Below are 115,343 nucleotides of genomic sequence, written 5' to 3'. Positions count from 1 at the left end.
TGCAGGCAGCAGCGCGCCTGATGCCGCGGCGCACTCTCCGCATTGGCCTTTGGCACAGCCAAAAGCGCTTGCGGCAGTTCGCACCCCGGCACAGCTGATCTGCAGCGTTCGCGGTAATAGCACCCGGCGGGCAGACGGCGGTTGTTCGGAAGCTCGCCTGTAAGGCTGGCATCCACGTCGGGAAGAGAATTTTCCAAACTGGGAACGCTGGCGAGCAAGGTCCGGGTATAAGGATGCGCGGGATCGTCAAACACCGCCTCCGCCGGCCCCGTCTCGACGATCTGTCCAAGATACATGACCGCAACCCGGTCGCAGAAATGACGGACCAGCGACACATCATGCGAGATGAACAGGTAGGAAAGCCCAAGCTCGCGCTGCAGCTTCAGGAGCAGATTGATGATCTGGGCCTGCACTGACACATCCAATGCCGATGTCGGTTCATCGAGGATCAGAAGTTCGGGGTCCGTGCTGAGCGCCCGGGCGATGGCGATACGCTGACGCTGTCCCCCGGAAAACTCGTGCGGCAGCCGGTCGAGCTGATCGCTTCTCAATCCGACGGAGACGGCCAATTCTTCCGCCCGGGCCCGCAAGGCAGCCGCCGGCATGCCTCCCCTGATATGCAGCGGCTCCGTGATCAGGCGCCAGACCGGCAACCGCGGATCAAGCGACGATTGCGGGTCCTGAAAGACGATCTGCATCTTCTGCCGGAGATCGCGCTTGAGCGTGCCGTTTGCACCGGCAAAATCATGCCCATCCACCAGCACTCTGCCGCTCGTCAGCCTGACAAGGCCAATCACAGCCTGAACGAGCGTGCTCTTGCCGCAGCCGGATTCCCCGACAATACCGAGGCTCTCGCCCGGCAGCACGCAGAGATCGACATTGTTGACGGCATGGACCTGCGATGTCACCTGTCCGAACCAGTTCGTTGCTCCAGGAAACCGGACGGTGAGATTTTCGACACTGAGGAGCGGGGCTGCTTTCACGACGGAACCTCGCTCGACGGATGGGATGGATGGCCGGCCCGTTGCCAGCAGGACACGGCCTGCCCGCCCGGCAAGGCGGTTGAATGCGGTTTCTCCATGCATCTGGCATCGGCCTCCGGGCATCGCGGCCGGTAAAAACATCCCGGCGGCGGATCAAGGAGATTGGGCACCGTGCCGGGAATGGACTCCAGCGGCTCCTTTGGCCGGACCCGTTCGGGCAGGCAGCGCAGAAGCGCCCTGGTATAGGGATGCTGCGGCCGGTCGAGGACCGCGCGGGTCGGCCCCGACTCCACGATGCGCCCGGCATACATGATGTAAAGCCGGTCGCAGATTTGCGATACCACGGCGATGTTGTGGGATATGAACACCACCGATGTTCCGGTCCGCCTTGCCCGCCCCTGGATGAGCCGCAGGATCGCCGCCTGGACCGTGACGTCGAGGGCTGTCGTCGGTTCGTCGGCGATGATCAGGCCCGGATTGCACGAGAATGCCATGGCGATGAGCACCCGCTGGCGCATGCCGCCCGACAATTCGAACGGATAGGCCTGCATGATGCGGGCGGGCTCCGGGATGAGCATATCGGCCAGAATATTGACTGCCACCGCTTCGGCCGCCTTCCTGCCGAGCGCTTCGTGACGCCGGATGACGCTCACCAGCTGCTGGCCGATCCGGATCGTCGGGTTGAGCGCGTTCATGGGTTCCTGGAAAATGGTGGAAACCAGTTTGCCGCGAACCTGCTGAAGCTCCTCTTCGTCCATCGCCATCGGATCGCGCCCGAAAAGGCGGATGCTCCCTTGCGTGATCTTGTACCGGCCTTCCGGCAACAAACGCGTGGCCGCCATGGTGCTGACGGATTTGCCGCAGCCAGACTCGCCCACCAGACCAACGATTTCGGCATTTCCCACCTTGATCGTCACGCCATCCAGCGCCTTGACGGCACCGGCATAGGTTGGAAATTCGAGCGAAAGGTTTTCGATGCTCAACGCGTGCGGACGCTGTACGCTGTGTGCCGTCATTATCTCGTCCCCAATCGCGGATCCAGCATGTCGCGGATGCCATCACCCAGAAGATTGCAGCCCATGGCCGTCACAAGAATTGCCAGCCCCGGAAATGTTCCATACCACCACTGGTCGAGGATGAAGCTCCGGCCGCTGCTGACAAGCGCGCCCCATTCCGCCGTCGGCGGCTGCGCGCCAAGGCCGATGAAACTCAGCGCCGCCGCGATGAGAACAATACCGCCGAGATCGAGCGTCGCCTGCACGATCAGCGGCGAGAGTGCGTTCGGCAGCATATGCCAGCGCAGGATATAGAGATTGGAGGCCCCGAAGGTTCGGGATGCCTTGACGAAAACCCGCTCGCGCAACGAGAGCGTCTGGCCGCGCGCCAGCCTGACATAGGCCGGTATGCGCACGATCGCCACCGCCAGCATCGAATTGAAGAGGCTCGGACCGAGGGCTGCCGCCAATGCCATGGCAAGCACCAGGGCGGGCAAGGCCAGGACGACATCCATGATACGCATCATGGCACTGTCGAAAACTCCGCCGACAATGCCTGAGAGACAACCCAGAAACACGCCGATGCTCATGGAAATGAGCACGATCATGAAAGCCGCACCGCAAGAGGCGCGCGAGCCGTAGATAACCCGCGAAAACAGGTCCCTGCCGACTTCATCCGTGCCGAACCAATGGGCCGCGCTTGGCGGCATCAGCCGTGCCGACAGCATGACCTTGTTGGGGTCATACGGCGCGATGAAGGGGGCGCCGACGATCATGATGACGAGCAGCGTGATGATCAGCAGTCCGACCAGTGTCAGCGGGCTGCGCCGCGTCAGATACCAGAGAAAGTGCAGCCGCGAGCGCTTCGGCACGCGGCCTGCGGCGGATTGATCTTCGGGATTGATTGCAACCATTATCCCACCTCCCGGATTTGCGGATCAGCAAGCATGTAAGCCAGGTCGATCACCAGATTGATGAGGACATAGCCGATGGAGGCAACCACGGTGAAACCCATGATGGCCGGGAAATCCAGGGTCTGGATTGAGGTCACCACATAGGTGCCCATGCCAGGCCAGGCAAAGATGGTTTCGGTGAGCACGGCCCCGTAGAGCAGATCGCCCAAGGCGAGACCGAGCAGCGTGATCGAGGGTATCAGCGCGTTGCGCAGGGCATGGTTGAAGATGACAACCCTGCGCCGCAGGCCGCTTGCCCTGGCGGTGCGGATGTAATCTTCCTGCAGCACATCGAGCATCGACGCGCGGATCTGCCGTGTAATGACGCCGAGATTGGCGAAGGCCAGCACGAAGGTCGGCAGAATGAGATGCCGCACCGCACTGAGAAACGCGTCAAACCGGCCCTCCAGCAGGGTATCGATCAGGAAGAAGCCGGTGACACGCTGCGGTGCGGCGAACGCCATGGCCAGCCTGCCGCTTCCCGGAAGGATCTGCAGTTTGGCATAAAACAGCAGGATGACCACCATGCCGAACCAGAAGACCGGCATCGAAATACCGCAGACCGACACTGTACGGGCAATCTGGTCGATCGGACCATCCTTGTAGATCGCCGAGAAGACCCCGAGCGGCACGCCGATCAGGACCGCCAGCACAAGCGAGAGAAGGCCAAGCTCCAGCGTAGCGGGCAGGAAGGTCGCGATGTCGGCGGCCACCGGCCGCCGCGTTCGCAGCGACGTTCCCAGATCGCCGTGCAGCAGGTTGCGCACATAGATGACGAATTGATCGGTGACCGGCCGGTCGAGCCCCAGGTCGCGCCGCACGTTCTCCAGAGTTTCCGCACTCGCCCGGTCTCCGGCGATCAGGCGTGCGGGATCGCCGGGTATCAGGTGCGAAATGGCGAAGGTAATGATGGCGACGCCAAAGACGACGAAGAACAACAGGATGAGGCGCGGAACGATAATTCGAGTGATTGTCATGACTATCAATCCTCATTTCGTGCAGCTTTTGCTGCTTCATATCATGGAAATGAGCGTATCCCTTCCGTCCTGTTCGGACGGAACCCGATAGTCCTCCTGTCCCTCGCATTGCGTGAGCGCTTGGAACAGGAGTTTCAACTGACGAGGTGTCAGGCCGGGTGGTCACGCCAGCGCCCGGCTATTCCTTCTTGGACATTGTCGCGAAGTTGTAGACCTGGATCAGCATCGGGTTATAGACATAACCCTGAACCGCGGCCCGCCGCGCAAAAATATCGTTCTTCTGGATGAGATAGAGATAAGGCGCGTCCTGCGTGGAAAGCGTCTGGGCTTCCAGATAGAGTTTTTCACGCTTGGCCTGGTCAACGGTACTGGCCGCTTCCTGAACGAGACTCGTGACCTTGGGGTTCTTGTAGAATGCCCGGTTGCCGGGCCCGCCCATCTTGTCCGGGTCGAACCAGTAGTTCATGAACATATAGGGATCGGCGAAATCCGGGGTCCAGGCACCCGGGGCAAGGTCGTAATTGCCCTTGGCCGCCATTTCGCGCTTGGTCGTATCGGCCACCGCCTGCAGATCCAGCTTGATGCCGATTTCGGCGAGACTGGCCTGCAGGGCGAGACCGACCGGCTCCCACGAGGTATCGGCCTGGGAGAATGTATAGGTCAGATGGACATTGGACTGGCCCGCTTCCTTCATCAGCGCCCGGGCTTTCTCAATGTCATAGCTGTACTGGAAACCGGCGGGATCATGACCCCACATTCCATCGGGCACGGCTCCGCGCATCTGCTCGGCCTGCCCCTGCATGATACCGTCCACAATGCCCTTGTAATCAACGGCATAGGAAATCGCCTGGCGCACGCGGACATCATCCAACGGCGGGCGCTTGTTGTTGAGGTAGACGTAGCTCACATAAAGGCTGGGATTGCTCTCGACAACAATCGAGGGGTCCTTCTTCAGGGCTTCCGCCTGATCGACGGGCACCTGTTCGATGATATCCGCATCACCATTGACGAGTTGAAGGCGGCGGGCGGAAACTTCTCCCATGACCCGGATGACGACCTGCTTCAAGGCAGGTGCCGGTCCGGAAAAGTGCGGATTGCGATCGAGCACAATGCTCTGATTGCGCTCCCAGCTCGAAATCCTGTAAGCGCCGCTGCCTGCCGTGTGTTCGACAAGCCAGGCCTTGGCCATGTCGCCATTGACTTCGTGCTCCATCACCTTCGGATTGACAATCGCCGCACCCGAAACCGCCAGGGTCGAAAGAAACGGAGCGAACGGCGACGACAGCACGAATTTCACCGTCATCGGATCGACAACCTGGACTTCCTTCAGCACGGGAAATGAATCGGATGGTCCGGCCTTCAGCTTCATCAGGCGATCGAAACTGAACTTGACCGCCGCGGCATCAACCGGCGTGCCATCGTCGAATTTATGGCCGGCGGCGAGCTTGATCGTCCAGATCAGATTGGAGTCGTCGACGGACCAGCTCTCGGCAAGCTCGGGAACAACCTCGGTGGTCGCACCCTTATACGCAACCAGATGTTCATAGGCTGCGTAGATCAGCGTATAGCCGCTGTTGCTGATTTCCACGCCCGGGTCCGCCGTGGGCGGGTCCTCGGCGCGCGCCAGAACCAGAACATCGGCGGCAGCCAGCGCGCTGCTGCTGACCGATGCGGCGAGCAACAGGGCAAGCCCCATTTTCTTCCATTGTGAGAAAACCATTTTATACCCTCTGAGGTTCGGCGGACTCGAACGGCGCCTTGTTTCCGGCAATTTATCCGCACGATCAGAATAGGTAATGATTTTCCTAAGCGCAACTTATTTTCTTATCGTACTAGTCTTGCGTCGACTTTTGGATTTCTTTTTCAAATTCGAAATCTCTCCATCCGCACCGACCAGCGAGTTGATCAGCTCCTTTTCGGAGGTGGAGCAAACACAGAGAATCCGTGCCGGGCTCTCGCTGACGGAGAGATAGGCATGGCCCATGGAAGCATCGAAATAGACGGAATCACCGGCTTTCAGCATTGCGGGCTCATAATGCTCCGTGTGCAGCTCCAGCGCGCCTTCGACGACATAGGTGTATTCCTGACCGTCGTGATGGACGAATTCACCAAACTCTTCTATTGTTCTGGCATGCAGAACGGCAAGGATCGGCACCATGGATTTCTTGGATATCTCGGTGCAAAGGTAGAGATAGTCATAGTTGCCGGTCTGGATCAAACGCCCTTCCCCTTGCCGGCTTATGGCACGGCGCCCCAGGAGACTGGGCGTGGATTCCACCGGTCTTGTGCCGAAAAGCTCAACAATATCGACACCCAGCCCTGCAGCGAGCTGAACCAGACGGTCATAGGTCAAGGACATCTGATTGTTCTCGACCTTGGAAAGCGTCGACACGGCAAGCCCGGTCATCTCGCTGACTTCCAACAGAGTCCAATGATTGCGAACGCGAATGTCCCGGAGAAAGTCACCCAAGCCAGTTTTCTGATCGGTCATTATAATTCTATCATCCTACATTTTATAGCGAATTACGCTACTACAGCGCGTCTGCCGACGCGATAAGGAAAATTTACTTGATCATTAAGAAAATTAAGTTTCTTATACGCTAAATTCAGGAGTGATACATGTTCGATTTCATTATCATTGGCGGTGGCATTGCGGGCGCTTCGGCAGCCTATGAACTGGCCGCCAAATCATCCGTGCTTCTTGTGGAGCGCGAGTCCCATTGTGGATATCACACCACGGGGCGGTCCGCAGCGCTCTTTTCCGAAACCTACGGCAATGCCGCGATCCGCGCACTCACCCGGGCAAGCCGCAGCATGTATGAAGCGCCGCCCGAAGGTTTTGCCCAGAATGAACTGCTCAGCCCGCGTTCCGTCCTTTATATCGCCCGTGCCGATCAGCATGACGGCATTGCTGCAATGACCGATATTCTCGGTTCCAGCGGAAAAGCTTCTCCGGTCATGACACCCGCCGCCATATGCCAGCGCGTGCCGATCATCCGTCCCGGCTATGTCGCCTACGGGCTGCTGGACGAGAGCTCCCGGGATATCGACGTCCACGCCCTGCATCAGGGCTATTTGAAAGGCGCACGCGCCCGTGGCGCCAGCATCGTAACATCAGCGGACGTCCTTGCGCTGAAGCGGAGCTCGACAGGCTGGGACGTTACGACATCAAATGGTGCTTTCCACGGCACAACGGTCATCAATGCAGCCGGGGCCTGGGCCGATGATGTGGCGGCGGCCGCCGGTGCAGCACGGATCGGCCTGACGCCGCTGCGCCGGACCGCGATGATTTTGGACGCGCCGGATGGTGTCGATGTCTCCTCCTGGCCGCTTGTGCTCGACATTGACGAAGAGTTCTACTTCAAACCGGAAGCGGGCAAGCTGCTGGCCTCCCCGGCCGACGAAACACCGAGCGAGCCCTGTGACGCGCAAGCCGACGAGATGGACGTGGCCATCGCCGTCGACCGCATCCAGCAGGCGGCCGATCTGCCGGTCCGTTCCATCTCTCGCCGATGGGCCGGTCTGCGGACTTTTGCCGCCGACAGAAGTCCGGTCGTTGGCTACGATCCCGCGCTCGCCAATTTTTTCTGGCTTGCCGGCCAAGGCGGTTATGGCATACAGACCGCTCCGGCGCTGGCAAAGGTGGCGGCAGCGCTTGCCTGTCACGAGGCGGTGCCGGACACAATCCTTCAAGCCGGTTTCGACGCGGGATCCGTTTCACCCGCGCGAAAGGAACTCAAATCATTTCAACGGCTGCAAGCCTGATATCTCGGCAGCATCAAAGGGACCGGCTGATGACTTTCAATGTGGATTCGCTCGCAGCCCTGATGCTGGACGACAGCATCAAGAGTTTTCCATTCGGAAAGCGCATGCCGCTTGGTGATGTCGGCAGACAGCATTGGAACGTGCTTGCCGGCGATGTCCCGCTTCCCGCAGCGGTGATCCGTGCGGATGCGCTGGCGCACAATTCACGCTGGATGCAGCGGTTTGTCACCGATCGCGGCGCGCTGATCGCGCCCCATGTCAAAACGACCATGTGCCCGCAGATCATGGCCCGCCAGATTGCGGACGGAGCCTGGGGGCTGACGGTTGCCACGGTCCACCAGATGCGCGTTTGCCGCCAGTTCGGTGCGCAGAGGATCATCCTTGCCAACCAGGCCGTGGGTGCAGCCGAACTCGATGCCATTGCCGGAATGCTGGAAGCGCCGGACCTTGATTTCATGATGATCGCCGACAGCATCGAGGGTGTGACAGCCATCGCGGACGCTGCACGGCGTAACCATCTTACCCGGCCGGTCAAATTGCTCGTCGAACGCGGATACAGCGGCGGGCGCACCGGCTGCCGCACCAACGGCATCGCCACCGAACTTGCCCATCATATCCGCGCCACGCCGGACGTCTGCCTTGCCGGAATTGAAGCCTTCGAGGGCCTGATCAAGGCAAAATCCGGCGCGCCGGAGCAGGCTGTTACTGCTTTTGTCGCCGAGATCGCCGCCCTGGCGCAATCATTCCGGGAACAAGGTCTGTTCGGAACAGAAGAGCCAATCGTCACCGCGGGCGGCTCGTCCTATTACCATATTGTCATTGAACAGCTGGCGAAGGCGGGAATGCGCGTGGTCACGCGCAGCGGCTGCTACGTGACACACGACTCGGGGCTCTATCACAACCACCACACCCAGCTGAAATCCATCCTTGGAGAAGAAGACGGGTTGCGGCGGGCACTGGAAATCTGGGCCTATGTGCAATCCGTTCCCGAACCCGGGCTTGCCCTGCTCACGGCGGGCCGCCGCGATTGCGGCACCGATGCCGGATTACCGGTACCGCTGCTCATGGCCAATGCGGATACCGGCGTTCGGGACCTTCCCGACGGATGTGCAATCATCGATATCAACGACCAGCATTGTTTCATGCGCTTTGATCCCGGCTTGAAACTTGCCTATGGCGACCGTATCGGCCTGGGGATTTCGCATCCGTGCACGACGTTCGACAAATGGGACATCATGTATCTCGTTGATGAGGATTATAACATCCTGGACGTGTTCAAGACATTTTTCTAGGACTCTTCCGTCTCAGGACATCAAGCCGCCGTGCCGGAGAAGCGCATCGTGAAGCAGGCACCCTTGAGAGGGCCATTGCCGATTTCGATGGCTCCGTTGTGAAGTTGCATGATCTCCTTGACCAGATTCAGGCCGAGGCCTGTTCCCGAACTCTGCGGCTGCAGGCGGTTGAAAGGCTCGAAAACCTCCTCGCGCTTCTCCCGGGAAATCCCTGCGCCCTCGTCCGCCACGACAATGGCTTTGGTTTGCAGCACTTTGACGAGGATCGTGCCCGAGCCGCCGCCATGATCGATCGCGTTCTGAACCAGATTGGTGAGCGCCCGCTCGATGGACATCGGATCGCCGTTGACGATGATTTCACCGGCATCGGGTTCGAACGACATTTCATACCCCGCCGCGAAGGCCAGCGGCGCGAGGTCGAGCACGACGCGTCCGGCAACGCCCACCAGGTCGACCGGCACGAAAGGCATGGGTGCATGGTTGAGCCGTTGCAGGTCGAGAAGCTGCCCGCTCAGGATGGCCAGTCTTGATATATCCTGCAGAAGCTGGGTTTTCTCGCCACTTGCGGGCAGCGCTGCGACACGCGTGTTGAGGATCGCGATGGGTGTTCGAAGCTCATGTGCCGCCTGCGCCAGAAAGCGCTCATGCAGGGCATATCCCTTGTCCAGCCGGCTCAAGGCGTCATTGACCGCATTGACGAGCGGGCCAAGCTCCTCAGGAACTTCAGCCGTCGACAAACGCAGGCCGCGCTTGTCGTAGGCGATTTGAGCAGCCTCGTCGGCAGCCCTCTTGACCCCCTTCAGCGCAAACCGCACGACCAGCGGGGTTATGGCGAGGCTGGCCAGGGCCATTGCCAGGAAAAGAGGGATGATGACGGTCATCATCCCGCCGGACACGCCGGCGATCATGCGCTTGAATGACATGTGTCCTTGCGTTCCCGTGAATATCTGCACATTCCCGGCAGCGGTATCCTGCCATTTGACAACGGCGTCGGGCCGTTTTGGACGTCCCGGCTCATCGGCCAGACGCGCATCCGCCAGATGATCGAGCATGGCGCCCGTCAGTGCGAACTCGGGAGGAATGCTCCCCTGCGACAGTTCATTTCCCGATTTGTCGCGGATGATGAACCAGAGATCGGTGACATCCCCACGCAATTGCACCATATCCGGCGTATCCAGCAGAACCAGTTGACCCGCGCCGTTGCGGGACAGGGCATCTTTCAGGACATCGAGATTGCCGCCTTCATAATCCTCGATCAGATAGCCGGAACTCCACAGGCCGCCGACAATGGCCACCAGAAGCGACAGGATGATCGCAGCTTCAAAAAGCAGCAGGCGGCTGACGAGACGCCATTTCAGCGACCGCGAACTCCACAATTTCATGCCGTCTCCCGCAGGAGGTAGCCAAGGCCGCGAACGCCATTGATGGTAACGCCTGCACCGGCATCGCTGAGTTTGCGGCGCACCCGCGAGATATGCGTATCCAGCGCGTTCGAATCGATCTCGTCATTCATGCCGAAGACTGCCTCCATCAGCGTGGCGCGCTGAACCATGCGCCCCATGCGCCGCATCAAGGCTTCAAGCACGAGAACCTCGCGTCTTGGCATATCGATGCGCTCGCCCTTGACCCAGGCCTCGCGGTGCTCGAAATCAAATGCCAGCTGGCCGATCTTCGCCACCTCCGGCACCACGCTTGACGGGCGGCGCAAAAGGGCACGCAGCCGGGCCAGAAGTTCTTCAAAGGCAAATGGTTTGCCCAGATAGTCATCGGCTCCGCCCTGCAGGCCGGCAACGCGGTCATTGAGATCGCCTCGCGCCGTCAGGACCAGAACCGGAATGTTCTGCCCGTTTGCCCGCAAGCGCGGAACCAGGGACAATCCATCGCCATCGGGCAGCCGACGGTCGAGAACGAGCACGTCATGCACATTGTCCTTCAGCATGAATTCCGCAGCGGCAATGGTCGAGACGCTGTCGACAATCATATTCTGACGGGTCAGGACGTTGCACAGAGCCGCAACCATCTCCTTCTCGTCTTCCACCAGCAACACCCGCATTCCAGTCCCCCATAAGCCTGCCCGCCAACAAGATGACGCAAGATAGCGTGCGTACATTGAGGCTGGCTTGCATCGAAACCGGCCCTTCCCCCGCTGCGGCGCCAAATGTGTTCACAAGTCCGCATATGACACGCTGCCTCAATGTAGAAACGGCAACCGTTTCCCCGTCAATGACAATTCACGCGAGGAAACAATGAAATCAAAGCGACATCGCGGCTCTGCATACCGGCAGGCTGGCCGCAGCACCCTCTACACAAAAGGCGCACGCCATGCCGGTTGCTGACCTTCTCCCCTTCCTGCGCTCCTGGATACGCAATCCGCTGCGCACCGCCGCCATACTCCCGTCGGGAAACCGGGTTTCCGCACTCATGACCAGGGAGATCGATGCGGATATGGGGCCGGTTCTTGAGCTGGGTCCGGGAACCGGGCCGTTCACGCGGTCGCTGCTTGAGCGGGGCATACCGGAGGCAAGGCTGACCCTCGTGGAGTACAGCACCGAATTCGCCCGGCTTCTGGGAAAACGGTTTCCGCATGCGCGCATTCTGCGCATGGACGCCGCGCGGATCGGTGACTTCAATCTGTTCGAACCCGGCACGGTCGGTGCGGTTGTCAGCGGCTTGGGCGTTCTGACCATGCCGCCGCGGCAGGTGAAGGGGATTCTCAGCGGCGCCTTCCGCTATCTTCGCCCGGACGGCGCCTTTTACCAGATCACCTATGGTCCGCGCTGTCCTGTTCCGCAATCCATTCTGGATCACCTGCAGCTTGAGGAAAGCTTTGTCGGCAAGACGATGCGCAATATCCCCCCGGCATCGGTGTACCGGATCAAACGCCGCGCCGCGCTGCCGGAACAGGACCGGGCCAATGGATGAGCTTGGCACGGTGGCATGGTTTCTCGGCTATGGTTTTGTCGGCCTCACCGGCCTGGCCGTCGTGGAAAAGTTCATTCCGCTCTTTCCGTCCTATGTCCTTCTCATGCTGCTGGGCATGACCGTACCGGATCCGCAGAGCCTGATTGCCACGATTGCAGCGACAACACTGGGATCGACCATCGGCGCCTGCTGCTGGTTCGGTATCGGCCGGACATTGGGCGGCGAACGCGTGGCCCGGAAGGTCGGGCAATATGGCAAGTTCATATTTCTCTCCCCCAAGCTCTATGAACGCCTGACCAATGCTTACCGGCGCAATCATTTCTGGGTCACCATGACAGGTCAAACCATCCCGACAGCGCGTGTCTATCTTGCGCTTCCTGCCGGGATATTGGGATTGGATTTCAAGATTTTCAGCGTGGCAACACTGCTCGGCAGCATGCTTTGGAACGCGCCTTTCCTCTGTCTGGGATATGTCTTGCGAACGTCCGAATACGATCCCTTCCGGGCGGCATTCTGGGCCGCCGTCGGCCTCGTCGGGGTGGAAACGTCGATCATTGCCATCGTTGCCATCTACAGACGCCGCATGTCCGGCAGATCGTCCCGGCAGGGACTCCCGGTCAAGCAGGAATAGCTAGGCGGCCTGGCTTGCGGCCTTGCGGTTTCCGTTGCGGAACATCACGGTCATATAGACAACGATGGCGACGATGCATCCCAGGAAGATCAGGCTCGTGATGATCGTTCCAAAACCCAGGCCGCCATATTCCATGGGCTGCGAGAGAAAATCACCGAACGATGCGCCGAGCGGGCGGGTGAAGATGTAGGCGAGCCAGAAGGCCACCACCGCATTGAGGTGAAAGACAAAATAGCCAACCGCGATGAGCGCAATGACTGCTCCGAATATCAGCCCGGTCGCAGCGAACCCCAAGCCGAATTTTTCTGCGACCAGATCGCCTGCGGCAGTGCCCAGAGCGAAGGTAAACAGGATCGCAAGCCAATAGAAGGCTTCCCGCCGCGTGGTGAAAATCGAATGGATCGAGAGCGTCTTCTCATAGGCATACCAGACTGCAAACGTCGCAATCAGAGCAAGCGTGAAGACAATCGTGGTCACTTCCAGCGGAACATGGAAATTATCGACGAGATTGTCGGTGACAAGCGTGCCGACAATGCTGATGAGAACCACGGCTGTCCAATAGACCCAGGGAACATATTGGCGCTGGCGGAACTGGAGGACCAGCGCCACGACCAGAATAGAGCTCATGATCAGGGACGTTGCAGACAGGCCAAGACCGAGATTCACCGCCAGATAGTCCGCGGCGGTTTCTCCCATCGTCACAGCCATCAGTTTGATCAGCCAAAAATCGACTTTGACCTCGGGGACGCGGTTGAGCGCCCCATGTGTCTCGTGCCTGGTGACATCCATTGTCAGGGTTCCTTCCGGTCGGTGAAATCAGTTATTTGCCCAGCAGTTTCAAAGCCTGCGCAAAAAATTCGTCAGCGCGCTTGTCATCGTCCGCATTGCATCGTTCGACGCCCTTGGCTTCAAGCTGGTCCACCTGCGCCTTGTCGGCCTCGTTCAGCTTCGCCGTGGCCTTGGCAGCGCGCACATCCTTCAACATGTCTTCGCAAGGTGCGGGCCCGGCGGCAAAGCTTTGCGAGGTGACAAGATTGGTCGAGAGCACAAACAGGCACAGAGAGAGGGCATATTTCTTCATCGTGAAAACTCCATTGAATGATCGGTGGGGGAAAAGGGCTGGCAAACCGAACGCAACACATGCCTGTTTGCTGCGCGTAATTGGGTTCGTAAGTGGCGGTGTGGCAGTTCCCTCAGGAGGGAACGGTCAGGAACGAGAGCAGCAGGGCCGCCAACAGCACGGCTCCGATAAACAGGGTGGGGTATTTCGCAAGGTATCGATCCATTGGGTTTCTCCGGCATGGTTTGTTCATTGCCGGAGAGTGTGAACGCCCATTCTTACGGGTACTTCGCCCCGCCCTTACCATTTCGTAAGCGCAGGCATGCGCCGTTTTCTTACCAATTTGTAAAGTGCCGGAAAGGTGGCCGTGACGAGAAGCCTGTACGCCCCATGGGAGACGATGCGAATCCACATCAAGACATCATGTGCATTTGGTTTATGCTACAGTCGATCAACACGGACGAATTCGGGACGGGACATGCGCATACTGATCATCGAGGATGACCGGCAGACTTCGGACTACATTGCCAAAGGTTTTACCGAAGCCGGACACATCGCCGAGGTGATTTCAGATGGCAGAAGCGCACTTTCCCATGCAGCGGGCACGGAATACGATATTCTGATTGTCGACAGGATGCTTCCGGGTCTCGATGGCCTCTCCATCGTCAAGGCGCTGCGCGTGGCCGGCGTGAAGACACCGGTCCTGTTTCTCACATCGGTCGGCGGGCTGGATGACCGGGTCGAGGGTCTGGAGGCAGGCGGTGACGATTATCTGGTCAAGCCATTCGCCTTTTCGGAACTGTCCGCCCGTGTCAACGCGCTGCACCGGCGGCCGCCCTTTCAAAGCGAAAGCAACACCGTGGCCGTCGCCGATCTGGAAGTTGATCTCATGCGCCGAACCGTAAAGCGCGGCGGCACCCTCATCGATCTGCAGCCGCGGGAATTCCGCTTGCTGGAAGTTCTCATCCGCAATGAGGGCCGCGTCCTGACCCGGACCATGCTGCTCGAGCGCGTCTGGGATTTTCACTTTGACCCGAAGACCAGCGTTGTCGAGACGCATATCAGCCGTCTCAGGGCAAAGATCGACAAGCCGTTTTCGTTTCCGTTGCTGCACACCATCCGAAACACCGGCTACAGCCTGCATGCGCCGCATTGACCTTCTCAAAAGCACGCCGTTCCGGCTGGCCATCATCTTTGCCACGCTCTTCATCATGTCGTTTGTGGTGGCGGGCTTCATCACCTTTCAACTGCTCAAACGGGAACTTGCCGACCATCTGGACCAGACCATCCAGGATACCTATGCGATTCTGACCGCGTCCTATGGAGAGGGCGATGCCTCCGAACTGTCCGAGACGGTCACCAGCCATGTCCTGTCGTCTTCGGGCCTCGGCCGCGTCTTCCTGTTGTCGTCAAAGGACGGACAGCGCCTGGCAGGCAACATAGAGACGGCGGATGTACCTTCCGGCTGGTCGACGGTTGAGGGGGCACGGCTGGGCTTGGCCAATGACGAACCCTATCGCGTCTATTCCGGCCAGGTGGACAAGCAGCCGCTGGTTGTCGGAATGAGTTTCAGGGAAAACGAAGAGTTTCTGCGGATTGTTTTCATCAGTTTCGCCTGGGCCAGCGTCATGGTTTTGGTCCTTGCGGCGGCGGGCGGTGTTTTTCTGGCATCGCGCGTGCAGAAGCGGTTGGAAACGGTAGCATCGACCATGCGCAAGGTCGGCTCCGGCAAGCTCGATGTGCGCATTCCGCTGGTCGGGAACGGCGACGATATCGACCGTCTCTCGGACCAGGTTAATCAGGCCCTCGGGCGGGTCAGTTCGCTGGTGGAAGGCATGCGCCAGGTCAGCACAGACATCGCCCACGATCTCAAGACACCCCTCAACAGACTGTCCCTGACAATCAGCCAGGCCATCGACAAGGCAGGCCAGGGATCGTCGATTGTCGCCGATCTCAAGCGGGCGCAGGACGAAAGCCATCATATCAACGCGACCTTTGATGCCCTCCTGCGCATCGCGCAGATCGAGGCCGGATCGCGGCGGTCACGGTTCTCCGAGGTTGACCTGCGGGAATGTCTTGAAACGATCCTGGAGGTTTACGCGGATGTGGCCGATGATCGAAAACAGCAATTGCAGCTATCGCTTGAACCGGATGTTGCATTTGTGATGACGGGCGACCGCGAGCTGCTGATCCAGCTCTTCGCCAATCTGATTGAAAATTCGATACGCCACAGCCCGGAGGGCGCGAAAATCTGGATCAATGCAACCCATTCAGACGCCACGATCAATGTCAGCGTTGCCGACAATGGTCCTGGAATCCCGGTTGAAGAACGCAGCAAGGTCTTCCAGCGGCTTTACCGTCTCGATAAGAGCCGGACAACACCGGGCACCGGACTGGGGTTGAGCCTGGTCAAGGCTATTCTCGATCTCCACCACGCCGGCATTGAACTGGAAGACAATGCGCCGGGTCTGCGGGTAAAATTGTCGTTCCCGGTTGTTTCGCCTTATAACCGCCCTGATCTGGCTGCGACTACGGCGCGCGCAAAGCCATCATTCATGTCAAACCCACCTGCGGAGAACACCGGCCAATGAAGCAACGCACGCAGTCGGCTCGTCGCGGCAGTTGGCGAAAGATTCTCAAAGGCAGCGGCGCGGCGCTGCTTGTCGCAGTGCTGGGCGCCGGCGGCTATTACGGCACCATGCGCTGGCAGGGCAATTTCCATGCAACCATCCCTGGCGAACTATACAGATCGGCCCAGCCGACACCCTCACAGATCGCCTTCTATCAAAAGACCTATGGCATCAAGACCATCATCAATCTGCGCGGCGAAAATACCGGCACCGGCTGGTATGACAAGGAAGTGCTGGCCGCGAGAGATCTTGGGGTCAAGCATGTCGATTTTCGCATGTCGTCGCGGGAAGTCCTCTCGCAGGATGACGCCGCAGCTTTGCTCGCCGTGATGAAGCAGGCCGAAAAGCCGGTGCTGATCCATTGCGAAGGCGGGGCCGACCGGACCGGGCTGGCCGCGGCTCTCTACATCGCGGCAATCTCGCACGGCGGTGAAGAACACGCGGAATCGCAGTTTTCTCCGCTGTTCGGTCACTTCTCGGTGTGGGGCAATCCTGCCTATGCGATGGACATCACGTTCGAAAAACTTGAACCTTGGCTTGGTTTCCCCGATTCGTAACCCCTCATCTCTAGGCGCGCAAAATGGATATTCTCAATTCGGTCATCCTGGGAATTATTGAAGGCATCACGGAGTTTCTCCCGATTTCCAGCACCGGCCATCTTCTGATCGCCGAGCATTGGCTGGGGCAAAGGTCCGATCTGTTCAATATCGTCATTCAGGCCGGTGCCATACTGGCGGTGACGATCGTTTACTGGCGGCGGATATGGTCCCTCGCCTTCGGCCTGCATCTGCCGGAAAACCGCGCCTATGTCGGCAAGCTGCTTCTGGCGTTTCTGATAACCGCCGCTTTGGGGCTCATCGCCAAGAAGCTGGGCTTCAAACTGCCGGAGACCCTGCAGCCGGTCGCGTGGGCGTTGATCATTGGCGGCCTGTGGATGCTGGTGGCCGAATGGCTTGCTGCAAAACAGCCTGATCGGACCGAGGTAACATGGCTGGTTGCCATTCTCGTCGGTATCGCGCAAATCGTGGCCGGCATATTCCCCGGCACCTCGCGGTCAGCCGCCACCATTTTCATTGCCATGCTCGCCGGCACCAGCAATCGGGCCGCGGCAACCGAATTTGCATTTCTCGTCGGCATTCCAACGATGTATGCGGCCAGCGCCTACGAATTGTACGGCCAGTGGAAAACCGGCGGCGGCAATGAGGACTGGGGCGCCCTGGGCATAGCCTTTGTCGTGTCGACCATCACCGCATTCATCGCAGTCAAATGGCTGCTCAACTACATCCGTTCAAACCGCTTCACCGCTTTCGCGATCTACCGCATTCTGTTCGGGCTTGTCCTGCTTGGCGTCGCGATGTTTGCCTGATCTACCGCCTTTGTGGAGACGGTGCATAAGCCTGACATCGTCTCCGGCCAGTTCTGAACGCAGCAGATTGAGAAGTTCGAGCTTTTCAATCGCCGCCTTTGGCTGAAAGGTGGCAAGGCCGACGATGATCATCTCGATGAATGCCAGCGTTGCCGTGTGCATGCTGAAGGCATCGGTCTTTCCGCGCGGGATCGTGAGCGTCATGTCAACTCTTGGCCCCAGCTGGCTTTCCAGCGTATCCGTCACCAGTATTTTTCCGGCATTGACGCGGCTGGCATGGTCGACAAGCACGTCAAGTTCCGAATAGACCCGCCCATAGGCCATGATGAAAAGCAGATCGCCCTTCTCCATCGGCAGGAGCTGATCGGCCAGCAGAAGGCCTGTTGCCGTCACCGCGCGCGCCCGCAAGCCAAACCGCGTCAGCTGGGTCGCGAAGTAGACGGCAAGCGCGCTCGTGGGGCCGATGCCAAAGATGACGATCTCGCGGGCGCCAGCCAGTCTTGTCACCAGCGCAGCGTAATCATCCGCCGGTACATTCGCGCTGATTGCTTCGATCGCCTGGATCTGTGCCCTTTGCGTGTCCTCGAACGCCCGTTTCAGATCGCCCCCGGTTTCCCTGATGGTCTGGGTGATCCGCTCTGCCGGATTGTCCTGTGTCTTCAAATCATCGGCAATGGCCCGGCGCAAAGCATCAAGCCCGTCGAAGCCGACAGCCTTGGCGGTGCGGATGATGGTCGCATCACTGGTTCCCAGCGTTCTGGCAAGTTCCATCGCAGACATAACCAGCACCTGATGCCTGTTTGCGGCGAAATAGGTTGCAACCCGCCGTTCCGTCTGGCTCAGCGCAAGAGAGCTGCCATGGACCGGTGGAAAGATGGAACGTGCTCCAGACACCATGTCCTCCATTGACATTTGTCGTATTTACTACATTATCACACGCAATGTAGTAAATACAACCAAGCGACTCATCATCATGGACAGTATCTCGTGGAGCATTGCGGGACCAGCAATCGGCGCGGCCTTCCTGGCCTCCGTTGTCGAGGTCGTTGAGGCGTTCACCATCGTCTTGGCGGTGGGTGTCCTCAGGGGCTGGCGTCCCGCCATCGCCGGCACCCTTGCGGGGCTGGCGGTCCTTGCAATCATCGTCGCCGGTCTGGGACCGCTGCTCGATCAGGTTCCGCTGCACGGCCTGCAGCTGGTCATCGGCGTTCTGCTGCTGCTGTTCGGCATGGGCTGGCTGCGCAAGGCCATCCTCCGCTCGGCAGGCATTGTTCCCCTGCACGACGAGCTTGCCGCATTTCAGGCGGAAAAGGCCAATCTCGACCAGGAGGCACAGACGCGTGGCGCTTCACTTGACTGGATCGCGGGTATAACAGCCTTCAAGGCCATTCTTCTTGAGGGACTCGAAGTCGTGTTCATCGTGATCGCCGTCGGCTCCGGCCGCGGCCTTGTCGGCCCAGCGGCGCTTGGCGCACTGGCAGCGTGCGTGCTCGTCTTGCTGGTGGGCGCCATCGTCCACAAACCGCTGTCGCGTGTCCCGGAAAACACCATGAAGTTCGGCGTCGGGGTCATGCTCTCCTCCTTTGGCGTGTTCTGGACCGGAGAAGGCCTGGGCATCGCCTGGCCGGGACAGGACCTGACATTGCTTCTCTTTGCCGCCCTCTTCCTGCTGACGGGAATCGCGATGGCCTATATCCTTGGCACAAGGAAGCAGGAGATTTCCCGATGAACATTCTGAAGGAAGTGCTTGCGGAACTTTACAAGATGTTCCTCGGCGATGCCAAGCTGACAGCGGCCACCTGCGCCGTGGTGGCAGCGACGGCCGCCATCATCCGGTGGGTGCCTGCCCTCGATCCCGCCATTGCCGGATATCTGTTTCTAGCGGGATGCCTGGCAACGCTGATTATCGTCACAACGGCAGCAGCCGTCCGCTCGCGGCGGCCATAACCGGACACGCTTTCCGGTGTCCGGCCACTATTCTATTCGCCTTTGCGTCAGCGCTGCCCGGGATGCAGCGACAGTTTCATGTGGCGGTTGACATCCTTGTAGAGCAGATAGCGGAAAGGCTGCGGGCCGCCGGCATAGCAGGCCTGCGGGCAGAACGCGCGCAGCCACATGAAGTCGCCAGCTTCCACCTCGACCCAATCCTGATTGAGACGATAGACGGCCTTGCCTTCCAGCACATAGAGACCATGCTCCATGACGTGCGTCTCGGCAAACGGGATAACGGCGCCCGGCTGCAGCGTGACAATGGTCACGTGCATGTCGTGCCGCACATCGGCCGGATCGACGAAACGCGTCGTCGCCCACCTGCCGTCCGTGTCCGGCATGACCGATGGCGCAATGTCGTTTTCATTGAGCACAAGCGGCGTGGGCCGGTCGATTCCGTCAACGGCTTCGTAAGCCTTGCGTATCCAGTGAAAACGCACGAAGGTCCCCGTTGTATTCACAACGGACCAATCGGTTGCGGGCGGGATAAACGCATAGCCGCCCGGCTGCATGATGTGGGTCGTGCCGGCAAGCGTCAGCTGCAACTCACCCTCGACAATGAACAGCACCCCTTCCGCATCCGGGTCCAGTTCCGGGCGTGCGCTGCCGCCGCCAGGGGCGACTTCCATGATGTATTGCGAGAAGGTTTCCGCAAAGCCGGACAGCGGCCTTGCCAGAACCCAGCACCGGGTCTTGTCCCAAAACGGCAGAACACTGGTGACGATATCCTGCATCACCCCCTTCGGCAGAACGGCATAGGCCTCGGTGAATACGGCACGGCCCGTCAGCAGCTGACTTTGCGAGGGGTGTCCGCCCTGGGGTGCATAATAGGTGTTTCGGGACATGGGAGACTCCTCAGCTTGTCCAATAATGTTTGAGCGCCAGATGCGCAATTCCGCAGGCCAGTGTCACCCGCTCCTATGAACCATCTTGCAAATGAAGCAAACTCCCCATCCCTAGCAGAATCCCATTGAAATCACATGGGGTGATCCGCGCCGCTCACGCGGCGATTCCACCCATGATAAATCAATCGGATGCCCGGCATTTTCAAAATGATATTGAAGATGTTTTGACGATTTCGTCTACGACATTTTGTCCAAGCGGACACTGGCGCAATCATGGCGATCGCCGGCGGCTATGACATCAAATATGTACTTCTGTCAGAATTCGTTCCATTGCATTTTATGCCATCAAATGAGAATGCTTGTGCCCATGAGTCGCGTTTGAGTCCGCAAGGAATTTATTCCAGATGCCTCGTTCAATGCTGAGCTTCCCGTTGCCGATGTTCAATTCAAAATAATTCATCGCACCTGTCGCAATCTCCCGTTGTGGTTCGTCTTCATGGACGAGACGCATCAAGCGCTTCTGTCTCCGGACAAACCACACGCATCCAGATTCCATGTCACATCAAGGCAGTTCCATGACCCACGATACTTCGACCTATGCCGACGAGACGTCATCAGCGTCCCCCGCCGAAGACCACAGCGCCCGCAACAGGCTCGTCATTGCCTTGCTCCTGGTGTCGGCATTTGTCGTCATTCTCAATGAAACCATCATGGGTGTGGCGCTGCCGCATTTGATGGCGGATCTGAAAATCACGGCAAGTGCGGCCCAGTGGCTGACCACGGCATTCATGCTGACCATGGCCGTGGTGATCCCCATCACCGGCTTTCTGCTGCAGCGGCTGCATACGCGGCAGGTGTTCATTCTGGCCATGTCGCTGTTCAGCACCGGCACATTGGTATGCGCGCTGGCGCCGGGTTTCCCCGAACTGGTCATCGGGCGGATTGTCCAGGCGTCCGGCACCGCGGTAATGATGCCATTGCTCATGACCACGATCATGAATCTCGTGCCGCCGGAAACGCGCGGCAAGACCATGGGCAATATCTCCATCGTCATTTCCGTGGCCCCGGCCATCGGACCGACCATTTCCGGGCTGATCCTTTCCGCGCTCGACTGGCGCTGGCTGTTTCTGCTGGTCCTGCCGATTGCACTGCTGGCGCTGGCCCTCGGCACCCTGCGCATGCGCAATGTAACGGTTCCGATCAAGGCGCCGATCGACGTGCTCTCCGTCTTTCTCTCGGCCATCGGTTTCGGCAGTTTCGTTTACGGCCTCAGCGGACTGGGTGAAGCCGCGATTCACACGCCCGCCGTATCGCCCTGGTTCCCGCTTGTGCTGGGAGCAGTGGTCATTGCGGTTTTCGTCCTGCGCCAGTTGCAGTTGCAAAAGCAGGAGCGGGCCTTGCTCGACCTGCGCACACTGACCATACGGACGTTCGCCATTTCCACCGCGATGATGGCGATCCTGATGATGTCAATGTTCGGCGTTTTCATCCTGCTGCCGCTTTATCTGCAGAACGTCCTCGGGCTTTCGACGCTGGAAACCGGATTGCTGATGTTGCCGGGCGGCCTGATCATGGGGCTTTGCGCGCCCACTGTCGGCAGTCTTTTCGACAAGTATGGACCGAAGCCGCTGATCATCCCCGGCGCCATTGTCTTGAGCCTGGTGCTGTGGGGCCTTGTCTTCGTCCAGCAGGACACGCCGTTCTGGGTCCTTTTGATCGCGCATATCGCGCTGAGCATCGGCCTCGCGCTCATGTTCACGCCGCTGTTCACGGTCAGCCTCGGTTCATTGCCGCCGCATCTCTATTCCCATGGCAGCGCCATGATCGGCACCACCCAGCAGGTGGCCGGTGCAGCGGGAACGGCGCTGTTCGTCGCCATCATGACCTTGCGTTCGGCGAGCCTTGCTGCGGGCGGAGCCGATATTCTGACTGCCACGACCGGTGGCATCAAAATCGCGTTTTTCTGCGGAGCGATTATCTCGCTGGGTGCCGTTGTCGCGGCGTTCTTCATCCGGAAACCTGAAACAAGCCAGGTTTCCGGCGGGCATCACTGAACGGTTCAAGCCCGTTTCGTGGAACGCTGCACGCCCGGGTTTATCTCTGTTCCAAGCAATCGCTTTGCCACGCGCGGCAGGGATGCCGCCCCCATGCTGAGCTTGGTCACGCCGCACGCGACAAGCAGAAGCGCCGCGTCGGCATCGCCTGCGGCTTCGCCGCAGACGGAAACCGGAATATTTGTTTCTCCGGCGGCCTCTACGATGTCGCGGATGAGGGAAAGCACGGCCGGATGGGTCGCATCGGCGAAGGCGCCAAGCCGTGGATTGCCCCGCTCCGCCGCGAGTGTGTACTGGGTCAGATCATTGGTGCCGATGGAAAAGAAATCCGCCGCATGCGCAAACTGTTTGGCCGTCAGCGCTGTAGCCGGTACTTCCACCATGATGCCGAGATCGATGGGCCAGCGGTGATCGATCTTTGCAGTCTCGAGGGCTGCATGCGCCTCGTCCAGTGCCCGCCGCGCTGCGTGCAGTTCATCGACCTGCGTGACCATGGGCAGCATGATCCGCACATCGTGCCCGGCGGCGGCGCGCAGGATCGCGCGCAGCTGCGTCTGGAAGATTGCCGGTTCCGCAAGGGAAAGGCGCAAGCCACGCACGCCAAGGAATGGGTTGGCTTCTTCAGGCATGTTCATATAGGGAACCGGCTTGTCTCCTCCGGCATCCAGCGTGCGCACCACGATCGGCTTGCCCGCGAACACGTCGAAGATCGCCTTGAGTTCGCGCATCTGCTCAATTTCACCGGGCGCTTCCTGCCGGTCCAGAAACATCATTTCGGTGCGCAGCAGGCCGATACCGAAAGCGCCGGCTTTCACCGCAGCCTTGGCATCGCCAACGCCGACGACATTGGCCCACAGCTCAATTCTGCGCCCGTCCTTCATCGCGATGCTGCCATCGGTCAGAGGGGAGCCCGAGGCATCCAGCTTCTCTTCATCCCGCGCTTTGACGAACGGCGCGCTTTGCTCGGGCGTCGGATCGAACAGAACAGCGCCGGTGGCGCCATTGAATGCAACGGTTACCGCATCGGCGGGAACAAGTGCCGCGGCATTGGCGATGGCTGGAATGCCGGCCCCACGCAACAGGATTGCCGCATGCGATGTCGCACCGCCGCGCCGTTCGATCACGCCGAGGACCTGCGCGGGGTCGAGAACGAGAGCGACGGACGGCGGCAGCTCGTCCGCAAGCAAGATGGCTGGCGGCCCGGCCGGCAGTTCAAACGCCGCACGGCCGAGCAACGCCGCAATGATTGTATCGCGCAGATCGAGCAGATCGGCCTCGCGCGCGCGCAGATAGGCATCCTCAAGGCCGCGATATACCAGTGCCGCCCTGTCAAAGACCGCTGAAACGGCAGCGGCTGCATTCAGTTTCTCGTCGATGATCTTATTGCGGGCAGCAGGAATCAGCCCCGGCTCGGCCAGGAGACCGATCTGAACCGCCGCAATGTCTCCCGCCATGCCATGCGTCTTGCTCAAGGTTTCGCCGACCGACGCAACAACAGTGTCGAGACGAGCCGCTTCGGCCTGCGGATCGCCGGCCGAAGCTTCCGTCAATTCCAGCACGGGGCGTTTGAGAACAGTCAGCGGTCCAACGGCGATACCCGGAGAAACGGGCGTCGCATTGCCTTTCGCGACGGGCTGCGGCGGTGCCGCCGCGGGGTCGGCCTTGCCGGCCAGACTCTGGATCAGGTCACGCATGGCGGACACGGCGTCCCTTGCATCCGCGCCGCTCGCGGTGATGACAAGACGGTCGCCCTGCCGCACGCCAAGCGTCATGAGGTCGATCATGCTGACCGCCGACGCGGCTGACTTGTTGCCTTCCGCCCGCGCAATACTGATCTGCGACTTGAATTTGGCAGCCAGTGCCGCGACCTGCGCGGCGGGGCGTGCGTGCAGACCATGCGGATCCGGGATGACCGCTTCCGCCGTGGCATCGGGCGCGCCGGTGTCTGCCGGAGCAACATCTGGCGCGGATGAAACCTCACCGCCCAGCTGCTCGATTTTTGGCCGCAGCGCCTGCACCGCCTGACGCTCGACCTCGGCGCGTGGCAGGCCCTGCCCCGCCGCCACCGCAGCCGCGATGGCCCCTTCGACAAACGGTGCCGCCGATAAAATCACACGCGTGCGCTGGTCGCCCTCGGTCAGGTCCAGCGCCATCTCCGCCGAGAGAAGCGCACTGCCGAGATCCATGAGAACAAGACAGCCCGCCGGACGGTCCGCCTCGGCCAAGGCTTCGAGAATACGCATGGCGTCGGTGCCGATCTCGTCGCCATTGTCGCCCATCCCGGCCGCGCAGATGATGGTAACCGCATCGCCGGTCATCTGCCGCGCCAGCGTGGCGACACCCTCGGCAAGCATGCGGGAATGCGAAACGAGGATGAGCGCGACGTGATCAGATGCGCCGCTCATGCTGCCGCAACATCCGCGAGTGCCTTGAGCAGGTAATGGGTGGATGTGGCGCCGGGATCCTGATGCCCCACGCTGCGGTCCCCGAGATAACTGGCACGGCCCTTGTGCGCCACGAGCGGGATGGTTGCCTTCATGCCGGTTTCGGCCGCCGCCGCGCTCAGCGCCAGCGCTTCGGCAAGCGGCTTGCCCGCGGCCTGCCTCAATGCATCGGCGGCTGGCGACAGCGCGTCGATCATGGTCTTGTCGCCCAGCGCCGCCTTGCCGCGCTGCACGATACCGGCAAGGGCTGCGTCCAGGCAGGCCGTCCAGTCGGCAAGGGTAAGCTCAGCCTTGCCCGCCGCCTTTACCGCAGCGCTGAGAAAAAATGTCGAATAGAGCGGACCGCTGGCGCCGCCCACGGTCGAGAGCAATGTCATCGCCGCCGTCTTGAAGACTGCGGCCGCATCCGGGAATGACTGGTCCGCCAGTTTGGCTTTGACCGCGAGGAAGCCGCGGGCCATGTTCTCGCCGTGATCGCTATCGCCAATCGGCGCATCGAGTTCCGTCAGATAAGCCTTTTCACGCTCATAGACATCGGCGGCACGGTTGATCCACGTGACAAGCGTTGCGGCGGACAGCACATCCATTTGAATTTCTCCCGGATAGATTTTGACAGCAATGGTCCCACCCCGCGAACGGGATGGGACTTGATTTCACAGCTTGGCCGAAGCCCCGATGAAGGGCTTCAATCCATCGTTTTAGGCGCCCCAGCGCAGCGATGGCGTGACCACCGGAGCGTCCCAGAATTTTACCATTTCATCGTCCAGTTTCAGGAGGGTGATCGAGCAGCCCGCCATTTCCAGACTGGTGACATAGGACCCGACAAGATTGCGCACGACCTTCAGACCGTGTTTTGCCGCGATCTCATATGCCTTGCGATAGACGATATACAGTTCGATCTGCGGCGTTCCCCCCATGCCATTGACGAAGAGAAGCACATTGTCGCCGCTCTTGAAAGGCAGGTCTTCGAGAATGGGCTCGAGCAGCATTTCCGCCACACGGTCCGCACTCTCCAGCTTCACCCGGTGCCGGCCCGGCTCGCCATGAATGCCGATGCCGATTTCCATCTCATCCTCCTGCAGGACGAAGGATGGTTTGCCCGCATGCGGCACAGTGCAGGCCGACAATGCCATGCCCATGGAGCGGCCATTGGCATTGACCCTGCGGCAAAGATCCGCCACCGGTGCGAGCGGCATCCTGGCTTCGGCGGCACCGCCGCATATCTTTTCCGCCAGAACCGTGGTGGCAACGCCGCGCCGTCCTGCGGTCCATGTCGAGTCCTTCACCGCCACGTCATCGTCGATGACAACGCTTTCGACGTCGATCCCCTCAGCCCGGGCAAGATCGGCGGCCATTTCGAAATTCATCACGTCGCCGGTGTAGTTCTTGACGATGTGAAGAATGCCTGCGCCGCCATTGACCGCCTTTGACGCTTCCAGCATCTGGTCCGGGGTCGGGCTGGTGAAGACCGCTCCCGGGCAGGCTGCATCGAGCATGCCCCGGCCGACAAAGCCGCCATGCATGGGCTCATGCCCGCTGCCGCCCCCCGAAAGGAGGGCGGTTTTCCCACGAATAGGCGCATCGGCCCGCGTGATGAAATTGGGGTAGCGGTGGACCCGGATCAGATCGCCATGGGCGGCAGTCATGCCGTCCAGAGCTTCCTCCACGACAGCGTCGGGAGCGTTGATCAGCTTTTTCATGCCAGCCTCCTTGGGTTAAATCAGGGCCTTGATGAAGAACGCGGCAATGATAGCACCAACGATCGGGCCGACCACCGGAATCCACGAATAGCCCCAATCGGAACCGCCCTTGCCGGCGATCGGCAGCACGGCATGGGCAATACGCGGTCCAAGATCGCGGGCCGGATTGATGGCGTAACCGGTAGTGCCGCCGAGCGACAGGCCGATGGCCCAAACCAGCATGGCAACCATGTAAGGTCCGATGGCCGGGGTGATGCCGGCGCCTGCAACCGCTTTCGAGAAGATGGAAGCGATGACGAAGACCAGTACGAAGGTACCGATGATTTCACTGAGAAGATTTGCCCCGGTGTTGCGAATGGCCGGTCCCGTGCAGAAAACCGCAAGTTTCAGGCCAGCGTCCGATGTTTTTGCCCAGTGCGGCAGATATTGCAGCCAGACGATCACCCCGCCAAGGAAGGCGCCAATGAGCTGAGCGGGAATATACGACGCGATCTTCGAATAATCGCCCGATACAACCGCGAAGCCGATGGTCACGGCCGGATTGATGTGCGCGTCGGGACTGCCTGTCGATGTGGCGACAAACACGCCGGCAAGCACGGCAAAAGCCCAGCCGGCGGTGATTGCCACCCAGCCGGCATTCTGTGCTTTCGAGCCCTGCAAAAGGACGCCCGCAACGACGCCATCACCCAGAATGATGAGCATCATTGTTCCCAAGAGTTCGCCGATAAACGGTGTATGCATAGTCTCCTCCTACCAAAAAGATCAGTTTCGTTGTCCGGAATGAATGCGAAGGGAGCCGCGGTGACCGCAGCTCCCCTATTGATGATGATCAGTCCACCCAGTCGAGCGAACGGGTTACCGCCTTGTTCCAGGCGGTAAAGAGTTTTGTGCGCTCGGCCTTTGACATGGCCGGATGCCAGCGCTTGTCGACGCCCCAGTTTTCCACGATGTCATTGGTGGACTTCCAGTAACCGACGGCAAGACCGGCGGCGTAAGCGGCGCCAAGAGCGGTGGTTTCGATAACCTTCGGGCGCACGACCGGCACGTCAAGAATGTCCGACTGGAACTGCATCAGCAATTCATTGACGGTCATGCCGCCGTCGGTGCGCAGTTCCTTGATCTCGACCTTGGAGTCCTTGACCATGGCATCGAGCACTTCCCGCACCTGATAGGCGCTGGCTTCGAGCGCCGCACGGGCAATGTGCCCCTTATTGGCAAACCGTGTCAGGCCGGCAATGACGCCGCGGGCGCTGTCCTTCCAATGCGGCGCATAAAGACCGGAAAACGCCGGGACGAAATACACGTCGCCATTGTCTTCCACCGTCCGGGCCAAAGCTTCGACGTCGGGGCTTGTCTGGATGATGCCAAGATTGTCACGCAGCCATTGCACGAGGGCGCCGGTGATGGCGATGGAACCTTCGAGCGCATAGACCGCCTTCTTGTCCCCGAGCTTGTAGCCGACCGTCGTCAGCAGGCCGAAGGTCGATGGAACCAGCTTTTCACCCGTGTTCATCAGCATGAAGCAGCCGGTACCGTAGGTATTCTTGGCCTCGCCCGGATTGAGGCATGCCTGACCAAACAGGGCCGCCTGCTGATCGCCGAGAATGCCGGCAACCGGTACACCCTGAAGCGGTGCCGCCTTGATCTCGCCATAGACTTCGCTCGACGAGCGGATGGTCGGCAGGCAGGCGCGCGGAATGTTGAAGAGCTTGAGAATCTCGTCATCCCATTCCAGGGTCTTCAGATTCATCAGCTGTGTGCGGGAGGCATTGGTCACATCCGTGATGTGAATGCCGCCATCGGCGCCGCCGGTGAGGTTCCAGACCAGCCAGGTATCGATATTGCCGAAAAGCACCTCCCCTGCCTCAGCCTTGGCACGCGCGCCGGGCACGTTGTCGAGAAGCCAATGCAGCTTCAGTCCGGAAAAGTAGGTTGCAAGCGGCAGACCCGTCTTTTCGCGCAGGCGGTCCTTGCCGCCGTCCTTCTCGTAACGCGCAACGAGCTGGTCTGTGCGGGTATCCATCCAGACCACGGCATTGTGCAGCGGCGCGCCCGTCTTCTTGTCCCACAGGACGCTTGTTTCGCGCTGGTTGGTGATACCGATCGAGACCAGATCCGATGCGGAAAGCTTTGCCTTCTTGAGCGCACCGGCAACCACGCTCATGGTGTTGCGCCAGATCTCGATCGCATTGTGTTCAACCCAGCCGGGCTTGGGGAATATCTGCTCGTGTTCCTTCTGGTCAACGGCGATGACCGTGCCCTTGCGGTCAAAGATGATAAAGCGGGAACTGGTTGTGCCCTGATCAATGGATCCAACATATTTCGTCATATTTTCCTCCTGTTTCTTCTATTGCGTTCGGTGTGGTGTTTGGGCTTGAACAGAAATTGCAACCGTGGACCAACCAACGTCCCGCAGGGGTTGCGATTCCCTCGGTTCGAATCTCGGGTGGTGATGTGAAAACGGGGTTTTGAGCAGCATCGCGCAGCGGCAGGCGGCGTGCCTTGAACTCTTGGCCACGTTCGAAAGACGTGACGGCGTGCGGGTCAGTCCGGCAGTCGCCTCAGTGGAAAAACGCCAAAGCCTGCCGCCGGATATCCCGCAAAATCCAGAGTTCACGGCAGGCTGGGCAGCGCCGCAGCCGTCGAGATCAACTCCGAAAACAATGAGGCCGTAAGGACGTGCTTGCACGTGCCACCCCAACTCTAGCGTTCCACCGGATGCAGCCGCTGTCTAAGCGATCATTTGTCGTTGATGAAACGATAACCGAAACCAAAAGCGAAGGCAAGGAATGTAAAGTGAAAATAAAACGCGCATTCACAACCGGTTACATTCCATTGCGAAGCCAGCCCGGCTGCCGGCTTCTACTGCGATGGGCGCTGGACGGTTTGTGCCATGAAGGTGTCGAGGGCTTCGGCCTGGGCGTCGGTGACATGCAGGCCGATCTTGGTGCGCCGCCACAACACGTCCTGTGCGGTCATCGCCCATTCCTGCGCGATGAGGTAGTGCACCTCCGCCGCATAAAGATCCCAGCCGAAATGCTGGCCGAGATCGGCGGATGAGGCGGCCTTGCCCAGGAGCACCCAGGCCCGCGTGCCGTAGAGCCGTACGAGCCGGTAGGCATGGCGCGGCTCGAGGAAGGGGTAATCGGCTTTGAGCCGCTGCAGCTGCGCCGCAAAGCCGTCGGCCGGGAAATCCCCGCCCGGCAGCGTGCCGGTCGCCGTCCACGGCTTGCCCCTGGCCCCGAGTTTTTCCTCGATCTTCTCCAGCATGTGCTCCGCCAGCCGCCGGTAGGTGGTGATCTTGCCGCCGAAAATGTTCATCAGCGGCGCCAGACCCTCCGGCGCATCGCTTTTCAGCACATAGTCGCGCGTTGCCTCCTGCGCCTTCGAGGCCCCGTCATCATAGAGCGGGCGCACCCCCGAATAGCTCCACACCACATCGGCGCGCTGCACCGGCGCGGCAAAATATTCGCTGGCCGCCGCGCACAGATAATCGGTCTCCGCAGCGGTGATCGCCACCTTGGCCGGATCACCGTGATAATCCTGGTCCGTCGTGCCGATCAGCGTGAATTCCTGCTCATAGGGAATGGCAAAGATGATGCGCCCGTCGGTGTTCTGGAAGAAATAGGCGCGCGGATCGTCGAACTTCTTGCGCACCACGATGTGGCTGCCCTGCACCAGGCGCACATTGTGCGCCGTCTTCAGCCCGGCCACGCCGGTCAGGACCTCGTCCACCCAGGGACCGGCCGCATTGACCACAAGCCGCGCCCGCACCGTCTCCACCGCCCCCGTCAGGACGTCCTCAACCTGCAGCGTCCAGCCATCGGCATCGCGCCGCGCCGCCGTCACCTTGCTGCGGGTGCGGATCAGCGCGCCGCGGTCGGCCGCATCGCGCGCATTGAGCGCCACCAGCCGCGCATCATTGACCCAGCAGTCGGAATATTCGAATGCCCGCGTATAGAGCGACTTCAGCGGCCTGGCCGCCGCATCGCGCGTCATGTCGAGCGTGCGCGTCGCCGGCAGCTTCCTGCGCCCGCCAATGTGATCGTAGAGGAACAGGCCCAGCCGCAACAGCCAGGCCGGGCGCAGCCCCGCATGGTGCGGCAGCACGAAGCGCAGCGGCCAGATGATGTGCGGTGCCGCCGCCCACAGCACCTCGCGCTCCATCAGCGCCTCGCGCACCAGGCGGAACTCGTAATATTCCAGATAGCGCAGCCCGCCATGGATCAGCTTGGTGGAGGCCGACGAGGTGCCGCTGGCCAGGTCGTTCATCTCGGCCAGACACACGCTGTAGCCGCGCCCCGCCGCATCGCGGGCAATGCCGCAGCCATTGATGCCGCCGCCAATCACGAAAATGTCGTAGATCCCGTCCTGTGCCACCGCTCATCTCCCTGTCCGCAACCATCGCCCGTGCCAATACAGCACCACCGCGAAACAAATACGAAACCAAAAGGAAATATAACGCGCGTCGACACACCCGGCAAGCACTATTGCGGCTCTTCCCGCCACCATGCCCTGCCCGGCAAAACGCTCCTGCCTCTCAGGGGCCGGCGCGCGCGAGCAGGCGAACCTGCAATGCGGCCGACTGCAACAGTTCAAACGCCTTGTAGCGGTGCCGGTGCAGGGTTTCGACAGCACCGGTTGCGGGCTGGAAAAGTCTGGAAAGGCGCGACATCCCCTTCATCGCCTCCGCCAGGGATGGGTGGTAACCCGCCGCTGCCGCCCCGAGCATGGCTGCCCCCAGCAATACCGGCTCCGGCGTATCGGCAATGGCGACCGGCAGGTTGGCCGTGTCCGCCAGAAGCTGCCGCACAAGATCGCTCTGCGCGGCACCGCCGCTGGCGACGATCATGTCGAGCCGGATACCGTCCTGCCCCAGCCTGTCCAGCAACTGCCGGAGGCCATAGCCGATGCCGCACAGACCGGCAATGTAGAGCGAAACCAGATCCGCAATATCCGTTTCCAGCCCAAGACCGGCAATGACAGCCCGCGCACCGGGATCGGCATGCGGCGAGCGGTTGCCGAGGAATTCCGGAACCACGTGCACCGATTTTGCCAGCTCCGCCGCATGCGGCAGATCCGGGCAAAGCGCGGTGGCGTAACGGTCGAGCCAGGCAACCAGGGACAGGTTCTCGGCTTTGGCCCTGGCGCTGGCCTCCGCATGGGCCGGGTGCATGGTGACGAGATGATCGATTGCCGCGCCCGCTGCCGACTGGCCGCCTTCGGTCAACCAGAGGCCCGGAATCATCGCGGAATAATATGGTCCCCAGACCCCGTCGACAAAAACGGGACGGTCGCTCGATGCCATGGAACAGGCCGAAGTTCCGAAGATGTAGGCGATGCGGTTTCGTGCATCGGAATGCCCCGCGGCATCGGCTGCACCAAGTGTTCCGACACCGCCGGCATGGGCATCGATCAGGGCGGCGCCGACCGCCGTGCCCGGCATCAGCCCGAGATCGGCCGCGGCCTGTTGCGTCAGCCCCCCGGCCAGCGGCGTACCGGGATCGACGATGTCGGTGCCGATGCGGGAAAAGCCTTCCGCAGCCAGTTCCCCAAGCCCGATATCCTGAAAATACCGCGCATCCCAGCGCTTCTCATGCGCAAGATAGGTCCATTTGCAGGTCACCGTGCAGACCGAACGGCTGAGGGAGCCTGTCGCGCGCCATGTCAGATAGTCGGCCAGATCGAAGAAATGACCGGCAGCGGCAAACTGTTCCGGCAGGTTGCGCTTCAACCACAGAAGCTTTGGCGTTTCCATCTCCGGCGAAATCCGGCCACCTACATAGCGCAGCACCTCATGCTTGCCCGCATTGATTTCAGCCGCTTCGCCGGATGCACGGTGATCCATCCACACGATGATGTTGCGGTCCGGATCGGCGGAGGGACCAACCGCAAGCGGTGCTCCGTCAGCGCCGACCACAACCAGCGAGCAGGTTGCATCAAAGCCGATCCCGGCGATTGCCGAAGCCGAAATCCCTGCCGATGCGATGGCCTCCCGTGTGCTGCCGCACACGGCCTGCCAGATTTGCCCGCTCGACTGCTCGACGATGCCGCCCGCTTCATGCCAGATCGAAATCGGCCGCTTGGCGGATGCCACAAGGCTGCCATTGCCGTCGAAGATACCGGCACGCGCGCTGCCGGTGCCAACATCGATCCCGAGAAAATACTGTGTCATGCCTAGAGGTCCGTGCTGTGTGGAAGGATAACGATATCGCGGATCGTGACGTTACGGGGCCTCGACAACATGAACAATACGGCTTCCGCCACCTCGTTCGCCTCCATCAATCCGCCTGACGCGATGGCATCATCCAGCTTCTCCTGCGGCCAGTCGCTGATCAGTGCCGTAACGACCGGGCCCGGCGCGACCGCACCCACACGAATGCCGTGCTTTATCACCTGCCGCCTGACTGTATGAACGAATGCCTGCACCGCGTGTTTGGACGCCGTGTAGATCGGCTCCCACACCACCGGAACCAGACCGGCTATGGAACTGGTCATGATGATATCGCCGGTCTTCCTCTCCACCATGTGGGGCAGCACCGCCTGAACCGAGCGGAATGCCGCGTTGATGTTGAGGTTCAGCATCCGGTCCCAGGCATCGGGATCACCATCCGCCACCTCTCCACCGATATAGGAACCGGCATTGGCGTGGAATATATCGAGCCTGCCGAAGCGCTCGAGAATTTTCGGCATCATCGTCGCGACACTGGCGGGGTTGGTCAGGTCGGCAACCAGGGGGAAAGCCTGCGGTCCCAGTTCGGAGCACACGCTTGTCAGGGCATCTTCGGCCCTGTCGATGAGGGCGACGCTGACGCCCTCCCGCAGCAGTGTTCTGGCACATTCAAGGCCGATTCCCGATGCGGCGCCGGTGATCGCCGCAACCTTTCCGGACAAATCCTGTTTCATATCATTCCTCATTTTGGGGTTGGTGTCAGGCGCGCCCATGCGACACTCTTGATCGGCGGGCGAGTGAATCCACGATGACGGCGATGGCGAGAACGGCACCCGTGATCATGTAGCGAAGCGATGACGACAGATCGAGCAGGGTCAGCCCATTGGCGATCGACTGGATAACGATGATGCCAAGCAGTGCCGAATAGGCACTGCCCCGGCCGCCGAAGAGACTTGTTCCGCCGATGACCGCTGCCGCGATGGCGTTGAGATTGACGTCGCCGGTGCCGGCCTGCTGGCTTGCCGAGGCAAGGCGGGCCGCCGAAAGCACGCCGCCGAACGCGGCAAACATCGAGCACAGCACGAAGGCGCTCATATAGATGAACCGCACATTGATACCGGCACGGCGGGCGGCTTCCCGATTGCCGCCGACAGCGGTCATGGACCGCCCCCAGCGGGTTCGGGTCAGTGCATAGCTCATGGCCACAACCAGACCCACGAACAGACCGAACATCCAGGGAATGCCGCGGCCCTGATTGAGATAGAACACAACCAGTTCCAGAGCCGTTGTCATGACCACCGCGCGGAAAACAATGCCGCCGACCGAAGGCGCGGACAGCTGTGCCGCGCGCCGGTGCGTGATGGTGCGCAGGCCGGAAACCAGCAGAACGATCCCCGGAATGACCGCCAGCGTGTACGAAACGGGACGCGGCATGACCAGCAGCTGGCCGAAATCGACGATTGCCGAACCATAGGGCAGATTGATCGAGCCTGTCGCTCCGAGAACATAGAGCTGCATTCCCAGCACGGCCAGCAACCCGGCAAGCGTCGAGATGAAGCTCGGCATCCCGAGACGGTTGAACAGCACGGCGTAGAGACAGCCGAACAGCCCGCCGACGGCAACCGCTGCGACGATTGCAAGAGCAATCGGCCAGCCCTGGTTGACCCAGAGCGTTCCCACCAGCGCCGAGGCGAACCCGCTGATCGACCCCACGGAAAGGTCGATCTCCCCGACCATGAGAACACAGACGATCCCCAGGGATATCACCCCGACCGTCGAGGCATCGAACAGCAGGTTGACGAGATTGTTGCTCGACAGGAAGATGGGATTGAGGCTGGCGAAGACAGTCCAGATGATGATCAGGCCGGCCACGACCGGCAGCGATCCGAGATCGCCGGATTTCACGCGGTCGAAAAAGGCGCGGACGGCGTCGCTCACGCCGGTTTCATGTTTTACCCGCACATCGCTGCGATCCAGCAACATGGCGGCTTGCTTGCCGTCCTTGGTCATGGGTGTCCCTCCTGATTGCTGTTGACCGGTACCTGCAGCCGGCGCGCCCGGCGCGACACCGAATTGTCTGCCGCGCCCGTGATGGCCCCGACCAGTTCGTGGTTCGACGCGTCGGGATAGAATATGCCGTTGTTGCGCCCGAGCCTGAGGACCACGATGCGGTCGGCGACGGCGCGCACGTCTTCCATGTTATGGCTGATCATCACCACGCCGAGGCCGCGATCGCGGACCCGTTCGATCAGGTTGAGCACCTCCGCGGTCTGGGCCACGCCAAGCGCTGCCGTTGGCTCGTCCAGCAGGATGAGCTTGGGCTCGAGCAGAAGCGAACGTGCGATGGCAACGGTCTGGCGCTGTCCGCCCGACAGGGATGCAATCGGAATGCGCACGCTTGGAATGCGCGCGGCAAGTTCGTTCAAAAGCGTCCAGGCACGCACTTCCATTGCCGTTTCGTCGAGTTTCAGAGGGCTGAGTTCGCGGCCCAGGAAGATATTGGCGACGACGTCCAGATTCTCGCAGAGCGCGAGATCCTGAAACACGGTTGCTATGCCCAGATTGAGCGCGGTGCTCGGATTGGCCAGCGTCACGGCCTCGCCGCTGAAAGTGATCGTGCCGGAGGTCGGCTGGTGCACGCCAGCCAGGATTTTCACCAGGGTTGATTTACCGGCACCGTTGTCGCCGACAAGGGCCACGACTTCGCCCGCATGCACGTCCAGATCAATGTCCGTCAGTGCCGACACGGCGCCAAAATTCTTGGATACACCACGCAGGCTGAGCACAGGCTCGCCTGAAGGAAACGTTTCATCGGAAATATCAGTCATTGCCATCTGCCTTTCGGTATGCCGGGGCGGGGTGAAACGATGAGCCTCCGGCCGCGTGCGGCCGGACGGCGTCATCCGCGTATTCGTCAATTGATGCCGAGCTTCCTGCAGCCCTGCGCATAGCGGCCGGTGCAAAGCTCTTCCGCCTTGATGATCTTCTTGTCGATGATCTCAGCCTTCAGATTCTCCGCCGTGACGACCGCCGGCGTGAACAGCTGGGACGGCGTATCGTACAGGGTCATTTCGGCCTTCGGGGTCTCGCCTGACAGCAGCTGGACGGCCACCTTGGCAGCCGCTGCCGCGACGATCTCGCTCGGCTTCGAGATGGTGTTGTACTGGTCGCCCGCGATGATCAGCTGCAAGGCCGCGATCGTCGCGTCATTGCCGGTAATGGGCGGAAGCGGGTCGACACCCGCCGCCTTGAAGGCGGCAATGGCGCCGCCGCCCGTGCCGTCATTGGCAGCGACAACACCCAGGATCTTGCTGCCGAAACGGGTGATCTGGCCGCTGGCCCATTGCTGTGCCTTCGGCGGCGCCCATTCCGGCGTGTCATATTCGGCAAGGATCGGATAGCCGCTGTGGTCGAGCCCCGCATGAATGCCCTTCTTGATGAGACCGGCTGCGGCATCCGTCGGCGAGCCATTGATCTGCAGGACGCCGCCCTTGCCTGCCGGTACATTCGACGCCTTCAGGTGTTGCACCAGTGAATCCGCGATCGCCTTGCCGATCCCTTCATTGTTGAAGGAGACATAAAAATCAGCCGGAGTGGATGGGATCGGCCGGTCATAGGCGATGACCTTGACACCCTGGCTTTGCGCCAGCTTCACCAGCGATGCCGCTGCCGTCGAGTCGACCGGGTCCAGCACGATAGCCTTGGCGCCCTGCGCGATGACCGAGTTGAACTGCTGCTGCTGGCGGGACACATCGGCATCGGCATTCTGGTAAATCACCTTGCAGCCGGGGCAGAGCTTTTTCATCTCGGCTGCAAATCCCGGATAGTCGTGCTGCTCGTAGCGTGTGGATGCCTGATCCGGCATCAGGAATGCAATGGTCGCATCCGTTACCGTGGCGGACTGTGCGAATGCGGATGGTCCGCTAAGAAGGCAAAGTGCGAGCGCCGCGGCGCCGGTCTTGGTCGATGCAAATGATGTCACTGGAATATCTCCCTTCCAAATGATGGTGGTTTCGGTGAATCCCGCGCCCGTCGAACGCCGGGATATGCTGCTTGAAGGACAAGGAAGGTCGTTCGAACCACGGACATGGTTCGTTGTGCCTTGCTGCAAATATTGTGTCCTGGTCCTTCCCGTTCAGGCGGCTTCTGACGCTCTTATATTTTTGGACAATAATGTTCGGAATCTTGTGGGTGCCATACCCTTCTGTTCCAGAAAGCGACGATTGAAATTCGAGATGTTATTGAACCCTGTCGTAAAACAGATATCGGTGATCGACATGTCGGGTTTGCTCATCAGCAGGTGGCAGGCAAAATTGATCCGCAACCGGTTGACATATTGTACAAGCGCCATCCCGGTGTGGCGCCGGAAACTGCGGGAAAACGAACTCGGATTCTGGCCGATCAGATCGGCGAGATCCCCCTCAACGAAACGTTCGGTCAGGTTGGCATTGATATAGGCGAGAACCTTGTTCATCCCGCTCGACATGAATCCGGAGGGATCGGGATGATAGCGCGCGCTTGCCAGCTCCCGGGTCCCGGCCGCGCTGCTCATATGCTTGAGAATACCCATGAACAGCTGAATGCGGTCAATGCCTCTGGCATCGACAAGCTCTCCCAGCAAGGGGCCGACCAATTCCGCTGTCCGTGGGGAGAACAACGCGCCCCGGCGGCTCATCTCCAGCATCTCCTTGCACGCGGACAGCTCGGGAAATGCCTCGTTTGCGCTCGAAAAGAACGACTCGGAGAACTGCAGAACCCGGCAACGCAACGGCAAACTCGTGCCCGGCGGCACATCACTCACCCAGTTATGCGGCAGGTTCGGCCCAGTCAGCACGAGATTGCCGGGCTCGAAATCACCAATGAAATCGCCGACGAAATACTGGCCGGTCGTGGCAACGACATGATGGATCTCGTATTCCGGATGAAAATGCCAGCGGACGGTGCGATAGGGATAGCCGTGTTCCCAGGCTTTGAACGACTCGGCGATGCCGACGGCAACGACTTCCAGATCCGGATTCATTCGGCGCTCCTCCCGTATTCAGCCGGTGTCGATCCAGCTTCGGCAACCTCCTCCCAGAGGCCATCGTCTCTTTATCCGGATATCATAGGCGCGGATGTTCCCGGTCGCTACTACGCCACCAACACAAGACTGATACTTTTTTTGCATTATTTGGCCCTGAACAGATTAATTCACACTGCCCCGGGCCATGCCGCGTCCTCAGACGACTGTGGTCCGCGCGTTGCGACAGCGGCTATTCCACCCCGCGAAGAATGAGATCGGCGGCTTTTTCCGCAATCATGATGACAGGCGAATTGGTATTGCCGGAGACGATGCTCGGCATGATGGACGCATCGACGACACGCAGACCCGCAACACCGTGCACCCGCAGGGCATGATCGACAACGGACTGGTCGCCGCTGCCCATCTTGCAGGTTCCGACGGGATGAAAAATCGTCGTCGCGATATCCCCGGCGCGCTGGATCAATTCATCGTCGCTCTGATACTGCGGTCCGGGAAGCATTTCCGACGGACGATACTTTTTCAAGGTTTGCGTCGTCATGAGGCGGCGGGCATGGCGGATCGACCTGGCCGCAAGCAGCCGGTCACCCGGTGTTGACAGGTAGTTTGGCCGGATCTCCGGTTGCCGGCTGGCATCCGCTCCGGTGACATGGACGCTACCACGGCTTTCCGGGCGCAGATTGCAGACGGACACGGTCACGGCGGGATAGCGGTGCAGCGGTTCGCCGAGCCTGTCCGTGCTGAGCGGCTGGACATGATATTCAAGATCCGGGGTCAGCAATGCAGGATCGCTTTTGGCAAAGATACCGAGCTGACTTGGCGCCATCGACAGTGGTCCTGACCGGCGGAAGGCGTATTCCAGTCCCATCGCGGCACGCGCGAAGAGGTTGTGGTAGAGCTGGTTCAGGGTTTTCGCCCCTTCGATGCGGAAAACCGTGCGGATCTGCAGATGATCCTGCAGGTTATTGCCGACACCGCGCAGTTCATGAAACGTTTCAATGCCCGCCTGCTTCAGGAGATGAGGGTCTCCAATACCCGACAGCTCAAGGATTTTCGGCGAATTGATCGCGCCCGCCGACAGGATGATTTCGCCAGCCGCCGCAGCCTTGCAGGGCTGGCCGTTCCGCTCAAAGCGGATGGCTGTTGCGCGCTTGCCGTCAAACTCCAGCCCTTGCACCTCCGCCCCGGTCAGCACCCGGAGATTGGACCGCTTCAAGACAGGACGCAGAAACGCTTTGGTGGTGTTCCAGCGAACGCCGCCGCGCTGATTGACCTCGAAATAGCCGGAGCCCTCATTGTCACCGGCATTGAAATCATCGGTCTTGCCAATGCCAAGCTCTTCGGCCGCATCGCGAAACGCATCGAGGATGGGCCAGGACAGGCGTTGCCGTTCGACGCGCCATTCGCCCCCTGCCCCATGCAGGGCGGAATGGCCGCGATAATTGTCTTCGGATTTGAGGAAATAGGGCAGGACATCGTCCCAGCCCCAGCCGGTATTCCCGGCCTGGCGCCAGCCGTCATAGTCGGCGGCCTGCCCCCGCATGTAGATCATGCCGTTGATCGACGAACAGCCGCCCAGCACCTTGCCGCGCGGATAGGGAAGCGAGCGGCCGTTCAGCCCTGCCTCCGCAGCGGTTTTCATCATCCAGTCCGTGCGCGGATTGCCCATGCAATAGAGATAGCCGATGGGCACGTGAATCCAGTGATAGCGGTCGCTGCCGCCCGCCTCGAGCAGGAGCACGCGGTTTTTCGGGTCGGCTGACAGGCGGTTGGCCAGCACGCAGCCGGCCGATCCTGCGCCCACAATGATGAAATCGTAGACGCCTTCATCTTTCGGCGATGCATTGACGGAGCGGCTCACGCTGCAGCCTCCGCCATCACGGTGTCGCGTGCCGCCATGCGCTTCCAGACCGGTGCCATGGCATCGGCAATGTCGCGGTAAAGCTGATAGCGCCTGGCATAATGGCCAGCTTTTGCGGCGTCCGGCCGGTAGGACCGTTCCATCACGACCATGGCTGCGGCACCGGCATCGAAATCAGGGAAAATGCCGGCCGCTGTACCCGCGGCAATCGCCGCGCCAAGCGCCCCTGTCTGGCTCGAGCGCGCTACTGTCACCGGAACCCCGAGGACATCGGCAAAAATCTGCGGCCAGATCAGGCTGCGCGAACCGCCGCCGGACAGCACCGCCTCGTCGAAATTGGCGCCTGCGTCCCGCAATGTTTCGATGTGCTGGCGATGGCCAAAAGCCACGCCTTCGAGCAGAGCCCGGATCAGGTGGCCTTTCGTATGCCAGCCCGCGACGCCATAAAAACCTGCCCGGGCATTGCCGTCCTGCTGGGCGCCATAGAGGAACGGGTGGTAGATCGGATCGTCTGCTGCCGGTTCCACCGCCGCCGCCAGTTCACAGCAGCGATCGAATGGCGAGCCTCCATCCGGCTGTTCACCGTGGAAGAACTCGCGCACCAGCCATTCAAGATTGGCGGCCGACGTCGCGCTCGATTCAATCGCCATGTAACGCTCGCGGTCGAAAGTGGACGACATGAAGAACGGTTTTTTGAGGCGGGGCGCGTCAACGACGACCTGATTGATGCTCCAGGTACCGGCGATGATCGAGGCAGCGCACGTGCGGGTGACGCCGGAGCCGATTGCCGAGGCAATCACATCGAAAAGCCCGCCAATGACTGGTGTGCCAACGGCAAGTCCGGTCTGGTCGGCGGCGGCCTGCGTGACCGTTCCGGCGATGTCGGCGCTTTCAATGAGCGGCGGCAGCAGGTCCATGCAATCGTCAAGCCCGAAAGCGGCCATCAATGCGCGGTCATACCGCCGCCGGGCGACGTCGAGCAGCCCGCAACCCGCCATGTCGGATACCTCGCTCACGCGCTTTCCCGTCAGGCGGTTGACGATGAAATCCTTGCACAGGAACACCGTGCCGATCCGCGCGAATGTTTCCGGCTGGTGGCGTTTGATCCAGGCCAGCAGCGTCGGGGTCTGCGATGGCCAGGGCCGCTGCAGGCCGATCGGATAGGTGCGGTCGCCGACGCCTTCCGCCTGCCATTCTTCCACCAGGTCGGCTGCGCGCGTGTCCAGGGACTGGATCGCCAGCAGCGGATTGCCCGCGCGGTCAAGGGTATAAAGGCCGTTGCCATGCCCGGCGCAGCCGATGGCGGCAATCTGCTCCGGGCCTATTCCGGCGTCGCCGATGCAGCGTTGAATGACCCGGCGCGCATTGCTCCAAAGCTCGTCGAGCCCGCGCTCCACGTGCCCCGGATGCGGCATGCTGCTATGCCCCTCCTCGGCCGCCGCCGCAATCTCATTGCCTTGCCGGTCGAAGATGATGGCCTTGATGATGGTGTTGCCAGCATCAAGACCCAAAAGATACTCTCCCATACGGAACCCCTCCTCAGGTTCTTGTTTTCATTCTCAGCCCTGCTGGTAGAGCGCGTAGGCATCCTCGCCGCTGGCATTGTCATGGATAATGGCCATCAGCCCGCGCACCACTGCGCTGGGATTGGCGTGCTGATAGATGTTCCGGCCATAGACCATGCCCACGGCCCCCTGCCGCATCAGGGCCGCCGATTTCTCGAAGACGATGCGCAGGTCCTCCTTGCCGCCGCCCCGCACAAGCACAGGACACCGCGCCGCCTCCACCACGCGATGAAAATCCTCCGCCGCCGTCGTCGGGTCCGCCTTGATGATATCAGCGCCCATTTCACGGGCAAGACGGGTGAGCGTGACGATCTTGCCGGCATCGCCATCCACCATATAGCCGCCGCGTTCCGTAACGGGCTGCATGACGAGCGGCTCGATCATCAGGGGCATGCCGTATTTGTCGCAATCGGCGCGGACCCGCGCGATATTCTGCACGCACTGGCGGAACAGGTCCGGCTCGTCGGGCAACATGAAAAGATTGACGACGACACAGGCCGCATCCATCTGGATTGCGCCGATCAGCGGCTCGGCCTCGTTCTGCAGCACCGCCCACATATCGCGATGGCGGATGGCATTGTACGGATTGCCCATGTCGATACGCATGACCAGCGCCGGCTTGTCCTTGCCGGCGACATCCTGCAAGAGGTCGGCTTGGCCGTAATTCATCTGGATGGCATCCGGGCCTGCCGCCACCAGCGCACGGACAACACCTCCCATGTCCTCAAGACCGTTCAGGAAGGACGGCTCATTGCACACGCCGTGATCGATCGCCACGTCGAGGCAGCGTCCCGCGCCGAACAGGCGGTTCATCCGGACCTTAAGATTGTTGCGCATATCGTACTCCTTGTTCATTGCGTGCGGTGAGTGTGTCGAAGCCGACGCCATGGCGCCCGGCGAGAAGGGTGAGGAAGCGGTCAAGTTCTGCTTTCTGGCGTGCGGGCGACCAGCCTTTTTCCCGCGCGAGCACATCGAGTGCTGCTTGCGTGAGATCGAGGGATAGCTGGCCGCTGATGGCGAGGGTCGTTCGTCTCAGCAACAGGTCATCAAGATGTTCGACCGCTTCATTGCGGACGAGAAACAACAGCTCACGAACCGAATAATCTGGATGCGGCATGGTTTTGTCCGGGCCTGCCGCGATAAATTGCGCCATCCCCCCGGCATCGGTGCCATAGCGGTCAAAGAGCGCGGAGAGACGATGCGGCGAAACGCCTGTTTCAGCGCGGATGCGGGAAATCCACTCCCTGGCATCGGCGGGGAATGCCCGTCCGCCGCCGATCGGGCGGCTCGCAGTCGAGACCTGCCGCGTTCGCTGCAGGCGTTCCAGCGTCATGTCGGCGGCAAGCTCACCGAAGGAGCGGAACGTCGTCCATTTACCGCCGATCATGCACAGCACCGGCGGCTCGCCATCGGAAGGTTCGATGATCGTGCAGTAGTGATCGCGCGGGATGCGGCCGGTAAAATCATCCTTGCTGGCCGGAAGGGGGCGCACGCCGGAGAACTGGAAGACGATGTCCTCCGGCCGGATGCGGATGCCGGGCAGGACAAAGGCCAGCGACTGCAGGATGTAGTCCCGTTCATCCGGCTCGCATTGAACGCTTCCGGGATCGTCAACGCGGATATCGGTCGAACCGACCAGAACCTTGCCGAGATAGGGAAAGAGGATGCAGATGCGCCCGTCCTCGTTCTCGTAATAGATCATGTGGCCGGCAAGGGCTCCGGCAAGGTTCGCATTGTCGATGATGAGATGCGATCCTTTCGTGCCGCCCATCAGCGGCGCCGGCCGCCGTTCCTGCGAAAACAGTTCGGCATTGGCGATATCGATCCACCCGCCTGTCGCATTGATGATGAAGGCGGGCTCGACCGGCATTGCCGCGCCGGTGAGGTGATCATGGACGGTGAAGCCGTCTGCGGACCGCTGCAGTTCGGCGTAATTCAGGGCGCGCGCATGATCGCCCGCTGCCAGGCCATCCCTCAGCACCTCCATCCCGATGCGTTCGGGATGTTTGACCCAGGCGTCGTGATAGGTCGCGGAACTTTTGACGGCAGGATTGAGCGCCGGCCATTTGGCCAGTGTCGCATGGCGCCCGCGAAAGCGGTGACGCGGCATCAGAGCCCGCTTGCGGGTCAGGAAGTCATAAATGCTCAAGCCCGCCTTGACCGCAACCGCGCCGCGCCGGCTTGGCCTGCGGCTCAACCCCAGAAACCGCACGATGCCGTTGGCAAGACCCGAGAAAATATCGAAGACCGGGACGGTGGTGGGCAGCGGCGCAACAAGGTGCGGCGCATTTTTCAACAGGCGGTCGCGTTCGGCCAGCGATTCCCGCACCAGGCTGAATTCACCGTTTTCAAGATAGCGCAGGCCGCCATGCACCATGCGCGACAGGGCAGCGCTGGCGCCGGAACAGTAGTCATGCTTCTCGACCAGCAGCACATTGACGCCCTGCAGCGCCAGCTCGCGGAACACGCTGATGCCGTTGATGCCGCCACCGACGACGCACACGTCCACCTTCGGACTCCGGCGAAGTCCGTCAAATATCTCTTCACGGTTCATGATGCAGCCTGTTACCTCATGTCTGCCAGTTGCACTGCGATGGCCGCGTCAATGGCCGAGAGGTCGTCTGCGCCGAGCCGGATCGTTCCCGCCCTCGCATTGTCGAGCGCCTGATCGGGGTTGCGCGCCCCGCACAGCGCAAAGGTGATGCCCGGCTGCGCCAGCGTCCACGCAATGACGATCTGGGCGATGCTGGCTGTGTGTTTGTCCGCAACGGGCCGAATGGCATCGGCAAACTGCCTTGCCTTCAGACGGTTGCCTTGGGAAAAGCGTGGATTGTCCTTGCGCTGGTCATCGCCGGAGAAGACACGCCCGGGATCAACGGTCCCGGACAGCAGACCCAGCGCCAGCGACGAATAACTCAGCAATGAAACGTTATTTTTGCGCGTTACCGGCAGCAATTCGGCCTCAAGCTCCCGGTCGATCATGCTGAACCGTTCCTGGATCGCATCCAGCGCGCCGGTGGCGATATAGGCATTGAGTTCAGTGAGATTGACATTGCTCGCACCGATGGCGCGGATCTTGCCAGCCCCGCGCAAATCCTCCATGGCCCGCACCGTTTCCTCAATCGGCGTGGTCGGGTCCTGCCAGTGGGTGATGTAGAGATCGATGTAGTCGGTGCCCAGACGCCGCAGGCTTTCCTCGACCTCGTGAACAATGGCATCGCGTCCGAGATAGCGATGCACCGGCTTGCCATCCTGATCGAAAAAATGCGTGCCTTTGGTTGTGTGCCAGACGAGGCCACATTTCGTGGAGATGACCGCCTTGTCCCGGCGTCCCTTGAGGGCCTTGCCGACGATTTCCTCCGACCGCCCAAGCCCGTAGGCGGGCGCCGTGTCGATGAGACTGACACCGGCGTCCAGCGATGCCTGAATGGCGGCAATCGATTCCTGCTCGTCAGTGCCACCCCACATCCAGCCGCCGATGGCCCAGGTTCCCAGCCCCACGGCCGACGCCTGCACGCCGGACTTGCCGATTGCCCGCGTTAATTGCTCGTTGCTCATGCCTGTCCTCCTTCAGCGGCAATATCCAGAATGCGCTGCCCCGTCGCTTCGTCCGTCACCAGCGTGTCCAGATGATTGCCGCGCATGATGCTCAGGATCGGCCGCGCTTTGTTCGGTCCGCTGGCGACACCGATCTTGGTCGGAATGGAGGCAAACTCCTGCAGCGTCAGCGAGACCAGCGAGCCGTTCAGGCTGTAATCGCAGACCTGTCCGCGATCATCGAGCAGATGGGCCAGCAGTTCGCAGCGCGCACCGGAACGCTCGATCGCGTCGAGGTCCGTGCTCGATGACGGATGCAGGTCGTAATAACTCGAGTCATCGGTGAGGATCGAGCCGATACCCACCACGGCGATTTTCGCCTCGCGTGCCCGTTTGAAGACATCGGCGACCGAGCGCATGTTGATCAGCATGGCGCGTTCGGAAGGGCTGTCGGCAAACAGCGGCGCATGAATCTGGTAGGCGCGCCCGCCGAGCCTGTCGGCCATCAGGGTCGAGACATGATTGACATCCGTATAGTGCTTGCCCTGGACGCAACCGGTAGCCGGGATCACCTCGACATCGAAACGGCGCGGCGCCTGCAATCCGGCAACCACGGCGCTGACACCCTTGCCGCCGGTAATGCAGATCGTATCGCCATCGGTAATCTCTTCGATCAGCAATCGCGCCGCGGCCTCGCCGACCGCCTGAAGCGCCGTCTGCGGATTGTCGGACACCGTCGGCACGACAATGGCGCGGCTGATGCCGCCCAGCGCCAGCAGCTGTTCCTCCATATCGACCAGCGGCTCGACCGGCGATTTGATCTTGATCTCGACGAGGCCAAGCTGGCGGCCGCGCTTGATGAGGCGGTTGACCGTCGGCTGCGAAATCCCGAGCTGATCGGCAATCTGCGCCTGGGTCAGTCCCTCGAGAAAGTGCAGGACCAGCGCCTGGTGCATCTGCCGCGCGATGACGATTTCCTCGCGCGGAGCCGCGTGTTTCGGATTGAGTTTGATAATCGCCATGGTCAGGAGGCCTTCCGCTTGTGCAGGAAATGGTCGATGGAGACGGCGGTCAGAAGAATGCACCCCTTTATCATGTCCTGCCAGTAGACGGAGACATCGAGCAGCACCAGCGAGCTGGTGACCAGCGACAGCAGCGCTATGCCAAGGATGGCGCCGAGGATCGTGCCGGAGCCGCCATTGAGCGATGCACCGCCGATAACCGCAGCTGCAATGATGTTAAGCTCCATGCCGACGCCGAAGGTCGGCGTGGCCGCGCCAAAGCGCGACATGTAGATCACCCCGGCGAACCCGGCCAGCGTCGAGCAGAGAACGGTTACCCAGAACTTCACCTGCTTCGTGCGGATGCCGGAGTAAAGCGCCGCCTTTTCATTGCTGCCGGTATAGAAGACCTTGCGCAAAGCGGTGGCGCGCCGCAGCAGGAAGTCGAACAGCACGACCACCGCGAAGAAGATGAGGATGACGTAGGGCACCCCGTGAAACGAGCCCTGCCCGACCGCCTTGAATGCGGGCGGCAGGGTGAAAAGCGAAAGCGGCGTTCCCTTGGTGATGATCAGGCACAGGCCGCGCACAATCACCATGCCGGCCAGCGAGGTGATAAAGTGGTTGAGCCCCACCACCGTGACGAAGAACCCCATGACACAGCCGATCAGCCCGCTGGCCAGAATGCCGATGAGCGAGGCCATCCACGGGTCGAGCCCGGCCAGGAACAGCGTGCCGGAAAGCACCATGGCGAAGCAGACAACCGAACCGACGGCGAGATCGATGCCGCCGACGATCAGGAGGATCGTCATCCCCACGACAACAATACCTTCCACCGAAAAGCTCATCAGCATGGCGCGAAAGTTGCCAAGCGTCAGAAAATGCGGCGAGACGAAACTCATCGCGATGCAGAGCGCCAGAATGATGGCGATCAGGCCGGCTTCGCGCATCGAACCCAATTTCTTCCAGGATGAAACCCGCGCCGTTTTCGCCATCGCTGTATCGACCGCCATTCGTCTATCTCCCAATCGCTCTTCAGGCTGCATGTTCTGGTGCACGCGCCGTTGTATGTTTCAGTCCAGATGCGAGCCGGATAATGGCTTCTTCGCTCATTTCGCCGCCGTCGAGTTCACCGGCTACCGTACCTTCGCGGATGACAAGCACCCGGTCGCACAGGCCCAGAAGCTCCGGAAGCTCGGAGGAAATAACAATGATGCCGATCCCCGACCGGGCAAGTTCGCGCAGAAGCTGGTGGATTTCCGATTTCGCGCCGACATCGATGCCGCGCGTCGGCTCGTCCATCAGAATAACTTGCGGCTGGACCGCAAGCTGCTTGGCGATGGCCACCTTCTGCTGGTTGCCGCCGCTGAGCGACGACACCGGCATGTTGACGTGGTTCATGCGCACGCCAAGCCTGCGCGCAAAATCGCTGGCGAGCTGGCCTTCGGCCTTGGCATCGATCAAGCCGAGATGACCGGTGACTGCCTTCAGATTGAGGACAGAAATGTTCTGGGCAATCGACAGGTCCAGGAAAACGCCCGAGCCCTTGCGGTCTTCGGAGAGATAGACAATTCCTGCTTTGACCGCATCCGCATAGGTTCGAATGGCCTGCGGCTTGCCGTGCAGGGAAACCTCACCGTCGACGGCCGCACGCAGGCCGCAAATGCCCTCGGCGATTTCGGTGCGTCCGGACCCGATAAGCCCGCCAATCCCAAGAATTTCCCCTCGCGCCAGATCAAACGACACATTGGAAAACCGCTCCTTGTCGCCCAAATTGCGGACCGACAATATCACCGCGTCCGAGCGCTCGGCATCCGTCTGCTTCGAAGGATAGAGCTGCGTGATTTCACGCCCGACCATGCGCCGCACCACGTCATCGGGGGTGACATCGGCAATATCCTCGGTGGAGACATAGCGGCCATCGCGCAGCACGGTGACGCGATCACACAGGCTGAAAATCTCCGCCATCCGGTGGCTGATATAGATAATGGAAATGCCGTGCGCCTTCAGTTCCCGGATAATGCCGAAAAGTATCCGCGTTTCCGCTTCCGTCAGCGCGGCGGTCGGTTCATCGAAAATCAGCACCCGGCAGTCGAGCGTGAGCGCCTTGGCAATCTCCACCAGCTGCTGGCTGGAAATCGCCAGGTCGCCGACCCTCTGCCGGACGTCAATGGGTGCGAGGCGGTCCATGACCGCCTGCGCATCGCGTTCCAGCTTGCGGTAATTCATCAGAAATGACCGGCGGCGGCTGGTGGCCGCCATGAAAATGTTCTCGGCAACGCTGGCATCGGGGCAGAGCGCGATCTCCTGATGCACCAGTCCGATGCCCAGTGACTGCGCAACCGAAGGCGAGCCAATCTTCTGCGGCTTGCCATCCAGCAGGATCTCGCCAGCATCGGGTTGGAGGACGCCGGCAAGAATGTTCATCAGCGTGGATTTTCCGGCACCGTTCTCACCGCAAAGCGCATGGACTTCGCCGCGCGCCAGGGTGAAGTCGACCCCCGTCAATGCCTTTACGGCCCCGAAATGCTTGGTGATACCGCGGATACTCAAGACCGGTTCCGATGCCATGGCGCCTTCCTCCCTCCCGTTCGCCAAGGCTATCCGGACCTTGCAGGCCCGGATAGCCATCTGCGACGACTACTCGTCGATCCCCTTGGTGCCGCGGCGCTTGAGGTACTTGTCCCAGAAGAAGTCATCCGCATTGTCGGCTGTTACAATGGACAGGCCATTGTCGACGAACGGGATGCTCATCGGGTTGGTGCCCGCACGCTTGGCATCGTTCATCGGATCGATCAGTTCCGGATGCTTGGCGAACCAGAGGAGCATGAAACCCATATAGCCCTGCATGCCCTGATTGGGATTGATCGAGCCGAAGACCTGACCGGCCTTGATCATGTCGAGAATATTGGCATTGACGTCGGCGCACATGACAAGAATCTTGCCGCCGCTTTCCTTGTTGGCCTGTGCGGCGCCAATGGCCGAGTTGGCTTCCGGCATGAAGACGGCTGCCAGATTGGGATTAGCCTGGGCGATGCTCATCAGGCCCTGATACGCCTTTGTCGGGTCCTGGTTCGATGCCGCCCTGCCGACCAGCTTCATATCCGGCCACTTTTCCTTCATCCGGTCGATGAAGGCCGTGACGCGGCGATCATGATTGTCCTGGCCCGGATTTTCCAGAACGGCATATTCGCCCTTGCCGCCCAGCTTCGTGGCGATGGCGTCCGCGGCATAGATACCTTCACGCTTGTTATCCGAGGTAATGAACGAAATCCGCTTGGACAGCGGCGAGTCCGCAGCAAAGGTGACGACGGCAGTGCCCTGATCGACCGCCCGGTTGATCGGTTCGATGAAAGGATCGGAATTCATCGGATGCACCAGAATGCCGGCGGGATTCTGGGCGAGCGCCTGATCGAAACTCGCGATCTGCTTGTTGACGTCGTATTCAGGCGTGCCCGTATAGGCCGTCTCGCAGCCCAGCTGCTTGCCCGCCTGCTTGAACATTTCATAGACGGGGAACCAGTATTCAACGCCCGAAACCATGACGTTCATGACGTATTTTTCACCGGGCTTGCAGCGAAACGGATTTTCCGTTTCCGCGCTTGCCGAAGATGCAAAGAGTGTGGTCGCAAGGACCGCCATGGCGGTCGTGCCCAGAAAAGTGCGCAAGTGTCCTCCTCGAGGCCGAAGCCCCTCCCATTGGTGTGTGGCGCCTTGAATGGCGGCCGCTGTTCCTTATGAAGACCAGCAATCCTCCTCGAGTGCTGGCAGGATTAACTAAGCCTATGCCGCAACGGCTGTCAATATAATTCATTGCGTGAATTATAATTCATATCCATCGGCATTTTCCCTAGGACGTTCTGGCGAAACGCCATTTCCCGCAATCGCCCCCCGCGTAATTCTATCGCAATCCAGGCATGTCTAATCGGCCGGACCAACGATGGAATGCCGATGCCGGCCAAAGACCTGCAGTGTTCCTGACCAGAAATCCCCGCTTTCAGAAGGTGTGACCAGATTGAGTGTTTCAAGCCTGACCCAGGACCGCATTGTCAACGTTGACGCCCTGCGGGGCTTCGCTCTCCTGGGTATTCTCCTCGTCAATATCATGGCATTTTCCTCGGCATTTTACGGTGCGGAAATCCCGGATCCCGCCTTCAGCAGTCCCGTCGATCAGGGTGCGCGCTTTCTGATCGCCTGCCTCTTCGAAACGAAGTTCTACCTGCTGTTTTCCTTCTTGTTCGGGTACAGCTTTACATTGCAAATGCAGTCGGCGGAAAAGGCGGGCAAATCCTTCCTGCCGCGTCTGCTGCGCCGGCAGGCGGGTCTGTGGATCATCGGCATTGTCCATGCCGTGCTGCTTTTCCATGGCGATATCCTGACAACCTATGCGGTGCTGGGCGTGGTGCTCCTGATGCTCCGCAACCAGGATGAGGCGCGCATACTCAAACTGGCCAAGTGGCTCGTCATCGGCACTGCCTTGCTTTGGATAATCATGGCGCTTCTGGCTGCATCGGAGCCGCCATCCGGCAATCCCGATGCGATCAGGGCCAATGCCGACGCCGTCGCGCTGGCCTATCGAAGCTCGCCCGCCACGGTGATCGGGCAGCATATCGAGGAGCTGTCGACCATCTGGATGGTGATCGGATTGATTCAGGCACCCTGCGCTCTGGCGATGTTCCTCCTCGGTCTCGCCGCGGGAAAACGCCAAGTCTTTCTGCGTTTTGATGACTATAAATGGCTCTTCCGGCGCCTGTTGGCGGGCGGCATTGCCATTGGTCTTCCCGGTGCGATCTTCTATGGCTGGTGCTCCGTCTACCTGATCGGCTCCATCTGGGACATGGCCGGGCTTGCCGTCGGCATTCTCACAGCCCCGTTCCTGACAGGGGCATATATTGCAGGAGCCATGTTTCTGTTTCAGAGCGTGAACGGTAAATCGCTATCCGGCCTATTGGCACCCGTCGGCCGCATGGCGCTGTCCAATTACCTGCTGCAGTCGGCAATCTGTGCCACGCTGTTCTACGCTTATGGCTTCGGCCTGATCGGAATGACTGCGCCAATGACCGGCATCTTCATCGCGCTCGGCATATTCGGCGTGCAGCTCATATTGAGCACCTGGTGGATGAGCCGCTTCCAGTACGGGCCGCTGGAATGGCTTCTCCGCTTTGTCACGATAGCCGCCCGTCCGCGCTGGAGAAAACAGCGCCCCTGATGAAACGTTTCATCCATGGCACGCCGAATTGACCTTTTCTCAACCTATACACGGCAAGTGAAGACAGTGACAAAATGTGACAGGCTGGCGCTTGCCACATTCTGTCTTCGCTGATCTGATATGCCTGTCATTGACCGCGGCCAGGTTTGATACGGAAACGCCAAGAGGGCCACATGGACTACAGTATATTATTGACGGGTGTTGTTCGTATTCTTGGCCTGACGGCGCTTGTCATTCTCAGCTATTCCATCGTCATCCGCACCTTTTCGAAGGGGTGGAAAAAGGGCGCAGCCGTCGGTGTCCTGCTGGCGCTCGGCGGCATCTTGTCCATGAACGACCCGGTTGTCATCGCGCCGGGCGTCATCTTTGACGGGCGGACGGCGCTGCTTGCCATTGCCTATCCCTATGGCGGCCCGGTCGGCACAATCGTTGCCGCGCTGCTCATGGCAGCATACCGGATCTGGCTTGGCGGCGTCGGGGTGGTGCCGGGACTGATTTCGATTGTCCTCATTTGCACCATAGGATTCGGGGTTGCGCTTATCCCCGTGCGCAAGCTTCCCATCGGATTGACACGTTCCGTTGTGACCGGCCTCCTCGCATCGCTGTCGCTCGTCTCCATCAGCCTGCTGCCGCACGACATCGTTGCCACGATCATCGGCTTTCCGCTCGTTGCCGTCGTTGTTGCCAACGTCGCCAATGTCGTCATTCTTTCGGATTTTCTCGAACGGGAAAAATCCCGCCTGCGGATCATGCGGGCCCTCGAGCATGAAGCCTGGGTGGACCCGCTGACCAAGCTGCAGAACCGCCGCGCTTTTGACCGCGCAGCGCTTCGGGCCATGAACGACAACAAATCCAAGGCGGCCCACTGCTCGCTGGTCATGATCGACATCGACCATTTCAAGGCCATCAATGACCGCTGGGGCCATGACACCGGCGATATGGTGCTGGCGGATGTCGCGGCCATCATCCGCAGGAATGTCCGCATCACCGACGTCGTTGTCCGCTATGGCGGCGAGGAAATCGTCCTGCTGCTGACGAACACGCCGCAAAACGTTGCCAATCAACTCGCCGAGCGGGTGCGCAGCGAAATCGAGCTTGCAAGTTTTTCCACGGAGCTTGAGAGCGTCAGCGTCACGGTCAGCGCCGGCGTCGCCAGCCTCAACGGACAACACACCAGCATGGAAGCGTTGCTGAAAGCCGCCGACAAGGCGCTCTATCGCGCCAAAACCAGCGGACGCAACCGGGTCGAAGTCGCCTGAAAATAGCGGATCGCGGTACGTCCGTCCCAATCCCGAGACACCCACGCATTGAGGGCAATTGCGCCCTCTGACCCATGCTGTCTGCGCCGCGGCGGCAAAGATGAAATTAGCATATAGGCAATTTTTTTAGTGTATAAGAAAATAACTTGACACCTTGAAACGAACTTTCTAGCCTCACCCCATATAAAAAGGGAACACAAGGACAAGCAGAACATCAGCAACGCGATCGCGTCTTCTGATGGGCTCCACATTTTGTCGGACTTCCACCATCTGACACCTGCCCGGTGCGCCATCCATGGCGGTGCGCCGGAGCCTTTCGATATTCCCTCTTGCCATCATCGAGCGCGGTCTTCGCCCGCGCTTGCGCAAACAATCATAAGGTAGGGAGTGACCTGTATGAGCAAGATGCCGGCGGATTTCGCCAAGCGGATAGATGCACTGTTTCAGGATTTTCAAAAACCCGGTTCGCCAGGTGCCGTCGTCGCGGTGACGGAGCACGGCCAGGAGGTATTTGCCAATGCCTATGGCCTGGCCAATATCAATGATGACGTCGCCATGAACCGCAAGACCATCCTGCGTATTGGATCTCAGACCAAACAGTTCACCGTGCTGATGATCCTCATGCTGGAGGCCGAGGGGAAACTGAACCTCGCCGACGCGGTGCAGAAATATCTGCCCTATGTTCCGGTGCTCGAACATCCGGTCACCCTCGCCCATTTGTGTGCCAATACCAGCGGATACCGCGATCATCTCGAGAGCATGATCTTTGGCGGCCTGTCGATCTTTGCGCCCTCCACCCGTCAGACCGGGCGCGACGTGATCGCCCGCCAGGACGCGCTGAATTTCAAACCCGGCAGCGCCATGCTCTATTCCAATGCCGGTTTCTTCATGCTTTCGGAGATTGTCGAGGAACTCGACGGCACCTCGTTCAATGAGTCCCTGCGCAGGCGGATCACCGGGCCGCTGGGCATGGATGACACCTCGCTCTTGATCCGTGACAACGCCGCGATGAAACGGCTGGCCGCGCACTACACCCTGCGCCCGGATGGCTTTGCCAATCTCGGCTGGGGCCTTGATCTGGGCGGCGAAGGCGGCATGATTTCGACACTTGACGACATGGTGGTGTGGCAGCAGAACCTGTTTGCGCCGAAAGTCGGCACGCCCGCCATGTATGAGCGCATGTCCACGCGATGGACATTCAACAACGGCGCAACCGGCGCTTACGGCCTCGGTCTTGTTTCCGACGTTTATCGCGGCCGCCGGGTGGTGGGGCATGGCGGAACGGTTGCCGGCGGCAAATCGGAATCGACCCGCTTCGTCGATGACGGCCTCGGCATCGTGATCATCGCCAACCACGACCAGATCGCGCCATTCAGCGTTGCGCGCAGAATTGCCGACATCTATTTCGGCAATGAAACGCCAAAACCCGTCACCTTTGCGCCGGGACGCTACCGGCAGGAAGGCGGATCCGATGTCTTCGAAATCGTCGACACCAATGGTGTTGCAACATTCCTCAATGCCGGCGGCGGCGGCACCTTTGACTTCGGCGCAGCCCATGGACCCAAGCCCGAACGGGGTATCACCGATCTGGTGCTTGTACCGCGCACGGACGGCAAGATCGACGGCACATTCTGCGGCATGCCGCGTGTTTTCGCCCCCATGCAACCGGCAGCCAGGGCGGCAAGGCCGCTTGCAGGAAAGTACCGCAACAGCACGCAGGGTTTCGACGTGGAGATCACCGGCGATGACAGCGCGGGCGAATTCCGCATGCGCTCCGATCTCGGCGCATTGAACGCCCCCCTTGTCGCGGCCGACAAGGACCTGTGGTTCCTGCTGCAGCCCGGTGCCGATATGCGTCCGGGCCTGCCGTGGACGGCGACACTGACCGTGACCGGATCGGGATTTGAGTTCAATTCCGATCGCATCAGGAAACTGGCTTTCACAAAAATCTGATCCCATCAGCGAGGCTACCCATGTCCCTACGGAAAATGTCTCCCCAGGAATTCGACTTGCTGACGCGGGATTATTTGCGGCGCAGCGTGCTTTCACGACGGACCTTCCTGACAGGCGCTGCAGCGCTTGGCATGACCGCCGGTCTCGGGCTGCCCGGCAGCAATGCCGGGGCGGCGCAAACCGGCGGAACGTTGCGGGTCGGCCGCGCGGAGGAGCCAGATACGCTCGATCCGCACAAGACGACGCTGTCGGTCTCCTCGACGACCATGGACCTGATCTACGAACCGCTGGCGCGGCGCGGTTTTGAGGGCGAAGTGATCCCCGCCTTTGCCGAAAGCTGGCAGTTCAGCAATGAAAACAGGACCCTCACCTTCAAGCTGAAACCCGGCGTGAAATTTCATGACGGCTCGCCCTGTGATGCCGAGGCCGTGGCGTGGACGGTTGCCCGCCACCTCGACCCCAAGACCGCCTCGTCAAGCGTGTTTGTCCTCGGTCCGCTTGAACGGGCCGAAGTGATCGATCCCCTGCAGGTCGCCTATCACTTTACCGAACCGTTCATTCCGGTCTGGGAGGGGCTGACGATTGGATATGCCGCTCCCATTTCCCGCAAGGCCGTGGAAGCGGACGGAGACCAGTATGGCCGTCGCCCCGTCGGAGCAGGACCGTTCCGCCTCGTTTCCTGGTCGACCGATCGCGGCATGCGGCTGGAGCGCAATGATGATTATGCGCCCATCGCAACCCCTGCCCGCATCGATGCGGTCGAGTTCTTCCATTATCCGGAAGACGCGACACGCATGGCCGCCTTTGAAACCGGCGAAATCAACGCCATCTATACCGGCAACTCCGTCCCGCTGGATGGCATCAGGCGCCTGCGCAACAATCCCGATGCCACGCTCATAGAACGGCCGGCGCAGCTGATGCGCGCGCTGGTGTTCAACCAGAAGCGGCCTCCGTTCAACAATCCCGTTGTCCGCCGCGCCTTCTGCCATGCCATCGACCAGAAACGGCTGATCGCCTTTGCCCTTGACGGATTGGCCGTGGCCGCGACATCGCCCATCGCCAGTTCCATTGTGGGATATTCGCCCAAGACTGCGGAGCTGGGCTATGCCTACGATCCTGCAAAAGGCAAGGCGCTTCTTGCCGAGGCGGGGATTGCGCCTGGTCTGAAGGTCAAGCTGGTCACATCCGATAATCCCATCATCCGGCGCACCGCCGAAGTTGTTCAGGCACAGTTGCGTGATATCGGTGTCGACGTCGCCATTGAGACCATGCCCATCGCCCAATGGTCCGCCGTTACCTCCAAGGGCGAACAGGACATGGTGATCAGCACATATGCCTATGGCGAGGCTGACGTGGTTTACCCCTTCCTGCACAGCAAGGGCTCGCTCAACCGGGCATTCCACGAGAATGCGGACCTTGACGCCATGATCGCCCGGCAGCGCGTAACGGCGGATACCGCAGCCCGCCAGGATATCCTGGACAAGATCCAGGCTTTCGTCGTCACGGAAGCCTATTGGAAGCCGCTGTTCGAGCCGCTCAACTTTGCCGTGGTTTCGAAAGATGTCGTCGATGCACGCATGAACACAGCCGGAGAGTTACGTCCCGATCTGCTCGGTATCAGTGAATGAACGGCGCGGATCGATGCTGAAGCTGCTCGTTTCACGGTTCTTCTACGCATGTGTCATCATTCTGGGTGTCGTCCTCGTCGTTTCGTCGCTGGTGAAGCTGGTTCCCGGTGATCCGGTGGACGTGATCGCGGCGGGAAATCCGGGCATGAGCGTTGCTGACATGGATCGCCTGCGCGAACGGATGGGGCTCACGCGCTCCATTCCCGAGCAGTTTGCCAGCTATCTCGGCCATGCCGTGCAGGGTGACATGGGCACATCCATCCGCCAGGGCGTGCCCGTGACCAAGCTGATCGCGGAGCGGCTGCCGGCCACTGCCGAACTTGCCTTCTGGGCACTTGTGCTGGCCTTCATCTTCGCCATTCCGCTTGGCATTGCCACGGCACTCAAACGCGGCAGCTGGCTTGACTACACCGGCACGTTCATTGCGGTGCTCGGCGTATCGACACCGGGATTCCTCCTGGCGGTGCTGATGATCCTCTGGTTTTCCATCGAACTGCGCTGGCTTCCGGCATCCGGCTATCGGGGTTCGGCGCTTCTGGCCGTGGGAAAGGCCGTTGTTGAGGGAAAATTCTCGGTTTTCTGGAACGCGTTCCGCTATTTCATCCTGCCTGCCATCTCGCTCGCCTTCGTGCTCATTGCCGTCAATGCCCGGGTGATCCGCTCGGCGATGCTGGAAGTCCTGCAACAGGATTTCATCACCTTCGCCACGGCGAAGGGCGTCCCGCGCCTGCGGATCGTGCTGCGCCACGCCTTGCGCAACGCCTTGCTTCCGGTGGTCACCCTGGCCGGGCTGCAGATGGGTGCGCTGTTGTCCGGAACGGTGGTGATCGAGACCGTGTTCGCATGGCCCGGCATCGGGCGGCTTGCGGTCGATTCCATCCATGTGCGCGACTATCCGATCATCCAGGCCGTCGTTCTCGTCTCGGCCGTCCTGTTCATCGTCCTGAACCTGACCGTCGACATTCTCTATCGCTTCATCGATCCAAGGGTGCGTGATGACTGACATCGCAACCATTCCCATCGGCACGCAGGGTACCGAACCCGCCGCCAAGCAGGAACGCAGCTTCCTCTCCAGCCTCGGGCGCAGCGCCAAGGGACTGACAGGCCTGTTTCTGATCATGCTGGTTGTCGCCTGTGCGCTCTTCGCACGGCAGATCGTGCCCTATGACCACGCCCAGCAGGTGATCGAATGGCGATACGCCCCGACAGCCTGGCAGGCGGGAGGCAGCACCCGCAACCTGCTTGGCGGCGATAATATGGGCCGCGATATCTTCAGCCGCACGATCATGGGCGCGCAGATTTCGGTGCAGGTGGCCTTGATCGTGGTCTCCATCGCGCTGGTCATCGGCTCGGTGCTGGGCGCATTGGCCGGCTATTTCGGCGGGTGGATCGATACATTGATCATGCGGGCAGTCGATTTTCAGCTCGCCTTCCCGTTTCTCCTTTTGGCGCTGATCTTCATGGCGGTTCTCGGGCCGGGATTCGCAACCCTGGTCATGGCCCTGTCCTTTGCGCTCTGGATCAACTTTGCCCGCATCGTGCGCAGCGAAACCATGCGCATCCGCAAGCTCGATTATGTCGATGCGGCCATCACCATGGGCGTTTCGCAGCTGCGCATCATTGCAACCCATGTCCTGCCCAATGTGCTGCCCGCAGTGCTGGTCATGGCCACGCTCGACATAGCGCTGGTGATCATTTCCGAGGCGTCGCTCTCGTTCCTGGGCCTCGGCGTTCAACCGCCCACGGCCTCCTGGGGCGTGATGATCGCGGAAGGACGCGACTTTCTCTACGACCAGCCATGGATCGTCATCGCGCCGGGAATTGCGGTGCTGATTTCCTCCGTCGGCATCAACCTCTTCGGTGATTTCCTGCGCGATTATTTCGATCCGCGGCTGGAGAGGATGTGATGGTGGCGGCATCTCCCCTTCTGTCCGTCGGCAATCTGACGGTCGACTATCCCAGCCGCACCGGGCTTATCCGCGCGGTCGATGGCGTCAGCTTCTCCATCAGTGCCGGTTCCGTCCTTGGCGTCGTCGGTGAAAGCGGGTCAGGCAAATCATCGGTCGGCTTCGCCCTGATGGGCCTGACCGATGCCTCCAAGGCGGTTCTCGGCGGCACCATCACCTTCGAGGGACGCGATATGCTGACACTTTCGCGCAGCGCGTGGCGGCAACTGCGCGGCGACCGCATTGCCATGGTGTTTCAGGACGCCATGGCAACCCTCAACCCGGTCATGCGCATCGGCGATCAGATCGGCGAGGTTTTCCGCTGGCATCGGCCGGAAATGTCGCGGCGCGCCATTCGCGCGGCCTGCCTGGAACTGCTGGAACGGGTCGGCATCAAGGATGCCGGGCGCCGGATCGACAGCTATCCGCACCAGCTCTCCGGCGGCATGCGCCAACGGGTGGTGATCGCCGCGGCCATTGCGTTGAAGCCCAGCCTCCTGATCGCGGATGAACCGACCACCGCGCTCGACGTGACCGTGCAGGCACAGATTCTCGAGCTTATGCAGACTCTCTGCCGCGAACAGGGAACGGCGCTGATCCTTGTCAGCCATGATCTCGACGTGGTCAGTGATGTCTGCCGGGATGTCGTGGTCATGAAGGACGGCGTTGTTGTCGAGGCAGGCCCGGTGGATGACGTGCTGATGAACCCGCAACACGCCTACACGCAAATCCTCCTGAAGGCCCGGCCGGGCTTCGGCTCGGGGCACATGAACACAGGAGCACCCCATGGCTGACGATATTCTCCTCGAAGTCAAAGGTCTCATCCGCAGCTTCGCCCTGTCGGCAGGGTTCTTCGCCAAGCCAAGGCAACTCATTGCCGTCAACAATGTCAACTTCCAGATCAGCCGCGGCGAAGCCTTTGGTCTCGTTGGCGAAAGCGGCTCGGGCAAATCAACCATCGGCCGCATCATCGCACGGCTGTCCCAGCCCAGTGCCGGGTCGGTGACATTCGATGGAACGGATTGGCTGGCGCTCAAGGGAAAGGCATTGCGGGAAAAGCGGCGCGATGTGCAGATGATCTTTCAAAGCCCCTATGCATCGCTTGACCCGCGATGGCGCGTGCGTGACCTTTTGGCCGAACCGCTCAAATCCTATACGGACCTGACGGGATCAGCCCTGACCAGCCGCGCGGCCGAGCTGATGGAACAGGTCGGCCTGCATTCCGGCTGGATCAATCGCTTTCCGCACCAGTTTTCCGGCGGGCAGCGTCAGCGCATCGCCATAGCAAGGGCGCTGGCGTCAAAGCCCAAGCTCCTGATCGCCGACGAGCCCGTATCAGCGCTCGATGTCTCAAGCCAGGCGCAAATCCTGCAGCTGCTGCGCTCGATCTGTACCGAGCAGGGTTTGGCGATGCTGTTCATCTCGCACGACCTCTCGGTCGTCGATCATCTCTGCCAGCGCGTCGGTGTTCTCAACCATGGCATATTGGAAGAAGTCGGACCGACCGGACAGATTTTCCGCAACCCGCAATCCAGCTACACCCGCCGCCTGATCGAGGCGGTTCCCGGCAAAAAGCGCCGGGCGGCAGAAGGAGCCATGCATGCTTGATATCCTGATCCGCGGCGGCCGCGTGATCGATCCGGAAACCGGATTTGATGCGGTTGCGGACGTGGCCATTACCGGCGACCGTATCGTTGCCGTGGGGCATGATCTGGGCGCGGCGCGGCAGGTCATCGATGCCACGGGCCTTGTTGTTGCACCCGGCTTCATCGACATTCACGCCCACGGCCAGTCGGTACCCGCCGACCGGATGCAGGCTTTTGACGGGGTGACCACCGCGCTGGAACTGGAGGTTGGCGCCCTGCCGGTCGGCGCCTGGTACAAGCGGCAGGCGCAGGTGCGCCGCGTGCTCAACTATGGCACCGCATCCGCGTGGATTTTTGCGCGCAAGGCCGTGATGATCGGCCTCGAACTGCAGGATGGCGAGGCGTCCCTGACCGTCATGGGGCGCGGTGCGGACGATCCGCGATGGTCGGTTCAGGCGGCAAACGAGGCGGAAGCGAACAGGATCGTCGCCCTCACCCGGCAGGGAATCGAGGAAGGCGGCCTGGGGATCGGCATCCCCAACGGCTACGCGCCCGGCGCAGGCGCAAAGGAGATGAGCCTGATCTGCGATCTTGCCGCCGAAACCGATACGCCGACCTATACGCACATCGCGCAGATGTCGAACATCGATCCCAAAAGTTCGATCGAGGCCTATGTCAACCTGATCGGCCTTGCCGCGGCCACCGGCGCCCACATGCACATCTGTCACCTGAACTCGACCAGCCTCCAGGACGTCGACCGCGCGGCAAAACTCATCGCCAAAGCCCAGGCGCAGGGGCTGAAGATCACCACCGAGGCCTATCCCTACGGCACCGGTTCGACGATTGTCAGCGCCGGGTTCTTTGCCGATCCGGCCTTTTCGCAACGCACCGGCACGGGCTACGACGCCATCGAACTGGTGACGACCCATCGCCGCCTGCGCGACATCGACGACCTGCTGGCATCGCGGGAGGCGGATCCGTCGGCGCTTGTGCTCTGGCATTTCCTCGACACCGAAGACAATGCTGCCGACCGCGCGCTTCTGGATATTTCCGTGCTTTATCCCGGAGGCGCCATTGCCTCGGACGCCATGCCGTGGACACAGCCGGACGGCGGGCTCTATGAAGGCGATGAATGGCCACTCGGGGACGACAAGACCTCGCATCCCCGCTCTTCCGGCACCTTCACCCGCTTCCTGCGGCAATGGGTGCACGAGCGCCAGATGCTGCCTCTCGGTGAGGCCATCGCCAAATGCTCGCTCATCCCCGCACGGATTGTCGAGCGCTGCGCGCCGCTGTTCCGGCGCAAAGGCCGGCTGCAGGCAGGCTGCGACGCAGACATCGTGATATTCGATCTGGAACAGGTTGCGGACAGGGCGACATTCGCCCGGATGAACCTCCCCTCGGATGGCATGCGCCATGTTCTGGTCAATGGCCAGCCGGTTATTTCGAACGGTACCCTCGATCTGAATGCAGCACCCGGCCGCGCCATCCGGCGGGGTGACCGGTGAGCATCCCGGTCCTGGTTGTCACCGGCTTTCTCGGTGCAGGCAAGACAACGCTCATCAACACCTTGCTGGCGCAGGCACAGAACCGCCGCATCAGCGCCATCGTCAACGATTTCGGCGCCATCAACATCGATGCCGACCTCATTGCCGGGAGTGCCGACAGCGTTGTGGGCCTGCAGAACGGGTGCATCTGCTGCACGCTGCAAGGCGATCTGCTGCGCACGCTCAAGCTTGTCCTTTCCCGGCCGGTCCGTCCCGATCATATCCTGATCGAGGCCAGCGGCGTTGCCGATCCGCGCGGCATCACCGAAGCGCTGATGGACCCGATCCTGCGCGATGCCGTGCGGCTGGATGCGGTCGTTGCGGTTGTTGACGCCGACGAAGTCGCCAGCAATCCCCAGCGCAGGCAGGATGACCTATGGCGTGCACAGGTTGCGGCTGCGGACTTTATCGCGCTTGCCAAGACCGCGGGCCTCGCCCCGGGCGAAATATCCGGTTTGCGGGCAAATCTCGGTGCTCAGAACAAGGCGATGATTTTTGATACCGGCGAGGAGACGATGCCGATCGACGCACTATTCGTCACCAACCGGCCGCTGTTCGCTCCGGCAGGCTCGCACGGCGATGGCATGCCCGTCGACGCGTCGCGCTTCGCCGCGGTCGAGTGGCAATCGGAGGAAGCCATCCATGCCGGCGCCTTTCAGGCGGTCATCCAGGCACTGTCGCCGATGCTGATCCGCGCCAAGGGCATCGTGAATTTTGTCGAAAAACCGGGAAACAGTTTTCTTCTGCAGATGGTCGGCCGCCGCGCCTCGCTCACCCGGCTGTCGCAAAGCCAGCCGGGTTGCCGCCTGGTTCTCATCGGCGAAGCCGCCATCTTTGATCCGGCTGCCGTTCGCGGCCGTCTTGCGGACATGTCCAAGCCACCATTTTAACCCAACGGGGAGGAAAAACGTCATGCGCGTATTCAGTGCGGTACTGGCCACGGAAACCAATACATTTTCTCCAATCCCGACGGATCTGGCCGCCTTTGTCGAAAAGGGCGAATATTATCCCGCCGGCAAACATCCCGATCACATGACCCTGTGCAGCGGGCCCCTGTGGGCACTGCGCGAGCGCGGGCGCCGGGAAGGCTGGACGTTGTTCGAAGGCGTGACAGCTTTTGCGCAGCCGGGCGGGCGCACCATCCGCCATGTCTATGAAAAGCTGCGGGACGAGCTTCTGGACGACCTGCGTGCCGCCATGCCGGTGGACATGGTGTGCCTGCTCTTGCACGGTGCCATGGTGGCCGAAGGCTATGACGACTGCGAAGGCGATATTCTCGCGCGCGTCCGCGCCCTGGTTGGACCCGAGACGGTTGTCGGCGTGGAGCTCGATCCTCACTGCCATATGACATCGGCGATGATCGAAAATGTCGATGTTCTCCTCACGTTCAAGGAATATCCACACACCGACATCTATGAATGCGCGGTCGAACTGGTCGATCTCTGCGCCAGGATCGCCAAGGGAGAGATCAAGCCAACGCCAGCCCTTGCCGACACCGGCATGGTGTCACTCATCCGCACGACCACGGAACCGGGGCTGTCGCTGACAAAACATGTGCGAGCCCTGGAAAAGCAGGACAAAGTGCTGTCCGTATCGATTGCACAAGGCTTTCCCTGGGCCGATGTTCCTGACATGGGAACCCGCGTGGTGGTTTATACCGACAATGACCCGGATGCCGCACGAAACCTGGCGCGGGATCTGGCCGGCAAACTCTATTCGATGCGTGAATCCTTCGTCCCGCCCATGCCCGATATCGATGAAGCGCTCGATCTGGCGCTGGCAACGCCGGGTGGTACCGTCGTGATCGCGGACGTCGCTGATAATGCCGGCGGCGGCGCAGCCAGCGATTCCACCTTTTTCCTCCGCCGCATGGTTGACCGCAGGACCGGCAATGCCGTGATAGGTCCCGTCTGGGATCCGGTCGCCGTGCAGTTTGCCTTTGCCGCCGGACACGGCGCGGTTCTGCCCCTGCGCATTGGCGGCAAGGTCGGACCAGGGTCCGGCAACCCCGTGGATGCCACGTGCCGCGTCATCGGGCTGAAACGCAATCTGATGACCAGCAGCCTCGGCGGAACACCCTATCAGATGGGCGATTGCGCCCTGGTTGATTGCGGCGGTGTCGAGGTCCTCCTGACCATGGTGCGGGCGCAGGCAATCCACCCCGATCTTTTCACCAATATAGGCTGCGACCTGGCAAAAAAACGAATCGTCGTGGTCAAGTCGACCCAGCATTTCCGCGATGCGTTCGAGCCCATCGCCAGCGCGGTGATCTATGCAGCGGCGGAAGGAACCGTCACCACGGATCTGAGCACCTTGCCCTATACCTGCATCCAGCTGCCGAAATGGCCGATCAGAACGGCCGGTTCCGCTTAACCGGTTGCGGAGCGCGGCTGCCCGCCTGAACAAGTTTTGACATTGCGTCGTCCTTTCTGCTCATATGGCCAAATCAGTTTTCGATCCAAACGGCACACTTGAAGCACCAGCGCTGGAGCAACCATGGACGTGGATTTTGACGACGCATCGAAGAAAGAAGCCCAACCGGCACCGGCTGGCGGCAGAAAGTCTTCAGCACTCGGTACATTGAGCAATCTCCTTGGCCGTGCCGGTATCCGCGTCAATGGCGATGCGCCCTGGGACATCCAGATCAAGGATCCGAGAGCCCCGACCCGCATTCTGGCGCAAGGCAGTCTGGGCCTCGGCGAAAGCTACATGGATGGCTGGTGGGAATGTGCAGCGCTGGATCAGTTCTTCGACCGCATATTCCGCGCCAATCTGACCGAACATGTGACGGCCAAGGACGTGTTGCAGACGTTGCGCGCACGCTTGCTCAACCTGCAGAACAGCAGGCGCTCCTGGCAGGTGGGCAAAGAGCACTACGATGTCGGCAATGACCTGTTTTCCGCAATGCTTGACCGCCGCATGACCTATTCCTGCGGTTACTGGAAAGACGCCAGCAATCTCGACGATGCCCAGAGTGCAAAGCTCGATCTCGTTTGCCGCAAGCTCGGCCTTCAACCGGGCATGCGTCTTCTGGATGTCGGCTGTGGCTGGGGCAGCCTGATGCAGTTTGCCGCCGAAAATTATGGCGTCTCCTGCGTCGGTCTGACCATTTCCAAGGAGCAGGCGGAGTTTGCACAACGGACATTGAAAGGCCTGCCCGTCGAGTTCCGCCTCGCGGACTACCGCTCCTTCAACGTCGAGGGACTTGAGAAATTCGACCGGATTTCCTCGATCGGCATGTTTGAGCATGTCGGACACAAGAACTACACCGCCTTCTTTGACGCCTGCAGGCGCAGCCTGTCGGATGACGGATTGTTCCTGCTGCACACGATCGGGCGAAAGCGCACCCGGAACATGATCGATCCATGGTTCGACCGGTATATCTTCCCCAATGGTGAACTGCCGTCCCTGGCAGAAATCTCCACCAGCGTGGATGGCCGCTTCGTCATCGAGGACGTGCATAATTTCGGCGCTGACTACGACAAGACACTGCTGGCGTGGCATGCGCGGTTCGAGGCCGCATGGCCGCAATTCGCATCCAAATATGGCGAGCGCTTCTATCGCATGTGGCGTTACTATCTGCTGTGCATGGCCGGGTGCTTCCGCGCGCGCCAAATCCAGCTTTGGCAGACGGTCCTTTCACCCCAGGGTGTTGCCGGAGGATACCGGCGGCACTCCTGAATGAGGCAGGACCGCGCAGCAGATCAGCCCCCGGCTACGTCATCCTGCGCAGAGCAACGTGACGGCTACCACTTCACGGTCAGGCCGACATTCCCTTCAAAGGCTCGCTTCCTCTCGCCGCTGACATCAAACGTGTAGTCGGCGGTGACGAAGGCGCTCACATTCTTGCTAAAGTTGTGGACGATGCCGCCGCCCAATTCCAGCGACGTGCTTTCCGCCTGGGTCGTGATCGGATCGTTGCCGAAGAGCACCGTATCGGTGGCCTTGAAGTTGTGCCACAGATTGGCCTTCAGATAAGGCTGGAACAATCCATGCGCGGTCTGGTAATTGCCTTGCAACCTTGCACCGAAGCGGCCTGTGACGGCATCGTTGCTATCGAACGCAACACCGGAAAACGCATCCTGCTGATTGTCGAACCAGGCGCGCTGCCAGATGAGCTGCGCCTGCGGCTCAAGCAGCCAATTGTCGGTCAGTGCGAAGGGATAGCCGCCTTCCAGCGACACGGTAATGCCGCTGCCGTCATAATCGATGCCGGCGCCGCTCACAGAGCGTGCATTGCCGCCATACCAGGTTCCCATCACAACGCCGTCCAGATACCAGCCGGATGGCCCGATATGCGTCCAGTACCCGCCAACACTCGTGGCATCGACCTTGATCTTGCCCGTGCTCAAATTATTCCAGCCAAAAGCCTGGCCTTTGACATCGGAATTCATGCCGGCATAGCCGAAGAAGATACCCGCTATATCCCGATGGCCGCCTTCACTCTGCCGGCGCAGGATATCGATACCCGTTTGGACACCCCATATTGATCCGTCGATTGAGGGCGACGCCGTCCCTGCCCATCCCTGTTCCGTGCTCTGGCCGAAAACGCGTCCCCAGGCAGCCGACAGTTCACTGCCCGGCGTGAGAACGCTCTGCTCGCCGCGGCGCTCATGGAATGTGCCGAGCGTTGCCAGTGTCGCCAGCCGCGCAGCCGGCGGCAGCGCGGAATAGGTCGCGACTTCCGGACGGAGCAGCGGCACGACACTCACGGACACCCCGCCGCGCTCCTCAACGACCGGTGTGACCGGCGTTGCCCCCGGTTCCGGCGGTTGTACTCCTCCTCCGGTAGATACAGGTGGCTGCACAACGTTTGGTGTGGTTGGATCGGTCGGCGCAATGATCGGTCCGACCGGCGTTGGATTGTCCGGCGTCGGCGTCGGGGTGACATATTCCGAGCGCAGATACCAATTCTGCGCCGTGTTGGCGCTGACGCCGCCCTTGAACAGAAAATACTCGTAAGCGCCGGCCGCCGCACGGCCGTTCAGATGAAAGGCGCCTGCTGCCGTTGTCGCACCGTTCACGGCGTCGACCACCTTGATCCCGTCAATCACCGTCGCAGCGCCGGTCCCTCCGACGTTGGTCACGGCAATACCGGTCGTGCCGGTCGCCGTTCCTCCGGATAGAACGAGCTTGTCGGATGCGGCAGAGTCATCGCCAAGAACAGTGTTCAGGAGCAGCGAACCATTGTTGCCGGCATAATTGCCGACGACCGTCAGCCTGTCGCCGGCAGCACCCGAACCATTGGTCAGATCGATGACACCCGCATTGGTGACGGTGATGGCCGGTCCGCCGGAATAGGGCGTGATCGATGGATTAAAGCCACCCCCGGCGAGGAGTTTTGCACCCGATGACACGGTGACATTGCCCGTCAGGTCCTTTTGCAGGGTGAAGCTGCCGGTCTGGATAAAACTGTCGTGAAAATCTCCGGTGCCTGCCCAGGTCCAGTCTGTACCCGTCATGTTCATCGTCTGGAAATTGGTGAAGGCGTTGTCGATCAGCCCCGAACCCTGAAGGGTCAGCTGATTGCTGCCGCCGCCGCCATTGGCGGTTCCGATGATCTTTGAACCGGTCTGCAGCGTGAAGTCGATATTGCCGTTGCCGCCGCTCAGGGCAAAACCATTGCCGCCATTCAGCAATCCGGCATTTGTAATCCTGGTCGGGCCATTGAGCGTGCGGATCGCGGGGCCCTGGTCACTGATGATCTGGCCGCCAGCCAAATTCTCGATCGTCGCATTGAAGCTTGAGCCCAATGTGTTCGAAAATACACCATCTGATACGGGATTGGTGGATGTGGCCCCGCCTTGCGCGTGGATCACGCCGCTGTTGGTCAGACGGGCATTGATGCCCTGCATGTAGACCGTTGGCGCACTGTTGCCGGTTGTGGTCAACGTGCCTGTGTTGATGACTGTTCCGTTTGATCCGAGAATGGAGGCCGCGCGTGCATTGCTTCCATTGGTTGTGACCGTTCCGTTGTTGATCAGGGTATTGTTCGGCGATCCGCCACCGCTCTGCCCCCAACTGGCCGTCATGCCGTAGGCGTAGGGTCCGGTCGTGGTGATCGTGCCATTGTTTATGAGCGTGTTGCCGGAGCCGTCCGCCGCCATGCCGTCATTATATTGGTTGGTCGTGCTGATCGAACCGTTGTTGGTCAGACTGTTGTTGCTTCCGGTGCCGACCAGACCCGCGCCGCGATTAAGCCCTGCACTGCCCGATCCCGTCAGCGATATCGCGCCATTGTTCACCACCGTACTGCCATCGATGACGCTGACACCCGAATTCTCGGCGGGGCTGCGCACGATATTCAACTGGGCACCGCTGCCGACATTGACCGAGACGCCGGAGCTTCCCGCCACCGCATGAACGCCCGCCGTCGCGGGATTGGGCGCGGAGGTATCGCAGGTGACCGTTTGACCCGATGCCGGCGCGAGGCTGCTGCAGGCGGCCCAACCGGCCGATGAGCTTGCGATGGAGATGAGTGCCGATGTTGCAAACAGAGATAGAAGTCGCGTGTGTAACACGGAAATACGCATAGTTGCTCCCCCAGCATTCTGGTGCGAAGACGCACCAAGGCAGATCAAAATGCATATTTTGTTGAAATGAGGCTAGTCAGTTCAGAGTATTTCTTTGCTCGATCCACATGGAATGAACACTGCGTGGCAAAAATAACACAACGAAACACTACTACCTTCGAAATGCGTGGAATAAATACCAATAGCTTCTGCCATGTGGCCATTCAACTACCGGCAGACGAGGAAAAATGGTTAATATCGCTCCTGGAAATACACTCTCTTGAAGACAGAAGCCCGAGAGAATCATCGAAGCATCTCTATCAATTCTGCTGCTTCTTTCAGGCTGCCTTGTGCTCAACCTCGACCGTCACATGTGACAGATCGTGAATATGGGAAAGCTTGGCGCGATAGGACGACGGCGCTTTCGGATGATCACTCACCAGCGAAACAATGGCGCCGTGGTGGCCAGGCCCAAGCTGCCAGACATGCAGATCCGTGATTAAATCCCCTTCCCGTTCGATGACCGAACGGATTTCTTCCGGCAGATCCTCGCTTGACGGGACATAATCCAGCAATACGCCACCGGCACGCCGGATCAGCGCGAACGACCAATTGGCAATGACCAGCGCACCGACGATGCCAATGGCCGGGTCGAGCCAAACCCACCCATAAAGACTTGCTGTTACAAGAGCGCCGATGGCAAGCACCGAGGTCAGCGCGTCAGCGAGCACGTGAATATAGGCCGCCTGCAGATTATTGTCGTGCGCGTGAGCATGCGCATGGTCGTGATGATGGTCGCCATGATGCGCATGATCATCGCGCAGGAGCCAGGCGGACAGCAGGTTGACCGCAAGACCAACGGCGGCAATCGATATGGCCTGGGGAAAGTTGATCGGCACGGGATTGGCCAGCCTGACGAAGCTTTCCCAGGCAATCAGCAGAGCAATCAGGGCGAGAACCACGGCGCTGGCGAAGGCGGCGAGATCACCGAACTTTCCGGTTCCGAAGGTAAAACGCGGATTGCGGGCATGCTTTCGCGCATAAAGATAGGCCAGGGCAACTATCAGCATTGCCGCCGCATGGGTCGACATATGCCAGCCATCCGCCACCAGCGCCATCGAACCGTACACGGTTCCGGCGGCAATTTCAGCAATCATCATGACCGTGGTCAGGGCGATAACCATCCATGTGCGCCGTTCGTTGCGCGCATGGTTTTGGCCAAGGAACATATGGTCATGTGAGCCGGCCTGCGGCTGTGCGCTGTGCTGATGGGTCATTTGAGATACGTCCTTACGACATCAATGAGTTCCGCGGCACCCTGGGCCCGCTCCGCATCCGGATCCATGTCCGGATCGACCACATGCATGCGAATATGGTCTTCGATAAGCTCGACAACCAGCCCGTTTATCGCGCCACGCACGGATGCGACGAGATTGAGGATGTCGCCGCAGGCAACTTCCGCCTCCAGCGCGCGCTCCACCGCCTCCATCTGCCCCTTCAGGCGGCGGATGCGGGCGAGGAGTTTGGCTTTTTCTTTGGTTGTATGCGACATAATATACCCCCCTACCCTATATTACGCAGGAATGCAACCGAATTGTTGCCTCCGTGGTTTCAGACACGGGCAATCAAACCAGCGAAGGCAACTCAGATCGCGTAGGTCGCCCCGGCAATGATTGTTCCGATAACCCCGAGAAGAATGGATGCATACCAGGGCCAGCGGCGGCCACCGGTGATAATGGCAATGGTTGCAACCGCGATCGCTATATGCAGGAACGTCGCGGCAATGGTCAGGTGATGGTGGCGCCCTTCATGAACGAGGCCCTCCTGCAAGGCATCCTCCGATTTGACCTCGAAGTCCCGCGCGGTTTTCTGGATCTCCTGGCTTTCCACCTCATTGCGCTGCGACTGGGACGCGAAGTCAGCGGCTTTCGGCCCGCCCTGCGCCGCGGCAATATCGTACATGTTCTTCTTGAGGCTCTTGGCCTGGAAAAAATTCCAGTTGTCGGTCGCCTTGTTCTGGAAAAGCACGGCCTGGGTCTTGGCCGCGGTCGCCCCGCCGCTCTCGATTGTCTCCAGGCTCCCGACACCGGCCGCAACAACCGCGAGAACCGCAATCGTTACCGCGACAATGGCAAGAAAGGCATTCTCGCTGTGCAGGGCATGCTCGGCATGTTCGGTATGTTCATAGGCTTCAGACGCGATTTCTTCCATCGAGATTCTCCCATTCTCCTGATGCTATGGGATCGCTCGCAATTTGGTCGAATTGTGATGGATGCACCCCCATGCATCCATCACCCTTGTCCAGCAATCCACACCGCTGAGAAACTACACCGCATTGCCGATCGATACGAGCGGAGAAACCCGGCAGCATGACATGCTTGGCGCTGTTAACCATTTGTTTAACATTTGATTGATTGAGGCAGGTATTCTGGCGTTAACTCCTTGTTAAGAATGTGTTGGGGTAGCGGCAATGTTGCGTATGTTGAGCGTTGCGATCTGTGTGTTTCTGGGCCTTTCATCGCTGACGCATGCGGGTTCTTCGAACCCATCCACCTCAGCCACGGCCCGGTCCGTTTCCTTCGAGCGCCGTGCAGCCCTGTTCGGTGCGATCCCCGGCAGCACAAAGCCATCGCCGGCAAGCGCCGCAGCCACCGGCGGCAAGACGAGCGTTCCCTATGGCTGGGTGGATTTTTGCGGCCGCCGCCCCGAGGAATGCAATGTCTCACCCCTGCCGGCAGCCGAGGTCAAACTCACAGCACAAACATGGACTTATCTTGAACATATCAACCGGCAGGTGAACGCCTCCATCGAACCCATGAGCAATCTTGAGCATTGGGGCACGATGATGGATCACTGGGATTACCCGGTTGACGGCAAAGGCGACTGCAAGATCTATGCACTGTACAAGCGCAAGCTTCTGCTTGACGCCGGATTTCCGCGGCAGGCGCTGCTCATGACCATCGTGCGCGATTTGAACGACGAAGGTCACACGATCCTGACGGTAAAGACCGACCGCGGTGACTTCGTCCTCGACAATCTGGCTGAAGATGTCAGGCCATGGGACGCCACCGGCTATAATTTCCTCAAGCGCCAGTCGCAGCAAAACCCGAATATCTGGGTTTCCATCAACCTGCGCGGAGACGCGTCGAGAGCCTCCACCGCAAGCCTTCAGGCAAGAAACTGATCTCTACCGGTCATTGCCCGTTCGATTGAAGAATACCTTCAAGGTCGTCGAGTTTTTCATTGATCAGCCAGCCATAATAGTTTTCGACCGGATATTTGCGGTTGCTCCCGCTTGCGATCGCCTGCCGCAACTCTGCGGCCCGGCGCCGTGGCTGCCCGACATTGTACAGCGTCGCCGTGATGCCGGGATTTTTTGAAATGTCGAAGCCCTGCGCCGCATAGGCATCAATGGCATCGCGCACGATTGCCGCGATGTAGACGACGCTGCGGTCGGGATCCATGACATCGCGATAAACCGCCTGAGGCTGATCGGGGGAAAGTTTTGGAAGCTTGCTGACCTGCGAGACAAGGTCCGTGACCTCCAGGGCCGCCAGCGGGCTTATCTGGCCAAGGCCAAACGTCTGACCACCATAGAACGGCTGGAAGAATGCCCGCTGAAGCGAAATGGGTTCATAGGCCACGTCATCGACAGTCTTGCCGCGAAACCGGTCGTCCCAGACCTGATCACGGCAATTCCACAGCTCGGCGCTGGCCGTCAGCGCGGCACACGCGGCAAATTCGGGCCTTTTGACAAAAGCCTGGATCGTGACGCCCTTGTAGCGGAAGGAGAAATCCGCATTGGCATAGGCCAGCGCCTTCACATAATAGGTCTGCACCTTGCCGACGGCACTCACATTGTAGGTATGCTCCCCGACCAGCGCACCAACGATGTGAATGGGATCGATATGATAGGCGCGGGCTGCTTCCTTGATCTGGGCAACCAGCTTTGTCTCGCGCGTCAGCAGCGCAATGATCTGCTTGTATTTTTCGTCATAGGTTGTGTTGAACGCCTTCGCCCGGTCCGCCGATGTCTTGGGAATTGGCGGCTGCATCCCGGAACGGTTGCCCGGCGGCACCAGCACCTCATTGGCAGCGTCGGCCGTTTGCCCGAGAAAACCACCGATGCCAATGCCAATGACCAGCATTGCGGCCAAGCGAGATACCGCGGGAAAGCTCATAAAGTACGTCTCCATTCTTGACCGAAAGCATAGGGGAAGCATGCGCTCGAATTGTACAGGCAGGAATGTCACGCAGGTATGATTGTGGTAAAGATTGGGTCTGTACCTGCGGCTCTTTTCCACACCTGGCGCTCTTATCATGAATCCCCGTGCTGGCGAGACACAGGAATCCTGTTCGCCCGCAAAAAATCCACGCGCATTGGTAAATTTCTGCGGCCGTAGTATATCCTGCACCTATGCGCATACTCCTCGTTGAAGACAATCGTGATTTGGCATCCTGGCTCGATAAAGCACTGCGGCAGGCCCATTATGCCGTCGATACGGTCTATAATGGCGAGGATGCCGACCATGCGCTCAGGGTTGCCGACTATGCCCTTGTCATTCTCGATCTGTCCCTGCCCAAAATGGACGGAATGACCGTGCTGCGGCGCTTGCGCAAGAGCGGCAGTACCGTTCCGGTCATCATACTGACCGCAAATGCAAGCCTTGGCGGGCGGGTTGCGGGGCTTGATGAAGGCGCCGATGACTATCTGGCCAAACCCTTCGAGATCGCCGAACTGGAAGCGCGTATCCGGGCCCAGCTCCGGCGCGGACACAACCGGGCCAATCCCGAGATCGAGCTGGGTGAATTGCTGTTCGACGGCAGGACGCGGCAGTTTTTTCTGTCCGGCAAGCTCATGTCGCTGACACCGCGCGAGCATGCGGTGCTGGAGCACCTGATCTTCAAGGCGGGGACAACGGTCAGCAAAACCGTTCTGTGCGAAAGTGTCTTCGGTTTCAACGATTTGGCCGATGCAAATGCCATAGAGATTTATGTTCACAGGGTACGCAAGAAGCTGGAAGGCAGTTCGGTGAAAATCGCAACATTGCGCGGCATGGGTTATCTTTTGCGCCATGGCGAATGACGGCAAGACCCGAGCCCCATCGAAATCCCGCCGTTTGTGGAAACGGCTCAGCGAGAGCTTGCGGGTCCAGCTTCTGCTGTGGATCGTTCTTCCGCTGATCGGCGTGATCTGCGTCAATCTCGTCATCAGCTTTCAATCGGCCGAGGCCACCGCCGATCTGATCAGCGATCAGCTGCTGCTGGCGTCAGCCCGGGTGATCGCCGAAGCGGTGACGGTAGACACCAACAACGGCACGGTTGCCGTGGATATTCCACCCGCTGCGCTGGAGATGTTCGATATCGGCCACGGCGACCAGGTTTTTTACCGGGTACTGACGGCATGGGGAACCCTTGTCTCCGGCTTCGACAACCTGCCCGAACCCAAGAAGGAACAGGTGGGCGAGGATGCGGTGTTCAGAGGCGCTCCAGTGCGCGTACTGACGCTGAACCACCCGGTCATCGGCCTGGCGCGCGATGCCGAAGTGTCCGTGTCGGTCGCGGTGACGCTGAATGGCGAACGGGCAATGCGGCAAAGGCTCTGGCTGTCGGATTTCACCAAACAGGTGCTTCTGGTTCTCGTGGCCGGCTTTGTCGCCATTGTCGGGCTGCAGCGCGGGCTCACCCCGGTCCTGCGCCTGCGCGATGCGGTGCGCGAACAGGGACGGGAGCGGCTTGATCCGTTTTCGCCCGAAACCGTGCAGACCGAACTGCGCCCCCTGGTCCACGCCCTCAACGATTATATGGAGCGCGTGCAAAGCCAGATGGCGGCACAGAGGCGGTTCGTCTCCAACGCGGCACACCAGTTGCGCACGCCCCTCACCCTGGTCGCAACCCAGGCAAGCTTCGCCGCGCGGGAACAGGACAACGAGCGCCGCAACGAAGCCTTGCAGGCTCTCCGGTCGAGCACGAAACAGCTCGCACGCCTTGCCAGCCAGCTGCTGACATTGTCACGCGCCGAGCCGGGCAGCCGCAGGCCGCGGCGCGACAGGGTCGACATGACCGCGGCAACACGGCAGGTCCTCGACACCTATGCCGAAACCGCCTTGCGCCGCCAGATCGATCTCGGCTTCGAGGCAAGCGAACCGGCTTTCGTCGAGGGCGATGGCCCGATGCTGTCCGAGATGATTGTCAATCTCATCGACAATGCCCTGCGCTACACGCCGGTTGGCGGCACTGTCACGGTTGCCGTTTCCAAGGGTGACGAATGGGTGCACCTTCGTGTCGAAGACAACGGGCCGGGTATACCTGATGATGAAAGAGCGAAGGTTTTCGAGCGGTTTTACCGCGTCATGGACGTGCAGCCCGAGGGCAGCGGGCTCGGCCTTGCCATTGTCAAGGAAGTCGTCGACGGCGCCGATGGCACGGTGAATTTGGGCACATCCCCGAGCGGGGGATTGACCGTGGACATCAAGCTGCCAACAGTAAAACAGGACCGGAGCGAGCCGGTCCTGTCTTGATCCTTGGCATGCCGAATTACTGCATGTCGGTGTGCTGCTGCGGGCGCCACTTTGCCAGCCGGGTTTCGATCATGGTCATGATCATTTCCGCCAGCAGCGTGACAAGCATCACCAGAATGATGGCGGCGTACATGCCGGCTGCATCGAATGTGCCCTTGGCAATCGAGATCAACTGGCCGATGCCAAAGCGTGCACCGACAAATTCACCGACGATGGCACCAATGATGGCAAAACCGAAACTGACGTGAAGGCTGGCGAAAATCCAGCTCATCGCCGATGGCACGATCACCGTGCGCGTCACCTGCCAGTTGGATGCCCCGAGAATGCGGGCATTGGCAATCATGTTGCGGTCGGCTTCGCGAACGCCCTGGAACGCGTTGGCAAACACCACGAAGAACACCATGATGAAGGCCAGCGCCACTTTGGATGCCAGTCCCAGCCCCATGATCATGATGAAGATGGGGGCAAGAACAACACGCGGGATCGAGTTGATCGCCTTGATATAAACCGAGAAAATGTCAGAGAGAAACTGGTTGCGGCCAAGGCCGATGCCAACCAGAACGCCGGCAATGGAGCCCGCGAAAAAGCCGATCAGCGCTTCTTCCATGGTAACCCACAGATTGAACCAGAGCGATCCTTCGGCGGTGCCTTCCGTGATCCATTCATACAGGCGCATGACAATGCCGCTTGGGCTGGAATAGAAAAACGGATCGATCCAGAGCCTGTTGGCTGCAAGTTCCCAGGCGCCGAGAATGCCGACCAGAATGACCAGCCGCCAGAACAGCACAGCCTGTTTGCGGCGTTGCATCGCCTTGAGAGCGGCAGCCTCTATTTCTGCATCCGAGGTTCCGGCGCGGAAAATCGGAGCCATGTTTTCCAATGGGGTATCGGTCATGATGATATTCCTCCGGTTCAGGCTGCCTGACTGGCGCGGCGATAGCTCATTTCCACTTCGTCGCGCAGATCTTCCCAGATCGTGCGGCAATATTCGATGAAACGGGGCTCGTAGCGAATGTCAGCAACCACGCGCGGACGCGGGAGATTGATGGGATAGACGGATTTCACCGTTGCAGGTCCGGCGGTCAGCACATAGACCTTGTCAGCAAGGGCGACAGCCTCTTCAAGGTCGTGCGTCACAAAGATGACCGATGCCTTGCGTTCCGCCCACAGGCGCAACAGCTCTTCATGCATCACGGTGCGGGTCTGCACGTCCAATGCCGAGAACGGCTCGTCCATCAACAGAATTTCGGGTTCATTGATGAAGGTCTGGGCCAGGGACACACGCTTGCGCATGCCGCCCGAAAGCTGGTGCGGATAATGCTGCTCGAAGCGGGACAAGCCGACGCGGGCGAGCCAGTCCCTGGCGCTGCGGGTGGCTTCCGCATGGGATTTTCCCCGGAAGAGCGGGCCGGCCATGACATTGTCAATGACATTGCGCCATGGGAACAGGGCGTCGGTCTGGAAGACGAAGCCGACCCTCGGATCGATACCATTGACCGGGCCGCCCATCAGGCGCACTTCGCCGGCGCTTGGCCGGGCAAGTCCGGTGACAAGATTGAGCGTTGTCGACTTTCCGCAGCCGGTCGGCCCGACTACGGCGACGAACTCACCGGGTTCGACCACCATGTTGAAATCGCGCAAGGCGGTCAGCGACTTGCCGGTCGGTGAAACAAAGCGGCGGCTGACATTGATCAGTTCAATGGCAGGGGTCTGGGATGCATTCTCTTTCATGGCAAATACCTGGGGCGTGCTGAATAACGGGCGTGCACGCAATGCCCGATACCAAAGGATCGCTTCCAGCCGCTGGCGGCCGGAAGCGATAGGCTCGGAAAGGTTATTTGGCAGCTTTCACAAATTCAGACGTGAAGGTCTTGGAAAGATCGATCTGCTTGCCTTTGACGTTCTTGGAGAAACTCGACAGAACGTTGAGCACGGTCTGCGGGCCATCCGCAGGCATGATGCCATCGGCGGTAAACATGGCCTTGCCATCGGCAAGCGCCTTTACATAACCTTCCTTGTCGCCGACGTAGAAATCCTTCGGCATCTTGTCGGCAATGTCATCCGCACTGTGGGTGTTGATGTATTTCAAGGTCTTGACGAAAGCATTGGCAAGCTTCTGCGTCGTTTCCTTGTGTGCATCGACCCATGATGTTTCCATATAGAGCGACGCGGCAGGATAGGTTCCGCCGAGCGCGGCCCGCGTGCTTTCAACCGAGCGCATGTCGATCAGGACGCTTGCTTCCTTGGTCTTGAGCATGCGCGAGATTGTCGGCTCCGTTGTCATGCCGGCCTGGATCTTGTCCTGCTGCATGGCGGCGATGAAGGTTGCACCGGCACCGACCGGCACGGATGTAAATTCTCCGGGCTGCAAGCCGCTCTTGAACGCCAGATACTGCGTGAGGAAATTGGTGGAGGAACCAAGCCCGGTAACGCCGAGGCTCATGCCCTTGAAGTCCGCTGCAGACTTGATCTCGGGGTGTTTGGTCGAAACCAGTTCGACTTCGCCCGGCGCCTGACTGAACTGAACGATCGATTCGACGAGCTTGCCCTTGGCCTGCAGGTCGATGCAGTGATCATAGAAACCGACAACGCCCTGGACGGCGCCTGCCAGCAGCTGGTTTTCGGCATCGACACCGGCCGGTTCGTTGAGCAGCTCAACATCCAGGCCTTCGTCCTTGAAATAGCCGAGCGCTTCGGCAAGCTTTGCAGGCAAATAGATGTGCTTTTCATAGCCGCCCACCATGATGGTGATCTTGTCATCGGCATGAGCGGCGGATCCGGCACCCAATGTGCTGGCGGCCATCAGAACAGCAAAAGAAGCCGTGTGAAAAAAAGAGCGTGAAAGTGCCATTGTTCCGTCCTCGATTTGTTTCCCGCACCCTCAATTCTTGTCACACCGTGGGTGTGTTCTTATGGATGCAGGGGTACTATAGATGACGCAACCTTTCAGTTAGCTTTCAGCCGCGAAAAGCCATTTTCTGTTCTGCGATGCTCCCCGGCGCAGGGGCGAAATTCCAGGCCGGTAATGCCAGCATGGCGGTTGGTTGCGGCAGGGCATCTACGCTGCAATACCGGCTTCAATCCTGCTGATCTGGCCGCTGATCATGATCTGGTCCAGCGGAGCGGGCCTGCCCAGATAGAAGCCCTGCGCCGCATCGCATCCCTCCGCGTCCAGAAGCGACAGCTGGCTCTGCGTTTCAATGCCCTCGGCCAGAACGGGTATGCTGAGGCTTTTACCCAGCGCGAGAACCGCACGGATGATGGCTTTTGCCTGCGGGCTCGTCTCGACTTCGCTCATGAAGGAACGGTCCAGCTTGATCGTATCGAAGGGAAACGACCGCAGGGTTTCAAGCGACGAATATCCGGTTCCGAAATCATCGAGGGCGATGGTGACACCCAGTTGCTTGATCTGGCGCAGGATATGCAGGGTGCGGACCTTATCGGCGATGATGGTCGATTCCGTCAGTTCGAGTTCGAGGCGGCTGGCAGGCAGCTGGGTTTCCAGCAGAATTTCATGGATCAGCTTCGGCAGGTCCGCATGCGAAAGCTGAACGGGCGACAGATTCACCGCAATCTTGTAGGCGGGCGTCCAGGATGTGGCGGCGGCACAGGCCGTGCGCAGGACCCATTCGCCCAGTTGCAGGATCAGCCCGGTTTCCTCCGCGAGCGGGATGAATTCGGACGGCGGAATGAAGCCATGCTTGGGGTGCTTCCAGCGCAGCAGAACCTCGTAGCCGCGAACCTCGCCGGTCGAAACAGCGGTCTGCACCTGATAGTGCAGGTCGAGCTCGTTGTTGTCGAGCGCCTCACGCAGCTCTCCGGCCAATGTCCGGCGGGCCCGGACCGTTTCATCCATTCCCTGTTCGTAGAAGCAGACAGCCTTGGTCCGGTCGGCCTTGGCGCGATACATGGCAAGGTCGGCATTGTTGATCAGCATTTCCTTGGTATCGGCATCATCGGGATAGAGCGCAACGCCGATGCTCGCGCCGGGCGTCACCTCAAAATCACCGATGCGGATGGGCTTGAACATCGCGGTTTCAATGCGTGCGAGAAATCCGTTCAGCGCTTCTGCGCTGTGTGCGTGATGAATGGCGGCAAATTCATCCCCGCCCAGCCGGGCGACAAATTCCCCGTCGCGCAAGAGATCGCTCATGCGCAACGCCAGCGTGCGCAGAACCTCATCGCCGGAACTATGCCCCCGCACATCGTTGATTTCCTTGAAGCGGTCGAGGTCGATACAGACCAGCGCAATCCGCTTTCCGGTATTGCCGGCGGCGCGGATTTCCCGGTCGAGACGGTCATTGAAGCTGACCCGGTTGGGAAGGCCCGTCAGGCTGTCGTTCATCGCCATCTGGCGCAACCGCTGATACGAATCTGCCCGTGTGCGGTCATCGATGAGGTAGCTGACGAGCCCCGTACCCACGACAATCATGCCCACCAGCGCAATCGCCAGGGCCATCGCCTGCAGGGCCGCGTGATCGGTGAACGCACCCGCCGTCGACAGGGGGGTGATTTTGAACGCCGTCATGCCGGTAAAATGGAGGCTGACAATGGCAAGCGCCAGCACGCCGGACGCAGCGGCCAGTCGCCTGTTGAATTTGCCGTTGACGGCAAGGTGCATTGAAACTGCTGAAAAGACGACCGAAAGAACGATCGAGGCCACCAGATAGGTCATGTCCCAGTCGACGATACCTTGGACACGATAGGCGAACATGCCGGTGTAATGCATGGCTGCGATGGACACGCCCAACAACGAACCGCCTGTAATGGGCGTCAACCAGCTCGATCCGCTCGTGGCCATGACGAAGCTTACCAGCGCCCCGCCGATTGCGACCAGAAGCGAAACGATGGTCAGGACGGCATCGAAGGCGACGGGCGCTCCCGGATCGTAGGCCAGCATGGCAATGAAGTGCGTACACCAGATTGCCGATCCTGCGGCCGTTGCCGTCAGGAAGTGCCATCCGATCTTTTCCGGACCCGTTGTATTCGCCGCCCGCTGGAACAGGCGAAAGATCGCCCAGGAACCCGACACACAAACGAACGCCGCAAGGAGAACAAGCCAAATGTTGTGCTTTCCGCCGATGCACGCCATCACCAACATCATGATTACGGTTCTCTCTGTCCCTGTTGCGTCCTCCCAGGGTCATCCACTACGGTCAAAGACTTGATGTTGAATTAACGGATCAGGTTATTATTGGGTTGATTTCCAGCTCTCGCAATTGGCAACCCGCAGCCCCCTCGCCCAGCCCGGTTTTCTAAATTTGAACTTGAGCCGTTCAATCAAAATAAATCATGTCGTGACATCGCGGGGCGCCGGTTACACTTTATTCATTTCGAGGCAACCAAATGGTTCAAAATGCTATTTGGGGCACAGAAGATGAAATCGGTATTGGCTCTTGCAATTGCAGCTTTGATTTCGCTCGGCGGCATGGCTTCGGCGGAAAAGCAGACACTGAGAATAGCGACCGAGGGCGCCTACCCTCCGTTCAATTTCATCGATGCCTCCGGCAAGCTGACCGGTTTCGATGTCGAAATCGCCCATGCCCTCTGCAAGGAGATGGACGCAGACTGTTCATTGGTCACGGTGCCGTGGGTGGAGATCATCACGCGGCTTGAACAGCACGAATACGATCTGGTGGTTGCCAGCATGTCGCTGACCGATGAACGCGCGAAGCGCATGGAATTTTCCACGCCCTATTACCGTTCCCATTCGGCCTTTGCCGGCGATCCGCAGAAATTTCACGACATTTCCCCCGCTGCCTTGAAGGGCATTAAAATCGGCGCGGGCAAGGATACAATGCAGGCTGAGTATCTCAAGAAGGTCTACCCCGAAAGCACGATCATTCTGGCTAAGGATCAGCCCTCCGCTCAGAAACTGCTGACCTCCGGCAGTGTCGATCTGATGCTGGCGGACTCGATAGAACTGCTTGCCTTTCTGCAGTCGCCCGAAAATTCCAGGTTCGACTATGTCGGCGATCCGCTCACCAGCGATCTCCTGCGCAGCACGTCACACGTAACGGCCTCGAAGGGCAATACCGAGCTCATCCAGCGGGTCAACGAGGCGTTGAGCCAGATCCGGCTCAACGGAACCTATGACCGGATCAACAACAACTACTTTCCCTTCAGCATCTATTAGGCCATTACCCGACATGCGTCATCCTTTTCAGGGAATGCAAATTTCGATGCGGGCTGCGGGTCAGCTCCTGATTGCGCTTGTCCTCGTCTATGCCGTGGCCGCGGCCGGCTATTCATTCTTCCTGCTGCAAAGGATCGAAAGCAACGCCGATTACGCGCAGGAAAACCAGCTGCCGCTCGTCCTGGCCCAGAACCGCAATGCCCTGAAGATCGAACGGCTGGCATCCCTTGTCCGGTCAGCCTATCTCGCCAGGGACCGCGAGCTTGAACGGCAGGTGCAACTGCAGACCCATGTCCTCGCCAGAAGCTTCACCCTGGATAACAATGCGCAACTGGCCGACAAGGTGCTGGAGGTGGCCGAACAGGTAAAGCGCATCATAGCCAAGCGGGAACAGATCAGACGAAGCGAGACATTGGCCCAAACGAAGACAGAAGGGATTTCCGCCGCACAGCTGGATAAGCAGGCGCTCGAGGCCTATCAGTCGGCCATGCATCTGACCGACAGCCTGACGCAGGACCTGACGACCGACGCCGCGGCGCTCGCCTATGCGATGTCGGGCGATATTCAGAAAACCGCCAGAATGATCCAGCTGGCGTGGATCGTCATCCTGATACTCCCCGTGGCAATTGCCATCGGCGCACTGTTCGTTGTGGCCCGCCACATCATTGCCCCCATTCATACCGCCATCAACTATCTTGGTTCCATTGACAGGCAGGAAGCGGGCGACGTCAAATTCCGCCATCCCCTGTTCCGGGAGCTTTCGACCATTTTCGATGCCATCCAGGCCTATGGCCGGGTGTCACGCGATCTGTTGAAAACCAACACCATTCTGCACACGCTGTCCGAAGAGGATGGCCTGACCCGGCTCGCCAACCGGCGCAGTTTTGAGCGCAAGCTGGCGGAGGCGTTCAATACATCCGTCGAGCGGGGGGACGATCTGGCCATCGTCATGGCCGACCTCGATCACTTCAAGTCCATCAACGATCGCTACGGCCATCAGGCGGGCGATGCGTGCCTCAAAGCCGCCGCCGGCGTCCTCAGCAGCGTCTGTTCGGACCGGACATGTCATATCGCGCGGTATGGCGGAGAAGAATTTGCCCTTGTTCTGCCCGCCTGCAGCCTGGAGGAAGCGTTCTTCGTGGCAGAAGGCATCCGGACGTCGATCAGCGGCCTGCGCATCGATACCCCGCAGAATGAGATCATAAGAATGACCGCCAGCCTTGGCGTCGCGTCGATGCGGAGCGGTGTTTTCAACAGTTCGGACCAGATTCTGGAAAATGCCGACAAGGCGCTGTACCGGGCAAAACACAGCGGCCGAAACAATGTCAAGGCAACTGCCGGACATGACATTGCCGTGCCCATCGTCGCTTGAGCGGGTAACCGGACGGCCAGCAAGCACTGTTCTGGCGATTTATGGACCAATCGGGCAGAATCCAGACAAATTGCGTCACTAGAAAGAGGGCGCGGAAACGTATAGGTTGTCACTGCAACTTAAGGTTTTATTCATCGGAGAACAATGCGATGAGTCGGCCGTCAAAGTGATAAAGTCCAGCACCACTTGCCTGGCGAATACCGTCCTATCACCCGAGCAGCTGACTGCTGTCGGCCTCGGTTCTCCCTATCCGACTGCATCGAATGATACTGATATAGGCAAGGCGCTTGATCGCCCGATCGAATTCTCTGTTACATAGGAGAGAACGGCAATGACCTATCTAATTTCGACGTACTGGCCCTGGATGCTGATTGCGCTTGTTCTGGGCGTTGCGGTTGGCTTCATGACCTTCCGGCGCTCGGCTTCCTGGCCAGGCTGGTTGAAGCTGCTTTGTCTGCTCTTCATCATTGGCCTCGTGGTCGCGGTGCTGAAATGGCTGCCGGGCCCTGCCGGGCAGTATCTGGAAGCGGCTCTGCTGCTTGCCGGCAGTTACATCGTCGGTTATTTCGCCGGCAGCTGGCTGGCAAGCCTGCGCGCCGCCGAACCGGCCATCCAACAGCAGCAAGCCGTTGCTGCCCCGGCGGTTGCACCAACCGCCACCGTTCCCGCCGCAACAATTGTCGCCAGCGATGGTCATCCCGGACAGCGCCCGCCGTCAATCGACAGGGTTGCAACCCCCGACAATCTGAAACGGATAGCGGGCGTCGGCCACACCAACGAGATCAAACTCAACGAACTCGGCATCTGGACATTCAGTCAGATCGCCGCGTGGACCCATCAGAATGCGGAGTGGGTCGGGAGCTATCTTGCCTTTCCCGGACGCATCGAACGGGAAGACTGGATCGGTCAGGCGGCACGGCTTGCCCAGGGCCTGGAGACGGAATTCTCGCGCCGCGTCGATCACGGCGATGTCCCCACATCGCTCTGACACACGCGCGGCGTAAAGCCGGTTGTGGCGGCCATGACTCATTGCTGCCCCAAAATCCTGAGATCATTGATGCGTTGGAATCATGCGATGGAAAAGAGGAAAAGATGAGTGAAAAACGTTTTTCTGTCCCCGTTGCAGTACGATTGGGAATTGCGGGACAGAGGATGATCTACAGCACATGGGAGGCCGTAGAATGTCTCAAAATCCACTGGCCGCGCAATCACGGCCCCAAATACCGGAAGGCACTCCAATCCTGTATGGACGCCCTTGACGGGTGGAAACCCGCCCACAAGGCCCGGCGTGCCTTTGTTGATGCCGCACGCGAGGCCGGCATTTTCCTCGAGGTCAAACCTCAGCATTAAACCGGCTCGCCCCGGCCAGTATGACCGTGAGCTGCCCACGCTGCGGTGACAGAGATCGAGTGAGGTATCAGCTGCAAGTTATTCTTACAGCTGCATATTTTCCTTCGAACCGCTAAACTGGATTAAGTGCTTCAGATAGTGCTTGACCAAATCGTGCGATCGGGTCCGCCAGCCGTCCAGCGGGCGGGCGATGCAGCAGCCAGACTTCCACCTTGGGGTGGAAGTCGATGGTCTCGATGACCGCAACGGCATCGCGCCACTGGCTTTCAATCAGCGCCGACGGCGTGATGATGCCAATGCCCATTCCGCGTGCCACCAGTGACAGGCGCAAATCGGAACTGATGGTTTCCACCGCTATATCGAATGGCAGGCGGGCAGCATCAAACGTTTCCCGCATGAAGGTGCGATAACCGCAGCCGCTTTCATTCATGACCCAGGGATGGCGGGATAGATCGAGCAATGTCGCCGGAGACCGGATACCCAGGCTGGGTGCCGCCACGAGAAGCACATTCTGCAAACCGAAACTCTGGCTGACAAGATCGTCCGGCGGCTTGATGCCTTCAGCCAGACAGATGGCGGCAGCGTCGATCTCATTGCGCTGCACCTGTTCGATCAGACGCGGCGACCAGCCCGAACCGACCTTCAGTGACAGCCGCGGAAACTCCGCGCGAAGCCGGTCAATCGGCAGGCTGAGCGCCGCATTGGACAGATAGGGCATGACGCCAAGGCGAAACTCCCCCGACAACTCGCCTTCTGGTGAAACCTCGGCTTTCATGTTCTCGATGGAATGCAGGACCCGCCGGCCGTGTTCATAGGCGGATCGCCCCGCCGTTGTGGGCTTAAGCGGCTTGGAGTGCCGGTCAAGCAGTGTCTTGCCGACGGCACTTTCCAGGTTCTGCACCCGCCGTGTGACGGCAGGCTGCGTCAGGTTCAGCCGTGTCGAGGCGGCAACGATGGACCCCGTTTCAACCACCGCAACAAAGGCCTGAATATCTGGGATGTTCATACGAATCTCGCATAATCATTATACTTTGTATTCAATTGTATCATAACGAGAACGGTCCATAAAGTCTGGTCGAACACTATCGACACCCATTCATGGAGCTGGAATGTCCCACTCGATCCAAGCTGCGCACTGCGCGCCAGACAGCGCAGAATCGTCCCTGCCTGCCTCCCTCACCATCCTCTTCGGCTCCGCGGTCGGTGTCATCGTCACCAACCTGTTTGCGTCGCAAACACTGGTCGGCATCATCGGGTCCGAATTGCATTTGACGCCGTCGATGAATGGTTTCATTTCAACGGCAACGCTTATCGGCTATTCAGCCGGGCTCTTCCTGCTCGTCCCCCTCGCCGATATGCTGGAAAATCGCCGGCTGGTTCTGCGGATGCTCGCCATTGCCGTTGCGGCCGCCGTCTGCACTGCGCTTGCGCCCGGCGCGGTTTCCCTGATTATCGCGCTGCTTGTGCTCGGCGCAGCCTGTTCGGCGATCCAGATACTGGTTCCGGTCGCTGCGGCCATGGTATCGCCGGAACACAGGGGGAAGGCGATCGGCGACGTCATGAGCGGATTGATGATCGGCATCCTGCTGTCGAGACCGATAGCAAGCGCCCTCGCCGATGTGCTTGGCTGGCGTACCTTCTACTGGTCGAGCGCCTTGGCCATGTTCATCCTGGGGAGCGTGCTCGCCTATCGCCTTCCCACGCGCAAACCGCAATCGCAACAGACCTATCCGCAATTGATCGGATCGCTCTGGAGTCTCTTTCGCGAGGAGCCCGTCTTGCGCCGCCGCGCACTGTCCGCCAGTCTTGCGATGGCGGTATTCAGCCTGTTCTGGACGGCAATTGCGCTGCGGCTGGCATTGCCTCCCTTTGCTCTTGGGCAAGCCGGCATCGCACTCTTTGCTCTCGCCGGTGCCGGAGGTGCCGTGGTGACCCCGATCTTTGGCCGGATGGGCGACCGCGGCTGGACGATGATGGTGACGCTCGCCTGCCACATCCTCATCGTTCTGGCATTCGGTCTGGCTGCCATAGCTGGCTGTTCCGATGCGGCGTCTCCCTTCACCTTGCTCACGCTGCTCGGCCTCAGCGCCGTCCTATTGGATGTGGGGGTGACCGGCGACCAGACGCTTGGGCGGCGGGAAATCAACCTGCTGCGGCCCGAGGCAGGCAGCCGGTTGAACGGTCTTTTCGTCGGCCAGTTCTTCATCGGCGGCGCGATGGGATCGGCACTTGCCGGCATCGCGTGGATTTCGGGCGGCTGGGGTCTTATCTGTGCGATCGGTGCTGTCCTCGGCATCTGTGCCTTGATCCTGGACATCAGCCACGTCCGAACCGGAAGACCATAGGCCAGAATACCGGCCCGTACTGTGCCTATTGCGCATTCGACATAGAACTATTCCACATTTGCGATGCCATCCCATGCGGAAGAACGCTATGAAACCTGCACAAGGGAGCGCATGGCATGACACAGGCCAACGGCAATACACAACGAGCGAGAGCGCGCGATATCGGCATCGCCCCCGGCCACTATCCGCCCGGTCCGCTCAATGCAATCACCGACGTGGCCGGCGTGCGTGTGGGGCATGCAACGATTGTCGAAGGCGCAACCATCCGCACCGGTGCCACCGCGGTCCTGCCGCATGGCGGCAACCTGTTCCAGGACAAGGTACCGGCGGCGATAGCCGTGCTCAACGGGTACGGAAAATTTGCCGGTTCGACCCAGATCGAAGAACTGGGCGAGATGGAAACACCGGTTCTTCTGACAAACACATTGGCAACTGGCAGGGCCATCGAAGCCATCAACCGCTGGACCCTGTCACAGCCGGACAATGGCCAGCTGGTCTCCATCAACGCCGTGGTCGGCGAAACCAATGATTCCCGTCTCAATGACATCCGCAGCGCGCGCCCCAGCATCGAGGAGATGGGCGAGGCACTTGCAGCGGCGACCGGCGGCCCCGTGGCGGAAGGCAGCGTCGGCGCAGGCACGGGAACGGTGGCTTTCGGCCTGAAGGGCGGCATCGGCACAAGTTCCAGATGCGTCAGGACAGACGGCAAGGATTATACCGTCGGCGTTCTCGTCCAGTCCAATTACGGCGGACATCTGCGCATTGACGGCACGCCCTATGCCAGCTCGGCAAGTGAAGACCGGGACGGCTCCATCGTCATTGTCGTGGCTACCGACGCGCCTCTGTCGGACCGCAATCTGAAGCGCCTGGCCACGCGTGCTTTTGGCGGCCTCGCCCGAACCGGTGCAGCGCTGAGCAATGGTTCCGGCGACTATGCCCTGGCCTTTTCCACCGCGGCGGAGGTTCGCCGCACGAAAAACCAGCGCAAGAAGGTCACGGCAATACCGGATCTGCCAAATGAACTTGTGTCGCCGCTGTTCGAGGCAGCCATCGAAGCAACGGAAGAAAGCATCCTCAATTCGCTGTGCATGGCGCAATCCACTGAAGGTTTCAACGCCGGCACATCAAGCCCCAACCGGGTCGAAGCCATCTCGCTCGAAACACTGAAGCGCCTCGCCCGGCGGTAAATTCTCCGGCCCATCCCCCTTTTCACACCAAGGAGTTCCCATGAAACATTCGGCCGACAGCCGCATCGCTTACGTCAACGGCGCGTTCGTTCCCGCTGCGGAAGCACGCATTTCCATTTTCGACCGCGGCTTTCTTTTCGGCGATGGGATCTATGAAGTCACCGCCGTTCTTGACGGCAAGCTGATCGATAGCAGGCCCCACACCACGCGGCTGCAAAGGTCGACGAACGAGATCGGCATCCGGATGCCGATCACGCCCGATGAGATCGAGCAGATACAGAAAACGCTGATCGAGCGGAATGCGCTGGTTGAGGGATTGATCTATCTGCAGATGACGCGCGGCGCCGAGGAACGCGACTTCCTGTTTTCAGACGATCTCGAACCGACCCTCATCATGTTCACCCAAGTCAAGAAGCTGATCGATTTGCCGGCGGTGAACACGGGGCTCGCCATCAAATCCGTCGACGACATGCGCTGGGCGCGCCGGGATATCAAGAGCACCTGCCTGTTGCCGCAAGTCCTGGCCAAGCGCATTGCCAAGGAAGCGGGCTGCCAGGAAGCCTGGATGATCGAAGACGGACTGGTCACCGAAGGAGCATCCTCGACGGCCTATATCGTGACACCGGAAGGCTCGATCGTCACCCGCGGCAACAGCAGCAAGACGCTACCCGGATGCACCCGCCTCGCTCTCCTGCAACTGGCGCAGGAGACCGGCATGCGTATCGATGAGCGGCCGTTCAGTCTCGCCGAGGCGCTCAGCGCCACGGAAGCCGGCATGAGCAGCGCATCCAATTTCGCGCTGGCGGTCACGACGATCGACGGCCAGCCCGTCGGCAATGGCACGCCCGGTCCCGTCATGCAGCGCCTGCGCGAACTCTATATCGAGCACGCGCGCAAGACCGCAGTCTGACCAACGGCGCCGCGGGTCTGCCTATCCCGACAGGACGCGGCAGACCCGACCGCCTCAATGCGGCGAGGTCATTTCAGCAATGGCCTGCCACACGCGGCGCACGACGGGCCGCCGGTTTTGCCGGGAACGGTAAAGCCGGATATCAACGTTGATATCCCAGCTTGGATCGGCTGCACGGACCAGTGCGCCCTGCGCGAGATCGGCACGCGTCAGGCTCTCCGGTGCCCAGGCGACACCCCAGCCGGCAAGCGCCATGCCTGTCAGTCCGACGGCCATGCTGCCCTCATGCACAAGCGTGTAATCCGGCTGCCGTCTGGCAAAGAGGTCGGCCATCAGCTGGCCGAAGAACGACGCCTTTTCATAGCTGATATAGGCGACCGGTTTCCCCTCGCCGCCCAGCGCATGCAACGGTTCTCCATCGGCACCAGGCACCGACACCGGAATGATATTTTCCGAACCGAGCAGCTGATACTCGAACTCCAGGGGATCGAGCAGCAACGGCACCGACGCGTGGGCATAGGTCAACAGAAAATCGCATTCACCGTCCACCAGGGAATTGGCGTTCTGCTCCATGATGCCGGAGTCCGGGCGCAGCCGGGAAAACACCGGTCCCGTCTTGGTGTTCAGCGCCTTCAGCCATTCCGGGAAAAGGGTGAATGACAGGGTGTGCAGCGCCGTGAAGGTAATCGTGTGCGCATCGATGCCCTCATCCACCTTGAACTTGCGCCGGGCCTGATGAAGCGTCTTCAACGCCTCCTGCGCGACGGGCACAAACTTGTCTCCCGCTTCGGTCAGGCGGGACGGATAGGTCGCCCGGTCAATGAGGGTCGTTCCGAGCCAGGCTTCCAACTGCTTGATGCGCCGGCTGAAAGCGGACTGCGTGACATGTCTCTCATCGGCAGCTTTCGAAAAATTCAGCGTATTCGCCAGCGCGAGAAAGTCTTCGAGCCACTTGATTTCCAATGGGACGGTTCCTGCTTAAAAAACAAAAAGGCACCCGCGGTTGGCGGGCGCCTTCCCGTATTACGGAAAGCGATGCGGATTTCAAATCAAAATCAGCGGGCCAGCGTATATTCCATCATGCGGCTGCGGCTGAGGACCAGTTCGACTTTTCCGCCGGTAAGATCATGCAGGCAGATGCGCTTGCGCCAGGGCCCATCGGTAAGGGTGAAGAGGAAACGGCCATTGCCAAGAGGAACCAAAGGCATGGCATGGCGCGTCGGGCCGATCCCCATGCTCACCATGCCATCGTATATATCGAACCGCGCCCCATACTGAGCGGCGACCCAATGGCCGTTGAGATCTGCGGATGCCTGCTCCGGCTTTACCGGCAAAAACCGCCGCTCGACATAACCCGCCTCGCCTTCCAGAGCGCTGCCCGTCCAGCGCAGCCGCATCGGCGAGGAAGCGGATCGCGATGAGAACCAGCCATCGCCTTCATCGTAGAGCGTGTCCTCGGCGTCGAGATAAGTGGCAATGCCGCCGGCCATTTCAATCCAGTACGGGCCGGTTTCCGTGACGTAGAGACCATCGGGGATGGTGCAGTTCGTCTGCGGCAGCGGCAGTCCCGTGAGGGCGCCCATCGCGGTGAGGGCAATCTTGTAACCATTGGTATCGTCGCGATTGGAAACGACGACAAACCCGGTTCCCGCTTCCGCATCGAGAAGAAAATAGGATTTGTAACCGGGGTGCGATCCGCCATGGCCGACGAAACGGCGCCCTGCCAGTTCCGACCAGCGCAGACCAAGCCCGTAATCGGATGGGCGGCCATCGGCCATGCAGCGGGTAGCGGAAAGTGCCGCGAGCAGGCCCGCATGGCGATCGCCGCCCGCAAGCAAATGCTGCAGCCACACGGCAAGGCTGTTGCCGCTCCCCGTCAGGCTGCCGGAAGCGGAGATATGCAGACCAGCAGCGCTGAGCTGCCACATTTCACCATCCTTGAAGTAGCCCGGCACGAGACCGGAAACCGGATCGTTCCACACCTCCGGTGCCTTGAGGAAGACACCGAGCGGACCGGCAATCTCATTCTGGACAAAAGCGTCGAAGGTCTTTCCCTTGCGTTCAAGAGCCGCCTCGACCAGGCGATAGCCGCTATTGGAGTACGAAACGTCCGTCCCGGCATCGAAGTTCAGCCGTGTCAATGAGTTGAGAAAATCCAGGAGCGGCTGTTTTTGCGTTTCCGTATAAACGGACAGTCCGAGAAGCGTCAGGCATTCGCGCACGTCCGGCAATCCGCCGCTCATGTCGAGGGCACGGCCGACAGTCACGTCGGCAAGCGGCGGCTGCAGCTCCGGAAGGTGATCGCCGAGACGATCATCCAGCCCGACAAGATCAGCGTTTTGCAGCACCATGGCCGAAAACACATGCTTGGTCACCGAGGCGTAGCGCACCACGCTGTCCGGTGAAAACGCCGTGCCTGTCGCGAGGCTTTCCAATCCTCCGGCATAGGCGAAGCGGATGCCTTGCCTATCGAAACCGATGATGGCACCGCCCGGCTCGCTGGCAGGCCATTGACCGGCACAGGTTTCGGCACAGGCCGCAGCGGCCACCCAATTCAAACTGACAGACATCCGGTCCTCCACTATGCCGGTTCTTCGAGATCGATGCTCAACGTGCGAAGTGCCGACGTATGCGCGTGTTTCGTGCGTCCCGCCCGCAGATCGTCGGCGCTCAATTGCTCGACCATCTCGCCGTTCAGCATGACGCCAAGCTGCGGACACAGATGTGCAATAACCGCCAGATTGTGGCTGACGAGGACATAGGTCAAATTCCGCGCCTGCCTGAGATCGGCCAAAAGGTTGAGAATCTCCGCCTGCACCGACACGTCAAGCGCGCTGGTCGGCTCGTCCAAAAGCAGGACCTGCGGTTCGGCAATCAGCGCACGGGCAATGGCAACACGCTGGCGCTGGCCGCCGGAAAGCTGATGCGGATAGCGAAAGCGCACGGTCTGCGGCAAGGCAACGTCCGAAAGTGCCTGCTTGATGCGTTTTTCAACGTCCGGCAGTTTGTGCACCAGCAGGAGTTCACTGAGAATCCGGTCGATGGTCTGGCGCGGGTGAAGCGAACCGAAAGGATCCTGAAACACCATCTGCACCTGACGGAAAAAGGCCGGCGGACGCTTCAGCGGCGCATCCGTGCCGTCGAAGGCGATGCGCCCGCTCCAGTCTTCATTGAGGCCGGCCATCGCGCGCAAAACCGTGGATTTGCCCGATCCGCTTTCCCCAACGATGCCGAAGCTGCCGCCCTTGGCAACATCAAAGGAAACGCCGCGGACAACTTCATGCGTGCCGAATGAGATTCTGAGTTGATCGACCTTGATCATGGGTTGAGCCACGCTGCATCGCGAGTGAGAACGGGAAGTCTTTCCTTGGGGTGCATCAGCGACGGCATGCAGTTCAGCAGGCCCTTCGTGTAGGGATGCTGTGCCTTGGCAAGTTCGGATGCCTTGAGCTCTTCCACCACCCGGCCGGAATACATGACGGCAACCCTGTCGCAGAAATGCGAGACCAGCGGCAGGTCATGGCTGATCAGGATGAGGCCCATACCCCGGCGCGATACGAGATCATCGATGAGACGCAGGATTTCCGCCTGCACCGTCGCATCGAGTGCGCTGGTCGGTTCATCGGCGATCAGCAATTCCGGATCGGGTGCCAGCATCATGGCGATCATGACGCGCTGTCCCATGCCGCCCGAAATCTCGTTGGGGTAGGCACCCGCCACCTTGCGCGGATTGCGGATCATGACCTGATCCAACAATTCAATGGCGGCTTCCGCCGCCTGTTTCCGGCTGCCCTTCTTGTGGGTGCGCCATGATTCGGCAATCTGGCTGCCGATGGTTTTCACCGGGTTGAGCGAATATTTCGGGTCCTGCAGAATGAATCCGGCGCGCTTCCCGCGGATCTGGCGCATCCCGCGCTCCGACGCGCCGAGAATATCGATGCCATCGAATGAAAGCTTATCCGCTTCAATCTTGGCATTGCCCGGCAGAAGCTTCATCAGGGCGCGCGCCGTCAGGGACTTGCCCGATCCGCTTTCGCCGACGATGCCGAGTTTTTCGGTACCCAGCTGCATGGATACGCCGCGCACGGCCTCGAACCGGCTTGTCCGCGTTTCAAAGGCAATACGAAGGTTCTTGATATCGACCAGCATCCTGTTTCCTAATTCTGCTTCGGGTCGAGGACGTCGCGCAGGCCATCACCCAGGAAGTTGAAGGCGAGCGATACCATGAAGATCGCCATTCCCGGGATTGTCGCAACCCACCACTGTTCGAAGATGAAGCGTTTGGCCGTGGCAATCATCGCGCCCCATTCCGGGGACGGCGCCTGCGCGCCCATGCCGAGAAAACCGAGACTGGCCGCAGTGATGATGATCGAACTCATATCGAGCGTGGTGCGCACGATCAGGCTCGGCACGCACAGCGGCGCAATATGGCGCAGCATGATGCGCCAGCGCGAGGCGCCGGTCAGGCGGTACGCAGCGACATAATCGGTGTTGCGGATCGTCATGGTTTCGGCGCGGGCCAACCGGGCATAGGGCGGCCAGGCGGTCAGGGCGATGGCAAGGATTGCACTCTCCACGCCCGGCTTCAGCGCAGCGACAAAGGCGAGCGCAAGAATAAGACGCGGAAATGCCAGAAACACGTCGGTGATCCGCATGAGAACGGAATCGACCACGCCGCCCATATATCCGGCAACACAGCCGACGGCGAGGCCGATAGGCGCAACGACGGCAACCACCGATACCACCATTCCCAACGTGACGCGGCCGCCGAACAGGATGCGCGACAGAATATCCCGCCCCAGTTCGTCCGTTCCGAACCAATGGACTGCGGAGGGACGCGCCAGCCTGTTGCCGAGGTTCTGCAGGCTCGGATCATAAGGCGCGATCAAGGGCGCAAGCAGTGACAGCAGGGCGAACAGCAGGATGATGCCGAGGCCGATCATCGCCAGAGGATTGGACTTCAGGCTCAGCCAGATACGGTACCGGCGTCCCCAATTGGCTTGCGAGCGCGAGGCGGGGGTTTCATCCAGCGCCCAGTTACGAAAAGATGTCTGTATCATCGGACGCGTGGATCCAAGAGTTTGTATAAGATATCGGCGAGCAGGTTGAGGACGACATAGATCAGGCCGATCAGCAGCGTTGCACCCACAACCGGGTTCATGTCCGCATTCATCAGCGAGATGGTCAGATATTGCCCAAGGCCTGGCCAGCTGAACACGGTTTCCGTGACCACAGCCCCTTCCAGCAAGCCCGCATAGGTGAGCGCGAGAACCGTGACGAGCTGGACCGCGACGGTTGGAAAGGCATGTTTCCAGACAACAGCCGCGGCAGAAAGCCCCTTGGCGCGCGCGGTAATGACGAACTCGCCCTTGAGCGCATCCAGCATGAAGGCGCGGGTCATGCGCGTGATGTAGGCCATGCTGAAATAAGCGAGGATGCAGACGGGCTGGATCATGTGGATGAGTGCGTCATAAAGCGCATCCCAATCCCCGGCAATGATGGAGTCGATTGTCAGAATGCCGGTGACGTGCGGCACCATATCCTGAAAAATGATGTCCTGACGCCCCGGCCCCGGCGCAATGCCGAGCACCGCGTAAAACACCAGCAGCGAAATCATCGCCAGCACGAAAACCGGAACGGAATGGCCGGCGAGGCAGACGACGCGGATGGTCTGGTCGACATAGCTTCCCTGCCGGACAGCAGCCCATACGCCCAGCGGAATACCGATCACCGCGGCAAGAATGAGCGCCGCTGTTGCCAGTTCCAGCGTGGCTGGGAAATACCGCGCGATATCGGTCGCGACGGGATTGCGGGTCAGGATGGATTTGCCGAGATCACCCTGAACGATCTGTGCGAGATAGTGGAGAAACTGGATCACAACCGGCTGATCCAGTCCCATTTCGATCCGCGCCCGGGCGATGACGGCCTCGGGCGCATTGTCGCCAACGGCGGCGATCACGGGATCGACCGGCATGACGCGGCCGATCATGAACGTGATCACCGTCAGCCCGAGCAGTGTCAGGAAGACACTGCCGAGAAGGCTGGACAGATTTTTTATCCGCGCGTTCAAGCCTTTGCGATCCCTGCATAGGAGTGGGAGTCAGACAATGTGCCAAGACGCATGCCCGAAACGGCCTTGCGGCAGGCAGCGGTGGTTTTTGTCTGCAGCATCAGGGCAAAGGGGCTGTGCTCCATATGCGCCTTCTGCAAGGCTTCGTAGAGCTGGATGCGCTTCTGAGGATCCTTCTCGTCGCGGGCTTCCTCGGCCTTTTTGGTCATTTCCGCATCCTGCCAGGACGAGCGCCAGAGGAACGGCTTGGTCTTTGCATTATCCGAATTGTCGAGATTGATGTTGAACACATCCGCATTGGCATGCGGGTCAAAATAATCCGAACCCCAGGCGGACAGCGCCATCTGATGTTCACGGGCGCGCATTTTCGTCAGAACCTGGCGGTTCTCGGCCGCCTGCAGCTGAACGCGGATGCCGATTTCGGCAAGGTTCGCCTGAAGCGCCTGCGCGATATCCGGATAGGGCTGGGCCGAATAATGGTCCATGACGATATCGAAACCGCCGGCAAGGCCTGCCTCGGCCATGAGCGCCTTGGCCTTCTCGACATCCTTCTGGAAAGGCGTGTCGTTCACGGCACCGGGAAAGCCCTCGGGCAGGAAGCTCTGATGGATTTTATGGGTGAGCGGCACGATGTTCTGCTGGATGCCCTTGTAGTCGATCGCCCATTTGACCGCCTGCCAGACCTGCGGCTTGGCCAGATTCGGGTTCTTCTGGTTGAGCGAGATGAGAACCAGCGAAGCCACGCCCTTCTGCACAAGCGTGTAATTCTCGTCGCCCTGAAGCGTGCGCAGCTGCTCGGTCGTCAGGTTGCGCGCGATATCGGCGTCGCCCTTCTGCAGCATCAGCAGCTGGGAGGACGGATCAACCACATGGCGCAGGATGATGCGCTTGATATTGCCCTTGTAGGCACCCTCGGGGTTCACCTTGAGCGTGACGCTTTCGCTGGGCTTCCAGGCCATGAGCACCCATTCGCCGGAACCGGCACTGTTCTTTTGCAGCCAGCCATTGCCGAAATCGTCGCCCGCCACATTTTCCAGAACCACCTTCTTCTCGACGATGCTGCCGACATTGGCCGAGAGGCAATAGAGCAGGAAGGACAGGGAAACCGGCTTTTCAAGCGTGATCTTCAAAGTCTTGTCGTCAACAGCCTTGATCTGCTGCTCGACATTCTCGGCGGTAAAGCCGAACTGCGTAATGATGAACGCAGGTCCCTTGTTCATCTTGACGGCGCGCTGCAGGGAAAATGCTGCGTCTTCGGCTGTCACCGGCGCGCCGCTGGCAAACTTTGCACCCGCGCGCATCTTGAACGTGAACACCTTGCCGTCGGCATCGGCTTCCCATGATTCGGCCAGGCCGCCATCGACCTGATCGGCATTCTCAAGATTGGGATGCACCAGTTTGTGATAGATATTGCCGGCAATCTCGCTGCCGACCGCCTCAAAGCTTTCATGCGGATCGAGGCTTGTCATGTTGTCGATCTGCTGCGCGACAACAAGAATGTCCTTCGGCGTATCGGCAAATGCCTGGGTCAGATTGACATAGGATAGAAACGGTATCGCTGCGCCGCCAATCAACAGATTGCGTCTTGAGATCATGGTGCGTGCCCCTTTGCTCATGGTTCTTTTGTTCCCGGACGCCGCCCCGCCGCAGACATCGTCTGACTGGCTCGCCGCCCAAATTTCTTGCGTGTCATTTTTTTAAGCAGGCTCTATCATGCCGTTTGAACGGGCGGCCAATGCCGATTTTGGCAGTACCTATGCACACCGTGCATGCGGCAAGTGCATATGTACGATGCGTTGCGCGCATGAGGAACGACCGAAAACGCATTTGCCATTTGCGGGTATTCGCGCCAAAGCTGGTGACAGCTTCGGGACTCGCTCCCGCCACCGCAAAACGCACCAAGGTTTCCTGACCCATGACCAGCCATTCAATCGTCCCGGTTTTCGACGGGCACAACGATGTCCTGCTCCGCCTCTGGATGTCGACCGAACCGTCGCCGGAGAAGCGCTTCATCGAGGGGGAAAATGTGGGTCATATCGACCTGCCGCGCGCCAAAAAGGGCGGGCTGGCAGGAGGACTGTGCGCGATTTACGTTCCGACGCCATCGCCGCAGAAGAATGCCAATGGCGATTACAACACGCCGGATATGGAAAGCGCGCTCAATACCACCCTGGCCATGGCCGCGCTTCTGACACGGATCGAACGGCAGGCGGAGGACCGGCTGCGTATTTGCCGGACCGCAGATGATATACGCAACGCGATGAAAGACGGGGCATTTGCCTCCGTGCTCCATATCGAAGGCGCGGAAGCCATCGGGCCCGACCTCGATGCGCTCTACGTCCTGCATCAGGCGGGGTTGCGCACGCTCGGACCGGTGTGGAGCCGCACCAATATCTTTGCCCATGGCGTGCCCTTCCGCTTCCCCAGCTCCCCGGATATCGGGCCGGGCCTGACCGACCATGGCAAACAGCTGATCCGCACCTGCAATGAACTGCGGATCATGGTTGATCTGTCCCACATGAATGAAAAGGGCTTCTGGAATATTGCGGCCATATCAGACGCGCCGCTCGTGGCCTCGCATTCCAATGCGCATGCGCTGTGCACGCACAGCCGCAATCTGACGGACCGCCAGCTCGATGCGATCCGCGATACAGGCGGGCTGGTCGGCCTGAATTTCGGCGTCCTGTTCCTGCGCCAGGACGGTGTGAAAAATCCCGACACGGCATTGAGCGAGCTGGTGCGGCACGTCGATTACATCGTCAATCGCATCGGAATCGATCATGTTGCGCTTGGATCTGACTTCGATGGCACAACCATTCCAGCCGTTATGCGCGATGCCGGCGACCTGCAATTGCTGGTCGATGCCCTGCGCCAGGCGGGTTATGACGGTGACGCGCTCAACAAGATCTGCCACGGCAACTGGATAAGCGTTCTTGAGCGCACATGGACGAACTGACCGGGGTTTCACGGTCAGTTCACGCTTTTGCCTACATGGTGATTCTGGAGCAATGGGCCAGGGTAACGGCCCAATCATCCGCCGTGCGGCTCCAGACACGGGTAAAGGCCAGTTTTTCAGAAAATTTTTCGCCGTAATAAGTTCCGGTAAACCGGACCCGCAATGAAACCAGCACTGCGTTGCCAAGCGGCCGGATGATGCTGTCGAGGACGTCGATCTGTTCGAGCGCGAGGACACCGCTGCGATGCGCTTCAAGGTCCTGCGCCTTTTCGATCCGGCGCCCCTGATGATCGATGAAAATGAGGTCGTTGGCCAGCAGGGCATCCAGCGCTTCAACGTCGCTGTTCAGCATCGCAGTCCTCAAGCGCTCTTCGCACTGCTGAATGGCGGCTTCATCGGCTGTATTGAGTGCAGTGGTCATCACATCATCTCCTCCCCTTGTATTCCGTATCGGACGAAACCACTGGAGGGCGTGGATATCGACCGCAAACACGCATAAAGGCTATCCGTCATATCTGAACAAGGCAATAACCTCTAATTTTCTCCGGAACAAGTTGCGCCGTCGCTCCACTTTGACGCGGGGCCGGTCAAGTCGGCACGGGAGCCGCCAAATCCCCGAGCACCGTCGGGATCAGTTCGGAAACGGTGGGGTGGACAGGCACCGCCCATTTGAGTGCGGGGTAACCCACCCTGGCGCTCATCGCATCGATTATCCCGTGGATCGCCTCATCACCGCTGGTGCCGAGAATCGCCGCGCCCAGAATCTGCTGTGTCTGCGCATCGGCAACGATCTTCATGAAGCCCTGCGTTTCATCCTTCTCGACAGCCCGGCCGACCCGGCTCATCGGCCGCTTCGACACGAGTATCGGGCGGCCCGTTGCCCTGGCCTGGGCTTCGCTCATTCCGGCCCGGCCGAGCGGCGGATCGATATAGAGCGCATAGGCCGGAACGCGATCACTGATCTTGCGGCTCTCGCCATCCAGGAGGTTCGCCGCCACGATTTCATAATCATTATAGGCCGTGTGGGTGAATGCGCCCTGCCCGTTGCAGTCCCCAAGCGCCCAGACCCCTTCGGCAGTTGTCGCCAGGAAGTCATCGACCTTGATGTAGCCACGCTCGTCCGTCTCAATGCCTGCCTTGTCCAGACCGAGATCGTCGGTATTGGGGCGGCGGCCAATCGCCAGCAGCACATGCGAGCCGGCCACATTGCGCGCACCGGAATCGCAATCAAGATGAACTTCCGTGCCATCGGCATGCCGCTTGAACGCGATGCAATTGGCATCGAGACGGCAGGCAATGCCTTCATTCTCCAAAATGGTCCTTATCGCTTCGGATACATCGGCGTCTTCGCGTCCAACCAGCCGGGCCCCCTTCTCGACGACGGTAACCTGCGCGCCGAAGCGCCGGTACATCTGCGCAAATTCGAGGCCGATATAGCTGCCGCCAATGACCACCAGATGCCGGGGCAAGGTGTCGAGCTGCATCATGGTCGTGTTGGTGAGATAATCGACATCGCGAATACCCGGCATATCCGGAATATTGGCGCGCCCGCCCACATTGATGAAAATGCGCGGCGCTTGAAAGAGCACACCGTCGACAGCAATCGTATGCGCGCCGGCAAACCGGGCATGGCCTTCGGCAACCGTACAATTGCGCATGCCGCGCAGCCATGTCTCGACGCCCGTGCGGGCATTGAACGAGACAGTGTCGGCCCTCTGCCGCACCCGCTTCATGTCGACGCGAACGGGTTGTTCTATCACAACACCGTAGTCAGCCCCGCGCCGGGCAAGGTGCGCCGCGTAGGCGCTGGCAACCATCGTCTTCGTCGGCATGCAGCCGGTGTTGACGCAGGTGCCGCCAAACAGTTTGCGCTCGACGATCAGCACGCTCATGCCAGCCGCCGTCAAACGGCCGGCGAGCGATGGACCCGCTTGCCCCGCCCCAATGATGATCGCGTCGAATGAGTGGCCCATGGCAATGCTCCAGCGTTAAGGATGTGCAAGAGTAACAAGAGCGGCATTGGTTCGGAAGCCGCGTCTTGCGTGGGGAATCGAAACATCGACAGCTGGCCGCAAGACCGGTAGAAGCAAACAATGAACTATCTGCGGCAAGCCACAGCCAGCCTTACTGTTTTTGCAACCGCAAGCCTGCGGGAACTTCGGTCGTTGGCAAGGCCCGGACCGCGGATGGTCGATGAATTCGAGTGCGTCATATCCGTGCTCCTCGCCATCATCTTCGCACACATTCTTGGAGCGAAAAACGTCGGTTGGGCGGCATTCAGCGGTTATATGGTGATGCGCTCGCATGTATCGGAAAGCCTCACCCGCGGCATTCTGCGCATCATCGGCACATCGGCCGGTGCGGGTGCCGCTCTGGCCCTGGCCCCGCTTGTCATCGGCACGCCGTTCCTTCTCAGCCTGTCGCTCGTCATTATCGGCGGCGTCACCCTTTATTTCGCCCTCGTCGGAAAACGCAGCTATGCCTGGCTGTTCACCGGGCTGACATTCTGCATGGTGCTGATCGACGGCATGAAACATCCATCGGAATCGGTGCTGCCATTTGCCCAGTCGCGCCTTGTTGAAATCCTTGCGGGCACCCTCGCCTGCATTCTCGTCAGCGCGGTATCAACCTTTACCATAAGACGCCGGCTGCCGCGGCAATCCCGGGAAACACCGGCCCAGACTGCGATAAGGCACTCGGTGGTCTGGCACCGAGGCGCCGCAAAGCATGCGCTGCAGGCTGCAGTCGCTCTGGGGCTGATCCCATGGATATGGCTGTGGACGGGCATCACCTCCCTTAGCCAGTCGAGCATTACCATCATGGCCGTGATGATGATTCCGGTGAGCAGCCTGGCGGCAAGCGTGCTGAACCCAATCACATCGCGGCTGGTGCTGCGTTTTGTCGGCTGCAGCGTCGGCGGCCTCATCGCCACGATCATCCTGCTCGGCAGCCACCATTCGCCCGTGCTCATGACGCTTGGCGTGTGCATCGGTGTTCTCGTCGGGCGGCATATCGAAAACAGCAACTCCTCCATCAGCTATATCGGAACGCAGTTCGTCCTCGCCTTTCTTGTCGTTCTCGTGCCCGACACCTATACCAGCGCCGCGCTGGAACCCGGTATCGACCGGCTTGCGGGCATCCTGTTCGGCGTGGTCATCCTGGAGCCGGTGCTCCTTGCGTCCCATTATCTCTTGCGCGATCACACCCCGCGAAATGATGGGCCTGACATCAAGCAGCCATCATCAAACGAATAAATGCAGTGGCGAATGCGGACCATCTTTCTGCAATAAACTTTACGCGCGCAAATTTTTATATTGACACAGCAATATAAATTGAACATCCATGCGGCGGACAAAGGTGGGAGGAGCATCGGCCATCGCCAACGGACGAAGCACGGCAGAACAGCCATGCAGTATCCGGTTGTGTATCGCCAATGCCCATCTGCCGGCTTTCGAGAAAACAACTGTTCTGGAGGGAACAATGATCCGTACCCATCTTACCAAACTGCTTCTTGCTGGCGCCGCCGCACTGATGGCCACCGGCGCCTTTGCCGAAGGTATCGGCGCTTCGCTGCTCACCCAGCAGCATCCGTTCTATATCTCGCTCGCTTCGTCAATGACCGCGGAAGCCAAGGCGGAAAACCTGCCGCTTGAAATCGCGATTGCCAATCAGGACCTGAACAAGCAGCTCGCCGATGTGGAAGATTTCATCACCAAGGGCGTCAGCGTCATCATCATTTCGCCCGTGGACAGCACGGGCGTGAAATCCGCCATCGCCAAGGCACAGAAGGCTGGCATCAAGGTGATCACCGTCGACGTTCCAGCCAAGGGCGTTGAAGTTACCTCGCATGTCGGCACCGACAACTATACCGGCGGCGTCAAGGCCGGCGAACTGATGGCCAAGCAGATCGGCGACAAGGGCAACGTCGCCGTCATCGACTATCCGACAGTGCAGTCCGTGGTTGATCGCGTCGAAGGCTTCAAGAAGGCGATTGCTTCGCATCCCGATATCAAGATCGTCTCCATCCAGACCGGCATCACCCGGCCCGAGGCGCTTGCCGCCGCCCAGAACATCCTGCAGGCGAACCCCGATGTCGTCGGTATCTTCGGCTTCGGTGACGATGCGGCGCTTGCCGCTGCCTCGGCCGTCAAGTCGGCAAAGCTCCAGGACCAGGTCAAGGTCATCGGCTTCGACGGCATGGAAGAAGCCCGCAATGCGGTCAAGAACGATCCGGTCATGGTCGGCGTGATCGCGCAATATCCCGACCAGATGGGCAAGGTTGCGGTTGCGACCGCCGGCAAGGTCATCAAGGGCGAGACCGTTGAAGCCAAGCAGCCGATCGTCCCGGGCGTTGTGACCAAGGCTGGCGAAGAAAAGTAACCCCCCGCCAACGTCAACAATCAACAGTGCCGCCCGCGCAGGACCGCCTCGCGGGTGGCAGTTCAGGAAGACCTGCGGTAAGGATTGTCATTCATGGCCGTTTCATCCAACGCACCTGTGCTTGAAATCAAGGACATCGCCAAGACCTTCGGTCCCGTGACGGCGCTCAAGCGCATGAACCTTTCCGTGCGGCCCGGGCGTGTGCATACGCTGCTGGGCGAGAACGGTGCCGGCAAATCCACGCTCATGAAAATTCTCGTCGGACTGTTCCAGCCGACATCGGGATCGATCACGCTGCGCGGCGAGCCCTATGCGCCGAAAAACCCTATCGAAGCAAAGGTGCTGGGCCTCAGCATCGTGTTCCAGGAACTCAGCCTCTGCCGCAACCTGTCGGTCGCCGAAAACATTCTGGCGACGCATGAACCCAACCGGTTCGGCTTCATCAAGGAGCGCGATCTCAACGCACAGGCGGCGCGGATCGTTGAGGACCTCGGCCTGCCCGTCAATGTGCGCACCAAGGTTGGCGATCTGTCCATCGCCCAGCGCCAGCTGGTGGAAATTGCCAAGGGGCTCAGCCGTCCCGCCGACGTGGTCATCCTGGACGAGCCGACATCCTCACTGTCCGACAGCGAAGCGGAAATTCTCTTCACCATCATCGAACGCCTGAAGGCCAAGGGAACGGCCATCATCTATATCTCGCACCGCATGGAGGAAATCATGCGGATTTCCGATGATATCACGGTGATCCGCGACGGCTCCTTTGTCGCCACGACGGAGAAGCAGAACACGAGCATCGAAGGCCTGATTGCCCTGATGGTCGGGCGGGAGATGAAGGACATTTACCCGCCGCGTCTCGTGGAACGCCCCTCATCAGCCGTCTCTCCCGTGCTTGCGGTTGAAAACCTCTCTGAAGCGGGGAAATTTGAAAATGTCTCGCTGGACGTGCGGCCGGGGGAAGTCGTCGGTCTCTTCGGCCTGATCGGCTCCGGACGTTCCGATGTGATGAAGGCTTTGTTCGGTTTCGGGCAACCAGCCGGGACGATCCGCCTCAACGGCAATCCCGTGCATCTGCGCTCCCCGGCCGACGCGATACGGCACGGCATTGCGTTCGTGACGGAAAACCGCAAGGAAGAAGGGCTGGTGCTGCAGCACAGCGTCGAGCGCAACATCAACATGGTCGCGCTGGGCCAGCTGGCCGGACAGTTCGGCTTTACCCGCCCGGCCCGCGAACGGGCGGCAGCCAAGACGGAAGTCCTGCGCCTTGCCATCAAGACCGCGTCGATCGAAACGCCTGCCGGTTCGCTCAGCGGCGGCAACCAGCAAAAGATCGTCATTGCCAAATGGCTGCAGACGCAGCCCAAGATACTCATTCTTGACGAACCGACACGCGGCGTCGATGTCGGTGCGAAATTCGAGATCTACCGCATCATCCGCGAGCTTGCAGCCGCCGGGACCGCGATCCTGATGGTATCGTCGGAGTTGCCCGAAGTGCTTGGCCTCAGTGACCGGCTCGTCATCATGCACGACAAACGCGTGGCAAAAACGCTGGATGCGCAGGGCCTCAGCCCCGAAACCGTTATGACCTATGCAGCAGGAATACACCAATGACCAATTCGACCGAGACGAAGCAGGCGCTTCTGGCTTCCCCCCTCATCCGGCAATATGGTGGCATCGTCATCTCGCTGATCATCCTGTGCCTGGTCTTCTCTTCGATCAGCCCGCGGTTTCTCGCCTTCAACAATTTTATGAACATCATGCAGCAAGTGGCTGTGATTGCAGTGGCCGCCTATGGCATGACCTATGTGATCCTGCTCGGCGACATTGATCTTTCGGTCGGCTCGATCATCGCCGTGGCGGGCATGGTTGCCGCGCAGGCTTTCTCCATGGGTTTTGGCTTTGCGCCGACCGTGCTGATCACGCTGGCGGCGGGCGCCATCATGGGCGGGCTCAACGGCGTCCTGTCGGCAAAACTCATGCTGCCGTCCTTCATTGTCACGGTTGCGACCATGGGCATCTATCGCGGTGCTGTCAGCCTGCCGACCAACGGCGCCCCCGCCTCCATCGAGAATGAGACATGGCTGGCCATCGGCAGCGAAAGCTGGCTTGGCCTTCCCATCATCATCTGGATCGTCATCGCGCTTTTTGCCATCAACCACATCGTTCTCTCCCGCACGATCTTCGGCCGCCGCGCCTATCTGGCCGGCGGCAATCGCGAGGCGGCGATCTATTCGGGCATCCGCGTCGACCGGCTGAAGATCATCATCTTCATGATCTCAGGCGTCATGGCAGCCATCAGCGGCATCCTCCTGTCCTCGCGCCTTTCCTCGGCCCAGACCAATGCTGGCATGGGCTATGAACTCGATGCGATTGCCGCGGTCGTGCTTGGCGGCACCAGCCTTGCCGGCGGCGTCGGCACCATGGTCGGCACCATTCTCGGTGCGCTCATCATCGGCGTCATCAACAATGGCATGAACATGCTGGCCGTCCCCTATTTCTACCAGCTCATTTTCAAGGGCATCGTCATTCTCTTCGCCGTCTGGCTCGACGTGCGCAGCAAGTCGATGCGGACCTAACCGGAAACGGCAGGCCCGGGGAGGAACACGGCAAACGGCTCCTCCACCGTGCGTTTGAGATAGGCGAGATAAGACGCGTAGCTGTCGTGATCGGGCGTAATGCGCCCGAACTGCGCGCCCGGCATGGATGCCATCGGTATCAGCACTATGGGTGCCGCAACGGGTGTCAATTGCGCGCCGCGCCCGGCCTGCAATGTGGTCAGGATGCCGTACATTTCACCCGTAATGGACGGGCGGGACACGATGACAAGGCGATGCTGGCCCGACGTGTTCGTGGCGAGGTAGATGTGCCCGGAAAGATTCGGGATCGCTACCGTCCCCTGCTGGGTAAAGGCCGCATCGAGCCGTTCCTTTTCGATGAACCGCAGATTGGACGCGGCATCGTTCCAGCCGATCTCGGTGCAATAGGCAAAGATCGCCTTCGGATCGCCAAAGGACGGCCGCAACGTCAGGTACCTCCCCTCGATCCATCCCACAGCCGCACGGGAATAGGCGCCGAATTCCTCACTGGCATGTCCATTGTTTGCCGCAACCGGGCTATCATGCAGATCAGCGGCGCGCAGGCGCATGCCCAGTGCCTCTTCAAGCCGGATCGTGGTTGCCAGTGTGAACGGCCGGTGGCCGGAAAGCGCCTTTTCCAGGGTGGACAGGCTGATCTTCGCCTGGTCGGCCAGATACTGCCGCGAAACCCGGCGCCGCGCCATTTCCTCACGGATCTTCGTGGCGACGGCCTGGTTCTGCCGCTCCGATAACTGACTGTCGATGTCCCCGGCCATATCCCCGCTCCCGTCAAATCACGTACATTCCTTCACATATCCACACAAGGCCGTCGGGAGCAAGACCTCTCGTGACGGGGCCGTGCGGAACATTCCCGAAGCTTACGCTGGCGGCAAAAAGGCCCGTGTATGAAATGGGGAAAGCTTCCCGATGGGAGCACCAACAGGAGCTTTCCCGATGAAAACCGCAACCTTCCATACCCAGCAATCTCCCCAAGCCATGCCCCATTGGCTGCGCCGTACCTGCCAGGCACTCTGGTTGATCAACATCGTTGGTCTGCCATTCATTGCGCTCGCGATATTCTTTTTCAGCCTGGTAACGGCGCATGCCGAAACCGCCCAATCGCCGCTTGTCACCCTTGATGACGTCAAATCCGGCACGCTTCTGCTGAAAAGCGCGGAAGCCAGCCGCTACGTCGAAGCGCCGCGCGTCGCCACGGATGTTGACATCGTCGTCAGCGGCCCGACGGCACGCGCCCGCATCACCCAGATATTCAGCAACCCGTCCAATGGCTGGGTCGAGGCGGTCTATGCCTATCCGCTGCCGGAAGACAGTGCAGTGCATGCGCTGAAAATGGTTGTCGGCAAGCGCGTCATCGTCGGTGATATCAAGGAAAAGAAGGAAGCCAAGGCCATCTATGAAACAGCGAAGGCATCCGGCCGGAAAGCCAGCCTGATCGAGCAGCAGCGGCCGAATCTTTTCACCAATTCCGTCGCCAATATCGGCCCGCACGAGCAGGTTGTTGTCCAGATCGATTATCAGGAGCCCGTGCGCCTGTCCGGCGACGAATTCTCGCTGCGCGTACCGCTGGTTGTCGCTCCGCGCTACAATCCTGCACCGATCACGCAGACCGCAGACCTCGCGGCCGATGGTTCCGGCTGGGGCACTACGGCCGATCCGGTTGCCGATCGCAGCAAGATCACACCGCCCGTGCTTGATCCGCGCGTCAATGCCCCGGTCAACCCGGTCAGCATCAAGGTCCGCCTGCAGGCTGGATTTGCCCTGGGCGAGGTGAAGAGCCATCACCATGCCGTCAACACCGAAACCATCGATGCCCAGACGCAGGTCATCGCGCTGGCAGGCGACAACCACGCCGACCGTGACTTTGAACTGACCTGGAAGCCGCAAAATGCCAAGGCACCCGCTGTCGGCCTGTTCCGCGAAACGGTCGGCAAGCATGACTATGCGCTCGCCTATGTCACGCCGCCGGTTGCCCAACAGAAGCAGGAACAGCGCCCGCGCGAAATCGTCTTTGTCATCGACAATTCCGGTTCGATGGGCGGCACCTCGATGAATCAGGCCAAGGCCAGCCTTGACTATGCCTTGAGCCGTCTCAAGCCCGCTGACCGCTTCAACGTCATCCGCTTCGACGACACCATGACCTCGCTGTTCCAGGATACCGTTGCCGCCGATCGCGAAAACGTGTCCACCGCCCGCGAGTTTGTCGGTGACCTCGAAGCATCCGGCGGCACGGAAATGCTTGCACCGCTGGAAGCAGCCCTTAACGACCGGCGCCCCAATGATCAGTCCTTTGTCCGCCAGATCGTGTTCCTCACCGACGGCGCCATCGGCAACGAACAGCAACTGCTCGATACCATTGCCGCGAGGCTCGGCCGTTCGCGGGTCTTCATGGTCGGCATCGGCTCGGCTCCCAACAACTATCTGATGAACCGCGCCGCTGAACTTGGCCGTGGCACCTTCACCTCCATCGGCTCGACGGATCAGGTCGATGAGCGCATGCGCTCGCTCTTTGCCAAGCTTGAAAGCCCTGTCATTACCAACCTCAGCGCCACCTTCTCGGCCGGCAATGCCGATGTGACACCCGCCATCCTGCCTGATCTCTACCGCGGCGAGCCGCTCGTCATTGCCGCCAGGCTCGGTTCGCTCTCCGGCACACTGACAGTCAAGGGCATGATCGGCACGCAGCCATGGGAGGTTACACTGCCGGTTGCCAAGGCCGCGGAAGGCGAAGGCCTGTCAAAGCTCTGGGCCCGCCGCAAGATTTCCGACGCGGAAGTCGAAAGCACCCTTGGCAAGATCAGCCGTGACGAAGCCGACAAGCGCATCCTGAAACTCGCCCTTGAAAACAGTCTCGTCTCACGCCTGACCAGTCTGGTTGCCGTCGACAAGACCCCGTCACGGGCGCAGGACAAGCCGCTGACCCGCGCCGACGTCCCGCTCAATCTCCCGGCAGGCTGGGATTTCGACAAGGTGTTCGGTGAACAGGCATCGCGCAAGGCCAGCCTCGACAACGGCTCGGACATCCAGCTGGCAAAACTGGCGGCAGGCAAGAAGCCGGTTATTCAGCAGGCTCCAGCCGATGAACTGCCCCTGCCGCAGACGGCGACCGACGCGGAACTGCGCATGATCGCCGGTTTGATGCTGCTCCTCGCCAGCGCCGGGCTGTTCTTCATCACCCGCAAGACAAGGGGGAACGCATGATGCGCGCGATCAACACACGGCACGGCATCTCCGAGTGGAAAGGCAGGGCGGTTTTCCGCCCTGCCCTCCGGGCAGGAATGGCTGTGATGGCTCTGGTTGGCCTGATACTGCTCAGCCAGGGCCTGTGGATTCACGCGAAAGCCATGGTGGCGCAGGTACTTCTCGACCGCGCCTTCACCCGGAGCATCGAAACCGGTCAGTCTGTGAAGCCCTGGTCATGGGCGGATACCTGGCCGGTTGCGCGGCTTGAGTTTCCGCGCATTGGCGAAACCTCCATCGCCCTGCACGGGGCAAGCGGACAGGCTCTGGCCTTCGGTCCCGGCCATGTCAACCGCAGCGCCGAAGCCGGCGAAAACGGTACGGCAGTCTACGCCGCACACCGCGACACGCATTTTGCCTTTCTGAAGGACGTGCAGATCGGCGATGCGGTCCGCATTACCCGGCGGGACGGCAAGGTTTTCACCTATCAGGTCACGGAAACCTCTGTCGTTCGCTGGGATCAATCCGGCATCGATACCAATGCAGGCGGCAAGAATCTGGTTCTTGCCACCTGCTGGCCATTCAATGCCGCGACGCCGGGGCCGATGCGCTATCTGGTGAAGGCGCGGATGCTGGAATGAACTCAGCTGTCCAGCTCACCCCGCCGGATCAGTTCTTCCCTGATGAGCTTCTTGGCGATCTTGCCGTAAGCGGATTTGGGCATATCCGGCCAGAAGATGAAACGCTTGGGCAGTTTATAGCGCGCCATCTTGCCGTTCAGCCACGCCATGACAGCCTCGCCATCCGGCGCGCTGCCGGAGCGGGCAACACAGACCGCCAGTCCGACCTCACCCCACACCGGATCGGGAATGCCCAGCACCGCCGCCTCGCTGATATCGGGATGGGTGAGTATCTTTTCCTCGATCTCGCGCGGATAGACGTTGGAACCGCCGGAGATGTACATGTCGGACGCCCGGCCAGTGATATAGACGAAACCCGCCTCGTCCATGTGGCCGAGATCGCCGGTCCGGAACCAGCCATCGCGAAAGGCTTTCGCATTGGCGTCGGGGTTATCGTAATAGCCCGCAAACACCGCCGGCCCGATGACGCAGATCTCGCCGGTTTCGCCCGGTTTGACCTCCTGGCCGGTGTCGTCCTGAATGGCGATCTGCATGCCGGTCCGCGCAAAGCCGCAGGTGCCGATCCGTGCATCGGGACCATCCTGCGTCGTATGATAGGCAGGCGGCAGCACCGTGATGTTGCCGGTCACCTCGCCGAGGCCGAAATACTGCACGAGCACCGGCCCAAGCGTTTTCAACGCATGAATCTGGTCGCTCCGGTACATGGGCGCGCCCGCATAGATCACATAGCGCAGGGATGAATGGTCACGCTCATGCACGGACGGGTGTTCTGTCAGCATTTTCAGGATCGTCGGCACCGTGAACATGTTGGTCACGCGCCATGTCTCGACCAGCCGCCACGCCTCGGCAACGTCAAACTTCTCCGTCGGGAGCAGGATTGTCTTCGACCCCCGTGCCACCTGGGTCAGTTGGTGAATACCCGCACCATGCGACAGCGGCGCAACCACCAGCGAAGCATCTTTTTCCGTGGTGCCGGGCATCAGATCGCACAAATGATTGGTGATGACGAATGCCATCTGGCCATGGGTGAGGACAGCCGCCTTGGGCCGCCCCGTCGTGCCCGATGTAAAGAAGAACCAGCAGGGATCGTCATGATCGACGGAGGCGGTGGCAACCTTGGCGCCGTCAAAGCGGGCGACGATATCATCATAATCGTCGCCGAAATCCGCCTTGCCGATGGCAATGACGAAGGCGAGACCGGGATTCATGTCCCGGCTTGCCGCGGCATGATCGGGAAAGAGGTGGCCGCAGATCATGCCCTTGGCTCCGCTCGCCTTGGCGAGGTAGGCGACCTCATCCGGCGTCTGGCGGAAATTCGCGGGCACCCAGACGGCGCCCAGCTGGAAACAGGCGAACATCGATTCGAACATCTGATTGCAGTTCTGCGACTGGATCAGAATGCGGTCACCCTTGACGACACCGAATTCGCTGTGCAGTGCCGCAGCCATGGCATCGACACGCCGCTGCAGCGCGCTCCAGCTCCAGCTTTTCTCACCCCAGACGAAACCCGTTTCCTCAGGCAGGCGGCGCGCGGTCTGCGCCAGGAAACCCGACAGGTTCATCACGCGTTTCGACATGGCTGTCATCCCGGCCGCATCCTTGCTGCTCATGCTTTCATCCGTTCGGGTCTTGCTCTGGATTTCCCGCCAGCCGCCGGTGCCCGTTTCGGCCGGTCGTTGAGCGGCTGCAGATGGGCCAGCCGCGCCTCGATCTTTTTCGCCTCGATGCGCATCAGTTCCGCCAGTTCCTGCTGGCGCGCCGGTTGCATGCGGCTGTCGATCGCCGCGATGCTCAACGCCCCGGCCGCCCTTCCATCGGGAAAATGGATCGCAACGCCGATGCCCCAGGAATTGGCCAGAATACGTCCCGGATTAAGGGCAAAACCCTGTTCCCGCGTTGCCGCGATATCCTCCCTGATCTGCCACGGCGGAAGATTGGGGTAATCGGCAAGCAGCACCGTCTCGTTGGCGGCCAGGATGATTTCGATCTCGTCATCCGGCATCGTTGCAAGGATCGCCAGGGAACCGCCGCCGACGCCGAGAGGATGCCGGTAGCCCGCCTGCAGCGCATGGGTGCGGATGGGATAGGTGCCCTCTTCCCGGTGCAGGCACACGGCGTAGGTCTCGCGCTGGATGGAGAGAAAACTGGTATCCTGCGTCTTGGCGGAGAGGATGCTGAGGCTATCGCGCGTGATCTGCAACAGGCCATATCGGCGGGTGGCGAGCGTTCCCAGCACATAGGCTTCCTGTCCGAGATAATAACGCCGGGTCTGCGCATCCTGTTCGACCAGCCCCGAGCGGATGAGCGCGAGCAGCAGCCGCCGTGTTGTCGGCTTGTTGAGGCCGCCCTGCTCGACAATCTCGCTCAGCGACCCGCCCTGATCGCCGAAATAGCTGACAAGACTGAGAAGTCCGAGTGCCCTGTCGACACTTTGCGATCCGTTGAGACTGGCGGGTGCCGTCATCTTTTCTTCCATGCTCTCCCACACGCATTTTGATCCATATTGTGGATCATTTTATTGATCTATTGAACTATGGCATAAAAATTATTGCAAGATGCCAGTATTTGTTTATGGTTTTATCCAATTCAAGGAGGAAATGCATTCTACAATATGGACCTGTGATTTGAATTGGCGCAATGGAGGTTGCATCTGTTCAATGAGGTCCGTGGGATGCGCCACGCTGTTCGGGAGGAATCACATGAACAATCTGTCACGCCGCCAGGTCCTGGCCGGCACCGCGGCAACCCTTGTTGCCAGCCCCTTCATCATGCGCCGTCCGGCGCATGCGGCGGAATTTTCCTATAAGTACGCCAACAACCTGCCGGTGTCCCACCCGATGAACATCCGGGCGCAGGAAGCCGCCGACAAGATCAAGGCGGAGACCGGCGGACGCTTCGAGCTGTCGATCTTCCCGTCGAGCCAGCTTGGCTCCGATACGGATACGCTCAGCCAGCTCCGCTCCGGCGCGGTGGAGTTCTTCACGCTTTCCGGCCTGATCCTGTCGACCCTCGTTCCGGCCGCGTCCATCAATGGTATCGGCTTTGCCTTCCCTGACAGCGCCACCGTCTGGAAGGCGATGGATGGCGATCTCGGCGCCCATGTGCGCAAGCAGATCGAGAAATCCAATCTGGTCGCCATGGAAAAGATCTGGGACAACGGCTTCCGCCACATCACGTCGAGCACCAAGCCGATCGTCGCCCCGGATGATCTGAAGAACTTCAAGATCCGTGTTCCCGTCAGCCCGTTGTGGACCTCCATGTTCACCGCTTTCCAGTCATCGCCCGCCAGCATCAACTTCAACGAGGTATACTCCTCGCTGCAGACCAAAGTTGTCGAGGGGCAGGAAAACCCGCTCGCCATCATTTCGACGGCCAAACTCTATGAAGTGCAGAAATACTGTTCCCTGACCAGCCATATGTGGGACGGTTTCTGGTTCCTGTCGAACCGCCGCGCCTGGGAAGCTTTGCCCGACGATATCAGGACCGTCGTTGCCAAGCACATCAATGCCGCCGGTCTTGCCGAACGCGACGATGTGGCCAAGCTCACCGAAACCCTGCAGGCCGATCTGAAAACCAAGGGCCTTGAATTCAACACGCCGGACCCGGTGCCCTTCCGCGATGCCCTGCGCAAGGCAGGCTTCTATTCCGAATGGAAGGGCAAGTATGGCGAGGAGGCCTGGGGTCTTCTGGAAAAAGTCGTCGGCCAGCTGGCATAGGGGCGAACCCGATGGCAGGGCTCAGACTGACCGAAGGCGCCGTGGCGGCGGAGGGCGAAAGCATTCTTTCTCCCCCGCCCCGCAATGACCATTCCATCGCGTCGAAACTCGACCGGCTGCTTGGCCATCTCGTCGAGTTTCCCGTGGCAGTCCTCGTTGTTGCCGAGGTGGTCATCCTGTTTGCGGGCATCATCGCCCGCTATGTCGTGCATCAGCCGCTGATCTGGTCGGATGAACTGGCATCGATCCTGTTCCTGTGGCTCGCCATGCTGGGTGCGGTGGTGGCATTCCGGCGCGGCGAGCACATGCGCATGACGGCGCTGGTCGGCATGATGAACCCGCAGCGCCGGGCGTTTTTCGACGTTATCGCCATTGTCGGGGCGATGGCATTTCTCCTGCTCATCGTCTATCCCGCCTATGACTACGCGCATGAGGAAACCTACATCACCACGCCGGCGCTGGAGATAACCAATGCATGGCGCGCGGCGGCATTGCCTGTTGGCGCCGGATTGATGATCGTCTCGGCGCTCATCAAACTGTTTCAGGTATCGAACCTGCGGCATGTCGTGACGGCGATTGCCCTTATCGGCGTGCTGACACTTGTCTTCTGGCTGCTCGGGCCTTCCTTGAAGCCGCTGGGCAACATCAATCTGCTGATCTTCTTCGTCGGCGTCGTTGCGGCCCTCGTTCTCAGCGGCGTTCCCATTGCCTTTTCCTTCGGCCTTGCCACCTTCGGCTATCTCGCCCTGACGACGAATGTGCCGATGATCGTGGTCATCGGCCGCATGGACGAAGGCATGTCGCACCTCATTCTCCTCGCCGTGCCGCTCTTCGTGTTTCTCGGCGTGCTCATCGAAATGACCGGCATGGCGCGTGCCATGGTGCAGTTTCTGGCAAGCCTCCTCGGGCATGTGCGCGGCGGCCTCTCCTATGTGCTGATCGGCGCGATGTACCTCGTCTCCGGCATATCGGGCGCCAAGGCCGCCGATATGGCCGCGGTCGCGCCGGTGCTGTTTCCGGAAATGAAGGCGCGCGGCGCCAAGCCGGGCGATCTGGTCGCCCTGCTCTCGGCCACCGGCGCGCAGACGGAAACCATTCCGCCCAGCCTCGTGCTCATCACCATCGGCTCGGTCACCGGCGTGTCCATCGCCGCCCTGTTCACCGGCGGCCTCTTACCCGGCGTTGTCCTGGCCGTCATGCTGTGTTTCGTCGTCTGGCGCCGCTACCGCCATGAGGACCTGTCGCATGTCACGCGCGCTACCGGGCGGCAGATCGGTCGGGCTTTTGTCATCGCCCTGCCCGCCCTGGCGCTTCCCTTCATCATCCGAGCTTCCGTCGTTGAGGGTGTGGCGACGGCGACGGAAGTATCGACCATCGGCATTGTCTACTCCATCGTGGCGGGGCTTTTCATCTACAGGCAATTCGACTGGGCACGGCTGAAACCCATGCTGGTGGACACCGCCTCGCTCTCCGGCGCCATCCTGCTGATCATCGGCGCGGCGACCGGCATGGCCTGGGCATTGACGCAGTCCGGTTTCTCGCGCGAACTCGCCGCCGCCATGACGGGCCTGCCCGGCGGCCCCATCACATTCCTTGCCGTTTCGATTGTCGCGTTCATCATTCTCGGCAGCGTTCTGGAAGGCATACCCGCCATCGTGCTTTTCGGCCCGCTGCTGTTTCCCATTGCCCGGCAGGTCGGCGTGCATGAGGTGCACTACGCCATGGTCGTGATCCTTTCGATGGGTATCGGCCTTTTCGCCCCGCCCTTCGGCGTCGGCTATTACGCCGCCTGCGCCATTGGCCGGGTCAATCCCGACGAGGGCATGCGGCCCATCTGGGGCTATCTCGCCGCCCTTATTCTCGGCATCATTCTCGTGGCTGCCGTCCCGTGGATTTCGATTGGCTTCCTGTAATGACTGAACGACTGAAAGATAAAATCGCCATGGTTTTCGGGGCGGGCTCGTCCGGCCCCGGATGGAGCAACGGCAAGGCTGCCGCCGCCGCCTATGCCCGCGAAGGTGCAACCGTCATTTGCATCGACCTGCAACAGGAAGCCGCCGAGGAAACGGCAGCACTTATCGCGGCGGAGGGCCTTTCCGCCATGGCTGTTACCTCGGACGTCACCAGCACCGCGTCCGTCACAGCGGCCGTGGAGACCACGATCAAGCGCCATGGCCGGATCGACATTCTGCACAACAATGTCGGCGTCGCCACAGCGGGCGGACCGGAAGACCTCGATGACGAAAAATTCCGGATGTCGCTTGATATCAATGTCGGCTCGGTTTTCCGCACCGCCAAGGCCGTCCTGCCGCATATGAGGGCGCGCAGATCCGGTGCGATCGTCAATATTTCATCGCTGGCCGCCATTCGCTGGACCGGCTATCCCTATTTCGCCTATTACGCGGCCAAGGGTGCAGTCAATCAGGCGACGGTGGCGCTTGCCTTGCAATACGCAGCGCACGGCATCCGCGCCAATTGCATCATGCCCGGCATGATCGATACGCCGCTGATCTACAAGCAGATTTCCGGCAATTATGCCTCGAATGAAGAGATGGTCGCCGCGCGCAACCGCCTTGTTCCGCTGGGGCAGATGGGCAGCGCGTTCGACGTGGCCAATGCCGCCGTCTTCCTTGCGTCCGACGAGGCAAAATTCATCACGGGCGTCTGCCTGCCCGTCGATGGCGGACAGAGCTGTTCGGCGGTGGTCGGTGCCTGACCGCCAGTTGCAACAACCCGGCCCGGCGGCGGCGGAGCGGTTCGAGAGTTTCGCCGGGACCGGGCGTAGATTCAGCTTTGAGCTCCAGCCGGGTCTCAGCCTCAACGAGGCCATTGCCACCCCGCTGGCCACTGCCAATCTGCGCGCCGCATCGCTTGTCATCGAAGGCGGCGCCTTCGCGCCCTTTCATTACCTCATGCCGGCACTCTCGACCGATGGCCTTCATGCGGCATGGTACAGCGACACCTTCTCACCGGCGGGTGAAACCCTGATGGAGCGGGGCAATGTCACCTTTGGCGAGCGGGATGGCGCAGCGTTCATCCATTGCCACGCCACCTGGATCGAACCGGATGGCAGGCGCTGCGCCGGTCATATCCTGCCGCATGAGACAATCGTCAGCCAGCCAGTCCGCGCCACGGTCTGGGGCGTCGAGACCATCCGCATGGTGTCGGAGCCGGATGCGGAAACCGCATTCACCATTTTCCATCCCGTGCCGGTCAGCGAACCTGCGGCCGAGGACACCGGCCCGCGAACAATCATCGCCCGCGTCTGCCCGAACGAAGACATCACCGGCGCGCTGGAAGCAATCTGCCGCAAGCATGGCTTTGCCGGGGCGCATCTGCGCGGCGGCGTCGGCAGCCTCATCGGCGCCCGATATGCCGATGGAACCCGCGTCGACGATATTGCAACGGAAGTCTTCATCACCGGCGGGTTTGTTTCGGCAGATGCCCGCAGGACCCGCATAGAGATCACCATGGTCGATACCAAAGGCGGCATCACCCGCGGCGATCTTGAGCGCGGCGACAATCCCGTCTGCATCACCTTTGAACTGTGTCTGGAAGAGGCCTGACCACCTCTTCTTCCGCAACAGAGAGGACCACTATCATGACGACATCCGGCACAGACGAGCGCACCGCTCTTGTCACTGGCGGCGCATCGGGGATCGGTCTTGCGACGGTCCATGCCCTGGCCAGCGACGGCTGGAAGATTGTCGTGGCAGATCGTGACGTGAAGGAAACGGTGAAGGCAGAGCTCGGCAAGGCCTATCCCGGCCGTATCCGGTTTGCGCAGCTTGACGTGACCGACGAGCACGCCGTTGAAGCATTGATGGCCGGGACCGAAGCGGAGTTCGGTTCGATCAGGGGAATTGTCTGCTCGGCCGGAATCGGCCGCGATACTCCGTTTTTCGACACCACGGCGGACATGTTCCGGCAAATCTACGAGATCAACGTCATCGGCACATTTCTGGTCACACAGGCCGGTGCGCGCATCATGGCGGCAAGCGGCGGCGGTGCCATTGTCAATCTCGCCTCGATCTCGGGCATGCGCGGCAATATCGGACGGTCGGCCTACGGCGCATCAAAGGGGGCGATCATCAACCTGACCAAGGTGATGGCGGTCGAACTTGCACCCTACAACATCCGCGTCAATGCCATTGCCCCCGGCCCGGTCGAGACGCCCATGGCCGCCGCCCTGCATACGCCTGAAATACGTGAGGGCTGGAGCAGGACGGTGCCGCAGCGGCGCTACGGCCAGCCGGAGGAAATCGCCAGCACGATCGCTTTCCTTCTCGACGAAAACCGTTCAAGCTATGTGACGGGCCAGACGCTGGCGGTCGACGGCGGCTTCACCGCCGGTGGCCTTATCGGCTAGCTAACCACCCGCCTACTCGGCCTCCGGGTAGCTCAGGCTCTGCAACTGCGTCGGGTCCGTCCCTTCGATGCGCCGCAGCACCGCCCGGGCAAGCTCGCGCCCGGCATGCCGCACGTCTTCGTTGAACACAATGATTTCCGGGCGGAACCATCGCAGGAACTGTGTCGTCTGCTTCGATACCAGATCGATGTCCCGGCCAAGTTTCATGCCCGTTGCC

At 60.3% G+C, this 115,343-nt stretch carries 101 protein-coding genes and 1 pseudogene (2 of these 102 running past the window's edge); 45 read left to right on the top strand and 57 right to left on the bottom strand.

Translation table 11 applies throughout. The features are described from left to right. The 6 genes from C5750_RS09300 to C5750_RS09275 form a co-directional block, all read right to left on the bottom strand. Window positions 1-1,085, bottom strand: partial view of an oligopeptide/dipeptide ABC transporter ATP-binding protein gene (locus C5750_RS09300; protein ID WP_105733581.1) — the 5' portion only. The gene continues 13 nt to the left of window position 1, outside the view; only the first 1,085 of its 1,098 coding nucleotides appear in the window; its start codon is at window positions 1,083-1,085; its stop codon lies beyond the left edge, outside the window. Beyond that, window positions 980-1,999 carry an ABC transporter ATP-binding protein gene (locus tag C5750_RS09295; RefSeq protein ID WP_105733580.1) on the bottom strand — a complete coding sequence of 340 codons (1,020 nt, stop codon included), beginning with the start codon at window positions 1,997-1,999 and terminating at the stop codon, window positions 980-982. Before C5750_RS09295 ends, C5750_RS09300 begins: the two co-directional genes overlap by 106 nt. After that, window positions 1,999-2,892, bottom strand: a complete 894-nt coding sequence (gene ddpC, locus C5750_RS09290; protein WP_105733579.1) for a D,D-dipeptide ABC transporter permease — start codon at window positions 2,890-2,892, stop codon at window positions 1,999-2,001. The genes C5750_RS09295 and ddpC overlap by 1 nt, the downstream gene beginning before the upstream one ends. Next, entirely contained in the window at window positions 2,892-3,908 is a 1,017-nt protein-coding gene (locus tag C5750_RS09285; RefSeq protein ID WP_105733578.1) for an ABC transporter permease, read from the bottom strand. The genes ddpC and C5750_RS09285 overlap by 1 nt, the downstream gene beginning before the upstream one ends. Before the next feature lie 178 nt (window positions 3,909-4,086). Then, the gene (locus C5750_RS09280; RefSeq protein WP_105733577.1) at window positions 4,087-5,628 is read right to left on the bottom strand and encodes an ABC transporter substrate-binding protein; all 1,542 of its coding nucleotides are present in this window, start codon (window positions 5,626-5,628) and stop codon (window positions 4,087-4,089) included. A gap of 96 nt (window positions 5,629-5,724) precedes the next feature. Then, window positions 5,725-6,399, bottom strand: coding sequence for a helix-turn-helix domain-containing protein (locus C5750_RS09275; protein ID WP_105733576.1), 675 nt, complete (start codon window positions 6,397-6,399; stop codon window positions 5,725-5,727). Between the two features lie 128 nt (window positions 6,400-6,527). Between C5750_RS09275 and C5750_RS09270 the strand changes: the two genes are divergently transcribed. After that, window positions 6,528-7,673, top strand: a complete 1,146-nt coding sequence (locus C5750_RS09270) for an NAD(P)/FAD-dependent oxidoreductase (protein WP_105733575.1) — start codon at window positions 6,528-6,530, stop codon at window positions 7,671-7,673. Window positions 7,674-7,702: 29 nt separating this feature from the next. Then, complete coding sequence (locus C5750_RS09265; protein WP_105733574.1) at window positions 7,703-8,965, top strand: amino acid deaminase; 1,263 nt, start codon at window positions 7,703-7,705, stop codon at window positions 8,963-8,965. Between the two features lie 20 nt (window positions 8,966-8,985). On the opposite strand, the gene C5750_RS09260 is transcribed toward C5750_RS09265, so the two are convergent. Both C5750_RS09260 and C5750_RS09255 read right to left on the bottom strand, forming a co-directional pair. Beyond that, entirely contained in the window at window positions 8,986-10,347 is a 1,362-nt protein-coding gene (locus C5750_RS09260) for a sensor histidine kinase (protein ID WP_105733573.1), read from the bottom strand. Next, on the bottom strand, window positions 10,344-11,018 hold the full coding sequence (locus tag C5750_RS09255) for a response regulator transcription factor (protein WP_105733572.1): 675 nt from the start codon (window positions 11,016-11,018) through the stop codon (window positions 10,344-10,346). The genes C5750_RS09260 and C5750_RS09255 overlap by 4 nt, the downstream gene beginning before the upstream one ends. Window positions 11,019-11,287: 269 nt before the next feature. Between C5750_RS09255 and C5750_RS09250 the strand changes: the two genes are divergently transcribed. Both C5750_RS09250 and C5750_RS09245 read left to right on the top strand, forming a co-directional pair. Beyond that, window positions 11,288-11,887 carry a class I SAM-dependent methyltransferase gene (locus tag C5750_RS09250; RefSeq protein ID WP_105733571.1) on the top strand — a complete coding sequence of 200 codons (600 nt, stop codon included), beginning with the start codon at window positions 11,288-11,290 and terminating at the stop codon, window positions 11,885-11,887. Beyond that, window positions 11,880-12,518, top strand: a complete 639-nt coding sequence (locus tag C5750_RS09245) for a DedA family protein (protein WP_105733570.1) — start codon at window positions 11,880-11,882, stop codon at window positions 12,516-12,518. The genes C5750_RS09250 and C5750_RS09245 overlap by 8 nt, the downstream gene beginning before the upstream one ends. Here the strand turns inward: C5750_RS09245 and C5750_RS09240 are convergent, their stop codons facing one another. Beyond that, on the bottom strand, window positions 12,519-13,307 hold the full coding sequence (locus C5750_RS09240) for a COG4705 family protein (protein ID WP_105733569.1): 789 nt from the start codon (window positions 13,305-13,307) through the stop codon (window positions 12,519-12,521). Window positions 13,308-13,338: 31 nt separating this feature from the next. After that, window positions 13,339-13,599, bottom strand: a complete 261-nt coding sequence (locus tag C5750_RS09235; protein WP_105733568.1) for a hypothetical protein — start codon at window positions 13,597-13,599, stop codon at window positions 13,339-13,341. A gap of 457 nt (window positions 13,600-14,056) precedes the next feature. Here C5750_RS09235 and C5750_RS09230 point away from each other — a divergent pair, with 457 nt between their 5' ends. From C5750_RS09230 to C5750_RS09215, 4 genes are read left to right on the top strand one after another with little or no spacing between them, the layout of a single operon-like run. Continuing rightward, window positions 14,057-14,734 carry a winged helix-turn-helix domain-containing protein gene (locus C5750_RS09230; protein ID WP_105733567.1) on the top strand — a complete coding sequence of 226 codons (678 nt, stop codon included), beginning with the start codon at window positions 14,057-14,059 and terminating at the stop codon, window positions 14,732-14,734. Beyond that, on the top strand, window positions 14,721-16,169 hold the full coding sequence (locus C5750_RS09225) for a HAMP domain-containing sensor histidine kinase (protein WP_105733566.1): 1,449 nt from the start codon (window positions 14,721-14,723) through the stop codon (window positions 16,167-16,169). The genes C5750_RS09230 and C5750_RS09225 overlap by 14 nt, the downstream gene beginning before the upstream one ends. Next, on the top strand, window positions 16,166-16,765 hold the full coding sequence (locus C5750_RS09220) for a tyrosine-protein phosphatase (RefSeq protein ID WP_105733565.1): 600 nt from the start codon (window positions 16,166-16,168) through the stop codon (window positions 16,763-16,765). Before C5750_RS09225 ends, C5750_RS09220 begins: the two co-directional genes overlap by 4 nt. Before the next feature lie 23 nt (window positions 16,766-16,788). Further along, window positions 16,789-17,574: an undecaprenyl-diphosphate phosphatase gene (locus tag C5750_RS09215; protein ID WP_105733564.1), complete on the top strand. Its 786-nt coding sequence runs from the start codon at window positions 16,789-16,791 to the stop codon at window positions 17,572-17,574. Here C5750_RS09215 and C5750_RS09210 read toward each other — a convergent pair. Beyond that, entirely contained in the window at window positions 17,497-18,468 is a 972-nt protein-coding gene (locus C5750_RS09210) for a MurR/RpiR family transcriptional regulator (RefSeq protein ID WP_158531278.1), read from the bottom strand. The two genes, C5750_RS09215 and C5750_RS09210, sit on opposite strands and share 78 nt — an antisense overlap. 79 nt (window positions 18,469-18,547) lie before the next feature. Here C5750_RS09210 and C5750_RS09205 point away from each other — a divergent pair, with 79 nt between their 5' ends. Next, window positions 18,548-19,303 (top strand): COG4280 domain-containing protein, encoded by a 756-nt coding sequence (locus tag C5750_RS09205; RefSeq protein ID WP_105733562.1) that lies wholly within the window; start codon window positions 18,548-18,550, stop codon window positions 19,301-19,303. Next, entirely contained in the window at window positions 19,300-19,521 is a 222-nt protein-coding gene (locus C5750_RS09200; RefSeq protein ID WP_105733561.1) for a hypothetical protein, read from the top strand. Before C5750_RS09205 ends, C5750_RS09200 begins: the two co-directional genes overlap by 4 nt. 47 nt (window positions 19,522-19,568) lie before the next feature. Here the strand turns inward: C5750_RS09200 and C5750_RS09195 are convergent, their stop codons facing one another. After that, a complete protein-coding gene (locus tag C5750_RS09195) occupies window positions 19,569-20,408 on the bottom strand; it encodes a bifunctional allantoicase/(S)-ureidoglycine aminohydrolase (RefSeq protein ID WP_105733560.1) in 840 nt (279 codons plus the stop codon). A gap of 337 nt (window positions 20,409-20,745) precedes the next feature. Beyond that, window positions 20,746-20,922, bottom strand: a complete 177-nt coding sequence (locus tag C5750_RS26525) for a hypothetical protein (protein ID WP_165403438.1) — start codon at window positions 20,920-20,922, stop codon at window positions 20,746-20,748. Window positions 20,923-20,983: 61 nt separating this feature from the next. Here C5750_RS26525 and C5750_RS09185 point away from each other — a divergent pair, with 61 nt between their 5' ends. After that, window positions 20,984-22,462 (top strand): MDR family MFS transporter, encoded by a 1,479-nt coding sequence (locus tag C5750_RS09185; protein WP_105733558.1) that lies wholly within the window; start codon window positions 20,984-20,986, stop codon window positions 22,460-22,462. 5 nt (window positions 22,463-22,467) lie between these two features. Here the strand turns inward: C5750_RS09185 and ptsP are convergent, their stop codons facing one another. The 21 genes and pseudogenes from ptsP to C5750_RS09080 all read right to left on the bottom strand — a co-directional run bounded on the left by ptsP (window position 22,468) and on the right by C5750_RS09080 (window position 49,431). After that, on the bottom strand, window positions 22,468-24,867 hold the full coding sequence (gene ptsP, locus C5750_RS09180; RefSeq protein WP_105733557.1) for a phosphoenolpyruvate--protein phosphotransferase: 2,400 nt from the start codon (window positions 24,865-24,867) through the stop codon (window positions 22,468-22,470). Beyond that, window positions 24,864-25,493: a dihydroxyacetone kinase subunit DhaL gene (gene dhaL / locus C5750_RS09175; protein ID WP_105733556.1), complete on the bottom strand. Its 630-nt coding sequence runs from the start codon at window positions 25,491-25,493 to the stop codon at window positions 24,864-24,866. Before dhaL ends, ptsP begins: the two co-directional genes overlap by 4 nt. Before the next feature lie 111 nt (window positions 25,494-25,604). Continuing rightward, on the bottom strand, window positions 25,605-26,606 hold the full coding sequence (gene dhaK / locus C5750_RS09170; protein ID WP_105733555.1) for a dihydroxyacetone kinase subunit DhaK: 1,002 nt from the start codon (window positions 26,604-26,606) through the stop codon (window positions 25,605-25,607). A gap of 15 nt (window positions 26,607-26,621) precedes the next feature. Next, complete coding sequence (locus tag C5750_RS09165; RefSeq protein WP_105733554.1) at window positions 26,622-27,347, bottom strand: MIP/aquaporin family protein; 726 nt, start codon at window positions 27,345-27,347, stop codon at window positions 26,622-26,624. Window positions 27,348-27,435: 88 nt separating this feature from the next. Further along, window positions 27,436-28,935 carry a glycerol kinase GlpK gene (gene glpK / locus C5750_RS09160; protein WP_105733553.1) on the bottom strand — a complete coding sequence of 500 codons (1,500 nt, stop codon included), beginning with the start codon at window positions 28,933-28,935 and terminating at the stop codon, window positions 27,436-27,438. A gap of 533 nt (window positions 28,936-29,468) precedes the next feature. Beyond that, window positions 29,469-30,986, bottom strand: a complete 1,518-nt coding sequence (gene glpD, locus C5750_RS09155) for a glycerol-3-phosphate dehydrogenase (protein WP_105733552.1) — start codon at window positions 30,984-30,986, stop codon at window positions 29,469-29,471. A gap of 160 nt (window positions 30,987-31,146) precedes the next feature. Then, entirely contained in the window at window positions 31,147-32,781 is a 1,635-nt protein-coding gene (locus tag C5750_RS09150) for an FGGY-family carbohydrate kinase (RefSeq protein WP_105733551.1), read from the bottom strand. A gap of 2 nt (window positions 32,782-32,783) precedes the next feature. Next, window positions 32,784-33,512 carry an SDR family oxidoreductase gene (locus C5750_RS09145; protein WP_105733875.1) on the bottom strand — a complete coding sequence of 243 codons (729 nt, stop codon included), beginning with the start codon at window positions 33,510-33,512 and terminating at the stop codon, window positions 32,784-32,786. 25 nt (window positions 33,513-33,537) lie between these two features. Further along, on the bottom strand, window positions 33,538-34,788 hold the full coding sequence (locus C5750_RS09140) for a sugar ABC transporter permease (protein ID WP_105733550.1): 1,251 nt from the start codon (window positions 34,786-34,788) through the stop codon (window positions 33,538-33,540). Further along, window positions 34,785-35,606: an ATP-binding cassette domain-containing protein gene (locus tag C5750_RS09135; RefSeq protein WP_105733874.1), complete on the bottom strand. Its 822-nt coding sequence runs from the start codon at window positions 35,604-35,606 to the stop codon at window positions 34,785-34,787. The genes C5750_RS09140 and C5750_RS09135 overlap by 4 nt, the downstream gene beginning before the upstream one ends. A gap of 86 nt (window positions 35,607-35,692) precedes the next feature. After that, entirely contained in the window at window positions 35,693-36,760 is a 1,068-nt protein-coding gene (locus C5750_RS09130) for an ABC transporter substrate-binding protein (RefSeq protein ID WP_105733549.1), read from the bottom strand. A gap of 153 nt (window positions 36,761-36,913) precedes the next feature. Next, the gene (locus C5750_RS09125; RefSeq protein ID WP_105733548.1) at window positions 36,914-37,798 is read right to left on the bottom strand and encodes an AraC family transcriptional regulator; all 885 of its coding nucleotides are present in this window, start codon (window positions 37,796-37,798) and stop codon (window positions 36,914-36,916) included. A gap of 232 nt (window positions 37,799-38,030) precedes the next feature. Beyond that, entirely contained in the window at window positions 38,031-39,659 is a 1,629-nt protein-coding gene (locus C5750_RS09120; protein WP_105733547.1) for a GMC family oxidoreductase, read from the bottom strand. Continuing rightward, entirely contained in the window at window positions 39,656-41,185 is a 1,530-nt protein-coding gene (locus tag C5750_RS09115; protein WP_105733546.1) for an FGGY-family carbohydrate kinase, read from the bottom strand. The genes C5750_RS09120 and C5750_RS09115 overlap by 4 nt, the downstream gene beginning before the upstream one ends. A 33-nt stretch (window positions 41,186-41,218) precedes the next feature. Then, window positions 41,219-42,061, bottom strand: coding sequence for a class I fructose-bisphosphate aldolase (locus C5750_RS09110; RefSeq protein WP_105733545.1), 843 nt, complete (start codon window positions 42,059-42,061; stop codon window positions 41,219-41,221). Then, window positions 42,034-43,778: pseudogene (locus tag C5750_RS09105) on the bottom strand (glycerol-3-phosphate dehydrogenase/oxidase). Before C5750_RS09105 ends, C5750_RS09110 begins: the two are co-directional and overlap by 28 nt. A gap of 11 nt (window positions 43,779-43,789) precedes the next feature. After that, window positions 43,790-44,782: an aldo/keto reductase gene (locus C5750_RS09100; protein ID WP_105733543.1), complete on the bottom strand. Its 993-nt coding sequence runs from the start codon at window positions 44,780-44,782 to the stop codon at window positions 43,790-43,792. Next, window positions 44,779-45,783: a sugar-binding transcriptional regulator gene (locus C5750_RS09095; protein ID WP_105733542.1), complete on the bottom strand. Its 1,005-nt coding sequence runs from the start codon at window positions 45,781-45,783 to the stop codon at window positions 44,779-44,781. The genes C5750_RS09100 and C5750_RS09095 overlap by 4 nt, the downstream gene beginning before the upstream one ends. Before the next feature lie 2 nt (window positions 45,784-45,785). Beyond that, window positions 45,786-46,775: an ABC transporter permease gene (locus tag C5750_RS09090; protein WP_162800195.1), complete on the bottom strand. Its 990-nt coding sequence runs from the start codon at window positions 46,773-46,775 to the stop codon at window positions 45,786-45,788. Between the two features lie 22 nt (window positions 46,776-46,797). Further along, the gene (locus C5750_RS09085) at window positions 46,798-48,333 is read right to left on the bottom strand and encodes a sugar ABC transporter ATP-binding protein (protein ID WP_105733540.1); all 1,536 of its coding nucleotides are present in this window, start codon (window positions 48,331-48,333) and stop codon (window positions 46,798-46,800) included. 69 nt (window positions 48,334-48,402) lie between these two features. Continuing rightward, entirely contained in the window at window positions 48,403-49,431 is a 1,029-nt protein-coding gene (locus C5750_RS09080; protein WP_105733539.1) for a substrate-binding domain-containing protein, read from the bottom strand. Window positions 49,432-49,768: 337 nt separating this feature from the next. On the opposite strand from C5750_RS09080, the gene C5750_RS09075 reads away from it, so the two are divergent. The 12 genes from C5750_RS09075 to cfa all read left to right on the top strand — a co-directional run bounded on the left by C5750_RS09075 (window position 49,769) and on the right by cfa (window position 64,571). Next, window positions 49,769-50,971, top strand: coding sequence for a DUF418 domain-containing protein (locus tag C5750_RS09075; protein ID WP_199538041.1), 1,203 nt, complete (start codon window positions 49,769-49,771; stop codon window positions 50,969-50,971). A 173-nt stretch (window positions 50,972-51,144) separates the two neighbouring features. After that, window positions 51,145-52,230 (top strand): diguanylate cyclase, encoded by a 1,086-nt coding sequence (locus C5750_RS09070; RefSeq protein WP_105733537.1) that lies wholly within the window; start codon window positions 51,145-51,147, stop codon window positions 52,228-52,230. Window positions 52,231-52,626: 396 nt separating this feature from the next. Further along, complete coding sequence (locus C5750_RS09065) at window positions 52,627-54,183, top strand: serine hydrolase domain-containing protein (RefSeq protein ID WP_105733536.1); 1,557 nt, start codon at window positions 52,627-52,629, stop codon at window positions 54,181-54,183. Between the two features lie 20 nt (window positions 54,184-54,203). Then, entirely contained in the window at window positions 54,204-55,811 is a 1,608-nt protein-coding gene (locus C5750_RS09060) for an ABC transporter substrate-binding protein (RefSeq protein WP_105733535.1), read from the top strand. 13 nt (window positions 55,812-55,824) lie between these two features. Further along, window positions 55,825-56,814 (top strand): ABC transporter permease, encoded by a 990-nt coding sequence (locus C5750_RS09055; protein WP_130502093.1) that lies wholly within the window; start codon window positions 55,825-55,827, stop codon window positions 56,812-56,814. After that, window positions 56,807-57,718 (top strand): ABC transporter permease, encoded by a 912-nt coding sequence (locus C5750_RS09050; protein WP_105733533.1) that lies wholly within the window; start codon window positions 56,807-56,809, stop codon window positions 57,716-57,718. Before C5750_RS09055 ends, C5750_RS09050 begins: the two co-directional genes overlap by 8 nt. Beyond that, window positions 57,718-58,551 (top strand): ABC transporter ATP-binding protein, encoded by an 834-nt coding sequence (locus C5750_RS09045; protein ID WP_245421051.1) that lies wholly within the window; start codon window positions 57,718-57,720, stop codon window positions 58,549-58,551. The genes C5750_RS09050 and C5750_RS09045 overlap by 1 nt, the downstream gene beginning before the upstream one ends. After that, window positions 58,544-59,365 (top strand): ATP-binding cassette domain-containing protein, encoded by an 822-nt coding sequence (locus C5750_RS09040; protein ID WP_105733532.1) that lies wholly within the window; start codon window positions 58,544-58,546, stop codon window positions 59,363-59,365. Before C5750_RS09045 ends, C5750_RS09040 begins: the two co-directional genes overlap by 8 nt. Continuing rightward, window positions 59,358-60,851, top strand: a complete 1,494-nt coding sequence (locus tag C5750_RS09035) for an amidohydrolase family protein (RefSeq protein WP_105733531.1) — start codon at window positions 59,358-59,360, stop codon at window positions 60,849-60,851. The genes C5750_RS09040 and C5750_RS09035 overlap by 8 nt, the downstream gene beginning before the upstream one ends. Next, entirely contained in the window at window positions 60,848-61,780 is a 933-nt protein-coding gene (locus tag C5750_RS09030) for a CobW family GTP-binding protein (protein WP_105733530.1), read from the top strand. Before C5750_RS09035 ends, C5750_RS09030 begins: the two co-directional genes overlap by 4 nt. 22 nt (window positions 61,781-61,802) lie before the next feature. After that, entirely contained in the window at window positions 61,803-63,263 is a 1,461-nt protein-coding gene (locus C5750_RS09025) for a M81 family metallopeptidase (protein WP_105733529.1), read from the top strand. Window positions 63,264-63,386: 123 nt separating this feature from the next. Next, window positions 63,387-64,571 carry a cyclopropane fatty acyl phospholipid synthase gene (gene cfa / locus C5750_RS09020; RefSeq protein WP_105733528.1) on the top strand — a complete coding sequence of 395 codons (1,185 nt, stop codon included), beginning with the start codon at window positions 63,387-63,389 and terminating at the stop codon, window positions 64,569-64,571. A 65-nt stretch (window positions 64,572-64,636) separates the two neighbouring features. On the opposite strand, the gene C5750_RS09015 is transcribed toward cfa, so the two are convergent. The 4 genes from C5750_RS09015 to C5750_RS09000 all read right to left on the bottom strand — a co-directional run bounded on the left by C5750_RS09015 (window position 64,637) and on the right by C5750_RS09000 (window position 69,613). Next, entirely contained in the window at window positions 64,637-67,423 is a 2,787-nt protein-coding gene (locus tag C5750_RS09015) for an autotransporter family protein (RefSeq protein ID WP_105733527.1), read from the bottom strand. A gap of 317 nt (window positions 67,424-67,740) precedes the next feature. Then, window positions 67,741-68,679, bottom strand: coding sequence for a CDF family Co(II)/Ni(II) efflux transporter DmeF (dmeF, locus tag C5750_RS09010; RefSeq protein WP_105733526.1), 939 nt, complete (start codon window positions 68,677-68,679; stop codon window positions 67,741-67,743). Further along, complete coding sequence (locus C5750_RS09005; protein ID WP_105733525.1) at window positions 68,676-68,954, bottom strand: metal/formaldehyde-sensitive transcriptional repressor; 279 nt, start codon at window positions 68,952-68,954, stop codon at window positions 68,676-68,678. Before C5750_RS09005 ends, dmeF begins: the two co-directional genes overlap by 4 nt. Window positions 68,955-69,046: 92 nt before the next feature. Beyond that, the gene (locus C5750_RS09000; protein ID WP_105733524.1) at window positions 69,047-69,613 is read right to left on the bottom strand and encodes a DUF4337 family protein; all 567 of its coding nucleotides are present in this window, start codon (window positions 69,611-69,613) and stop codon (window positions 69,047-69,049) included. A 259-nt stretch (window positions 69,614-69,872) separates the two neighbouring features. Between C5750_RS09000 and C5750_RS08995 the strand changes: the two genes are divergently transcribed. Continuing rightward, window positions 69,873-70,586, top strand: coding sequence for a transglutaminase-like cysteine peptidase (locus C5750_RS08995; protein ID WP_162800196.1), 714 nt, complete (start codon window positions 69,873-69,875; stop codon window positions 70,584-70,586). 10 nt (window positions 70,587-70,596) lie between these two features. Here the strand turns inward: C5750_RS08995 and C5750_RS08990 are convergent, their stop codons facing one another. Further along, entirely contained in the window at window positions 70,597-71,583 is a 987-nt protein-coding gene (locus tag C5750_RS08990; RefSeq protein WP_105733522.1) for a DUF1402 family protein, read from the bottom strand. Between the two features lie 236 nt (window positions 71,584-71,819). Here C5750_RS08990 and C5750_RS08985 point away from each other — a divergent pair, with 236 nt between their 5' ends. Both C5750_RS08985 and C5750_RS08980 read left to right on the top strand, forming a co-directional pair. Then, complete coding sequence (locus C5750_RS08985) at window positions 71,820-72,488, top strand: response regulator (protein ID WP_105733521.1); 669 nt, start codon at window positions 71,820-71,822, stop codon at window positions 72,486-72,488. Beyond that, entirely contained in the window at window positions 72,478-73,923 is a 1,446-nt protein-coding gene (locus C5750_RS08980; RefSeq protein WP_105733520.1) for a sensor histidine kinase, read from the top strand. The genes C5750_RS08985 and C5750_RS08980 overlap by 11 nt, the downstream gene beginning before the upstream one ends. A gap of 16 nt (window positions 73,924-73,939) precedes the next feature. Here C5750_RS08980 and C5750_RS08975 read toward each other — a convergent pair whose 3' ends face one another. The 4 genes from C5750_RS08975 to C5750_RS08960 form a co-directional block, all read right to left on the bottom strand. Next, window positions 73,940-74,818, bottom strand: a complete 879-nt coding sequence (locus C5750_RS08975) for an ABC transporter permease (protein WP_105733519.1) — start codon at window positions 74,816-74,818, stop codon at window positions 73,940-73,942. A 17-nt stretch (window positions 74,819-74,835) separates the two neighbouring features. Next, window positions 74,836-75,654: an ABC transporter ATP-binding protein gene (locus tag C5750_RS08970; protein ID WP_105733518.1), complete on the bottom strand. Its 819-nt coding sequence runs from the start codon at window positions 75,652-75,654 to the stop codon at window positions 74,836-74,838. Window positions 75,655-75,757: 103 nt separating this feature from the next. Then, window positions 75,758-76,774 carry an ABC transporter substrate-binding protein gene (locus tag C5750_RS08965; protein WP_105733517.1) on the bottom strand — a complete coding sequence of 339 codons (1,017 nt, stop codon included), beginning with the start codon at window positions 76,772-76,774 and terminating at the stop codon, window positions 75,758-75,760. Between the two features lie 207 nt (window positions 76,775-76,981). Beyond that, window positions 76,982-79,027, bottom strand: a complete 2,046-nt coding sequence (locus tag C5750_RS08960) for a putative bifunctional diguanylate cyclase/phosphodiesterase (RefSeq protein ID WP_105733516.1) — start codon at window positions 79,025-79,027, stop codon at window positions 76,982-76,984. Between the two features lie 285 nt (window positions 79,028-79,312). Between C5750_RS08960 and C5750_RS08955 the strand changes: the two genes are divergently transcribed. The 4 genes from C5750_RS08955 to C5750_RS08935 all read left to right on the top strand — a co-directional run bounded on the left by C5750_RS08955 (window position 79,313) and on the right by C5750_RS08935 (window position 82,781). Beyond that, window positions 79,313-80,059 carry a transporter substrate-binding domain-containing protein gene (locus C5750_RS08955; RefSeq protein WP_245421050.1) on the top strand — a complete coding sequence of 249 codons (747 nt, stop codon included), beginning with the start codon at window positions 79,313-79,315 and terminating at the stop codon, window positions 80,057-80,059. Window positions 80,060-80,105: 46 nt separating this feature from the next. Beyond that, complete coding sequence (locus tag C5750_RS08950) at window positions 80,106-81,431, top strand: GGDEF domain-containing protein (RefSeq protein ID WP_158531314.1); 1,326 nt, start codon at window positions 80,106-80,108, stop codon at window positions 81,429-81,431. Window positions 81,432-81,762: 331 nt separating this feature from the next. Then, entirely contained in the window at window positions 81,763-82,419 is a 657-nt protein-coding gene (locus C5750_RS26975; protein ID WP_105733512.1) for an NADH-quinone oxidoreductase subunit E, read from the top strand. Window positions 82,420-82,523: 104 nt separating this feature from the next. After that, window positions 82,524-82,781, top strand: coding sequence for a DUF982 domain-containing protein (locus C5750_RS08935; RefSeq protein WP_105733511.1), 258 nt, complete (start codon window positions 82,524-82,526; stop codon window positions 82,779-82,781). A 112-nt stretch (window positions 82,782-82,893) separates the two neighbouring features. Here C5750_RS08935 and C5750_RS08930 read toward each other — a convergent pair whose 3' ends face one another. Further along, the gene (locus C5750_RS08930) at window positions 82,894-83,787 is read right to left on the bottom strand and encodes a LysR family transcriptional regulator (protein ID WP_105733510.1); all 894 of its coding nucleotides are present in this window, start codon (window positions 83,785-83,787) and stop codon (window positions 82,894-82,896) included. 103 nt (window positions 83,788-83,890) lie between these two features. On the opposite strand from C5750_RS08930, the gene C5750_RS08925 reads away from it, so the two are divergent. The 3 genes from C5750_RS08925 (at window position 83,891) to C5750_RS08915 (ending at window position 87,223) form a co-directional block, all read left to right on the top strand. Then, window positions 83,891-85,126, top strand: coding sequence for an MFS transporter (locus C5750_RS08925; RefSeq protein ID WP_105733509.1), 1,236 nt, complete (start codon window positions 83,891-83,893; stop codon window positions 85,124-85,126). A gap of 116 nt (window positions 85,127-85,242) precedes the next feature. Further along, a complete protein-coding gene (locus C5750_RS08920) occupies window positions 85,243-86,313 on the top strand; it encodes a DmpA family aminopeptidase (protein ID WP_105733508.1) in 1,071 nt (356 codons plus the stop codon). 40 nt (window positions 86,314-86,353) lie between these two features. After that, on the top strand, window positions 86,354-87,223 hold the full coding sequence (locus tag C5750_RS08915) for a D-amino-acid transaminase (RefSeq protein WP_105733507.1): 870 nt from the start codon (window positions 86,354-86,356) through the stop codon (window positions 87,221-87,223). A 54-nt stretch (window positions 87,224-87,277) separates the two neighbouring features. Here C5750_RS08915 and C5750_RS08910 read toward each other — a convergent pair whose 3' ends face one another. The 7 genes from C5750_RS08910 to C5750_RS08880 form a co-directional block, all read right to left on the bottom strand. Continuing rightward, window positions 87,278-88,186 (bottom strand): LysR family transcriptional regulator, encoded by a 909-nt coding sequence (locus tag C5750_RS08910; RefSeq protein ID WP_105733506.1) that lies wholly within the window; start codon window positions 88,184-88,186, stop codon window positions 87,278-87,280. A 92-nt stretch (window positions 88,187-88,278) separates the two neighbouring features. Continuing rightward, window positions 88,279-89,793 carry a serine hydrolase domain-containing protein gene (locus C5750_RS08905; RefSeq protein ID WP_105733505.1) on the bottom strand — a complete coding sequence of 505 codons (1,515 nt, stop codon included), beginning with the start codon at window positions 89,791-89,793 and terminating at the stop codon, window positions 88,279-88,281. Between the two features lie 11 nt (window positions 89,794-89,804). Then, window positions 89,805-90,545 carry an ABC transporter ATP-binding protein gene (locus C5750_RS08900; protein ID WP_105733504.1) on the bottom strand — a complete coding sequence of 247 codons (741 nt, stop codon included), beginning with the start codon at window positions 90,543-90,545 and terminating at the stop codon, window positions 89,805-89,807. Continuing rightward, a complete protein-coding gene (locus C5750_RS08895) occupies window positions 90,542-91,372 on the bottom strand; it encodes an ABC transporter ATP-binding protein (protein WP_105733503.1) in 831 nt (276 codons plus the stop codon). The genes C5750_RS08900 and C5750_RS08895 overlap by 4 nt, the downstream gene beginning before the upstream one ends. Before the next feature lie 8 nt (window positions 91,373-91,380). Further along, window positions 91,381-92,283 (bottom strand): ABC transporter permease, encoded by a 903-nt coding sequence (locus tag C5750_RS08890; protein ID WP_105733502.1) that lies wholly within the window; start codon window positions 92,281-92,283, stop codon window positions 91,381-91,383. Next, window positions 92,280-93,293 (bottom strand): ABC transporter permease, encoded by a 1,014-nt coding sequence (locus C5750_RS08885; protein ID WP_105733501.1) that lies wholly within the window; start codon window positions 93,291-93,293, stop codon window positions 92,280-92,282. Before C5750_RS08885 ends, C5750_RS08890 begins: the two co-directional genes overlap by 4 nt. Then, window positions 93,290-94,888: an ABC transporter substrate-binding protein gene (locus C5750_RS08880; protein WP_105733872.1), complete on the bottom strand. Its 1,599-nt coding sequence runs from the start codon at window positions 94,886-94,888 to the stop codon at window positions 93,290-93,292. The genes C5750_RS08885 and C5750_RS08880 overlap by 4 nt, the downstream gene beginning before the upstream one ends. A 320-nt stretch (window positions 94,889-95,208) precedes the next feature. On the opposite strand from C5750_RS08880, the gene C5750_RS08875 reads away from it, so the two are divergent. Then, the gene (locus tag C5750_RS08875) at window positions 95,209-96,249 is read left to right on the top strand and encodes a dipeptidase (RefSeq protein ID WP_105733500.1); all 1,041 of its coding nucleotides are present in this window, start codon (window positions 95,209-95,211) and stop codon (window positions 96,247-96,249) included. Between the two features lie 31 nt (window positions 96,250-96,280). On the opposite strand, the gene C5750_RS08870 is transcribed toward C5750_RS08875, so the two are convergent. Beyond that, window positions 96,281-96,670, bottom strand: a complete 390-nt coding sequence (locus C5750_RS08870; RefSeq protein ID WP_105733499.1) for a nuclear transport factor 2 family protein — start codon at window positions 96,668-96,670, stop codon at window positions 96,281-96,283. Between the two features lie 166 nt (window positions 96,671-96,836). Further along, window positions 96,837-98,222: an FAD-containing oxidoreductase gene (locus C5750_RS08865; protein ID WP_105733498.1), complete on the bottom strand. Its 1,386-nt coding sequence runs from the start codon at window positions 98,220-98,222 to the stop codon at window positions 96,837-96,839. A 120-nt stretch (window positions 98,223-98,342) separates the two neighbouring features. Between C5750_RS08865 and C5750_RS08860 the strand changes: the two genes are divergently transcribed. The 4 genes from C5750_RS08860 (at window position 98,343) to C5750_RS08845 (ending at window position 103,202) form a co-directional block, all read left to right on the top strand. Next, window positions 98,343-99,503: an FUSC family protein gene (locus C5750_RS08860; RefSeq protein WP_105733497.1), complete on the top strand. Its 1,161-nt coding sequence runs from the start codon at window positions 98,343-98,345 to the stop codon at window positions 99,501-99,503. Between the two features lie 226 nt (window positions 99,504-99,729). Further along, window positions 99,730-100,629 (top strand): substrate-binding domain-containing protein, encoded by a 900-nt coding sequence (locus C5750_RS08855; RefSeq protein WP_105733871.1) that lies wholly within the window; start codon window positions 99,730-99,732, stop codon window positions 100,627-100,629. 93 nt (window positions 100,630-100,722) lie between these two features. After that, on the top strand, window positions 100,723-102,237 hold the full coding sequence (locus C5750_RS08850; protein ID WP_105733496.1) for a sugar ABC transporter ATP-binding protein: 1,515 nt from the start codon (window positions 100,723-100,725) through the stop codon (window positions 102,235-102,237). Then, window positions 102,234-103,202, top strand: a complete 969-nt coding sequence (locus C5750_RS08845) for an ABC transporter permease (protein WP_105733495.1) — start codon at window positions 102,234-102,236, stop codon at window positions 103,200-103,202. The genes C5750_RS08850 and C5750_RS08845 overlap by 4 nt, the downstream gene beginning before the upstream one ends. On the opposite strand, the gene C5750_RS08840 is transcribed toward C5750_RS08845, so the two are convergent. Next, window positions 103,199-103,978 carry a helix-turn-helix domain-containing protein gene (locus C5750_RS08840; RefSeq protein ID WP_105733494.1) on the bottom strand — a complete coding sequence of 260 codons (780 nt, stop codon included), beginning with the start codon at window positions 103,976-103,978 and terminating at the stop codon, window positions 103,199-103,201. The two genes, C5750_RS08845 and C5750_RS08840, sit on opposite strands and share 4 nt — an antisense overlap. A gap of 220 nt (window positions 103,979-104,198) precedes the next feature. On the opposite strand from C5750_RS08840, the gene C5750_RS08835 reads away from it, so the two are divergent. Together C5750_RS08835 and C5750_RS08830 are read left to right on the top strand one after the other, a co-directional pair. Continuing rightward, on the top strand, window positions 104,199-106,421 hold the full coding sequence (locus C5750_RS08835) for a marine proteobacterial sortase target protein (protein WP_425350443.1): 2,223 nt from the start codon (window positions 104,199-104,201) through the stop codon (window positions 106,419-106,421). Then, window positions 106,421-107,041 carry a class GN sortase gene (locus tag C5750_RS08830; RefSeq protein WP_105733492.1) on the top strand — a complete coding sequence of 207 codons (621 nt, stop codon included), beginning with the start codon at window positions 106,421-106,423 and terminating at the stop codon, window positions 107,039-107,041. The genes C5750_RS08835 and C5750_RS08830 overlap by 1 nt, the downstream gene beginning before the upstream one ends. A 2-nt stretch (window positions 107,042-107,043) precedes the next feature. On the opposite strand, the gene C5750_RS08825 is transcribed toward C5750_RS08830, so the two are convergent. Next, window positions 107,044-108,651 (bottom strand): acyl-CoA synthetase, encoded by a 1,608-nt coding sequence (locus tag C5750_RS08825; RefSeq protein WP_105733491.1) that lies wholly within the window; start codon window positions 108,649-108,651, stop codon window positions 107,044-107,046. Further along, window positions 108,648-109,517 carry an IclR family transcriptional regulator gene (locus tag C5750_RS08820; RefSeq protein WP_105733490.1) on the bottom strand — a complete coding sequence of 290 codons (870 nt, stop codon included), beginning with the start codon at window positions 109,515-109,517 and terminating at the stop codon, window positions 108,648-108,650. The genes C5750_RS08825 and C5750_RS08820 overlap by 4 nt, the downstream gene beginning before the upstream one ends. Before the next feature lie 223 nt (window positions 109,518-109,740). On the opposite strand from C5750_RS08820, the gene C5750_RS08815 reads away from it, so the two are divergent. From C5750_RS08815 to C5750_RS08795, 5 genes are read left to right on the top strand one after another with little or no spacing between them, the layout of a single operon-like run. After that, window positions 109,741-110,757, top strand: a complete 1,017-nt coding sequence (locus C5750_RS08815) for a TRAP transporter substrate-binding protein (protein WP_162800198.1) — start codon at window positions 109,741-109,743, stop codon at window positions 110,755-110,757. Window positions 110,758-110,768: 11 nt separating this feature from the next. Then, window positions 110,769-112,670, top strand: a complete 1,902-nt coding sequence (locus tag C5750_RS08810; protein ID WP_105733489.1) for a TRAP transporter large permease — start codon at window positions 110,769-110,771, stop codon at window positions 112,668-112,670. Then, window positions 112,670-113,473, top strand: coding sequence for an SDR family NAD(P)-dependent oxidoreductase (locus C5750_RS08805; RefSeq protein WP_105733488.1), 804 nt, complete (start codon window positions 112,670-112,672; stop codon window positions 113,471-113,473). Before C5750_RS08810 ends, C5750_RS08805 begins: the two co-directional genes overlap by 1 nt. Then, entirely contained in the window at window positions 113,466-114,323 is an 858-nt protein-coding gene (locus C5750_RS08800) for a PCC domain-containing protein (RefSeq protein ID WP_245421048.1), read from the top strand. Before C5750_RS08805 ends, C5750_RS08800 begins: the two co-directional genes overlap by 8 nt. Window positions 114,324-114,358: 35 nt before the next feature. After that, entirely contained in the window at window positions 114,359-115,126 is a 768-nt protein-coding gene (locus C5750_RS08795; protein ID WP_105733486.1) for an SDR family NAD(P)-dependent oxidoreductase, read from the top strand. A gap of 12 nt (window positions 115,127-115,138) precedes the next feature. Here the strand turns inward: C5750_RS08795 and C5750_RS08790 are convergent, their stop codons facing one another. Continuing rightward, on the bottom strand, window positions 115,139-115,343 hold the 3' portion of the coding sequence (locus C5750_RS08790) for a LacI family transcriptional regulator (protein ID WP_105733485.1). The gene runs 842 nt beyond the window's last position; only the last 205 of its 1,047 coding nucleotides appear in the window; its start codon lies off the right edge, out of view; it ends in the stop codon at window positions 115,139-115,141.

The organism is Phyllobacterium myrsinacearum (assembly GCF_002980555.1).
GTDB lineage: Bacteria > Pseudomonadota > Alphaproteobacteria > Rhizobiales > Rhizobiaceae > Phyllobacterium > Phyllobacterium myrsinacearum.
Note: the sequence above shows the minus strand (reverse complement) of the source record. Positions and strands in the feature narration are given on the sequence as shown.

Coding starts and splice junctions, on each gene's coding strand:
- C5750_RS09235 (WP_105733568.1), bottom strand. CDS start 13,599: ATGAAGAAATATGCCCTCTCTCTGTGCCTGTTTGTGCTCTCGACCAAT.
- C5750_RS09250 (WP_105733571.1), top strand. CDS start 11,288: ATGCCGGTTGCTGACCTTCTCCCCTTCCTGCGCTCCTGGATACGCAAT.
- C5750_RS08880 (WP_105733872.1), bottom strand. CDS start 94,888: ATGATCTCAAGACGCAATCTGTTGATTGGCGGCGCAGCGATACCGTTT.
- C5750_RS08875 (WP_105733500.1), top strand. CDS start 95,209: ATGACCAGCCATTCAATCGTCCCGGTTTTCGACGGGCACAACGATGTC.
- C5750_RS09015 (WP_105733527.1), bottom strand. CDS start 67,423: ATGCGTATTTCCGTGTTACACACGCGACTTCTATCTCTGTTTGCAACA.
- C5750_RS08860 (WP_105733497.1), top strand. CDS start 98,343: ATGAACTATCTGCGGCAAGCCACAGCCAGCCTTACTGTTTTTGCAACC.
- C5750_RS09140 (WP_105733550.1), bottom strand. CDS start 34,788: ATGACCAAGGACGGCAAGCAAGCCGCCATGTTGCTGGATCGCAGCGAT.
- C5750_RS08850 (WP_105733496.1), top strand. CDS start 100,723: ATGGCCGTTTCATCCAACGCACCTGTGCTTGAAATCAAGGACATCGCC.
- C5750_RS09215 (WP_105733564.1), top strand. CDS start 16,789: ATGGATATTCTCAATTCGGTCATCCTGGGAATTATTGAAGGCATCACG.
- C5750_RS08950 (WP_158531314.1), top strand. CDS start 80,106: ATGCGGGCTGCGGGTCAGCTCCTGATTGCGCTTGTCCTCGTCTATGCC.
- dhaK (WP_105733555.1), bottom strand. CDS start 26,606: ATGAAAAAGCTGATCAACGCTCCCGACGCTGTCGTGGAGGAAGCTCTG.
- C5750_RS09025 (WP_105733529.1), top strand. CDS start 61,803: ATGCGCGTATTCAGTGCGGTACTGGCCACGGAAACCAATACATTTTCT.
- C5750_RS08795 (WP_105733486.1), top strand. CDS start 114,359: ATGACGACATCCGGCACAGACGAGCGCACCGCTCTTGTCACTGGCGGC.
- C5750_RS09165 (WP_105733554.1), bottom strand. CDS start 27,347: ATGCATACACCGTTTATCGGCGAACTCTTGGGAACAATGATGCTCATC.
- C5750_RS09260 (WP_105733573.1), bottom strand. CDS start 10,347: ATGAAATTGTGGAGTTCGCGGTCGCTGAAATGGCGTCTCGTCAGCCGC.
- C5750_RS08965 (WP_105733517.1), bottom strand. CDS start 76,774: ATGGCACTTTCACGCTCTTTTTTTCACACGGCTTCTTTTGCTGTTCTG.
- C5750_RS08975 (WP_105733519.1), bottom strand. CDS start 74,818: ATGACCGATACCCCATTGGAAAACATGGCTCCGATTTTCCGCGCCGGA.
- C5750_RS09225 (WP_105733566.1), top strand. CDS start 14,721: ATGCGCCGCATTGACCTTCTCAAAAGCACGCCGTTCCGGCTGGCCATC.
- C5750_RS09285 (WP_105733578.1), bottom strand. CDS start 3,908: ATGACAATCACTCGAATTATCGTTCCGCGCCTCATCCTGTTGTTCTTC.
- C5750_RS08920 (WP_105733508.1), top strand. CDS start 85,243: ATGACACAGGCCAACGGCAATACACAACGAGCGAGAGCGCGCGATATC.
- C5750_RS08995 (WP_162800196.1), top strand. CDS start 69,873: ATGTTGCGTATGTTGAGCGTTGCGATCTGTGTGTTTCTGGGCCTTTCA.
- C5750_RS09230 (WP_105733567.1), top strand. CDS start 14,057: ATGCGCATACTGATCATCGAGGATGACCGGCAGACTTCGGACTACATT.
- C5750_RS09055 (WP_130502093.1), top strand. CDS start 55,825: ATGCTGAAGCTGCTCGTTTCACGGTTCTTCTACGCATGTGTCATCATT.
- cfa (WP_105733528.1), top strand. CDS start 63,387: ATGGACGTGGATTTTGACGACGCATCGAAGAAAGAAGCCCAACCGGCA.
- C5750_RS08865 (WP_105733498.1), bottom strand. CDS start 98,222: ATGGGCCACTCATTCGACGCGATCATCATTGGGGCGGGGCAAGCGGGT.
- C5750_RS08805 (WP_105733488.1), top strand. CDS start 112,670: ATGACTGAACGACTGAAAGATAAAATCGCCATGGTTTTCGGGGCGGGC.
- C5750_RS09005 (WP_105733525.1), bottom strand. CDS start 68,954: ATGTCGCATACAACCAAAGAAAAAGCCAAACTCCTCGCCCGCATCCGC.
- C5750_RS08990 (WP_105733522.1), bottom strand. CDS start 71,583: ATGAGCTTTCCCGCGGTATCTCGCTTGGCCGCAATGCTGGTCATTGGC.
- C5750_RS08960 (WP_105733516.1), bottom strand. CDS start 79,027: ATGATGTTGGTGATGGCGTGCATCGGCGGAAAGCACAACATTTGGCTT.
- C5750_RS09205 (WP_105733562.1), top strand. CDS start 18,548: ATGGACAGTATCTCGTGGAGCATTGCGGGACCAGCAATCGGCGCGGCC.
- C5750_RS09115 (WP_105733546.1), bottom strand. CDS start 41,185: ATGGGAGAGTATCTTTTGGGTCTTGATGCTGGCAACACCATCATCAAG.
- C5750_RS26975 (WP_105733512.1), top strand. CDS start 81,763: ATGACCTATCTAATTTCGACGTACTGGCCCTGGATGCTGATTGCGCTT.
- C5750_RS09195 (WP_105733560.1), bottom strand. CDS start 20,408: ATGTCCCGAAACACCTATTATGCACCCCAGGGCGGACACCCCTCGCAA.
- C5750_RS09070 (WP_105733537.1), top strand. CDS start 51,145: ATGGACTACAGTATATTATTGACGGGTGTTGTTCGTATTCTTGGCCTG.
- C5750_RS09000 (WP_105733524.1), bottom strand. CDS start 69,613: ATGGAAGAAATCGCGTCTGAAGCCTATGAACATACCGAACATGCCGAG.
- C5750_RS09245 (WP_105733570.1), top strand. CDS start 11,880: ATGGATGAGCTTGGCACGGTGGCATGGTTTCTCGGCTATGGTTTTGTC.
- C5750_RS09145 (WP_105733875.1), bottom strand. CDS start 33,512: ATGAAACAGGATTTGTCCGGAAAGGTTGCGGCGATCACCGGCGCCGCA.
- ddpC (WP_105733579.1), bottom strand. CDS start 2,892: ATGGTTGCAATCAATCCCGAAGATCAATCCGCCGCAGGCCGCGTGCCG.
- C5750_RS09200 (WP_105733561.1), top strand. CDS start 19,300: ATGAACATTCTGAAGGAAGTGCTTGCGGAACTTTACAAGATGTTCCTC.
- C5750_RS09185 (WP_105733558.1), top strand. CDS start 20,984: ATGACCCACGATACTTCGACCTATGCCGACGAGACGTCATCAGCGTCC.
- C5750_RS08870 (WP_105733499.1), bottom strand. CDS start 96,670: ATGACCACTGCACTCAATACAGCCGATGAAGCCGCCATTCAGCAGTGC.
- C5750_RS08970 (WP_105733518.1), bottom strand. CDS start 75,654: ATGAAAGAGAATGCATCCCAGACCCCTGCCATTGAACTGATCAATGTC.
- C5750_RS09150 (WP_105733551.1), bottom strand. CDS start 32,781: ATGACACAGTATTTTCTCGGGATCGATGTTGGCACCGGCAGCGCGCGT.
- C5750_RS09100 (WP_105733543.1), bottom strand. CDS start 44,782: ATGAGCAACGAGCAATTAACGCGGGCAATCGGCAAGTCCGGCGTGCAG.
- C5750_RS09280 (WP_105733577.1), bottom strand. CDS start 5,628: ATGGTTTTCTCACAATGGAAGAAAATGGGGCTTGCCCTGTTGCTCGCC.
- C5750_RS09095 (WP_105733542.1), bottom strand. CDS start 45,783: ATGGCGATTATCAAACTCAATCCGAAACACGCGGCTCCGCGCGAGGAA.
- C5750_RS09220 (WP_105733565.1), top strand. CDS start 16,166: ATGAAGCAACGCACGCAGTCGGCTCGTCGCGGCAGTTGGCGAAAGATT.
- C5750_RS09065 (WP_105733536.1), top strand. CDS start 52,627: ATGAGCAAGATGCCGGCGGATTTCGCCAAGCGGATAGATGCACTGTTT.
- C5750_RS08820 (WP_105733490.1), bottom strand. CDS start 109,517: ATGGAAGAAAAGATGACGGCACCCGCCAGTCTCAACGGATCGCAAAGT.
- C5750_RS08935 (WP_105733511.1), top strand. CDS start 82,524: ATGAGTGAAAAACGTTTTTCTGTCCCCGTTGCAGTACGATTGGGAATT.
- C5750_RS08815 (WP_162800198.1), top strand. CDS start 109,741: ATGAACAATCTGTCACGCCGCCAGGTCCTGGCCGGCACCGCGGCAACC.
- C5750_RS08900 (WP_105733504.1), bottom strand. CDS start 90,545: ATGATCAAGGTCGATCAACTCAGAATCTCATTCGGCACGCATGAAGTT.
- C5750_RS08855 (WP_105733871.1), top strand. CDS start 99,730: ATGATCCGTACCCATCTTACCAAACTGCTTCTTGCTGGCGCCGCCGCA.
- C5750_RS09040 (WP_105733532.1), top strand. CDS start 58,544: ATGGCTGACGATATTCTCCTCGAAGTCAAAGGTCTCATCCGCAGCTTC.
- C5750_RS09050 (WP_105733533.1), top strand. CDS start 56,807: ATGACTGACATCGCAACCATTCCCATCGGCACGCAGGGTACCGAACCC.
- C5750_RS09110 (WP_105733545.1), bottom strand. CDS start 42,061: ATGCGCAACAATCTTAAGGTCCGGATGAACCGCCTGTTCGGCGCGGGA.
- C5750_RS08825 (WP_105733491.1), bottom strand. CDS start 108,651: ATGAGCAGCAAGGATGCGGCCGGGATGACAGCCATGTCGAAACGCGTG.
- C5750_RS08845 (WP_105733495.1), top strand. CDS start 102,234: ATGACCAATTCGACCGAGACGAAGCAGGCGCTTCTGGCTTCCCCCCTC.
- C5750_RS08925 (WP_105733509.1), top strand. CDS start 83,891: ATGTCCCACTCGATCCAAGCTGCGCACTGCGCGCCAGACAGCGCAGAA.
- C5750_RS09240 (WP_105733569.1), bottom strand. CDS start 13,307: ATGGATGTCACCAGGCACGAGACACATGGGGCGCTCAACCGCGTCCCC.
- C5750_RS09135 (WP_105733874.1), bottom strand. CDS start 35,606: ATGACTGATATTTCCGATGAAACGTTTCCTTCAGGCGAGCCTGTGCTC.
- C5750_RS09085 (WP_105733540.1), bottom strand. CDS start 48,333: ATGGCATCGGAACCGGTCTTGAGTATCCGCGGTATCACCAAGCATTTC.
- C5750_RS09125 (WP_105733548.1), bottom strand. CDS start 37,798: ATGAATCCGGATCTGGAAGTCGTTGCCGTCGGCATCGCCGAGTCGTTC.
- C5750_RS08810 (WP_105733489.1), top strand. CDS start 110,769: ATGGCAGGGCTCAGACTGACCGAAGGCGCCGTGGCGGCGGAGGGCGAA.
- ptsP (WP_105733557.1), bottom strand. CDS start 24,867: ATGAGCGGCGCATCTGATCACGTCGCGCTCATCCTCGTTTCGCATTCC.
- C5750_RS08890 (WP_105733502.1), bottom strand. CDS start 92,283: ATGATACAGACATCTTTTCGTAACTGGGCGCTGGATGAAACCCCCGCC.
- C5750_RS09275 (WP_105733576.1), bottom strand. CDS start 6,399: ATGACCGATCAGAAAACTGGCTTGGGTGACTTTCTCCGGGACATTCGC.
- dmeF (WP_105733526.1), bottom strand. CDS start 68,679: ATGACCCATCAGCACAGCGCACAGCCGCAGGCCGGCTCACATGACCAT.
- C5750_RS08905 (WP_105733505.1), bottom strand. CDS start 89,793: ATGTCTGTCAGTTTGAATTGGGTGGCCGCTGCGGCCTGTGCCGAAACC.
- C5750_RS09255 (WP_105733572.1), bottom strand. CDS start 11,018: ATGCGGGTGTTGCTGGTGGAAGACGAGAAGGAGATGGTTGCGGCTCTG.
- dhaL (WP_105733556.1), bottom strand. CDS start 25,493: ATGGATGTGCTGTCCGCCGCAACGCTTGTCACGTGGATCAACCGTGCC.
- C5750_RS09060 (WP_105733535.1), top strand. CDS start 54,204: ATGTCCCTACGGAAAATGTCTCCCCAGGAATTCGACTTGCTGACGCGG.
- glpK (WP_105733553.1), bottom strand. CDS start 28,935: ATGACGAAATATGTTGGATCCATTGATCAGGGCACAACCAGTTCCCGC.
- C5750_RS08840 (WP_105733494.1), bottom strand. CDS start 103,978: ATGGCCGGGGACATCGACAGTCAGTTATCGGAGCGGCAGAACCAGGCC.
- C5750_RS09295 (WP_105733580.1), bottom strand. CDS start 1,999: ATGACGGCACACAGCGTACAGCGTCCGCACGCGTTGAGCATCGAAAAC.
- C5750_RS09265 (WP_105733574.1), top strand. CDS start 7,703: ATGACTTTCAATGTGGATTCGCTCGCAGCCCTGATGCTGGACGACAGC.
- C5750_RS08985 (WP_105733521.1), top strand. CDS start 71,820: ATGCGCATACTCCTCGTTGAAGACAATCGTGATTTGGCATCCTGGCTC.
- C5750_RS08895 (WP_105733503.1), bottom strand. CDS start 91,372: ATGCTGGTCGATATCAAGAACCTTCGTATTGCCTTTGAAACGCGGACA.
- C5750_RS08830 (WP_105733492.1), top strand. CDS start 106,421: ATGCGCGCGATCAACACACGGCACGGCATCTCCGAGTGGAAAGGCAGG.
- C5750_RS09090 (WP_162800195.1), bottom strand. CDS start 46,775: ATGGCGGTCGATACAGCGATGGCGAAAACGGCGCGGGTTTCATCCTGG.
- C5750_RS09045 (WP_245421051.1), top strand. CDS start 57,718: ATGGTGGCGGCATCTCCCCTTCTGTCCGTCGGCAATCTGACGGTCGAC.
- C5750_RS08915 (WP_105733507.1), top strand. CDS start 86,354: ATGAAACATTCGGCCGACAGCCGCATCGCTTACGTCAACGGCGCGTTC.
- C5750_RS08930 (WP_105733510.1), bottom strand. CDS start 83,787: ATGAACATCCCAGATATTCAGGCCTTTGTTGCGGTGGTTGAAACGGGG.
- C5750_RS09270 (WP_105733575.1), top strand. CDS start 6,528: ATGTTCGATTTCATTATCATTGGCGGTGGCATTGCGGGCGCTTCGGCA.
- C5750_RS09035 (WP_105733531.1), top strand. CDS start 59,358: ATGCTTGATATCCTGATCCGCGGCGGCCGCGTGATCGATCCGGAAACC.
- C5750_RS08835 (WP_425350443.1), top strand. CDS start 104,199: ATGCCCCATTGGCTGCGCCGTACCTGCCAGGCACTCTGGTTGATCAAC.
- C5750_RS08980 (WP_105733520.1), top strand. CDS start 72,478: ATGGCGAATGACGGCAAGACCCGAGCCCCATCGAAATCCCGCCGTTTG.